Raw genomic sequence first — 108265 nt, forward strand, 5'->3', positions numbered from 1 at the left:
GAAACTCTCATGGGTGGCTCCTCTCACATGCAGATCATGACACCTGCACTATGGCGCATCGCGACGCCGGGGAGCAGGAGCCATCCACCCCATCGGCTTCCCGCCCTTCGAGACTTGGCCTCGGATGCGGCTGGCGCCGGATCTCAGCCCTTTGCGCGCAGCGATGTCGAGCGCAGCGTGCACCCATGCTCAGCCTCGCGGCGTCCTATGATGACGCGATAGCTGTTCAGCACGTCTATTCTGCCCGAAACATTCTCTTGGCGAAGTTCGCGCCATCACTTCGTCGACCTTGAAACTGTCCTCCGATAATCCCATTCACGTAGACTTCTCGGTGGAAGCGCGTTTTGCTGGTATTCGCAACATGATCCCGCCTTCGGAGTGATTGCCTCATGTCTGGGCGGAGACAGGTGAGGCAAACTTTCCCGACCATAGAACTGCCGAAGCCACGATCGGCGCGGTCATGGCGCATTACAACTCGGTGGCTCAGGCGATGACTTCCCTCGCCATGGATCGAACCCATCTACGAGGTTGATCCCAACACTGATGAGGTGATGTGGGAGCCTTGGATCGATGGTTTCACCCACGCCATGAGGCTGAGGCCCGACGCTTCGGACAGTCTCCTCGATCAGGCTGACGAAGAGACGCGGACGACGATGATCTTCATGTTGGCGCTCCAGGACATCAACACCTGCGCCAGCAAGTTCACGGAAAAGGAGATCGACCAATTCGATCGTGAAGCCCCCGATCTGATCCCGAATTGCGTTGCGACGATACTCACTCAGTCGCGTCCCGAACTTTACGGCTCCGAGCCCGCGCCTCACTCCGAAATACCGTTCAAGGCCGGCCCACGGCCGGGGCGAAACGACCCATGCTCCTGCGGCTCGGGCCGCAAATACAAGCAATGCTGCGGTCGGAACTGACGCCACCCCCAAGCTGAAACGGTCCAAACCTGCCTTTCACTTGGTCGCCGCGATGCTGCGGCGCAGATCACATGAGTTGCCGTTCGCTTCGCCTGCGCAAACGTTTCGCCAGCCTATAGCCAAACGGCCAGAACCATTTACGCGCAGATCCTTTTCATCAACTCATGACGGCACGCCGGAAAGGCGGCGTTGACAGGCCAATTCAAACGTCGCTCCCGGCAAGCTGCCGACGCATACGCGACGCCATCTCCGAAGCACCCCTACAGGTTCGAACGCGACAAAGTTTTTTCGAGGGATAGAGAATATTTTCCGGAAGCCGCTTCGTCGTCTCCAAAATGGCCAATGTTGGATCTGCAACGCGCGAAACAACGAGCAGAAACAGCGCAGCACCCATTGTCTGTCTTTCGGCGCGGCCCAGCCGAAAGACAGAACAGCTTCGGTCAATATTCGGCCGCGGCTCCTTGACACCGGCGCTTGTCCGCCGGGGAAATACTGGAGGCCCAATGTCGAACCATTCGACCCCGCCGCGTCTGCCGCGCTCGTTGCGCGCCGGTCCGCCGACCGATTTTCATCGCTTCATCGAGGAGCGCCTGCCCGCCCTTGCAAAGGCGACACGCGTTCTGGCCGGCGAGCCAGGCACTCGCCTGTTTAACCGGATCTTGGGGGACCTCGCCGAGGAGGATCACCTCCGCCCCTCGACACTCCGAAATGCCGAAGTGCTTTTCGGCCTGCTGGACCCGCTCGGCGCATCATGGCGGGAGTTGATGAACCGATCCGAGGTCGACTCAGCAGCGCCGGAGGTTCTCGAACTCGAATGCCTCGTCCACGACTTTCGCGAAGCCCTTGCACTGGCGACTACGGATCACTCGCCTGCTTCGCGATACCGGCAGCGGGTGTAGACCCACGCCCACTGCCACGCCGCCGGACCGCTCCTTCCGGCGGCGCTTGAAGACGATAGTTTCATTACGGCGGCACGGGTCGTCGGCTATCCGTCCGGAGACATGTTTTGCATGTTATGCCTGAAAAATCGGCAGGCTCGATGACCGCCGACCCACATTCGATTGCGTCGGTATATGCTTTCGAGAGAATCGAAGGAGCAACTCTGGAAGAGCTGCTCGATCGGCTCGCGGGACCGCAGACCGCCCACGCGGCGCGGAGGTTTCGTGTTGCGTGTCACGCGTCATGCTCGGAGACCGTGCTGTTGCAGGCCATCCGCCTTTTGCATGATACGCTTACCAAAATCCCGTTCTCTGCCTTGAACGATGATAGGTCGCACGAGGATGCCGCGGCGGTGAACTGGTTCGGTGCGCGCGTCACAGAACTCGAAGCAGGTCTCGTCTGAGAACTGATAAAGTGCCAACCTTGGTCGGGTTGGCACTCCAAAGCGGGTGGACCGATCAGTCAGGCCCTCAAGCGGTTCTCGGCTGCGCCGTCCACATCATCCAGCGGATGCCACACCAGCTTCGGGTCACTCATGGCAGCTTCGAGCGCGATCGTCGGTTCTGCGGCGTCGAACACGATGAACGCGTGCGGCCAGTCTGTTTCCGGATGGCAGAGGTCGGGGTCCGGCAATTCGAGAAGCGGCAGACGAACGCCATAGCGACCCGGGTTTCCGCAAAAGAAACCGCCGGACCTTATCTCGGCATATTCGCAATCAAAGGGTTGGTATACATCCCCAACCTCGATGCGCATGGTGACGAGATCGGGCGCGGCGAAGAACCCGACCAGTTGATGTGTATCGATGTGGCGGACGAGCGCGACGACCATTGGATATCCTATTTCTTTGGCGATTCCGGAGCTCATCCGGAAGAATTGCGATACTGGATCGACGCCCGAAGAGATCCGGGCGGCCGATATGTCTGACGTGCGAGTGAATAATTGCCGAGCGTTTCTCAGGCGAGTCAGGGATTTCCGCAAAACGACACTTTTCCGGCTTGCCCCGCTTCGGCCGTGTCGACGGGCCCGGCGCGCGCTCTGTCACCGCGTGCGTCGGCACACTGTCAGTTCGGTCCAGGCTTAGCTGGCGACCCTTGGTCATGGCGGCGCGAAGCAGCTTTGATGCACATGGCGTCCCGGTCATTTCGAGAGAGGTCTCTACGCGCCGGCACATCTGTCACGCCGCGATTTCCGCGGCATCAGCGAGTTCGTCGTCTTCGTCATCTCTGGAAGGCTTGTAGTCGCTCGTGCAGGCGGCCATGGCCAGGAAATGCTCGAGTGCCATGCGCAGGTCATCGTTCTCGGGCAACATGATCAGGTATCGACCGATCGTATCGGCGACAGCCTCGGCTGCAACGGATGCCGAAAGCACCCTGGCGTCCCGCCAGGCGGGTTGAGCAGGCATTACGGCGTTCTTCAGGATCACCGCAACAATGGGTTTTCCGGTCTCCTCGTCGACGAGGCGAAGCGCGCCAACGTGCCCCGAGGAGTCGAGCATGATGTCCGGTCGTGCCGGGGTGCCGGAAACGAGCGTGCAGTCCACGATGACGGGAAACTTGTGGACCTTCGAATACTCTATCACCAATCCATGCTTGGCGCGGTCGAGCAGTTCCTTCAGGTGCTTCATGTTCGCGCTGGTGTAGTGGCGTCCGATCGTCGTGTCGGAGACGTGGCCTATGATCATTTGGCGGGTCTCGATATCGACCCCACCGTCCCAGAGCGCGGATGACAGCGACTTGCGCAGCGCATAGAGATCCTCGTTATAGCTGGCGATGCCGAGGTTCTTGCGCACGGTCAGCATACGCTTCGAGAAGATGTTCTGCGGGTTCTCGCTATTTGCTTCCATGATTTCTGGAAAAAGCAGGTCGCGGGGCTCGGCAAAATCTCTGATCCATTGGATAAAACCGAGATCGATCAGGACCTGCGGGATCGGCACAATGCGTTGGCTGTCAACGGTCTTGCCGTCCTGCTCGGCAGACCAACAAAGCTGCAAGCAGAAGACATCGTCGCGCCAGATCAAGTCTCCGCGCGTCAGGCGCAGGACTTCGCTCGGGCGACATCCCATAGTCATCAGGATAAGGGGCACCCAGTAGCGCGCATTGCGGTAAATATTCCGCCCCTTGGTCATTCGGTTCGGCAAGGTGCATCCGCGATAGATCGTGGAGGTGAGCAGCGTCCGGATGCGGCTCCCGGCCCACCGAAGCCGGATTTTGGGCTGGGTTATGCGAATGAAGAGTGGGTTCTGAGCGAGCCGGTTCTCGCAATCCGCCTTGATGGTTCGAGAAAGCTCGGAATAGCTGAGAAGCTTGGTCCTGCCGGTATAGCCAGCCCGACTCTCGATCAATCGTAAGAGCTGGTGCAGGCGATCCAGATGGCGCTCGAGGTTCGTATGGGTGACGCGGGTGGTCAGCTGCTGCGCCAGTTCCGCCCGTTTCTGTGCGACGGAGATGTCCGTCCGGGCGGCAAACCGGGCGTATAGGGCGGCATCCTCCAGATCGGCCTTGTCGATCTCTGCCTGCTTTTTCGGAAGGTCGTTATCCTTTGTGTGCCGATTGTTGCCATGGCGCTTGCCATGCAGCTTTGGCAGGCGGCTCATCCAGATCATGAAATCCCGGATCACGTCCTCAAGACGGTCGACCGGGATGTCGCCGGCATACGCAATCACCAGGCTCACCGTCGTTTTCAGCTTCCGCGTCATCTCTTCGGTCTGGCCGTCGAGCGCGATCTCAAGCGCCTCGGAGAGCGACAGGAAGTGCGGAAGCTGCCCCTTGACGACGGGAATGTTGTGGCGCTGAAGCAAGTCCCAGCCCTTGACCAGAGGGTCTTCGCATTCCTCGAGCGCATCGATTTCGAGCTTCAGGAGCTGGCGGCGCGTAGTGCAGACGAGGCGCGCGAACTCGGGTGAGGTATTCGGCCTGACCGGGATCATGAGCCGCGCGCAGGACATACGCACGAGCTCTTCCGCGACCGCGAAGTCCTTTGCCCTGATCCGGCTCCTGAGCTCCTGGCGCTCGGCCTCACGCTCGTCGATCCGTGCATCGAAGTCGACGTCTGGGGAGACCGAGTCGGCCGCCATCTGAGTCATATGCTCGAGCACGATGTCTCGGCAGATCAGCGCCCGCTCGCTTACTGTGTAATCTGTGTCCTGCCTCTCAAGCATGCCGCACGATCCCGTCTCTTGGGCGACCGAAGACTGGCCGATCGCCGAACCGGGCAGGAGATGCTGTCGATGCAGGGAAGCCGGAAAAGAAAAAAGACGGGCGACCCAGGGTCATCCGCCTATGCTGTCTATGGTGGCTGCGCGGGGATGGTGTGCGTCCGGCGCGGCATCGATCGGAGTCGGCGTCAGGCCTGGCGAATCCCAGCTCGAGGCCGACTTTGACCGCACTCTTCAGGCTGCACATGACGCCAGATGGCGACAAATTGCAACGCACTGTTTTTGCAGGAGATTTTTCCATTTGTGGCTGGGGTGGTAGGATTCGAACCTACGGTACACGGTACCAAAAACCGCTGCCTTACCGCTTGGCTACACCCCAACTGGCGGGCTACTTACCCCCGGCGATTGGTGGGATCAAGACCTTCGCGCCAGAAAATCCGCTGCTTCACGCGCCGTCGTGCGGTGCGATGCGGTTGGGCGAAACCGGAGGCTCCGTGCGGTCGGAGGGGGCGAGGCTCACGCGACCGCGGCCTGCGGACTTGGCGGCGTAAAGCGCGGCGTCCGCGCTGTCGAAGAGCGCGACGAGGTCGAGCGGGCCGGTGCCGTCGTGTCGTGCGATGCCCACGCTGGCCGAAACCGAAAGCAACGCGTGCCGGTAGTGTATGGGCTCTTCGATACGGCGCACCAGCCGCCGGGCCATCAACTCCAGTGCGCGGGGCGACGGTGGACGCGACAGGATCAGCAGGAACTCGTCCCCGCCGAGTCGTGCGGCCACGTCGCCGGTGCGGATCGCGTCGCCGAGGACCTGCGCGATCTCCTGCAGGACATGGTCCCCAGCCGCGTGGCCGAAGGTGTCGTTCACCGCCTTGAAGTGGTCCAGGTCGAGATGCATCAGCGCGAAGGGCCGACGCCGGGCGGCAAGCCTGGCGAGTTCCAGATCGACCGCGCGGCGATTGCCCAGGCCGGTCAGGGTGTCGGTCAGCGCCTGCTCTTCCGCGACGACGCGGGCGCTGTGCAGCCGGGCGTTCCGCTCGAGCGCGCTGGCCATCACGGCCGATTTCGACTCGATCAGGAACAGCATCTCGACGGTCAGGTCGGTCGGCGCGAAATCCGCGCTGGTGAGGGCATGATCACCCAGCGCGGCGGCAAGCCCGATCCCGAACGACAGGTTGATGACCGCGCCGCCCGCCGGCTCTGGCACCACCTGGGCCACGAATGGTGTGTGCGGGGCACGCACGAGCTCGAGCTTGGCCCGCCGCCGCGCCCCCGAGACCAGCGCCGCCATCGTTCCCGCCCCGCGCGGACGGCGGACGGTGAAGAGCTGGAAGAACGCGGCGCCTTCGATCTCCGCGGCGCCGAGGATCTTGCGCAGAGTCGGGCCGACATGAATCACGCGCCCGTTCAAGTCCACGCGCAGGTGCATGGGGCAGAGCGCGTCGAGGATCGGGTCCGGGCCGGTCATGGGTGCCGCCCCGCAAGCAGCGGCGCGGCGCCGCCTGCGCCCAGCACGAAGCGGCGCCCCTCGCTGAACGCGGTATCCACGAGTGTCACCCGCAGCCGGTCGCCGTCGCAACTGCGCCCCTCGTGCTCCAGAAGCGCGAGCGTGCCGTAGTCGTCGGCCATGGCGCGTAGCAGGCCCGCCAGAAGGTGCCCCACTCCGGGCAACGGCCCGCGGCAGGTGATGAGGAAGCGCGCCTCCCTCTCCTCGGCGACCTCGATCTCGGGCAGGCTCAGCGACGGCACGGCGAGCCGGATTCGGTCGGGCAGGTCTTCGAGCGAATGCAGGAAGTCGACGAAGTCGGTGCCGCAGAACCGCAGCAGCCGCCGGACGGACTGCGCGTTGGGGTGCGACACAAGGTAGGTGCCAACATCCTCGAGCACCGTGTCGACCGAACGGGCAAGTACCGTCTCCACCGCGCGCGACAAGGCCCGTGTGGTCCGGATCGTCTGTGGCCCGAGGGAGTCCAGTTCCACGGCGCTGAGGCCCGCGCCTTCCAGCACGTCGCACCAGACCTCCGTGCCATACGTGTCCTCCACGAACACGTGCAGCATCCTGTTCAGCAGGGCATGCATCCCGGCGCACTCTTCCCGTTCTCCGACCACCTTCAGGATGCCTCAGAATCCGTTAAGGCGTCTCCCTACGCGTAAAATGCGCCCTATTTTCAGTGGTCGCGCGCCATTCCGAACAACGCCTCGGGCAGGTGCGAGACGTCGGGCACGACGAGGTCGGCGTGAGGAGCGAGAACGTCGGCCCCCACGGGGCCAGTCAGCACGGCGACGGCGCGCATGCCCGCGGCCCGGGCCGCGTGCAGGTCGTGCAGGCTGTCGCCCACCATCGCGACCTCCGAGGGCCGCAGGTCGGAGGCTTCGGCGAAGGCCCGCAAGGGGCCCGGCGCAGGCTTGGCCCCGTGGCCGGCGTCGTAGCCGGCGATGAAGGCAAAGCGCCCGACCACGCCCGCGGCGCGCAGCTGGACACGCGCGGCCTCGGTCGCGTCGTTGGTCACCACGCCCAGAACCGCCCCAAGCGCGGCCAGGCGGTCGAGCAGCGGGCCGAGCGGTGCGGCGGGAACCGGCGCGATATCCGCCGCGCGCGCATCGAGCCACACGGCAACCTCCGCGGGCGTCCGGCCGGGACAGTGCGGCGCCAGCCGATGGGCCACCTCGTCGGCGGTGCCCGCGACCACCGGACTGTCGGGATGGAAGCAGCCCGCGCCGAGATCGAAACCGAGCGCCCCGGCCACCGCCGCGCGCGTCTCGGGCGCACTGCCGCCGAGATCGTCCACCACCGCCGCGCCGAAGGCGGACCACGTGGCGTCGAAGCCGAAGAGCGTGCCGTCCTTGTCGAACAGGATGCCGCGCGGTGCGGGCAGGTTCAGGTCCAATGCACCGCCCCGCCACCGGGCAGAGCCGCGCGTGCAGCCCCCGGCACCTCGTAGTCGAGCCCGGATTCGTCGCAGAATCGCACGACCCACGCATCGTCCATCAGAAGGAAATCGAGAACTGCGGCGTGGAAGGTCGGGTCTGCGATGTTCTCGCGGATGGCGGCCTCGTCGATGCCGGTCGACCCCATGAAGACGGGCAGCAGTTCGTCGTTGGCGGCGAGCCATGCGACCGCCGTGAGCCCCACCGTCTCGGCCCTGTCCTGTGTCATCTGCATGTCGCCGATCTCCCGCAACGCTTTGTTAACCAAACTGGCCGACGCTGACCGCAATCAGACCGCGTCGCTACATGCCGCGCGGCCCTTTCGAGGACAACCATGACAGGCCGGATCCTGATCGTCGACGGCATCGCGACGCAGCGAATCATCCTCCGGGTCAAGCTCGCCACAGCGTGCTACGACGTCGCCCAGGCGGCTACCGTGGCGGAGGCGCGCGCGCAGATCGCACGGGGCGGAATCGACCTCGTGATCGTGGCCGAGCACCTGCCCGACACCGACGCCGCGACCTTCTGCGCGGGACTGCGCGGCCCCTTCGCGCCGGGGGTTATCGTGCTCATGGATCAAGCTGACCCCGCCAGTCGGCTCGCCGCCCTGCGCGCGGGCGCCGAGGACACCCTGGTCCGGCCGCTCGACGAACAGGTCCTGTACGCGCGCCTGCGTGCGATCCTGCGCGCGCGCGAGGCCGAGCATGAACTGCGCCTGCGCGACGAAACCGGGCGCACGCTCGGCGCGGGACTAGGGCTTGCGGAGGAGGCTGGCCATTTCGCGCACCGGCCGCGCGTGGCGGTGGTCCATGCCCGCGACGCGGTCTCTCCGGCGCTGCTCTCGGCGTTGCGCGGCTCGCTCGGCGCGGACCTGCACGCCCCGCGCCGCGACGAGGTGCTTCGCGGGCGGGCCGGTCGCTTCGACGTATTCGTGCTGATCGCAGCCGACGCGGGAGGCGCGCTCGACTTTCTCGGCGATCTGCGGGTCAGGCACGACGGCCGCACCGCCGCGGTGCTCTTCGTGGCCGAGGAGGCGCAACGCCGCCCGGCCATCACCGCGCTCGACATGGGGGCCGACGATCTCGTCCTCGGCACCGCCTGGCCCGAGGAACTGGTGCTGCGGATCCAGAAACTGATGCGTCGGAAAGGCATCGCCGATCGCCTGCGCGCCACGATGAAGGCGGGACTTCGAGCCGCGCTCACCGACCCGCTGACCGGGCTGCACAACCGCCGTTACGCCCTGCCCCATCTCGACCGCGTGGACGAAGCCGCGCGCGCCGCCAACAAGGGATACGCGGTGCTGTTGGCCGACATCGACGACTTCAAGCAGGTCAACGATTGCCATGGCCACCAGGCGGGCGACGCGGTTCTGGCCGAGGTGGCGCGCCGCCTTGCCGAGAACGTACGGGCCGCCGACCTCGTGTCGCGCTTCGGCGGAGAGGAGTTCCTCGTCACCCTACCCGACACCGGCCCCGAGGCAGCCGCCGGCGTGGCCGAGCGTCTGCGCCGGGCGATCCGCGCTACGCCGGTGTCGATCGGTCCGGGAAGCGCGCCGATTGCCGTGACGATCAGCGTGGGCGTCGCCACAGGGCCGGGGGCACAGGCCGGGCCGGACGGCCCGCGCGGCCGGATCGACGCCGCCGACGGTGCGCTCTACGCCGCCAAGCGCGCGGGCCGCGACCGGGTGGAACGCGCGCCGGTCCCCTGTCGCGCCCAATCCGAGCGCCCGGAAGGCGCGTCGATCATGCCGATCCGTTCGTCGCGCAGCGCTTGAAGGGTCGTGGAGGGGCAGAGACGTGTGCGGGCGGCGCTGAATGGGAAACCGGGACCGTCCGCGTCGGTCACACAATTCAGCGCGCCGAGAAGGTCTCGAAGTCCCGCGCGAGTAAAGTGTCTGCGGCGAAAGCGTGCAGGCCACGCATGGGGACCGGGTGACGTCGTGCCAGATATCGCCGGGCCGTGTTCTTCGCTCGGCAACCGGAAGCGATCGAACGAAACGCATCTGAAACCTACGCAAAGATCCTTAATGCCTTGGACCTCCGCGTCTTGCCTGAACCGCGTCGACCGGGTGCCCGGCATTCGAGCCGCGCGAAGGCGTCTCCGACCCGTGCGCCGGCCGCGCCCTCAACGGTTAGTCGCGGTGGCGTTCCCGGAAACGTTCGAACCGGGCGCGGCGCTCCTCGACATCCTCGGCCAGGCGGGCCGCGTAGTCCGCGCGGGCTTCGGGGGACATGCCCTCAACATACCTCAGAAGGACGGTCTGGCCGCGCGCGCGCCATGTCTCCGCGCGGGAGTTCTGGTCGGCGAGGATCGCGGCCAGCGCGTCGCGGTCGAAGGGGTCGGCACGCAGGGCCTCGATCGCCCGGTCGTAGTCGCGCAAGGGACCGCGCCGGGTGCGGTCACCCTCTTCGTCGGCGCCGTCACGCTGCCGCGCCTCGCGGTCGGCGCGCCAATCGGCCCGAAGCGCGTCCCGCATCTCGTCGCGTTGCGCCTCGGTCAGCGCGTGGATGTAGGGGAAGGACGGATCGCCCGGCGGACTGCGGTGGGGCGGGCCCTCGCGCAGGATCACGCCCGCGACCAGGCCCACCACCAGCAGATTGCCCGCGAGCGACGCGATCAGCGCGCGGCGCAGCCAGCGATCCCCGCGGCGGGGCGTCTCGGGAGGTGTCTCGGTCATCGGCATCACTCTTCCAGAAGCGCGAGATCGTAGGCGCTGAGCGGATCGACGAAAGCGGTGTCCCTGGCCGCGCTGCCGCTCCACACGGTATCGACCACGCCGGCCACGCTGTCCGGCGGCGCGATGCCCAGCCAGAGCCCGGCCACGGTCGCGGCGACCAGTCCCGCGACCTCGGCGCGGCGCAGGGCGGAGACCCAGCGCGCGACGAGCCCCGGCCGCGACGGCACAAGGGCCTGCTCCGCGCGGCGGTCCTGCTCGGCAAAGGCGTCACCGGCGATCCGGGCCATCAGGTCGGACGTCGGCTCTGGCGGGGCCGCACGGGCGGCGGCGAACCAGGCGTCGAGTTCTGTGTCCGGCGCGGCGACGGGGCTGTCGCGATCATCCCTCTTCGGCATATCCAAGCTCCTCTCGGCGGGCTCCCAGCATCTCGGCCAGCGCCCGCTTCCCGCGCGCCGTCAGACTTTCGACGGCACGCGGACTGATGTCCATGATCGCGGCGATCTCGGGGTTTCCGAGACCGTCGAGGTGGCGCAGCACCACCGCCTGCCGCTGCCGCTCGGGCAGCGCATCCAGCGCGTCCTGCAGGGCCGTGGCGCGGTCGGCATCGGTCAGCTGCCGTTCGACCGAGGGGGCGTCGTCTTCCGGCTCGTGCGCCTCGTCCAGGGGACCTGTCCGCCGCTTGCGCAGGCGGTCGATGCAGAGGTTCGCCGTCACCCGGTAGAGCCACGTGCCGATCCGCGCCTCTCCGCGCCGCCAATCGGGGGCGATGCGCCAGAGCTTCAGAAACGCCTCCTGGGTGACATCCTCGGCCTCGGCCCGGTCGCCCAGGAGCCGCGTGGCATGGGCGAAGACGGCGGGCGTGAGGCGGATGGTCAGCGCCCGCGCGGCGCCCCTGTCGCCGGCGGCATAGCGCGCCAGCAAGTCTTCCTCGTCCGTTTCGGTCATCACGTCCAGCGGCACCCCGATCACCCCGCAGGCTTAGTCCGCGCCCCCATGCGCGCGCAATGACCGGCGGACGCCTGCGCGCCCGCCAGCCGGGTCACGCTCAGTTCGCGTCATCCGCGCCCGGTTCGGTGTCACCTTCGGGCGCGTCCATCCCGTCTTCGGTCGATCCGTCGTCCGCGTCCATGCCCGGGCCGCCGTGGCGGGCGCTGCGCATCTCCTCGGCGCTCAGCTGGCCGTCGCCGTCGGCATCCATGCGCTCGAACATCGCGGCGCGGTCGTGGGGCGCGCGCATCTCCTCGAGGGTCACGGCGCCGTCGCCATCAGCATCGAGACGCTCGATCATCGCCTCGGCGCGCGCGGTGCGGCGCGCGGCGCGCATCCGCTCGGCGTGCGCGGCGACCTCCTCGGCGGTGAGCTGCCCGTCGCCGTTCTCGTCCATCGCCTCGAAGCGCGCGGCGGCGGGATCGGTGAACTCCTGCTCGCTGATCGTGCCGTCGCCATTGGCGTCCAGGCGGCGCATCATGCCGCCACCTTGCCCCCCCTTGCCGTGATAGCCGCGGCCCTCGTGCATGCCGTGGTGACCGCCACGGCTGCCGTGTCCGTCGCGGTCGTGCATCATCGGGCGGCCGTTGTGATCATCGCGCGGCTGGGCCAGCGCCGGTGCCGCGACAAGCCCGGTGCCGAGCACGACGGCGAGCGCGGGGGCGATCCAAGTCCTGGTGGTCATGTCTGTAACCTTCCGTTCTGTCCTGTTGCTCGATCGGGCGGCAGCGATCTCCGCGCCGTCCTGATCCTCATACGCGCGGGACCGGACGCTCCGTCGCGCGGGCAGGAAAAAAGGCAAAGCCGGAACCCTCATGGACCCCGCGAACGTTTTGCGACATCGGGACGCAAGGACATGCTGACGCCTTCCCAAGGGCGGCCGTCACCGTCATTGTCCCGCGCGTGGCAGAAAGGAGCGTCGCATGACGCAGGACAGCATTGAGCTCGAGGCGCGGGAAACGTGGCCGGCCCTGTGGTGCGGCTGGCGGCGCAAATGCCCCAATTGCGGCTCCGGGCCCATGCTGCGCGGATACCTCAAGGTGCGCGATACCTGCCCCGTCTGCCGCGAGGAACTCCATCACCACCGCGCCGATGACGGCCCGGCCTACCTGACGATCCTGTTCGTCGGCCACCTGATGGCACCGCTGCTGCTGTTCGTGTTCGAGACGTGGCGGCCCGAGCCTCTGACGCTCTTCACCATCTTCGCGGTTGGCTGCGTGGGCCTGACCCTCTACCTTCTGCCCCGACTGAAGGGCGCGATCGTGGCCTTCCAATGGGCGCGCGGAATGTACGGGTTCGGCGGCGCGGCGAACCGCGCCTGACCGGCCCCTTTCTCCGCCCGCCCCCCGAGATGGCAGAGGCGGAATGAGCGACACCACACCGAAGCCCCCCGTGCCCGTGCGTGACGCGGCCACCGTGATCGTGCTGCGCGACGCCGCAACCCGGCCGCGGGTTCTGATGGGTCAGCGCGGGTCGAAAGCGGCGTTCATGCCCGACAAGGTGGTCTTTCCCGGCGGCGCGACAGATCCCGGCGATGCGGCGATCCCTCTGGCGCAACCGCTGTCACCGACCTGCGCGGGGCGTCTTGCAGAGGATGCCGGTCCCTCGCACGCCCACGTCCTGCCGGTGACCGCGATCCGCGAGCTGTTCGAGGAAACCGGCCAGATTCTCGGCACGCCCGGCGCCTGGCAGGGGCCGGTGCCCGAGGACTGGCGCGCCTTCGCCGCCACGGGCCACATACCCGACGCCCGCGCCATGCGGTTCGTCTTTCGCGCGATCACGCCGCCGGGCCGGCCACGCCGATTCGACGCCCGGTTCTTCGTGGTGGACGCGACCGCGCTCGCCGGCGACCCGGACGACTTCTCGGCCGCCTCCGACGAGCTGTCGCATCTGCAATGGATCGCGCTCGAGGACGTGCGCGCGCACGACCTGCCCTTCATCACCGAGGTGGTGCTGGCCGAGGTCGCCGCCCGCGCCGCCGATCCTGCCCCCCCGCCCAGTGTGCCGTTCTTCCGCAACGACGACGAGCAGAGCCTCTTCCTCCGGCTCGGCGGACAAGGTCCCCTGTCGGGCGCCGGACGCTAAGCCGCGTCTGAGCTCCCGTCCCAGACATGGAAAAGGCCGGCCCGAGCGTCGGGCCGGCCTTTCGTCCGGACGATCGGGCGTGCGCCCCGCCTCAGACCTCTTTCTTCAACGCCTCGGCAAGGTCGGTCCGCTCCCACGAGAAGCCGCCCTCGGCGTCGGGCTCGCGGCCGAAATGGCCGTAGGCCGCCGTGCGCTCGTAGATCGGACGGTTCAGGTCGAGATGGGTGCGGATGCCGCGCGGCGTCAGGTCGATGACCTTCGGGATCGCGGTTTCGATCGCCACCGGATCCACCGCGCCGGTGCCGTGGGTATCGCAGTAGATCGACAGCGGGCGCGCCACACCGATGGCGTAGGACAGCTGGATGGTGCAGCGCTCGGCGAGGCCCGCCGCGACCACGTTCTTGGCCAGGTAGCGCGCCACGTAGGCCGCCGAGCGGTCCACCTTGGACGGATCCTTGCCCGAGAACGCCCCGCCCCCATGCGGTGCCGCACCGCCGTAGGTGTCGACGATGATCTTGCGCCCCGTGAGGCCCGCGTCCCCGTCCGGGCCGCCGATCACGAACTTGCCGGTGGGGTTCACCCACCACGTGCAGTCGTCGGTGATCCAGGTGTCCGGCAGGACCTCGCGGATATGGGGCTCGACGATCGCCCGGATATCGTCGGAGCTCAGGTCCTCGTCGGTGTGCTGCGTCGACAGAACGATCTGCGACACGCCCACCGGCTGGCCGCCCTCGTAGCGCACCGTCAGCTGGGACTTTGCGTCGGGGCCGAGCATCGGCTCCTGACCGGATTTCCGGGCCTCGGCCAGGCGGCGGAGGATCTTGTGCGCGAACAGGATCGGCGCCGGCATGAGGGCGTCGGTCTCGTTCGTGGCGTAGCCGAACATGATGCCCTGGTCGCCCGCCCCTTCGTCACGGTCGCCCTCGCCGGTCACGCCCTGCGCGATATGCGCCGACTGCTCGTGCAGCAGGTTGGTGATTTCGCAGGTCGCGTGGTGGAACTTGTCCTGCTCGTAGCCGATGTCCTTGATGCAGGCGCGCGCGATCTCGGGGATGCGGTCCATGTAGTCGTGCAGCTTGTCCTGATCGGCCAGACCGATCTCGCCGCCGATGACCACGCGATCGGTGGTCGCGAATGTCTCGCAGGCCACACGCGCGAGCGGCTCTTCGGCCAGCAGCGCGTCGAGGATCGCGTCCGAGATCCGGTCGCACACCTTGTCGGGATGTCCCTCCGACACGGATTCGGACGTGAAGTAGTAGGAATTTCGAGACATGTTGGTGAATGCTCCATTGGATAACGCTGTCACGCCAGGAAGCCGTTGTGACAGGATGTTGGGCGGCGAGCGGGCCGTCCGCCGTCAGGGCCGCACCCGACCCCGCATGACGATATGCCACAATGCGGTCGCCAGAGCCAGAGCCAGCATCGCCAGAAGCGCGGGCAAGTCCCCGGTGTGGCTGTAGAACGTGCGTTCGGCAGGCAACGGCAGCGCATGATCGATATGGCCGGCCTCCCCCAGCGGCAGCTCGGCGAGGACACGGCCCCCTGGATCGATCACCGCCGAGATGCCGGTGTTCGCCGCGCGCAGCATCGGCAGACCCTGCTCGATCGCCCGCATCCGGGCCTGTGCCAGATGTTGATAGGGGCCGGACCAGGTGCCGAACCAGGCATCGTTCGTCAGGTTCACCAGAACGTCCGGCCGTGCCGGCGCACCGTTCACGTCCTGCGGAAAGACCGCTTCGTAGCAGATCAGCGGCAGCGCCTGCCCCAGATCGCCGAGGTCCAGAAGCCGCGGACCGGGACCCGCGGAATAACCGCCTTCGGCGCGGGCTGCGAGGCCCGACACGTTGATGTGCCGGAACAGCCACGCGGCGGGCATGTATTCCCCGAACGGCACGAGGTGGTGCTTGTCGTAGACGTCCTGCACGGCGCCGCCCGGGCCGAGCACGGCGGCCGAGTTGTAGTAGCGTCCACCCTCCTCGCGCTGAAGGCCGACGACCAGCGGCACGTCTCCGGCGGCCTCGGACATGATCGAGAAGGCCTCGTCCGCGTTGTCGAGCATCATCGGCAGTGCCGTCTCGGACCAGAGCACGAGGTCGGGCTGCGGCTCGGCCTCGGTCGCCGCCATCTGGCGCTGGAAGAACATGGGGATCAGCTCGGGACGCCACTTCTCGTCCTGCGGCGCGTTGGGTTGCACGAGACGCACCACCGGACGGTCCGAGAGGTCGCCCGGCGCCGGTCGCAGCAGAAGGCCGCCACCGAGCATCGCGACCGCCAGCACCAAGGCACCAGCCCCCCGCAGAACGGAGCGCCGGGCCACCGCACTCGCCGCCAGCGCGGCCAGGCCGAGTGCCGCGAGGGTCAGCCCGTGCGGTCCGAGGATCGCGGCCCATTGCGCGCCGGGGCTCGGCGTCCAGACATAGCCCACGAGACCCCAGGGAAAGCCGGTCAGGATGTAGGCGCGCGCAAGCTCGGCAAGCGCCCAGAGCGGGACGACCAGCGCCCACGATCCCGCACGTGCAGCGGCCCAGGCCGGCGCCGCCCAGAACAGCGCGAGACCGGCCGCGAGCCCCACAAGCGCGAACGGGGCCATCCAACCGGTCACCGCCGCCTCCACGAAGAAAGGCTCGACGATCCAGTGCATTCCCAGGGCGAAGTATCCGGCCCCGAAGGCCCAGCCGGTCCATGCCGCCGCGCGGGCCCGCGCCGGAACCGCGATCCGGCGGAGCAGCCAGACCTGCGCGAAGAGCGCGGCCAGCGCCACGGGCCACAGGTCGTAGGGCGCCTGTCCCAGCGCGAAGAGCGCGCCAAGGCCACCCGCAGGCGCGGCCAGCCGCCACGTCCGGGGCGGCGCGGTGTCCCGCGCCGCTGCTTGATCAGTCATGTTCGGCGCGTGTCCCGTTGGCCGAGCGGGCGACAGCCGCCGCGGCCGTGCCCGGCGCCCCCGGCAGGCGCACCCGCAGCCGCTTGATACGGCGCGGGTCGGCATCGACGATCTCGAACTCCAGCCCGTCGGGGTGCGGCACCACCTCGCCCCGCGCCGGCACGTGACCGGCCAGCATGAACACGAGGCCGCCCAGCGTGTCGATCTCCTCGGGGTCGATCTCTTCGCCGTCGGCAAGCTGCATCCCGACTTCGGCCTCGAACTCCTCGAGCGGAGTCTTGGCGAGCGCGATATAGCAGCCGGTCTTTTCGAGGGTGAAGTTGGTCTCCTCGTCGGTGTCGTGCTCGTCCTCGATCTGGCCGATGACCTGTTCGATCAGATCCTCGATCGTCACGAGGCCGTCGACGCCGCCGTATTCGTCGATCACCAGCGCCATGTGCCGCCGCTCGGTCTGCATCTTGGTCAACAGCACGCCGATCGGCATCGACGGCGGCACGAAGAGCAGCGGGCGCAGCAGTCGCTTGAGGTTGAACCGCGTGTCCCGCCCGTTGAAGCCGTGCTTCAGCGCGAAATCCTTGAGGTGCGCCATCCCCACCGGCGTGTCCAGAGTCCCGGTGTAGACCGGCAGGCGCGTCAGGCCGCTCTCTCGGAAGACCTGCACGAGGTCATCGCGGGTGATGGTGTCCGGGACCGCGATGATATCGGCCTTGGGGATCGAGACATCCTCGACCCGCATCCGCCGCAGGTTCGCGAGGCCCGGAAGGTTGTTGGGATCACGAAGGCTCTGCGGCGCGTCTCCGCCGTCCTCCTCCTCGGTTCCGCCAAAGCCGAAGAACCGGCGGAAGAAACCGCCTTCGCCGCCGTTCTCGTCGTCCGGCTGGTCCTGGTGCTGATCCGTGTCGCGCGCGCCCTGCGCTGCGCTCGGCGAGTCGTCGCTCTCACCCATGGGTCGTTGTCTATCCTGTCTCCTCGGGGATCGTCTCCCCACGGGCATATGGGTCGTCGATGCCCAGTTTCAAAAGTATGTCAGCCTCGAGCCGTTCCATCAATCGCGCGTCACCGTCGCGAACGTGATCGTAGCCCAGAAGGTGCAGAACCCCGTGCAGCACAAGATGGGTCACATGAGCGTCAAAGGCCAGACCGCCGGCCTCTGCCTCGCGCAGACAGGTGTCGAACGCGATGGCGAGGTCGCCCAGCGCGTGGGGATCCTCCGGATCGCCCTCTGGCACAGGCTCGGGCATCGCGCCCTCGTCGTCCGGGGCGAGGTCCTCGGCGGGCCAGCTCAGGACATTGGTGGGCGCTGGCTTGCCGCGGAACTCGGCGTTGAGATCGGCGATGCGCGAGTCGTCGCAGCCCAGAACCGCGATCTCGTAGCCCTCGGGCGAGAGATCGAGCGCCGTCAGAGCGGCGCGCGCGGCACGTTCGGCCAGCGTTTCGAGACCGGCCTCCTCCCAGCGGGGATCCTCGACGATGGTGTCTGTGAGCATGACCTCGGCCCCGCTCACCGGCCCTGCCCTGTGCCGCCTCGCATCAGCCGCTCTCCGAGTCGCGGTCGTAGGCGTCGATGATCTTGGCCACCAGCGGGTGCCGGACCACGTCCTTGGCAGTGAAGTAGTTGAACGAGATTTTCTCGATGTGGTTCAGGATCCGCTCCGCGTCACGCAGACCCGACTGCACCCCGCGCGGCAGGTCCACCTGCGACCGGTCGCCGGTGATGACCATGCGCGAACCCTCGCCCAGGCGGGTCAGGAACATCTTCATCTGCATCGACGTGGCGTTCTGCGCCTCGTCCAGCACCACGAAGGCGTGGCTCAGCGTGCGGCCGCGCATGAACGCAAGAGGCGCGATCTCGACGGTCTTCTCCTCCATCATCCGGGCCAGCTGCTTGCCCGGCAGGAAGTCGTTGAGCGCGTCGTAGAGCGGCTGCATGTAGGGATCGACCTTGTCCTTCATGTCGCCGGGCAGGAAGCCCAGCCGCTCGCCCGCCTCGACGGCGGGGCGGGACAGGATGATCTTGTCCACGTGGCCCTGGATGAACATGTTCACGCCGACCGCGACGGCGAGGTAGGTCTTGCCGGTGCCCGCCGGGCCGATCCCGAAGGCCAGCTCGTTCTCGTAGAGCGACTTGACGTAGGCCTTCTGGGCCTCGGTCCGCGGCTCGATGAGCTTCTTGCGGGTCTTGATCTCGATCCGGTCGCCCGAGCCGAACATGTCGAGCTGATGGTCCGGCGTCTCGGCCTTTTCGGACATCCGGAACTCGCGGTCGATGTCGCCGCGGCCCACGCTGCGCCCCTGCTCCAATCGCTGGTACAGAGATTGCAGCACCTCGGTCGCCTCGGCCTGCGCCGACGGCTCGCCGTGGATGGCCAGGATGTTGCCCCGGCGCAGGATCTGGACGCCGACGCGGGTCTCGATGTCGGTCAGGTTGCGATCGAACTCTCCGCAGAGCTCGATCAGCAGACGGTTGTCGGGAAATTCGAGGACGGCTTCGCTGAGTGTGCCTGTGCTCACGCGGGTCTCCGGCTGTGCGATTCATGGCCAAGGTGGGGGTGTTCGGCGAGCATGGCAAGACGGGCCGTGCCCCGGAACGGCAAAAGGCCGCGCGGACGACTGTCCGGCGCGGCCTTCTGGTGTGCGATGCGGCGCAAGGTCAGATCGGATCGCCGATGACGGAGGTGGCTCCGCCCTTGAAATCGCCGGTGGCAACGGTCGGCGGGGCGGAACCCGAGCAGACCGGCTTGCCGTACTTGTCGAGACGCTGCGAGAGGTAGCCCTCGACGCCGTCGTCGATGATCCAGTGGTCGCAGCCGTTCGGGTCGATCCAGACCCCGGCGCGCAGCTGGCTGAGGTCCTTGCGGTCGATCAGGTTGCGGTCGACGCTCTTGTCGGGACCCACGGGCATGTCGACGCAGGCCGACAGCGTGCCGGCGGCGACGAGGACGAGGGCGAGTTTCGCGAGTTTCATGGCGGTTTCGTCCCCTCGGTTCAGCGGATGCAGACGATCTCGACGCGGCGATTCTTCGCCATGCCGGTCGCGGTGCCGTTGGTGGCGACGGGCATGCGCTCGCCGTAGCCGCGGACGTCCACGATGCGGGCGCCGACGGCCTTGCCAACCGACGCCACCGCGTTCGCGCGGTTGTAGCTCAGGCGCATGTTGTATTCGTCCGAGGCGCGGCTGTCGGTGTGGCCGGCGATGACGAAGGCCGAGGCATCCGCGCTCTGGAAGAACTCGGCGAGGCGCTGCTGACCGGCGCGGCTGATGCGGTACTTGTCCGTGGCGAAATACTGGTCGGTGTTCATCACGCCGCAGACATTGCCCCGGCGGCAGACCGGGATGCCCTCACGGGTGACGTGGGGGCTCATGTAGCCCTCGGCACCATCGTCCATGACCCAGTGCTCGCACCCGTCGGGATCGACCCAGATGCCCGGAATATAGCGCTCGCCGCGGACGGTGCGGGTGTTCTGCGTGGAAATAACCGCGCTGCGCGCTCCGTCGTCGGCAAGAACCGGAGCGGCCGGCAGCAGCCCCCCGGTCATGACCGCCGCGGCGAGCGCAAGAGCGCGCGCGGGTTTGGACATGAAATCAAGCACGAGCCTCTGTCCCCTCTTGGTATGCTTCGGACCCCAGGTACGCGCCGAAAAGGAGGGCGCGCGCAAATCGACTATAATCAACACATTAGCAACAAATTCAGGCCTGTGAAGCACAATCCACAATATATTGTGAGGCAGAGCACGACGAACGCGCCCATGTTGGGCGCGTTGTTTCCTCGGCGTCAAAAATGTGGTGCCGCGTCAGGCTGTTCGGCGCCGCGTGCGGGCCCGCCCGCCCGGATCAGGCCGGCACGCCACGCAGGGAGTTGGGTCCGCTCTCGACGATTCGCACCCGCCGCAGATCTCCTGCCGCGATATCGTCGGCTTCGACATGCACGGCATGGAGGTATTCGGACTTGCCCACCATCTGGCCCGGCAGGCGGCCGGGCTTCTCGAAGAGCACGTCCACCTCCCTGCCGACCATCGCGTCCTGAAGCGCGCGCTGCTGACGCGTCAGAAGAGCCTGCAGTCGCTGGAGCCGGTCGTCCTTCTCGGCCTCGGGCACCTGGTCGCGCTCGGCCGCGGGCGTGCCCGGACGGGTGGAATACTTGAACGAGAAGGCCGAGCCGTAGCCCACGGCCTCGACCAGCGCCATGGTCGCCTGGAAGTCCTCCTCGGTCTCTTCCGGAAAGCCCACGATAAAGTCGCCCGAGAGGTGCAGGTCGGGACGCGCCGCGCGCAGCCGCTCGATCAGACGCAGGTATGCCCCGGCGGTGTGCTTGCGGTTCATCCGCTTGAGGATGCGGTCCGAGCCCGCCTGCACTGGCAGGTGCAGGTAGGGCATCAGCGACGCGCAGTCGCCGTGCGCCGCGATCAGGTCGTCGTCCATGTCGTTGGGGTGCGAGGTGGTGTAGCGGATGCGCTCCAGCCCCTCGATCCGGTCCAGCGCGCGAACCAACCGCGCCAGCGACCAGTCCCCGCCCTCGCCCGCGCCGTGGTAGGCGTTGACGTTCTGACCCAGCAGGGTGATCTCGCGCACGCCGCGGTCCACGAGGTCGCGCGCCTCGTCGAGCACCTGCGCCACCGGCCGAGACACCTCGGCGCCGCGGGTATAGGGCACGACGCAGAAGGCGCAGAACTTGTCGCAGCCCTCCTGCACCGTGAGGAACGCGGTCGGGCCGCGCTTCGCCTTGGGCCCCCGCCCCTTGAGCGCGGCAAACTTGTCCTCGGCCGGGAAGTCGGTGTCGAGCGCCTTTGCCCCCGTGCGCGCCTTCGCCTCCAGCTCGGGCAGGCGGTGATAGCTTTGCGGGCCGACCACGAGGTCCACGAGCGGCTGACGGCGCAGGATCTCCTCGCCCTCGGCCTGCGCCACGCAACCCGCGACGCCGATGCGCAGGTCGGGCTTCTCGGCCTTGAGGTCCTTGTAGCGGCCGAGTTCGGAATAGACCTTCTCGGCGGCCTTCTCGCGGATGTGGCAGGTGTTCAGCAGGATCATGTCCGCGTCGTCGGGGCGGTCCGTCGCCACGTAACCCTGACCGGCAAGCGCCTCGGTCATGCGCTCGCTGTCGTAGACGTTCATCTGGCAGCCGTAGGTCTTGACGAAGAGCTTCTTCTGGGCGGTCATGCGCGGGCCTCCCCGGGGCGGCGTTTGGCGTGCGATCGAGACGCGCCTATACCCCATGCCCCCCGGCGCTTGCAATGCGGCCGCGCATGGCGGAACGTGCGCTCCGGGCAAGGCGACGGGCGGACAATGCGGCACGACGGGCTGGACGATTTCCTCAGATCGGCGGGCGAGACGCTGGCCAAGGGCCCGGTCGCGCTGGTCTTCGCCGAAGACGACGTGGAGATCGACACCACCATCCGCCATCACATGCAGCTCGGGTTTCGCACCGTCGCCGTCTTCATCGCCCCGGTCTACGATCTTGCCCCGGACGTCGCCGAGGCGGTGCACCGGGTGGACCACGACCCCGGCGGGACAGATGCTGTCACACGGGTCGTGGACCGGGTGATCGCCGCGGCGCCGGGCGTCTGGCTCTACTACTGCTACAACGCCGAGTACCTGTTCTATCCGTTCTGCGAGACACGCTCGGTCTCCGAGATGCTGGCCTTCCACACCGAAGAGCGCCGCGACGCGATGCTGGCCTACGTGGTGGATCTCTACGCCGACGATCTCGACCGATGCCCCGACGCGGTGTCGCTCGACCGGGCTCATCTCGACCGGGCGGGCTATTATGCGTTGGCGCGTCCGGATCCGGCCAACCACAACCATCCCAAGGAGCGACAGCTCGATTTTTTCGGGGGCCTGCGGTGGCGCTTCGACGAGCACGTTCCGGTGGACAAGCGCAAGATCGACCGGATCGCGCTGTTCCGGGCCAAGCCAGGCCTGAGGCTGCGGCCCGACCACACGTTTTCGGACGAGGAATACAACACCTACGCCTGTCCGTGGCACAACAACCTGACGGCGGCGATCGTTTCGTTCCGCACGGCAAAGGCGCTCAAGCGGAACCCCGGCTCCACCTTCGACATCCGCAGCTTCACCTGGCACAACTCGACGCCGTTCGAGTGGCATTCGCGGCAGCTTCTGGACCTCGGTCTGATGGAGCCGGGGCAGTGGTTCTGAGCGCGCGATCACGCGCCTGCAGGGTTCAGTCGAATTCTTCGGTAATGATGTCGTCCTCGGGCACGCCGATCTCTTTCAGCGCGCCGGCGATGTCGTCGAGCATGGCGTCGGGCCCGCAGACGTAGCACTTGCCATCGCCGGGCGTGACATGTTGCGACAGCATCTCCTTACCGATCTCGGCCTGGTAGAGCGGGCTGTCCTTGTCCTCGGTCACGACGAACACGCACTCGAGCCCGTCCATCCCCTCGAACGTGTCGCGCAGGATGATGTCCTTCTCGGTCTTGTTCGAGAAGATCAGCTTCGAGCCAGACAGCGAACCGTTTTCGGCCAGCCGCTTCTTGAGGATCGAGATGAACGGGGTAACGCCCGCGCCGCCGGCGATGAACCAGCCGGGGCCCTTGTCCTCGATCGCGCCCCACGGGTCGTCGATCCGGACGGTATCGCCGGGCTGAAGCTTGCCGATCTGCTCGGTCACGCCGTCATGATCGGGATAGGACTTGATGACGAATTCGAGCGTGTCGTCGCCGGGCAGCGAGGTGAAGGTGAAGGGCCGCTTTTCGTCGCGCCAGCCGTCGCGATCGAGTGCAAGGTCCACGGCCTGACCCGGCTTGAACTCGACCCCATCGGGGCGGTCGAAGACGAGGTGGTTGGTATCATGCGTGACCGGTTCGATGCGTTTGAGCGTGAGCGTGTGCGGCATGGGTGAGATCCCCTTTGTGTGCAGTCGGGGGTCAACCTAGTCCGCGTCGGCCAAGTTCCGAGGGCAGCGGGCCGCGGCACGCCTCGGTCCGTCGCGGGCCTCGCGCAGGATCACGCCACCTCGCGATCCTGCGGTCGCTCGGCGGCCGCGTTCGGTGAAGGGGCCGGGATCGGCGCAGGCGCCGGGATGGCGACGCGGGGCATTCGCGCGGGGTCGGTCCCGGCGATGCGCGCGCCGCCCCGGACGAGGGCACGGGCGGTCAGTAGTGCCCCCACCGTGCCGAGAGGACCGCGGGAGGCAAGACCACGCGGCGCCCAGTCCGGGCGGAACGCCTCCTTGAAGCGGCGCAGGCCGTGCAACCCCAGACGTCCGCCACCCAAACGCCAGACCACACCCCCGAGGCGCGCAGCCCACGGCGCACCGCGTCCTCGCGGCAGGTCCGACAGCGGCGCCATGCAGAGATTGAACCGGTCGGCCCCCGCCTGCCCCGCCGCGTCGATCCCCGCCGCGACGAGCCGTTGCATGGCACCGGCGGGCGCATCCGGCGTCATCCGCATGAGATCGAGCATCCACTCGCGCCCGTCGCCCGAAGTCCAGATGGTCGCGAAGGCGACGAGTTGCCCCGCGACCCGGCCGGTGACGGTCACGTGTCGCGCGGCGAAGTCCGGGGCCCAGTGCCCCATGGAGAAGGTCTGCTCGCGCCCGCTCTTGGCGTCGCGCCAGGCATCAGCGACGGTCCCCATCTCGGCCAGCGGCGCGCCGCCCGGCGGGTGGACCCGGACGAACATCCCGGCCTTGTCCGCGGCCCGGCACTTGCGCCGCAGCTCGCGCCGCGCAGGCACGTCGAGGGTGAAGTCCGCGGCCGCCACGCTGGCCTCGGACCCGAGCGGGCTGACCGCGAAGCCGGCGGCGCGCCAGATGTCCTCGGAGGCGGGACCGACCTTGTAGCCCGCGAGCCGGGCGCCGGCGGCGCGCGCCTCGAACGCAAGGCCGTCGATCACCTGCGGCCAGTCCTCTCGCGGGCCGACCGGGTCGCCCATCATCAGCCACGTGCCGGCACCCACGCCATACATGGCGAAGGCGCGCGCATCCTCAGGGGCGAAGACGTGCTTGTCGCCGAGATGCACGAGCGCGGCCTCGGCCTGACCGCAGGCGTCCAGCACCCAGCGCAAGCGGTCGTCGAGTGCGCGGCCGGCCAGGATGCGTGTCCCGGACCGTGCGGGCGCGCGCACAGCGACGACCAGCGCCAGCGCGCCGGTCGGCAGGTAGTAGAGCGCGCGCCACACAAGGATCGCCGCTGCCAGATCCTCGGTCGGCACGGCGGGCAGCGCGAGCAGGAGCGTCGCCTCGAACGGCCCCACACCGCCCGGCAGATTCGCCATGTGACCAAGCGCCAGCGCCGCCATGAAGATCGCCACGAAACCCGTCGGTCCGGGGAGGCCCTCGACCGGCAACAGGACCGCGAGCGACAGCGCCGCCGGGACGAGGTCGGCGACCGCCAGCGCCGTCGCCGACACGAGCCACTTCACGCAAGGAAGCCGCACCTGCACCGACAGGAACGACAGACGTTCCGGCAGCCAGCGCCGGGCCAGTGCGCCCGAGGCGACGAGCGCGAGCACCGCGCAGGCCACTGCGCGGACCGCGTCGGGGCGGGTCCCGAGCAGGTGCGCCAGCGGCTTTGGATCAAATGCGAGAAGCGCTGTCAGCGCCACAACAAGCCCGGCAAAAAACCCTGCCGTGACCAGCGCGGTGAGCGCGACGATCTCGGGCGCGGACAGGCCGTTGGCGCGGTAGATGCGGGCCCGCGCGAGGCTGCCCGTCACCAGGCCCATGCCCAGCGTCTGCGCGGCCACCGCCCCGCCGAAGCCACCGGCCAACGCCCGGCGCCATGGCACGTAGCGGCCGAGCCGGGTGAGCGCGAGCCGGTCGTAGCCCGCAAGGCCCGCGTGGCTGAGCAGCGCCAGCGCGAAGGACGCCACGAGCGCCTCGGGCGGCAGGTCGATAGCCGCGTCCCAGACGCGCGAGGCATTGAGCGCCACCACCTGATCGCCCACCAGCCAGAGCGACAGGGCCGCGAGCGAGATCGCCAGCGCCGCGCGGAAACGCCCGGCCCGGCCGGGGCGGGGATCGGCCGAAGCCCGTGCCGGGATCATCGCGATCCGCCGCGCACGCGCATCGCCGCGGCGCGCACACCGCCCGCACCGTCGATCGTGTCGTTTGCTTGCATGGCACACCTTCCCGCTGACCCGGCGCAGGGACTAGCGGAGAAGGTGTTTAGGGCCGGTGAACGGGCCTGTGCCCGTCCGGCCTCAGAGGTTGTCGAATTGCGGCATGCCGAGCACGTGGAAGCCGCCGTCCACGTGGATGACCTCGCCGGTCGTGAACGCGCCGGCGTCGGAGGCCAGCCAAACCGCAGTACCGCCCACCGCCTCGAGCGTCGCGTTCGAGCGCAGCGGCGAATTCGCCTCGGTGTGCTTGTAGCTGCGCCGCGCGCCGCCGATCGCCGCGCCCGCGAGCGTCTTCATCGGGCCGGGCGACAGCGCGTTGACGCGGATACCCTCGGGGCCGAGGTCATTCGCGAGGTACCGCGTGGTCGACTCGAGCGCGGCCTTGGCCACGCCCATGACGTTGTAGTTCGGGACCACCTTGTTCGACCCCTGGTAGGTCAGGGTCATCATCGTTCCGCCGTTCGCGACCATCATCGGGTGCGCACGGCGGGCGACCTCGATGAACGAGTAGCAGGAGATCTCCATCGAGTGCTTGAAGTTCTTGCGGCTGGTATTGAGAAACCGGCCCTGCAACTCGGACTTGTCCGAGAACGCGATGGCGTGGACGAGGAAGTCGAGCGTGTCCCAGCGCTGCCCCAGCGCCTCGAACGCGGCGTCGAGCGACTCGTCGTCGCACACGTCCACGTCGAACAGCATGTCCGACCCGACGCTTTCGGCGAGCGGCGCGAGGCGCGCGCCAAAGGCCGCGCCCTGGTGGGTGAAGGCCAGTTCGGCCCCCGCCTCGTGCATCGCCCGTGCGATGCCCCACGCGATCGACCGGTCGTTGGCCACGCCCATGACCAATCCGCGCTTGCCCGAAAGAAGTCCCATGCGTCGTTCGTCCTCAGTGCGTCCGGCCGCCCGGATCAGTCCTGGAAACGGCTCAGCAGCATGGACCCGTTGGTCCCGCCGAAGCCGAAGGAGTTGGTCATCACCGTATCGAGCCCTGCGCCCTCGACGAGGTCGGTGGCGATCTCGGCCGGGTTCAGCGCGGGGTCCAGCGTCTCGACGTTGATCGAGGGCGCGATGAAGTCGTGGTGCAGCATGAGCAGGCAGTAGACCGCTTCCTGCACGCCGGCGGCGCCCTGGCTGTGGCCGGTCATCGACTTGGTAGACGAGACCGGGGGCGTACTGCCCTCGCCGAAGACGCGGCGCATCGCCTCGATCTCGCCCACGTCGCCGACCGGGGTCGAGGTGCCGTGCGCGTTGACGTAGCCGACCTTGCGGCCTTCGGGCAGCGTCTGCAGCGCGATCCGCATCGCCCGCTCGCCGCCCTCGCCCGACGGCGCGACCATGTCATGGCCGTCGGAGGTGGCACCGTAGCCGGTGACCTCGGCATATATCTTGGCGCCACGCGCCTTGGCGTGCTCGAGCTCTTCCAGCACAAGCATCCCGCCACCGCCGGCGATGACGAACCCGTCGCGGGCCGCGTCGAAGGCGCGGCTCGCCTTGTCCGGGGCGTCGTTGAACTTGGACGACATCGCGCCCATCGCGTCGAAGAGGCACGACAGCGTCCAGTCGAGCTCTTCCCCGCCGCCGGCAAACATCACGTCCTGCTTGCCCATCATGATCTGCTCTGCGGCGTTGCCGATGCAGTGCAGCGAGGTCGAGCAGGCCGAGGTGATCGAATAGTTGATGCCCTTGATCCGGAACGCCGTCGAAAGGTTCGCGGAGATCGTAGAGGACATGCACTTGGGCACGGCCGTGGGCCCGATGCGCTTGGGTGCGCCGGCCTTCAGCACGGTCTGGTGCGCCGCGAACATGGCCGAGGTCGACGGCCCGCCCGAGCCCGCGACAAGACCGGTGCGCGGGTTGACCACGTCGCTCTCCTCGAGGCCCGCGTCGGCGATGGCCTGGGTCATGGCGATGTGGGCATAGACTGCGCCCGGCCCCATGAAGCGCAGCGTGCGCTTCTCGACGTGGTCCTTCACGTCGAGCTTCACGTCCCCCGCGATCTGACTGCGGAAGCCGTGCTCTTTCATGTCCTCGTTGGCTGTGATGCCGGATCGGCCCGCCTTCAGCGAGCCCAGCACTTCGTCAGCGTCCGTGCCGATGGACGACACGACCCCGAGTCCGGTGACGACGACGCGGCGCATGGCGCCCTCCTTCCCTGTCGGATCAGCTCTCGGAGAGAGCGACCTTCATGTCCTTGACCTGGTAGATGGTCTCTCCATCGGCCTCGACCCGGCCGTCGGCCACGCCCATGGTCAGGCGACGGGTCTGCACGGCCTTGGTGAAATCGACGTAATACGTCAGCATCTTGCGGTCGGGGCGGACCATGCCGGTCAGCTTCACCTCGCCCACGCCCAGCGCGTAGCCCCGCCCCTGCCAGCCGCGCCAGCCGAGGTTGAATCCGGTAAGCTGCCACAGGCCGTCGAGGCCGAGGCATCCGGGCATGATCGGGTTGCCGGGGAAGTGGCACTCGAAGAACCACAGGTCGGGGTGGATGTCGAATTCGGCCACGACGTGGCCCTTGCCGTGCGGTCCACCGTCGCCCGAGATGTCCGTGATCCGGTCCATCATCAGCATCGGCGGTTCCGGCAGCTGCGCGTTGCCGGGGCCGAACAGCTCCCCGCGCGCGCATTTCAGAAGGTCGTCCTTGTCGAAACTGGTCGGATAGTCGGCCATTTGCCCGAGGCGCCCCATGTCTGCGTGCGGTTGCAAGGTTCGCGTCCGTCTATCACCGGCCCTCGGACCGACGCAAGCCTGCCGAACGTGACGCTCCTTCGCCGCACGCTCTCGGCGATTCCGTTTGAAATCAGGGGGCCCGCGCCCTTATATAGAAGCTAGCCATGACACAAGCCGATCCTCAGAGCATGACCGACGACGCCCTCCAGCGCGGAGGCGACTGGCTCAGCCAGGGCGGCCTGCGCCCGACGCGACAGCGCGTGGCGCTGGCCGCGCTTCTCGTGGGCGACGGCGATCATCGTCACGTCACCGCCGAAAGCCTCTTCGCCGCGGTCAAGAAGACCGGCGAGAAGGTGTCGCTGGCCACGGTCTACAACACCTTGCGCGCATTCTGCGACGCGGGCCTCATGCAGGAGGTCACGGTGGACGGATCGAAGAGCTACTTCGACACCAAGACCCACGACCACCCGCATTTCTTCTGGGAAGAGGATGGCCGTCTGACCGACGCCCCGGCCGACCAGCTCCAGATCGCGCGGTTGCCCGACGCCCCCGAGGGGGCCGAAATCGCCAGCGTCGACGTGGTCATCCGCCTGCGCCGCCGCTGAGGCGGACGCCCCTCAGATCAGCCGCACGCCGGCCTGCCAGACCCCCGCAAGATGCAGCGCATCGTCGAGCAGGCACAGGTCTGCGCGGCGACCCTTTCCTATCCGGCCCAGGTCCACACGTTCGATTGCGTCTGCGGGCCGCGCCGTCGCCATGGAAAGCGCGGTTTCGAGCGACGCACCGGCCGCGTGCATGACACGCACCGCCCGCGGAAGATCGAGATCCGCCCCGGCCAACGTGCCGTCCGCAAGCGTCAGCCGACCTTCAGAGCGCAAGATCGTACGGCCATTGAGTTCGAACGACTGCGCCTCGGTACCCGCCACGGCCATGGCGTCGGAAACGAGGAAGAGCCGGTCGGGCTTCGCCGCCTGCGCAACCCGAAGCGCCGCGGGGTGGACGTGCACTTCGTCCGCGATGATCCCCGCCCAGACCGGACGGTCCAGCGCCGCGCCCACGAGCCCCGGCGCCCGGTGCGTCAGCGGTGACATCGCGTTGTAGAGATGCGTGACCATGCCGGCGCCGGCGTCCAGTGCCGCGCGGGCATCGTCGTAACTCGCCTCCGAATGCCCCAGCGACACGATCGCGCCCGCGCGCCGCAGGGCGCGGACCTGCTCCGCGCTCACCGCGCCGGGGGAAAGCGTGACGATCAGGCTCGGCAGCGTTCCGGCCGCGGCGCAAAGGAGGTCGAGATCCGCCGCCTCCATCGAACGGATCAGTGCCGGGTCGTGGGCCCCCGCCCGGACCCGGTCCAGATGTGGCCCTTCGAGGTGGAGGCCCGCGACGCCCGGCACTCCTTCCCTCACTGCCGTCTCAACCGCGGCGATGGCCGCGCGGGTGATCTCCAGCGTGTCGGTGATGAGCGTGGGCAGGATCGACGTCGCGCCCAGCCGCGCGTGCGCCTCGGCCATGCGCGCCACCGTCGCCGCCTCGGGCGCGCCGTTCAGCATGAGGCCGCCGCCACCGTTCACCTGCAGGTCGACGAACCCCGGCGCAAGGACGCCTCCACCGAGATCGACGCGGTCACCCTCGGCCTCCGACTCCGGAACCACCCGGAAACAGCGGTCGCCTTCGAGCTCCAGCGCATGGCCGTCGGGCCACATCCGGTCGCCGTCGAAGATGCGGGCGCCGGTGAGGACCTGCCTGTCTGCGCGCGTCATCGCTGCCCCCTGAACTCGTGCGCGAGCCGCAGCGCGCCGTCGAGCGCCGTACCCGCCGGCGGCACGTGCGCCGCGGCCATGTCCTGAGGCAACCAGTCGAGATAGGCCGCGCCGAGGCCGCCGATCAGGCTCAACGGCTCCGACGGCGCCCAGCGCAGCGCCGAAAGCGCACGGCGCATGTAGCCTGCCCCCTCGCGCAGCAGCGCCACGGCGTGAGGGTCGTCGCCCCCGGCGGCCGCCGCGATCTCGGGGGCCAGTGCCGCGAAGTCGGCCGGCGCGGCGTCGCGCGCGAAGCCCACGATGCCGGCGACCCCGCCGTGCCGGTCGAGCAGCACATCGGTGAGCGGGCTGGCATCGGCAAGCCCCTCCGCCGCGTGCAGGGCGCGCGAGAGTGCGGAGCGTCCGAGCCAGGCCCCCGAAGCCTCGTCGCCCAGCCGCAGTCCGTGCCCGCCGACAGCACGCGCCGCATCGCCGGACTTCCGCGCCGCGAAGGACCCGGTGCCGAGACCGACCACCGCGCCGTCGCGTCCGTCCAGCGCCCCCTCGAGCGCCGCGCGCCAATCCTCCTCGATCCGCGCGTGGCGCAGAGGCAACGCCCGGCGTACCCGATCCGCGATGCCGGCATCGATCACACCGGCCAGCGCCAGACAGGCGGGTGCGAAGGTCAGGTCCGCGCCCACGTCCCCCGCCAGCTGGCCGAGCCCGTCCCGCAGGACCCGCAGCGCGCCGTCGAAATCGGTGTAGACATTGGCCGGCCCGAGCTCGACCGTCACGCGGCCCGCCGGACCGTCGCACAGGAATCGGCTGCCGCTGCCGCCGCCGTCCACCGCTATGACGCGCTCGCCCGGGATCATCGCCTGTCCGCCTTCCCTCGCTGGTGCCCGCGGCCGGACTCGAACCGGCACGGCTTGCGCCTAGGGATTTTAAGTCCCCTGTGTCTACCATTCCACCACGCGGGCCAGCGGCGTCCAGCCTTACCGCGCCGCGCCTTCGGCGCCAAGGCGGGCGGGCGGCGGAAGCGAGGAAATTCCGACGATGCGCGAGGCAAACGGCCCCGCCCTCAGGCGGTGTCGGACACGCCATCCTCCTTCACCGCCTGCATCGCCACGTAGGTCGAGGTGGACGCGATGTAGGGCAGTGTCGAGATGCTCTCGGCCAGCACGGCGCGATAGGCCCGCATGGAGCCGGTACGCACTTTGAGCAGGTAGTCGAAGTTGCCGGCGATCAGGTGCGCCTGTTCGATCTCGGGGATCCTCGCGACCGCGTCGTTGAACGCGGCGAGCGCGTCTTCGCGGGTATCGGTCAGCCTGACCTCGACGAAAGCGACGTGATCGAGACCCAGCCGGATCGGGTCGAGGATCGCCCGGTAGCCGCGGATCGCGCCCGTCTCTTCCAGCCGCCTGAGACGCGCCTGCGTCGGCGACTTGGACAAACCGATCCGGCGGGCCAGTTCTGTGATGGAGATCCGGCCCTGCTCTGCAAGCGTGGAAAGGATGGCATGGTCGAATCGGTCGAGCGCCGGGATTTCGGATTGCATCGGCGAACACCCCCAGATCAGGCGATCCGCCCGTGGGGCGGCTCAAGATCGGGAAATAATACGCGTGCCACAGGCGTATGCTAGCTCAAACCGACAGAGGACCGACATGCCCAGAGACATCGCTTCCGACCTCCGCCGCACGATCGATTCCCAGACATATGCCCGCGAAACGCCCCTGGTGGGCGAGTTGCGCAGCCTTTCGGGGCTGTCGGCGGCGGACCGGCAGGCGATCAGCAAGCGCGGCGCGGACCTCGTGCGCGACATCCGCGCCGATGCGAGCCCCGGGCTGATGGAAGTGTTCCTCGCCGAATACGGCCTCTCCACCGAGGAGGGCATCGCGCTCATGTGCCTCGCCGAGGCGCTCTTGCGGGTGCCGGACGCCGAGACCATCGACGCGCTGATCGAGGACAAGATCGCACCGTCGGACTGGGGCAAGCACATGGGCCACTCGGCCTCGCCGCTGGTGAACGCCTCGACCTGGGCGCTGATGCTGACCGGGAACGTGCTCAAGGACCGCGACCCGGGCATCGCCTCGCACCTGCGCGGCGCGATCCGGCGCATGGGCGAGCCGGTGATCCGCCGCGCCGTGGGTCAGGCCATGCGCGTCATGGGCCAGCAGTTCGTGCTGGGCGAAACCATCGAGGGCGCCATGAAGCGCGCCTCCAAGCAGGAGGCCAAGGGCTACACCTATTCCTACGACATGCTGGGCGAGGCTGCCCGCACCGAGGACGACGCCCGCCGCTATCACCTCTCCTACTCGCGCGCGATCAACGCCATCGCCACGGCGGCGAAGTCCAAGAAGATGCGGGACAATCCCGGCATCTCGGTGAAGCTGTCGGCGCTGCACCCGCGCTATGACGAACTGCAGAAGGACATGGTGGCCGACACCGTGGTCCCGCGCCTGCGCACGCTCTGCCAACTGGCGCGCTCGGCGGGGATCGGCCTCAACATCGACGCAGAGGAGGCCGACCGCCTGGCGATCTCGCTCGACGTGATCGAGGAAGTGCTGTCCGAGCCTTCGCTGAAGGGCTGGGACGGCTTCGGCGTGGTGGTCCAAGCCTACGGCAAGCGTGCGGCACCGGTGCTCGACTGGCTGAACGACCTCGCCACCCGGCTCGACCGGCGGATCATGGTCCGGCTGGTGAAAGGCGCCTACTGGGACACCGAGATCAAGCGCGCGCAGGTCGCCGGGCTCGAAAGCTTTCCGGTCTTCACCTCGAAGGCGGCCTCGGACATCAGTTTCATCGCAAACGCCCGCAAGCTGCTGCAAATGACGGACCGCATCTATCCGCAGTTCGCCACCCACAACGCGCACACCTGCGCGGCCGTCCTGCACATGGCCGAGGACATGGACGTGCCGAAGGAGGCATGGGAATTCCAGCGCCTGCACGGCATGGGCGAAACGCTGCATGACCTGCTGATGCAGAACGAGGGCGTGCGCTGCCGGATCTACGCCCCGGTTGGGGCCCACAAGGACCTGCTGGCCTATCTCGTGCGGCGCCTCCTCGAGAACGGGGCGAACTCGTCCTTCGTGAACCAGATTGTCGACGAGGACGTTCCGCCCGAGACCGTGGCCGCCGACCCGTTCGAGCTGGTTAGGGACAACGGCCTGACCTTCGGCCCGGACCTGTTCCAGCCGGAGCGGAAGAACTCCATGGGGTGGGACCTGCGGCACCGTCCGACACTCGAGGCGATCGAGGAGGCGCGCGGGGCCTTCGAGCGGCATCAATGGGCGACTTCGCCGCTCTGCGCGGTCGAGGCGCCGGCGGGTGATACCGACCCCGTGCCGAACCCCGCGCGCCCGCGCGACGAGGTGGGCCGAGTGACGTGGGCCACGCCCGAGACCGTCGCCGCGGCGGCCGATGCCGCGCGTCCGTGGGACGCCACACCCGAGGAGCGCGCGCAGGTCCTGAACCGCATCGCCGATCTCTACGAGGAGAACTACGGCGAGCTGTTCGCGATCCTGCACCGCGAGGCGGGCAAATCGCTGCTCGACGCCGTGGCCGAGGTGCGCGAGGCGGTGGACTTCCTGCGCTACTACGGGGCGCGCACGGCGGGCGACCCGCCGGTGGGCGTCTTCGCCTGCATCAGCCCGTGGAACTTCCCGCTGGCCATCTTCACCGGCCAGATCGCGGCGGCCTTGGCGACCGGGAACGCGGTGCTGTCGAAACCCGCCGAGCAGACGCCGCTGATCGCCCACCGCGCGGCACAGCTCATGCACGAGGCCGGGGTGCCCGCGACCGCGCTGCAGCTCCTGCCCGGCGCGGGTGAGGTCGGCGGTGCGCTCACCTCGAACCCCGCCGTCGGCGGCGTGGCCTTCACCGGCTCCACCGAGACCGCGCAGATCATCCACAAGAGCATGGCGAAGAACCTCGCGCCCGGGGCGCCGCTCATCGCGGAGACCGGCGGCCTGAACGCGATGATTGTCGACTCCACCGCCCTGCCCGAACAGGCGGTGGCCGCGATCTGCGAAAGCGCGTTCCAGTCGGCGGGCCAGCGCTGCTCGGCGCTGCGCTGCCTCTACGTGCAGGAGGACATCGCCGACAGCTTCCTCGAGATGCTCACCGGCGCGATGGACGCGATGCGGATCGGCCGGCCCTGGGACGTCTCGACCGACGTGGGCCCGGTGATCGACGCCGAAGCGAAGGCAGGGATCGCCAGCCATATCGACGAGGCCGAAGCCGACGGGCGTCTGCTCAAGACAACGGACACCCCCGACACCGGCCACTTCGTCGCGCCGACGCTGATCCGCGTGAATGGTATCGCGGACATCGAGCGCGAGGTGTTCGGCCCTGTCCTGCACGTGGCGACCTTCGCGGCCGACGGCATCGACCGCACCATCGACGCGATCAACGCCAAGGGCTACGGGCTGACCTTCGGCCTGATGACCCGGATCGACGACCGGGTGCAGCACGTCTCGGAGCGGATGAAGGTCGGCAACGTCTACGTCAACCGCAACCAGATCGGTGCCATCGTGGGCTCCCAGCCGTTCGGCGGCGAGGGGCTGTCGGGCACCGGGCCGAAGGCCGGCGGTCCGGACTACCTCGACCGGTTCCGGGTGCACCCGGCGCCGCAGGAGGGCGCAGGCTGGAGCGCGCAGGCCGATCCCGCCAAGCTGTCCAAGGCCGCGGCCAAGGCGGCTTCGGAAAAGGTCGTCGACCGCGACGAGCTGCCCGGACCCACGGGCGAGTCGAACGTGCTGTCGTTCCTGCCGCGTCCGCCGGTCCTGTGCCTCGGCCCGGGCAAGGACGCCGCCCGGGCGCAGGCCCAGGCGATCCGCGATCTCGGCGGTGTTGCGGTGGAGGCCGACGGCCACGTGGCGCCGGACGCGCTCGGGACGCTGGACGGTATTTCCGGCGCGCTCTGGTGGGGCGACGACGACACCGCGCGGCAGTATCGCGCGGCCCTGGCCGAGCGCGAGGGACCGATCCTGTTCCTCGCCACCGGCGCGCCCGACCGCGGCCACGCGCTGCTTGAGCGACACGTCTGCGTCGACACCACCGCCGCCGGCGGCAACGCCAAGCTGCTCGCCGGAGTGGCCTGATCCCGAAGCCATGGGCGCAAAAATCTTAAGTAAGATTTTTGCGCAACCGGCACGACGCCAATCGCCTCACGATCTTAATTAAGATCGTGAGGCCCCGGCCCCGGCTCTTGACCGCGCCCTCCGCCGCGCCAAGCTGCCTGTCATGTTCCCGATCCGCGATCACAACCCGTCGGGCCGCGTTCCCGTGGTGACCTATGCGCTGATTGCGGCGAACATCATCGTGTTCCTGAACTACTACGCCCTCTTCCAAAACGAGCTGGCGCTGAACCGTTTCTTCTGGGACTGGGCGCTGATCCCCGCAAGGCTGTCGACCGGCGAGGCGTGGAGCGGGCTGGCCACCTCCATGTTCCTCCACGGCGGCATCCTGCACCTGGCCGGCAACATGCTGTTCCTGTTCATCTTCGGTGACAACGTCGAGGACGAGATGGGCCATCTCGGCTACCTCGTCTTCTACCTCGCCAGCGGCATCGGCGCGGGGCTGGCGCAATACCTGACCGCGCCGCTGAGCCAGGTGCCCATGGTGGGCGCCTCGGGCGCGATCGCGGGTGTCATGGGAGCCTACCTCCTGCTCTTTCCCCGGGCGCGGGTGGACGTGCTCATCATCCTGATCGTGATCTTCCGGGTGGTGACGATCCCCGCATGGATCCTGCTCGCGCTTTGGTTGGGGATGCAGGCCTTCGGCGGACTCGGCACCCCGGCCGATGCCGGCGGCGTCGCCTACTGGGCGCATGTGGGCGGCTTTGGCGTAGGCGCGGTGCTCGCCATCCCGGTCTGGCTGCGGCGCGGCGGTCCCGCCTTCTGGCGCCGCAGCCACGGCCTTCCCCCTCACCCTGAGGTTCGATACCGTGCCGGACGGACCGACATTCCCACCGTCAGGAGGCGCCGCCGATGACCGAGACCGTCCACACGTCCTGCCATTGCGGCGCCGTCGAGCTGCGTGCGACCCTGTCCGAGACGCTCGACCAGGCGCGGCGCTGCGACTGCTCGTATTGCCGGCGGCGGGCGGCCCCCGTGGTCTCGGCCCCGCTCGACAAGCTGGAAGTGCTGAAGGGGCGGGACGCGCTGACCCTCTACGAGTTCGGCACCCATACCGCGCAGCACTACTTCTGCGCCACCTGCGGCATCTACATGTTCCACAAGCGCCGGTCGAACCCGAAAGAGTACGGCATCAACCTCGGCACGATCGACGGGGTGAACCCCGCCGACTATGAGCCGATCGTGTGGAACGACGGAGTGAACCACCCCTCGGACCGGTAGGCCACGCTCGCGGGATCAGGTCCGGAAATGAACGCGGCCTCCGCCCCGGTGCACGGTGGGCGCGGAAGATAGTCGCGGCCAGGCTCCGGAGCCGCATTGAAAGTTCGGTAGCTGCAATTCAGCGCCCGCGGCCGCTTCGCATCAAGGCAACCGAGCAATTGGCTCGAATGCTGGTCACACGGGGATAGTGACCAGCCGAAGTACGGCTGCCGCCATCCAACCCTGTGCCGGGTTTCAGACCTCGCGGATCAGGCGCGCGAACTGGTCGAAGATCTGGTTGTTGGCGCAGAGGATGGTGCCGTCCTCGAGAGGCGTCTGCCCCTCGCGCACACCGCCCACCAGCGCGCCGGCCTCGAGCGCGATCAGGCTGCCCGCGGCAAGGTCCCAGATCTGCAGCTCGCGCTCCCAGTAGCCGTCGTAGCGGCCCGCCGCCACGTAGGCGAGGTCCAGCGCCGCCGAGCCCCAGCGCCGCACGCCCGCGCATTGCGGCATCAGCCGCGCGAGGTCCTTGAGCGTCGCCGGCAGGGTCCGCTTGGTGCCGAAGGGCACACCGGTGGCGAACAGCGCCTCGACCATCCGGGTCCGGCCCGAGACCCTCAGGCGCTTGGAGTCGTTCAGCCAGGCGCCGGAACCACGCTCGGCGTAGAACATCTCGTCCTTCGCGGGATCGTAGATCACCGCCGAGACGATGGCGCCCTTGTGCTCGAGCGCGATGGAAATCGCCCAGTGCGGCATCCCGTGCAGGAAGTTCGTGGTCCCGTCGAGCGGATCGACGATCCAGCGCCGGGTCGGGTCCTCGCCGGGGGTTTCGCCGCCCTCTTCGGCCAGCCAGCCGTAGGTCGGGCGCGCGCCCATCAGCTCTTCGCGGAGGATCTTCTCGGCCGCGAGATCGGCGCGGCTGACGAAGTCGCCGGCGCCCTTCATCGAGACCTGGAGGTTCTCGACCTCCCGGAAGTCCTTCACGAGGGACCGGCCCGCCTTCCGCGCGGCCTTCATCATGATGTTCAGATTGGCGCTGCCCTGCATCGGCCCGTCTCCCGGTTCCGCATCAGGGCGCGCGTATAGCCGCCCCCCGGCGGAATGCCAAGGGGCGCAAGGGTCGGTCTTCCCGGCAAATCAGCGGTAAACCACGCCCTTTTCGCCTTCGACGGCGTAGGCACCCGAAGCGCCGTAGCTGCGGTGGGCGCGGGAGGGGGTCGCGTGACCGCCCGCGCGGTTGATGTAGGGCCCGGCATTTGGCGTTCCGCACGATATCACGCCGCCGAGGACGACGGGCTGCAGACCCTGCGGGCAGTGGTTCGCCGCCGGGTAGCTGTGGATCATGAAATCCGAGTTGGGATCGTTCGTGGCCTCGCCCCGGTAGCTGTCGTCCCACGCCGCGGCAGCACCGGCCGACAGCGAAAGCGCGGCAGCGGCCGCAAGGATGGATGTCATACGCATGGTGTCGTCCCCCGGAAATCCGCGCGGCAGTATGCGTCAGACGGTACACCGGGCCGGGGGCAAGTCAAATTTTTCGCGATGAAACAGACGGGTTCGCCCCGCGAAACGCCTGCGGCTCCGGTTGGCGTACCCGATGCCCGGGCCGCCGGCCACTCCGTGCCCCTCTGCCCGCGGACACGAAAAACGCCCACGGCCCGCAAGAGGCCGTGGGCTTCAAGTCTGTCGGTGGCCGTCCGGTCAAGCGGGACGGCCGCCGTGCCTTCAGGCGATCAGAAGCGGTAGTTCACGTTGATGTTCGCCGTCGTTGCGTCGGCCTCGAGGCCGCCGTTATCGAAGTCGTCGAACTCGTGGTACAGCACTTCGGCGCCCGCGGTGACGTTCTCGGTCAGGAAGGTCTCGGTGCCGAGGCCCACGTAGTAGCCGTCCGAGTCGCCCACGGCGTGGTCGTCGGTGTAGGCCTTGGCGTAGCCGCCGGTGCCGTAGACCATGGTGCGGCCGAAGTCGTAGCCGAGACGCGGGCCGACGCGCAGGACGCCTTCGGCGTTCGCGGCACCGTCGAGGTCGATGTCGCCGCGGTCATACTGCAGGCCGAGACCCGCGACCGTGCTGCCGAAGTCGAAATCGTAGTAGCTGCGCAGACCATAGAGGCCGCCGTCGCCCTCGAGCTCGGGGTTCTCGGTCTCGATGTTGCCGTAGCCGATCTGGCCACCAACCGAGAGGCCGGAGAAGTCGTAGAGCGGAGCGCTCTCGACCGGGGCGACCGGCTGCTGCACGACCGGCTCGGAATAGGTCTGGGTCGGGCCGGCTGCGAAGGCCGCGGTGGTGGTGGCGGCGAGAGCGGTGGTGACGATCAGGATGCGTTTCATGATCGGGTCTCCTTCATTCCGTTTGGTGTCGACGCGGCCGGTGTCCGGCCCGCCGAGGTGTCGAGGAAATGGAGACTGAGGGGTATCCGTTCCACCCCTCGGCGTTCACACGTCCGTGGCGTCCCGCGCGCCACAGAACGGAGGTTTCTCAACCCTCTGCAGGAACCGGCCAAAGCCCGCCGATTGACCCCGGGGGAAGGCTCACCGCGCTGAAATGCTCGGTTTCAACGGCTCACGCGGAGGGGGCGTTCCGCCGTGATTCAAAGGGTAGCCGCGGGTGATCCTGCGGCAAGCGGCCAGGTGAGGTGGCGATCCGAGCGTGGAGGATTTTTCCGGTGTCGGCCTCATTGCGTGCAGGTCGAACACCGTGGACCTGTCCCGACGCCGGAGTGACGCCCTGGCGCGCAGGCTGACACCCAACACGGCGCGACCGCTCTTACAGACTCGAAGCGAGCACCCACCGGAACAAGCTGAAGGCGCCGGGCGATCGCCGGCCCGTCCCCGCGAGCTGGCACTTTGGTGGGGTTTCGCGCTCCGGTGGGTGCGGGAGTGGCTGGACCATAAAGCGCGCCGCTCCGGGCGGTGTCTGCGCCATCCCACGGATCGGCGCTCGCCTGCGGGCTCCGGTCCTGCAGAGTGACGGGCGGCACGGCGAAATATGTTCACGTGAGGAAATTCACCCTTTGCCGCTGAAAGCCCGCGGCAAAGCTAGACGAGCGCGAAGCTCGGCCCGGTCTCGGTGGCTCAAGTCCCCTCGATCACCCCCTGAAACTCCCGCCATTCCCCTTTGGACATGCCGGAATTCTCCTGCGTGACCTCCTCGCCCGCGATCATGCGCTTCACGCAGTCGATTGCCGCCGCCGACAGGGTCGCGCCGCCCATGCGATAGTCTTCGAAGGCCTTGTAGGCGAAGGGGACCCAGTCCTTGACCATACCGGCGATGGCCTCGGCATAGACGCGGATCTCGTACTGGGCGTGGGCGTCGGCGCGCAGGCGGAGGAAGTGCAGAAGGTTGTGGAGGTCGGTCTTCCAGTACCACTGCGTGTAGATGTTGGCGGGCAGGTTCATCCGCGCCAGCTCGCGCGCGAGGCCCTGCTGCCCCTCGGTCGAGATCATCTCCTCGTAATGGTCGTAGGCGCGCATGGCGTCGTCGCGCAGGTAGCGCAGCACACGCTCGGCCTCCTCGCCCTGAAGCGCCTCGCCGCGGCCCTGGTTGTTGACCACCGACTGCGCGGCGAGCGCGTCGGGCGCGGGGATGTAGAACTCGCGGTCGAGGATCGAGTAGCGCGCGGAATACTCGTTCACGTTGGCGGTGCGATGGCGGATCCACTGGCGCGCCACGAAGACCGGCAGTTTCACGTGCAGCTTGATCTCGCACATCTCGAACGGGGTCGAATGCCAGTGCCGCATGAGGTAGCGGATCAGCCCCTCGTCGTTCGAGACCGACTTGGTGCCGCGCCCGTAGCTCACCCGCGCGGCCTGCGTGATGGCGGCATCGTCGCCCATGTAGTCCACCACCCGCACGAAGCCGTGGTCGAGCACCTGCACCGGCGTGTAGAGGTGCTGCTCCATCCCCGGCGCGGTGGCGCGCAGGGTCGGGGTGGTCTCGGCGCGCAGGTCATCGACCTCGCGCAACTGCTCGGGGCTCAGGGGCATGGCGGGCCTTTCCGGTGAACGAGTCGCGCAGTGACTGTATCTTGCGGAGGCGACATACGGAACCACCATATCGGGTGGCGGCAAATCCGCCTCACCTGCCGCAAAAACCCGGCAACGCCGGCCTTGCGCGTTGACAGAAACGCACCGACCGCGATGCTTGCCAAAAAACGCACAGGCACAATTTCGAGGCAGTGATCTTATGGCGCGCATCGTGGCGATGATCCTGGCGCTGGCGCTTCTCGGCGCATGCGGCAGCACCGGAAACGACGGCTCCAACCCTCTCGACGAGGACGAGCAGGAAGACACCGGGGGCGATACCGGCGGCGACGGCTCGGACGACGGGTCCGGGGACCCGACCACGCCGATCGAGAGCGACCGCGAACTGCCGCCCGGCACCGCGCAGCCCACCCCGAACAACTCCATCGTGCGCTACGAGGCGCAGGACGACAACGGCGGCGGCTATGCCCGCAACATCCGCTACAATTCGGACGACGACACGTTCGAGGTCGACAACCTCGCCTTCGACGGGGACAACGTCTACCAGCGCGGCGGCCAACCCAGCTCGCAGAACGACGTGGGCTCGCTCGGGCCCTTCGCGGTCTACGAGTCGGACGTGAACTCGGTCGATCCGGTCACCGGCACCGTGGTCGACAACCTTGCCTACCGCGCGATCTACGGCGTCTCGACCTCGGGCCAGACCGAGTTCGCCATCGTCCGCACCGGAGACTATGCCGGCTACGGCTTCGGCGGCTTCGTCTACCAGCGCAACGGCGGCGACGGCGCGCTGATCCTGCCGACCGAGGGCGACGCGGCCTATTCGGGCGACTATGCCGGCATCCGCGTCTTCGACGGCGCGGCGGGGCTGGAATACGTCACCGGCGACGCGACGATGCAGATCGACTTCAAGGACTTCAACGAAAGCCGGTCGGGCGTGCAGTTCTTCGTTCGCAACCGGCGCCTCTACGACATCAACGGCGCGGATCTCACCGACGAATACATCGCCGCGCTCCAAGCCGACAATCCGGGCCTGGACGTGCCGCGCGATGGCGCCGGGAACGCCGTCCTGCCCAACGTCCTGCCGGTGGTCGAACCCGGCGTGGCCGACGCCAACGGCGAGATCGTGCAGAGCGTCTTCACCCGGATCCAGACCGCCGACGGCCCGCAGGAGCTGAGCGAAGGCCAGTACTACGCGATCATGTCCGGCGAGAACGCCGAGGAGATCACCGGCGTGCTGGTGGTGGAAGGCGACGACCCGCGCAGCAACGCGACCTTCCAGGAAACCGGCGGCTTCATCGTCTACCGGCAATGATCGACCGGCGCGCGCCCTCCCGGCGCCGTCCGATCCGGCGCGCGGCCCTCGGGGCCGCGTTTGCCGTTCTGGCGACGCTGTCCGCCCCCGGCGGGGCGATGGCGCAGGAGGCTTCGGGCCTCAGTGCCGGGCAGATGCGCCAGCTCGCCGCCGCCGATCTGGACGCGGGACGCCCCGCGGCCGCCCGCCAGGTCGCCCGCGCGCTGATCGACCGCGACCCCACCGACGTGCAGGCCCTGCTGGTGCTGTCGCGGGCCGAGCGAGACCTCCAGGACTTCGACGCCGCGCGCGATGCCGGCCTCGGCGCGTGGCGCCAGGCCGGCACCGACGACGAACGCTTCGCCGCCGCTCTCGCCGTCGCACAAGCGCTGTCGTCGGAGGGGGCACGGACCCGCGCCCAGCTCTGGCTGCGCCGCGCCATGCAGGTCGCACCGACCGAGCGGCAGAAGGCGCTTGCCGTGCGCGACTTCCGCTACGTGCGGCTGCGTAATCCGTGGTCCACTCGCCTGAGTTTCTCGGTCGCGCCGTCGTCCAACGTGAACGGCGGCTCGCGCCGCGACACGGTCGACCTCTACCTCGAGGACACGCCCATCGGGGACGTGCCGGTGGAGGCCGCGCTCGGCGGGGCGTCGAAGGCGTTGTCGGGGATCGAGTATTCCATGGGGCTCGCCACCTCGTATCGCCTGCACCAGACCGAGCGCAGCCGCCTCTCGGTGGACCTGCTGCTGGATCACACGACCTACACGCTGTCGGACGACGCGAAGGACATCGCGCCCGAGGCCGAAGGTGCGGACTTCGCCGTGTCGCGCGCGGCGCTCGGGCTCACGCGGGACTGGACGGCGCCTTCCTCGCGGCTGGGGCTGCGCTATGGCGCCAGCATCATGCGCACCGACTACGGCGGCGAACCGCTCGTGCGCACGCTCGCGGCCCACGGCACCCTGCGCTACGCCCTGACGCCCGAGGTCATGGGCCAGCTGACCGCGCGGCGCACCTGGGACGCGGGCTACGACACCCGCGCCGACGCGACCGGCTGGCAGCTTGCCGCGGGGCTTGCGACCAGTATCGGCGCGAACAATACCCTAAGCCTGCGCGGTCGCTGGCAGGATGTCACCTCCGACTCCGGGGCCCTCGATTACATCGAGCGCGCGGTGGACGCAGGTCTTGGGCTCGGCACGCCGATCCTCGGCACGGACGTGTCGTTCAACCTGACCGCGGCGCAGCGAAAGCACGACGACCACCCCTACTCGGCCGACGGGCGCGAGGACACGCGGCTTTCGGCGTCGGCGACGCTGACCCTGCAACAGATCGACTATTACGGCTTCGTGCCCGACATCACCTTCGAGGCCAGCCGGACCGAGTCTTCGCTCGGACTCTACGATTCCGAGGAGTTCGGCATCTCGCTCGGCATCCGCTCGCGGTTCTGATCGCCGCCGCGCCGCTCGACAGAAGGTGGCCCGCGCCTATCCTTGCCGGGACACATTCACGGCGGACAAGGAGACCCCATGTCGATCGAATACCTGCACACGATGGTGCGCGTGAAGGACCTGGAGAAATCGATGGCCTTTTACGAAATGCTCGGCCTCAAGGAACGCCGCCGCTCGGAAAGCGAGAAGGGCCGCTTCACGCTCGTCTTCATGTGCCCGCCGGGGCAGGAGGATGGCCACAACGACCTCGAGCTGACCTACAACTGGGATGGCGACGACGCCCTGCCCGACGACAGCCGCCACTTCGGCCACGTGGCCTACCGCGTCGATGACATCTACGCCCTGTGCCAGACGCTCATGGACAACGGTGTGACGATCAACCGCCCGCCGCGCGACGGTCACATGGCCTTCGTGCGCTCGCCGGACAACGTGTCGGTCGAGCTTCTGCAGAAAGGCGACGCGAAGGAGCCGCAGGAGCCGTGGGCCAGCATGGAGAACACCGGCAGTTGGTAAGCGCTGCGCGCCTCGGCGCGCTGGCCGCGGGATTCTGGGCGGGACTGGCCGCCGGAAGCCCCGCCGCCGCGCAGGAGTGTCAGCTGGCGCTCCTGCTGGCGCTCGACGTGTCGTCCTCGGTCGATGCCGGAGAATACGTGCTCCAGCGCGACGGGATCGCCGCCGCGCTGGACCATCCCGACGTGCGCTTCGCGCTGCTGTCGGGACCGGGAACGGTGGCGCTGTCGGTCTACGAGTGGAGCGGCCGCCGCCAGAGCAGGGTCACCCTCGAATGGACGCCGATCGCGGACGCGGGAACGCTCGACCGGGTGATCGCCGAGATCGCCGGGATGGGCCGCAGTCAGGACCGCTTTCCGACCGCCATGGGGTTCGCACTCGGGTTCGGCGCCACCCACATGCGGCAGGCCCCGGATTGCGCGCGGCACGTCATTGACGTCTCGGGCGACGGCCTGACGAATGACGGCTTCGGTCCGCAGCTGGCCTACCAGCACTTTCCGTTCGAGGGGGTGACGGTGAACGGCCTGGCCGTCCTGGGCGCCGATCCGGACGTGGAGGCGTATTTCCGCGACGTGGTGCGCCACGGTCCGGAGTCTTTCGTCGAAGTGGCGGATGGCTACGCGGGCTTTCAGAGGGCGATGACCCGCAAGCTCTACCGCGAGATCGGCGGGCTGGTTGTGGGCTCTCGCGCGAGACCTCATCCCGAGGCGGGGTAAGGCGGATCCGGTCGCCCACGTCGCGTCACGGGTCTCGATGCTCGCCGGCTCCGCGATGACGCACCTTTCGAGCCGACGCCGCAGACCATAACTTGCATCTTCGGAGGCGTGCCCGCTCCGTCATGCCTGACCGCGCCGGCCACCAGATCGACCTGCGCGCAGACCCGGTTCAGCGCAGCCGCGGCGGCGCGTCCGGATCGCTGCCGGGTGCCTTCGGGGCCGCGCGCTCCGTCTCCGGCGGCTCCGGCAGGTCGAAACGCATTGCCACCCGCGCCAGTCGCGCCGCCAGAGGATCGTCGTCGCCGAGGAACGCGACGTCGAGCGCGCCGGCTTCCAGACCCGAGAACACCAGCGCCTCGTTCACCGCCCGTGCGAGGGGGCCTTCGGCCCCGTCCACCGTCCCGGTCAATCCCAGAAGATGCCCGCGCGCGCCGTCCTCGTATTCCACACCGGCCAGGTAGGCGCGGCGTGCGAGCCCTGCCGCCTTCGCCAGTCGCGCGTCGAGCGCGCGCAAAAGCGCCTCGGGCAGGTTGCCCGGCGCCGTGACCTCGACCGGACGCGCCTCGGCCTCGGCGGGCGCGTGGCCGAGCGTCTCGGCCAGCCAGCCTAGCGCCTCGGGTGGCAACAGCGTCTGCGACGGCGCGTCGAGGTTCAGCGCAAGGCCAGCCCCCTGCCCCGCCAGCATCTGCGCCAGAGCCCGCCCCGGCAAAGCGGCGTAGGGCGCGGGCTTGCCCGCGAAGGCCGAAAGCCGGTCCTCGCGGTCGAAGGCCAGCACGAAGGTCGCGCCCTCGGCCTCCACTGTCTCGGGGTCGAGCGTGTCACCCTGCGCCTCGGCCCGCAGCATCACGCAAAGCTCGCTGTCGGCCAGCCGTGCGTAGAATGTCAGACGCGCATTGTCGTCCTCGGGCACGGCCTCCATCGCCGCGTGGGCGGCGTCGAGCGGGGTCTGATCGGTCATCGCGGCTCCTTTCGCACGGGCGCGGACCCTCAGCCGGATCGATGCGCGATGCAAGGGCGCGGGCGGGCTTGCGGCGCCCGGCCGCAGCCATATGTGTGCGCCCCATGAGCGAAGATATCGAGGCCCTGGCCGAAGAAATCCGCGGCTGCCGTATCTGTGCCGAACGGTTCGCCGCCACCGCCACCGGCCACCGCCCGCGCCCCTGCGTCTGGTTCGCGCGCGGCGCCCGCATCCTGGTTTGCGGGCAGGCGCCGGGGATGCGTGTTCACGAGGCCGGAAAGCCGTTCTGGGACGCGTCGGGTAACCGGCTGCGCGCCTGGATGGGGATCGGTGAGGACGTGTTCTACGACCAGTCGCAGGTCGCCGTCCTGCCCACGGCGTTCTGCTTTCCCGGCTACGACGCGCGCGGATCGGACCTGCCGCCGCCCAAGGTCTGCTGGGAGACCTGGCACCACCGCTGCCTCGACGCTCTGGGGGACGTGCCGCTGCGCCTGCTGATCGGCGGCCACGCGATCCGTCGCCACACCGGCGACCGTCGCCCCGTGACCGAGGTCTGCCGAGACTGGCTCGCGCAGCCGCACGGCACCTTTGTCCTGCCGCACCCGTCGTGGCGCAACACGGCCTTCCTCAAGCGCAATCCGTGGTTCGAGGCCGAGGTCGTCCCCGCCCTGCAGGAGGCGGTGGCCACCGCGCTTCGCGACTAGGCGAAGATTGCGGAGGGACTCGAGAGCGCTGACGCCAAGCGGCTTGCGTTGGGATGGTAATTAGAGGGGTGACGGCCGTCGCCGTGCCGCCAGGCCGTTCCCCCGTCCAGACGGCGCCTAGCGCCGCGCCGCCGTGGCGGGCAGATCGGCCAGCGCCTCCGGCACGATCACCCGCGTCTCGTAGGCAACAAGGCCCGCGATGCGCCGCAGGTGGTCGGGCCGGAACGCGATGCAGCCCGCGGTGGGCCGACCGGGCCGCCGCCAAGCGTGCAGGAAAATTGCCGATCCCCGGCCCGGTTGCGCTTCGGGCCAGTTCCAGTCCGTCAGCATCACGAGGTCGTAGCGCTGGTCCGCCAGCCGCAGACGCTCGTGGCTGCCGGCGTAGGGCGCCTGCACCATCGTATTGTACGCCGCGTCGTCGCTGTCGTCGGACCAAAGGTCGAAGGCCCCGATGGGCAGCGCCCAGTCGGCCGGCGCCGCCATCCGGTCGGCCCGGTAGAGCATCCCGACAATCCGGTGCGTGCCCACGGGCGTGGCGCCGTCCCCCTCGCGCTTGTTGTGGGTTACGCCACTACGGCCGATCGTGCAGGGCCAGAGTCGCCCCGCGAAGCGCAGGCCCCGCGGCGTCAGGACCATGTCCTCGGGCTTGTGCCGACCCTCGCCCGCGCGGACGGCGTGACGGCTCATGCCGCCTTGGCCGCTTGCAGGTCGGACATCGCCTCGGCCGCGATTTCGAAGGACCGTTCGCGCGCGGTCGCGTCGTGGATCTGGCCGGTCAGGATGACCTCGTCAGGCCTGTGCTGCGCGATGAGCTCCGCGAGGCGCGCCCGGACCGTCTCGGGGCTGCCCGTGGCCGACACCGACAGGGCGCTGTCGATGGTCGGAAGCGCGCCGGCCGGGATCACCTCGCGGATGTCGTCCACGGGGCGCGGCAGCTTCCCCGGCTGGCCGGTGCGCAGGCGATAGAAGGCCTGCTGCATCGACGTCCGCAACCGCACGGCCTCTGCGTCGGTGTCGGCCCCGAAGACGTTGATCGCGAGCATCGCATAAGGCTTTTCGAGGCTCTCCGACGGCTGAAAGCGTTCACGGTAAAGCGCAAAGGCGCGTTCCAGCGCCGCGGGTGCGAAGTGGGACGCGAAGGCGTAGGGCAGACCCAGCTGGGCCGCGGTCTCCGCCCCGGCGAGCGACGAGCCCAAGACCCAGAGCGGCACGTTGGTGCCCTCACCCGGATGCGCGCGCACGGCGAGGTCGTCGCGGGCGGGGCCGAGCAGCATGCGCAGCGCCTCGATCTCTTCGGGGAAGCGTTCGGCGCGCGAAGGGTGGACGCCCAGCGCCTGCATCACCGCATGATCGCCGCCCGGCGCGCGTCCGAGGCCGAGGTCGATGCGGTCGGGGTGCAGGGTGGCCAGCGTGCCGAACGCCTCCGCCACTGCGAGCGGCGCGTGGTTCGGCAGCATGATGCCGCCCGCGCCGACCCGCATGTGGCGGGTCCGCGCGGCGACGTGGCCGATCAGCACCGAGGTCGCGGCCGAGGCGATGCCCGGCATGTTGTGGTGCTCGGCGAGCCAGTAGCGATGATAGCCCCAGGCCTCGGCCTTCTCGGCAAGGCGCTCCATATTGCGCAGCGCCTGGGCGGTGTCGGCCCCCTCGGGAACGGGGGCAAGATCGAGAAGCGAGAAGCGCATGGCGTCCTCCGGACGGGATAACGGCGGGTTTCCCGAAACCTAGGCGCGCACGACCGATTTCGGAAGGGGCACAGGCAAGGCCGCAGGGCCGCTGTCCGGAGCGGCGGGGTTGCACGGATGCAGCAAGGACGGAGCGGTTGCACTGCAAAGCCACAGCAACCGGAACCGCGTTCGGTCGCGAGACCTCGATATCCCCTCTCCCAGCCGGCTGGCGGCGAACGCTTCGCCGGAACCGCGTGGGTCGCGAAAGGCTTTGCGCCCACAACTGGCGGGTTTTTCGAACTCGGTGGCCGGACTCGAGGTGTCGGAGACAGGCGGCGCACCGACCTTCCGGTCAGGCGGCGGTCAGGACCCTGGCCTCGTGACCCTTCAGCGCGGGCCGTGCGGAGGTGAAGCGGCCGGGGGCGTCGTCGGCCGCCTCGAGCTCGGGGAAGAGCGCGTAGATCTCGGCCTTCTGGTCATCGAGCAGCGCGTCGAGCGAGGATGCGTTCGGCTGAAAGCTTTCGGTCCAGAGATCGTCGCCGAGGACGATCTCGTGGCTTTCGAACATGAAGTGCACGTAGGTGACGCCATCGCGGACGCGGCCGCGCCCGATGCCCACACGGCCCAGCATGGTGCGGGCGGGCACCAGAACCTCTTCGGAGCCGAACAGAAGCTGTGCCTCCACGCCGCCGAGCAGAAGTTGGTGCTGCGGCGATACCATCATCCGGCGCGAGGGGCAGCCGGGACCGAAGGCGTCCTTCTCGATGACCACGGGCCGCAGCGCCGGGTGGGCAACGAGGTCGGCCTCGACCAGGCGACGCTCGCCGGCCCAGGCAACCTCGCGGTAGCCGGAATCGCGGGTCAGCACGCGGTCGCCCGCACGAATGTCGGCCACGTCCACGTCGCCGCGCAGGGTCTTGATGCGCGTGCCGGGGGTGAAGCACGGGGTTTGCCGCGCCGCCTCTGCCGAGGCGGGGGAGCGGCCGTGCTCTGCCACCGGTTCGTCGTGGTCCGTCCCGGCGGCGAGGCGTCGCCAGGGCATCTCGTTGGTCACGTTCATCTGAATTCGCTCGTACCGTAGTCCCTGAGCCGCAATTGTTGTGTACGCCGTGCCCGTCCGTCTGGTGGAGTCGGGGCGCGGAGACCCTGCGGCCGTGGTCGTTTAGAAACCATCCAAAGAGGGCGGCAAATCGAGGCGGAAGTGGTAACAATTGGATTTGATTACGTCGAAAATCCGGCACGACGACCGCCCGAATTCATCCGAGACACGGCCGCCGGGCTTTGCTAGGACCGTGTCCGACGGCCCCGTGGCTCAACTGGATAGAGCAGCCCCCTCCTAAGGGGCAGGTTGCAGGTTCGAATCCTGCCGGGGTCGCCATCTCCGGAACCATCCGCCCCCGACGCAGCGCCCCTGCTTCGATACCCCGGAACCGGCCCGCGCATCACAGCGTTGTGAAGCGACCCCAGGCCGCCGCAAGGACCTTTATGGACGACCGTCACCCGCGCGCCGAAAAGGCGCACGTCGTCGCACATGAGCGGCCCGAACTCCTGATGTTCTGCGCCGTCGCGGGGCTCGTTGGCAATGTCGCCCCTCTGGTGACGATCACCTGGGGCACGCTGGTCACCGAACATGCCTTCATCGCCGACACGATCAGCGACCTCGCCAAGGGCGACAAGAAGTGGATCATGGACCTGGGCTTCTACCTCAATGCCGGCGGGCTTCTGGGCCTGGCCATCGCCTCGGCGCACGCGCATCTGGGCCGCGCGGGATGGTCGGTCGGCATTTTCTGCCTCGCATTCCTCGCGCTGGTGGTCACTCTCCTCGGACTTTGGGACGAGTTCCACACAGCGGGCGACAACCCGCCCGGCATGACGGTGCATACGAAACTGACGTTCCTGCTCGGGCCGCTCTACCTCGCCGGCCCGCTGGCGATGGCGCGCGGCGCGGCGGGGATCGGGCGGAGCTACCCGGCGTTCTTCCTTGCAGCGGCCGCGATCTGGGTGGTGTTCGCCACCGCGTTCAAGCTGGCGCCCACGGACTACGATGGCATTCTCGAGAAGATCGCCATCGGCGGGACGATGCTGTGGACGATGCCACTGTCGGTGTTCTTCCTCGTCCGCGGCTGGGAAAAGGCGCACCGGATCACGCCAACCGACTGACATGATTAAAAAAATGGCCGGGCACAGTGCCCGGCCAGGTCCAACAGGGAGGGTGGCACGCGATATCCCGCACGTGCCTACGGGTCATATGCGAAACGACGCGTAAGGAGTTCGGTTCCCGCCTCACGCGACATTCGCGAATTTAAGACACCAAACGGTACCCGCCGGACTCGGTCACCAGCAGGCGCGCGTTCGAGGGATCGGGTTCGATCTTCTGCCGCAGCCGGTAGATATGGGTCTCGAGCGTATGGGTCGTGACGCCCGCGTTGTAGCCCCAGACCTCGTGCAGAAGCACATCGCGCGGGACCACGCCGTCCGGAGCGCGATAGAGGAACTTGAGGATGTTCGTCTCCTTCTCGGTCAGGCGGATCTTCTTCTCCGCCTCGTCCACGAGAAGCTTCATCGAGGGCCGGAATGTGTACGGCCCGAGTTGGAACACCGCGTCCTCGGACTGCTCGTGCTGGCGCAACTGGGCGCGGATGCGGGCGAGCAGGACGGGAAACTTGAACGGCTTGGTGACGTAGTCGTTGGCACCCGCGTCGAGGCCGAGAATGGTGTCGGCGTCGCTGTCGTGCCCGGTGAGCATCAGGATCGGCGCCTTGACGCCCTGCTTGCGCATGAGCCGGCAGACCTCGCGGCCGTCGGTGTCGGGCAGGCCGACGTCGAGGATCACGAGATCGAAGAGCTGTTCCTTGGCGCGGGTCATCGCCGCGGCGCCGCTTTCGGCCTCGAACACCTCGAAATCCTCGGTCAGGACGAGCTGTTCGGCCAGCGCCTCGCGCAGGTCGTCGTCATCGTCGACGAGCAGGATGTTCTTGAGTTGCGCCATGTGCGGTCCTCCGTGGTTTTCCCGCAAATGTGATCGCCCGGGACTTCCGACAAGCATTGTGGCAGGCGACTCACGTCCTCGTGTCTCTCGTCGCGCTTTGTTACATGATCCCCGCAGCCTGCCCGCGAAAGGACGCCCGATGGCCCTTGCTCCCGACCTGACCGAACAGCTGGCCCGTGCGCGGGGCGACCTGCGCATGGGGGTGCCGGTGGTGCTGGATGCGCCCGGGGGCGCCGCGCTCGTGATGGCGGCCGAGACGCTCGACCCGGCGCGGCTGGCCGACCTGCGCGATCGCGGCCTGACGCCCGACCTCGTGCTGACGGCGCGGCGCGCGGCGACCCTGCGGGCGCGGGCCTATGACGGCGACGTGGCACGGGTCATCCTGCCCGAGGACGCCGGGCCGGACTGGATCCGCGCCGTGGCCGATCCCAAGGACGATCTCGCCCGGCCGATGAAGGGGCCGCTGAGCACGCGGCGGGAGGGCGACGCGGGCCTGCCACGGCTGGCCATCGCGCTGGCGAAGTCGGCGCGGCTCCTGCCCGCGGCCCTGGTGGCCCCGCTCGAGGACGGCGCGGGCTTCGCCGCCGCGCACGGGCTCGCGCGGCTCGACGCCGCGGCCGCCGCCCCGCACCTGCACGAGCTCAGCCCGCTGCGCCACGTGGTCACCGCGCGCGTGCCGCTGCGCGCGGCCGAGGACGCCCGCCTGCACGTCTTCCGTCCCGCCGACGGCTCGGAGGAACATTACGCCATCGAGATCGGCCGCCCGGACCGCGACGCGCCGGTCCTCACACGGCTGCACTCGGCCTGCTTCACCGGTGACCTGCTGGGCTCTCTCAAATGCGATTGCGGCCCGCAGCTGAACGCGGCGCTGGCCCAGATGGGGGCGGAAGGCGCCGGCCTGCTGCTCTATCTCAACCAGGAGGGGCGTGGCATCGGGCTGGCCAACAAGATGCGGGCCTACGCGCTGCAGGACCAGGGCTTCGACACGGTCGAGGCGAACCACCGTCTGGGTTTCGAGGACGACGAGCGCGACTTCCGCCTCGGTGCGGCGATGCTGGAGGCGCTCGGCGTCGACAAGGTGCGGCTGCTGACGAACAATCCCGCCAAGATCGCCCGCATGGAGGAGGAAGGCATCGCCGTGGCCGAGCGGGTGCCGCTGCGCGTCGGCGAGACGCGCTTCAACCACCACTACCTCAAGACCAAGGCCGAGAAGTCGGGCCACCTGCTCTGACCGCGCGGGGCCGGCAGGCTCGGCTGCGTCACTCCGGTACGGCGAAGGTCAGCGCGGCCCAGAGCGATTCCCACATCGCGTCCTTGCCTCCGGGGCCGGTCACTTCCGGCTCGCGCACGACCACCGCGTCGGCAAGGTAGGTGTGCCCCGGCGCCACCGTGAAGCTCGCCCGCCCCTCGGCATCGGTCGTTGCCTCGCCGCGCGTGACGTCCCCCGAAGCCGACCGGTCGAACAGCGTCACGCGATGATCGGCCAGAGGCTCGCCACGGTAGAAGAGCCGCACGGTCATCTCTCCGGGCAACTCGGCGGTGTAGGGATTTGTCTCCGCGACCAGTTCGATCTCCATGTCGCGATAGGCATCCGCGCCCGCGCCGTCACCCACCCCGACCAGCGCCTTGGTGAACCGGGTATAGACCTCGGTCACGTCCTCCTCGGGCAGATCGCGCTCGGCATGGGTGTCGAGGAAGGCGGCGTTGCCCTTCTCTTCGAGGAAGGTCTGGAACTTGTCGAAGCCGTCATAGGTCAGGTCCACCGGGTTGGTACGGTAGAGCACCGTGTTCAGCCCCTCGCCCAGCGGCTCGGTGGTGATTGCCGGGCGGTCGCCCAGCCGCCCCTCGATCTCGCGGCTGTCGCCATCGGTGAAGATCTCCGCGCGCGCGATCGAGCGCGTCAGCCACGGCAGGCTGTTGCCGGCGAAATCCATGCCGTTGCGCACGGCGACCACGATCTCCTGGTCCGGTTCGACGGTCCAGTCCGCGGCGTCGAGCCAAAGCTCGTGGGCGCTGGCAGGCCCGGCGAGACAGGCGGCGAGGAGGACGGCGGCGGTGCGGCGGAACATGGCTGAACCTTTCGGGATAGGTCGGACCAACCCGATCATAGGGCAGCGACCGGTCGCCGCCATGACAGTCGCGCGAGCGGTGCCCTCGACACCGGTGCGCGGTGCGGCCTAGGGTCCCGCACCACGCCAGACCAAGAAAGAGCAACCATGCCCACGATCTACCTGCTGAACGGCCCGAACCTGAACCTGCTCGGGCAGCGGCAGCCCGAGGTCTACGGCCACGAGACGCTGGACGACGTGTTGACGCTGGCCCGCGCGGCCGCGGGCGACGCCGCCCGGGTCGAGGCGTTCCAGTCCAACCACGAAGGCCAGTTGATCGACTGGATCCACGAGGCGCGGCGCGCGGCGGACGCGATCGTCATCAATCCCGGCGCCTACACCCACACCTCGATCGCGATTCTCGACGCGCTCAACGCCTTCGAGGGTCCGGTCTTCGAGGTGCACATCAGCCAGGTGCACAAGCGCGAGGCGTTCCGTCACCACTCCTACGTCTCGCTGCGCGCGGACGGGGTGATCGCGGGCCTCGGGATCGAGGGCTACGCCGCTGCCGTGCGCCGGGCTGTGGCACTGATCGGAGCGCGCGGCGCGGACGGCCCGTCTTAACCGTTCGATCAGAGTTCTGTGCGACTGACCTCTCGGACAAACAGCCGTGCGTGAGGATCTTCATGTTTGCTTTTCGTGGCGCGCAGCCCTCGAACCCGTCGGACGCCATCGCCCGCCGCGCCATCGAGCGCACGCACCTGATCCTGCACCTGACCAGGGACGGCCGCATCGTCCGCGGCAACGCCCGCATGGCCGAGGCGCTCGGTCGCGACAAGCTGGAACTGACGGGCCGCAGCCTGCATGACCTCATCCGCCAGCAGGATCGGGACGCGGCATGGTTCGCGGACCTCCTGCGCCGCATCGCGCGGGGCGAGGACGTGACCCGCATTTTCGCCGTGCAGACCGCGAGCGGCGAGGAACGCTGGTTCTCGGCCGTCTTCTGCAAGGTCGACGACGATCCCGAAACGCAGGCGCTTTGCGTCGCGCGGGACATTACCGAACATCACCTCGCACGGCGGGAGAACCGCAGCCACACCGACGCCCTGAAGCGATCGATGGCTGTCATCGAGTTCGACCTCGACGGCACCATTCTCGATGCCAACGAGCAATTCCTGAAAACGGTTGGCTACACGCGAGACGAGGTCGTGGGCAAACATCACCGCATCTTCATGCCCCGGTCCGAGGCCGCAACGCAGGACTACGCCAAGTTCTGGACCGACCTCGCCGCGGGCCGGTCCCGCTCCGGCCTGATGGAGCGGGTCGGCAAGGGCGGACGCCACGTGTTCCTTCAGGCCAGCTACGAGACGCTGAAGGACCCCGACGACAAACCGTTCCGCGTTGTGAAATACGCCTTCGACGTCACCCGGGCGAAAGACCTGGAACGCGACTGCCTCGACCAGATCGAGGCCATCCAGATGGTCCAGGCGGTGATCGAGTTCGAGCCCGACGGCACGGTCCGCACCGCGAACGACCTGTTTTGCTCGCTGATGGGCTATGCCCAGTCGGAGATTGCCGGGAAGCATCACCGCATCTTTCTCGAACCCGCCGAGGCGGCCAGCGCGGACTACCAGACTTTCTGGCCGGCGCTTCGCGCGGGCGAGAAGAAGTCGGGCGAGTTCGTCCGCCGCGACAAGGCCGGCAACCCGGTCTACATCCGCGCAAGCTACAACCCGATCCGCAACGCGGCGGGCGAGGTGGTCAAGGTCGTGAAGTTCGCCGTCGACACCACGCAGTTGCGCGTCGCCGCCGACAGCGTCCGCGACGGGCTGGAGCGACTGGCCGAGGGGCGGCTCGACGTCGAGATCACGCAGCCGCTCGGTGACCTCGACGCGATCCGCGTGAACTTCAACACCTCCGTGTCGCGGATCCGCGAGATCATCGGGCAGGTGACCGGCCACACCGCCGAGGTCGCCGGAGAGGCACGCGCCATCGCCTCCGCCACGGACCAGCTGGCACGCCGGACAGAGCGTCAGGCCGCCACGCTGGAAGAGAACACCGCGGCCCTGCAAGAGCTGACAACCTCGGTGAAGGGATCGGCCGAATCCGCCGCCGAGGCCCGTCGCCGCGCCACCAGCGCCATGGACGACACCGAACGCTCGGGCGAGGTCGTGCGCACCGCCACCGCAGCGATGGACGAGATCGCCACCTCGTCCAACAAGATCTCGTCCATCACGAGCCTGATCGACTCGATCGCGTTCCAGACGAACCTGCTCGCCCTCAACGCGGGCGTCGAGGCCGCGCGCGCCGGCGATGCCGGCCTCGGCTTCGCCGTGGTCGCCTCCGAGGTGCGGTCGCTGGCACAGCGGTCCTCCGATGCGGCGCGCGAGATCTCCGAGCTGATAGGTGCCTCCGAGCAGCAGGTGAAGCGCGGCGTCGACCTCGTGAAAAAGACCGGGGAAGCCCTGTCCGCCATCCAGCGCAAGGTGACCGACATCAACGAAAGCGTCGAGAGCATCGCCACCAGCGCGAGCGACCAGTCCGACCGGATCGAGGAAATGAACACTTCCGTCGGTCAACTCGACCAGGTCACGCAGCAGAACGCCGCCATGGCAGAGGAGACGAACGCCGCGATCGACTCGCTTGAACAGATGATCGCCCGGGTGTCGAGCGCACTGACCTATTTCGACCACGCCGCGGGCGAGGCAGCCGCGCCGGCCGCCCGGACCGCCAGGGCGGCCGGCTGACGCCCACCCCGCACGGAAAGGGCGCGGCCCGGTTCCCCGAGCCACGCCCCACCTATCCGAACCGTGCGGCGTGCCGCTGCCAGCCGCACTGACCTCAGCCGGTCACGACCCGCCTTCGAGTGCCTCGTCGGTGATATCGTGCGTCCACGCGCCCTCGGGCTCTTCGGTGATCGCCGGGTTCTCCTCGGACACCGCCGACAGCAGCGTATCCACTGTCTGCTGGTAGGCCTCGGGATCGAGCGCGCCGTTCGAGCCCTCGGTCAGCTTGGCGACCTCGCCCATCATATAGACCTGGTGCTCGAGCGTCTGCGCGCCGGTCATGTCGTTGTCGACGACGATCTGGGCAGCCTCCTCGGGGTTCTCCTCGGCCCACTTCCAGCCCTTCATCGACGCCCGCACGAAGCGCGCCATCTTGTCCTGGAACGCCTCGTCCTCGAGGTCCTCCTCCATGACGTAGAGACCATCCTCGAGCATCCCCACGCCCTCTTCGAGGTAGTTGAAGTTGACCAGTTCCTCCTCGGTGTAGCCGGCGTCGAGGATCTGGCCATACTCGTTGTAGGTCATCGTCGAGATGCAGTCGGCCTGCCCTTGCAGAAGCGGGTCGACGTTGAACGCCTGCTTGAGGACGGTCACGCCCTCCTCGTCCGCGCCATCGGTGTCGATCCCTAGCTGCGCCATCCAGGCGTAGAACGGATACTCGTTGCCGAAGAACCAGACGCCCAGCGTGCGGCCGGGGAAGTCCTCGGGGCTCTCGACCCCGGTTTCCTTGAGGCAGGTCAGCTGAAGACCGCCGGTCGAGAACGGCTGCGCGATGTTGACGAGCGGCACGCCGCGCTCGCGCGCGGCCAGCGCCGCCGCCATCCATGTCACGATCACGTCGGCGCCCCCGCCCGCGATCACCTGCTCGGGCGCGATGTCCGGGCCGCCCGCCTTGATCGTCACGTCGAGGTTCTCTTCTTCGTAGAACCCCTGGTCTTCGGCCACGTAGTAGCCGGCGAACTGGGCCTGCGTGACCCATTTCAGCTGCAGCGTGACCGCATCCATGTCCTGTGCCGCGACCGGCGCGGCAAGCCCCGCGGCCAGTGCGCCCGCGATGAGTTGCGTCTTCATGTAGTACCTCCTTGTCGGTTCCGACTTCTCGCCCGCCGTTCTCAGGAGCGGTGCGACGGGTGCCAGAACGTGACCCGTGTCTCGAGTGCGGTGATCGCGCCGTAGAACAGCGTCCCCGCCAACGCCGCCACGACAATTTCCGCCCAGACCATGTCGAGCGCAAGCTGCCCCACGGAGGTCGAGATGCGGAAACCGACGCCGCGGATCGGAGAGCCGAAGAACTCGGCGACGATCGCGCCGATCAGCGCCAGCGTGGTGGAAATCTTCAGCCCGTTGAAGATGAACGGCATCGCCGCCGGCAGCCGCAGCTTCACGAGCCCCTGCCAGTAGGAAGCCCCGTAGGTCCGCATCAGGTCGCGCTGCATGGCTCCGGTATCGGCAAGTCCCGCGACCGTGTTCACCAGCATCGGGAAGAACACCATCACCACGACCACCGCGGCCTTCGATTCCCAGTCGAATCCGAACCACATCACGAGGATGGGCGCGGTGCCGACGATGGGCAGCGCCGCCATGAAGTTGCCCACCGGCAGCAGGCCGCGGCGCAGGAAGGCAAAGCGATCGGCCACGATCGCCACCCCCACCGCGGCAAGGCAGCCGATGACGTAGCCCGACAGCGCGCCCTTGAGGAAAGTCTGGACGAAGTCCTCCCACAGTGTCCCGAAGCGGGCCACGAAGGTCTCGGCGATCACCGAAGGCGCGGGCAGGATCACCATCGGCACGTCGAGCCCGCGCACGATGAGCTCCCACATGCCCAGAAGCGTCGCGCCGAAGATCAGCGGCACGGCCAGCCGTGTCACCGCACCATTCCGGCCCGGCCCGTTGGCCAGTTGTGCGTTCAGCGCCCAGGCGGCCGCCCACAGCACGAATGCGAATATCACCAGCGTCATTTCGGCCCTCCGGCTTCTTCTTGGCGGAAACATCCTCGGGGGGGCCACCGCAGGTGGTGGGGGGCCGACAGCCGCCCTGCCCTGTCCGTCACGCGCATCCCGGTCATGTCGTCATCCCCATCCGGCCCAGCAAAGCGCGCTCGATCACGCCAAGCAGCCCGACGCAGAGCGCGGCGAGGATCGCGGCGGCGAAGAGTGCGGCCCAGATCTGTTCGGTTTGGCCATAGTAGCTGCCGGCCAGAAGCCGCGCGCCCAACCCCGCCGACGCGCCGGTGGGCAGCTCGCCGACGATGGCCCCGATCAGCGAGGCGGCGATGCCGATCTTCAGCGACGCGAAGAGGTAAGGCATCGACGAAGGCAGCCGAAGCTTCCAAAACGTCTGCCCCTTCGTGGCGCCGTAGGTCGCCATCAGGTCGAGGTCCATCCCGTTGGGGCTCCGCAGTCCCTTCACCATGCCGACGACCACGGGGAAGAACGACAGGTAGGCCGAGATGATCGCCTTCGGGACGATGCCCTGGATGCCCACGGAGTAGAGCACCACGATGATCATCGGCGCGATGGCGATGATCGGCACCGTCTGGCTGACGATGGCCCAAGGCATCACGCTCATGTCCATCACGCGCGAATGCACGATCCCGACCGCCAGCGCGATGCCGAGAACAGTACCGAAAACGAAGCCGAGAAGGGTCGCCGAGAGCGTCACCCAGCCGTGCCAGATCAGGCTGCGGTTGGAGGTCACGGGCTCTCCGACGGTGCCCGCCCACAGTTCGGCCGCGACCTGGTGTGGGGCCGGCAGGCGCGCACGGTCCTGATCGAAGGCCCCCGCGACGGCAACACCCGGATTACGGACAGCGAGGGCAAGCCCGCTCATGCCGCGCCTGTCGGAGGCGCTCTCGGGCGAGACGGCGACGTCGGCCCGGGCCGCCTGCAGAACCGAATTGGACGCATTCATCGGGATGCAGGCCAGGTACCAGATCGCCAGCAGGGCCGCGACCACGGTCACCACGGGCAGGAGCGCGTGGGAAAAGCCGCGCGCCCAGAGCGCCACGCGCCCAGAGCGGCCGATCCCAGCGCCCTGCGCAGCGAGAGGGGCGGTGTCGGTCATGACGTCCCTCCCCTCTGCTCGGCCGCCGCGCGAGCGGCGCCGCCGGGTGCCTCATGCTGGAGCGTTTCGAACGCGAAAATGCCACGGGGCCCGGAATGTCCGGGCATCGACGAGCGCGCGGTCATGCGGCCTCCATTCCGGCGCGCAGGCCGTCGCGGACGCGATGGGCGATCTCGATGAATTCGCGGCTGTCACGAATGTCGAGCGGGCGTTCCTTCGGCAGCGGGCTGTCGATCACGTCCGAGATCCGGCCGGGGCGCGGGCTCATCACCACGATCTTGGTGGACAGGTAGACCGCCTCCGGGATCGAGTGGGTGACGAAGAGCATGGTCTTCTCGGTGCGCGCCCAGAGAGAGAGAAGCTCTTCGTTCAGGCGGTCGCGGACGATCTCGTCCAGCGCGCCGAAGGGCTCGTCCATGAGCAGGATCTCGGCATCGAAGGACAGCGCGCGTGCGATCGAGGCGCGCTGCTGCATTCCCCCCGAGAGCTGCCAGGGATACTTCTTCTCGAACCCGTCGAGGTCCACGAGCGCCAGCGTGTCGGTGACCCGCTTCCGCTTCTCTGCCTCGGAATAGCCCATGATCTCCAGCGGCAGGCGGATGTTGCCGCCGATGGTGCGCCACGGGTAAAGGCCGGCGGCCTGGAACACGTAGCCGTAGGCGCGGGCGCGGCGGGCTTCGTCCGGCGTCATGCCGTTCACCGTGAGCGTGCCGCCGGTGGGTGCCTCGAGCCCCGCGACGCAGCGCAGGAACGTGGTCTTGCCGCAGCCCGAGGGGCCGATGAAGGAGACGAACTCGCCCTTTTCGACATCGAGGTTCACGTCCTTGAGGGCGTGGACCGGGCCGTCGTTGGTCTGGAACGTCAGGTTTAGTGACTTTGCTGAGATGACGGGGGACATGACCCCTCCCTGGCTTGTCTGTTGCGGCGCCGCGGCGCCGGTCACTCGCACGGGTAGAGCACGCGCTCGCCGCCCTCGTCGGGAAGGGCGATGACGACGCCGCCGCCGTCCGGCGCGCGCGAAATGCCCAGCACGAGATCGAACCGCTCGCCGTCCTCGGCGCAGGCCGCCACCAGGGTGCCGGTCTGGATGCCGGCGATCTGGCAGGTCGCGCCGCGGTAGGCGAGGTGTCCGGGCAGGATGGCGAAGCGATCCTCGGGCACGCTCTGGTCGCCGGCCACGTGCGCGCAGCCAGCCTCGGTTCCAAGCACCGCCTGAGCCTGTGCCGATGTCGCGGCGCAAAGCGCCGCGAGGATCGCGAGCGTGCGCATCACACGCCCGAGGGGATGTTGAGCGGGTCGCGGTGGATTTGCTTGGGCGCGGTCAGCGCCTTCCACTTCGACAGCGCCGCGTGCGCTGACGGGAAGGCCGGGCGCGGGACGAACTTGCCGCGGCCGGGCTGCGGCTGGCTGTTCTGGCCCCAGGCCCAGATCACCTCGCCGCGGCTCAGGGTGTAGCGCGGCTGCGCCGTCACCTCGAAGCCCTCGAACACGTTGTAGTCCAGGATCGAGTGGTGGTTCGACGCGCTGATCGTCTTCTTGATCGATGGGTCCCAGACCACCAGGTCGGCATCCGCGCCTTCGACGATCGCGCCCTTCCGGGGATAGATGTTGAGGATCTTCGCCACGTTCGAGGATGTCACCGCGACGAACTCGTTCATCGTCAGGCGGCCGGTCTCGACCCCCTGGGTCCAGAGCACGCCGAGACGTTCCTCGAGCCCGTTCGAGCCGTTCGGGATCTTGGTGAAGTCGTCCACGCCCATGCGCTTCTGCTCGGTCGAGAAGGCGGCGTGGTCGGTGGCCACCACCTGCAGGCTGCCCGCCTGCAGACCGGCCCAGAGCGAATCCTGGTGCTGCTTGTTGCGGAACGGCGGGGACATCACACGGCGCGCGGCGTGGTCCCAGTCGGTGTTGAAATATTCGCTCTCGTCGAGCGTCAGGAACTGCGCCAGCGGCTCGCCGTAGACGCGCATCCCCTTCTGGCGCGCGCGCCGGATCGCCTCGTGCGCCTGTTCGCAGGAGACGTGCACGATGTAGAGCGGCACGCCGGCGGCATCGGCGATGGTGATCGCGCGGTTGGCGGCCTCGCCCTCGAACTCGGGCGGACGGGAATACGCGTGGCCCTCGGGGCCTGTGATGCCCTGCTCGAGCATCTGCTGCTGCATGTCGGCCACCAGGTCGCCGTTCTCTGCGTGGACCATCGGCAGCGCGCCCAGCTCCTTGCAGCGCTTGAACGAGGCGAACATCTCGTCGTCCTCGATCATCAGCGCGCCCTTGTAGGCCATGAAGTGCTTGAACGAGTTGACGCCCATGTCGACGGCGTCCTTCATCTCGTTGAAGATGCTCTCGTTCCAGCCGGTCACCGCGCAGTGAAAACCGATGTCCGAGCAGATCTGGGGGCCCGACTTGCGGTGCCACTCGTTGATCGCGTTCTTGATCGAGCCGTCCGCGCCGGGCAGCACGAAATCGATGGTCATGGTGGTACCGCCGCAGGCAGCTGCCCATGTTCCGGTCTCGAACGTCTCGGCCGCAGTGGTGCCCATGAAGGGCATTTCCATGTGGGTGTGCGGGTCGATGCCGCCGGGAATGACGTAGGCGCCCTCGGCGTCGATGGTCTCGTCGCCCTTTAGGTCCGCGCCGATCTGCTTGATCGTCTCGCCCTCGATGAGGATGTCTGCCTTGTAGGTGCGATCGGCGGTCACGATCGTGCCGTTCTTGATGACCTTGGTCATGGTATCTCCCTGTCTGTTCGTCCGGCGCGCGTTCGGGCGCGTCCTGTATGTTGTGCCCCGGCGCCGCGGTCTTGCCCGCGGCGCGGGATCAGCCGTCGATATCCACGCAGACGGGGGCCCCGTTCGCGTCGCGCACGGTCTCGGCCGTGCTGGCGCCTTCGGACATGACGGCCTGGCAGCCGTTCTCGTCGATGACCAGCGTGGCGCCCTCGACGTCTTCGATCAGCGTGGTGCCGCCCACCTGCCGGATGCCCGGCTCACCGCCCGAGAACCGCGCCCCGCCGCAGGCGGCGAGGCTGAGCGCGAGGATCGCGAGGCCCAGCGTGCGGACGGCGCGTGCGGATGTCATTCGACGATCTCCGCCGTCTCGACCACCGCGTGCAGAAGGACGTCGGCGCCGGCCGTGGCCCACTCCTTGCTGATCTCCTCGGCCTCGTTGTGCGACAGGCCGTCGACACAGGGGCACATGACCATCGCGGTCGGCGCCACCTGGTTGATCCAGCAGGCGTCGTGCCCGGCGCCCGAGACGATGTCGCGGTGCGAGTAGCCCAGCCGCTCGGCCGCGTCGCGCACGGCCGAAACGCAGGCCTCGTCGAAGGTGACCGGATCGAAGTGGCCCACGGGCTCGATCTCGATCCCGAGACCGAGGTCCTTCGCGATGTCCGCCGCCTCGCTCTCGAGACGCGCGCGCATGGAGTTGAGCTTGTCGAGATCGGGCGAGCGGAAGTCGATCGTGAAGACCGCCTTGCCCGGAATCACGTTGCGCGAATTCGGGTATACGTTGGCCTGCCCCACCGCCCCCACGGCGTTCGGCAGGTGATCCATGGCGATCTTGTGCACGGCTTCGGTGATCCGCGCCATGCCCAGGCCTGCATTGACCCGCATCTCCATCGGGGTGGAGCCCGTATGCGCGTCCTTGCCGGTCAGCGTGACCTGCAGCCACCACAGGCCCTGCCCGTGGGTGACGACGCCGATATCCTTCTTCTCGGCCTCGAGGATCGGGCCCTGTTCGATGTGCAGTTCGAAGAAGGCGTGCATCTTGCGGTCGCCGACGGGCTCCTCGCCGCGCCAGCCGATGCGGTCGAGTTCGTCGCCGAAGCGCTTGCCTTCGGCATCCTCGCGGGCCTCGGCCCAGTCCTGCGCGTGGACGCCCGCGAAGACGCCCGAGGCCAGCATGGCCGGGGCGAAGCGGGTGCCCTCCTCGTTGGTCCAGTTGGTAACCACGATGGGGTGCCTGGTCTTGATCCCGAGATCGTTGAGCGAGCGCACCAGCTCGAGGCCGCCGAGCACACCCAGCACGCCGTCGTACTTGCCGCCCGTCGGCTGCGTGTCGAGGTGGCTGCCCACGTAGACCGGAAGCGCGTCGGGATCGGTGCCCTCGCGACGGGCGAACATGTTGCCCATGGTGTCGAGCCCCATCGTGCAGCCCGCGTCCTCGCACCAGGACTTGAACAGGGCGCGGCCCTCGGCGTCCTCGTCGGTCAGCGTCTGGCGGTTGTTGCCGCCCGCGACGCCCGGCCCGATCTTCGCCATTTCCATGAGGCTGTCCCACAACCTGTCGCCATCGATGCGGAGGTTTTCTCCCGGTGCTGCCATGTCACATCCTGTTGTCGCTTCGGTCCGTCGCGCTTGACCGCGCGGGCCGTGGTTTTTTACCATTTGGTCAAGGCACGATTGCAACCGGCCCGTGAGCTGTCAAGGAACGCGTCCACCGCGTCGCACCCGGATCGGCGGAAACTTCCGCAGAGTGCATAATGAACGCGCAGCGAGGATTCGACCATGAGCCCGCATGATGGCCCCCTCGGCGAGTCGACGGACGGCGAAGCGGATCGCCCCCGCCCGCGCAGCCGAATCCAGAAGCGCAACCGAGCCCGTATCCTCGACGCCGCGCTCGACGTGTTTTCGGCGCAGGGCTTTCGCGGTTCGACGCTGGACCAGATCGCCGACGGCGCCGGCATGTCCAAGCCCAACGTGCTTTACTACTTCGACGGCAAGGAGGCGATCCACGTCTCGCTTCTGAACGCGCTGATGGACCGGTGGCTGGACCCCTTGCGCACGCTTCAGGACACCGACGCGCCGCTCGACGCGCTCATGGACTACGTCCACGCCAAGCTCGACATGAGCTTCACCATGCCCCGAGAAAGCCGCCTGTTCGCAAGCGAGGTGCTGCAGGGCGCTCCGCGGATGTCGCCGCACCTGGAAAGCGACCTGCGCCCGCTGCTCGACGAAAAGTGCGCGCTGATCGGCCGCTGGATGGAGGCGGGCCGCATCGCCCGCACCGATCCGCGCCACCTGGTGTTCTCGATCTGGGCGGTGACGCAGCACTATGCCGACTTCGAAGCGCAGGTGCGGGTTCTGGACGACGGCCCGGTGCGCAAGGCCGCCGAGGCGCATGTGGACACGCTCTTCCGGCGGCTCCTCACGCCGTGACGCGGAGACGTGACGGCGATAGCGCCAATCCGCCCTAAAATATGATTCCCAAAGACAAGTTCGGCGGATAGTCTGATCCGAACGCAGGGGATCGTGCCGATGAAGACGGGGGCCGAGGTGATCGAAGCTCAGCATAGCGCGGACACCACGTTCGCCGACGCCGACATCCGGCGCGACCGCGACCGGTTCCTGCGCGAATTGCTGCACGAACTGGCGGGCGTGCTCGAAGATCACGTGGGCCTCGAAGAGGCTGCAGGATACGTCGCGCGCGTGGGCGAGCGCATCGGCCGCACCATGAACAACGAATATCGCGACGCTGCCGGCACCGATCGGCTGGACCCGACGCAGGTGGCCGCGGCGCTGGTCGACCTCAAGCGCCGGATCGAAGGCGGGTTCTCGGTCGAGAGTATCGGCGAAGACGAGATCGTCCTCGTCAATACCGCCTGCCCGTTCGGCGAACACGTCGTTGGGCGCCGATCCTTGTGCATGATGACGTCCAACGTCTTCGGCCGCATCGCCGCCGAGAACCTCGGCTACGCACGGGTGGAACTCGAGGAGGCCATCGCCCGTGGGCATTCCCGCTGCCGGGTGGTGATTCACATGCACGAAGGCGACGCGGGCCTGGAGTACCGCCGGGCCTGAGCGACCACGACAGCCTCGATCGTTTACGGCCGCTTTACCGGCTTGGAAGGTGCTGCCGGAATGCAGGTATTCCGCTCAGCCTCTCCGCGCACCCCGACCCGAATGGCCGAGCAGTGGCTCGGACAGTTCTTCGCGGCGCGGACCGTCCGTCGCGGCGGCGTTGTCCGACGCGCCACCCGGGACGTGGAGCGCATGGTCGGCTGTCGTGCTTTCCGCGAGGCCGTCCGAGAGCGCGGGTTCCACCTCGTGGAATGCGGCGACCAGTTCGTCGTGCTGTGCTCTACCGACAAGCTGGTCGTCCATTTCTGACTGGGCCCACGATTTTAGCTAAAATCGTGGGCCGTCGGCCTCGGCGCGCAGATTTTTAACTAAAAATCTGCGCCGCCCCGGTCACTCGGCAGCCTTGACCGCCATCGGGTTGTTCGGATGCGTGGTCCAGTTGGCGTACTCGCCCGACACCGTGCGGCCCGTGCGCGGATCAACCTCGCCCGGCGCCAGTTCGACCATCGAGATGCAGTTCTCCACCGGGCAGACATCCACGCAGAGATTGCAGGCCACGCATTCCTCGTCGATCACCTCGAAGACACGGCCCGGCTTCATCGCGATCGCCTGGTGGGACGTGTCCTCGCAGGCGGCGTAGCAGCGCCCGCACTGGATGCACGCCTCCTGGTCGATCCGCGCCTTGGTGACGTAGTCGAGGTTCAGGTACTGCCAGTCGGTCACGTTCGGCACCGCGCGGCCCACCACCTCGGAGACGGAGGCATAGCCCTTCTCGTCCATCCACGCCGACAGGCCGCGCTTCATTTCCTCGACCACGCGGAAGCCGTAGGTCATCGCGGCGGTACAGACCTGGACCGAGCCGCAGCCGAGCGAGATGAACTCCGCCGCATCGCGCCAGGTGGTCACGCCACCGATGCCCGAGATCGGCAAGCCTCGGGTCTCGGCGTCGCGCGCGATCTCCGACACCATCGAGAGCGCGATCGGCTTCACCGCCGGGCCGCAATAGCCGCCGTGACTCCCCTTGCCGTCGATCGTCGGTTGCGGCGCCATCTGGTCGAGGTCGACACTGGTGATCGAGTTGATCGTGTTGATCAGGCTGACCGCGTCTGCGCCGCCGTTCTTCGCCGCCTGCGCCGGCTTGCGGATGTCGGTGATGTTGGGCGTCAGCTTCACGATCACCGGCTTGTCGTAGTACGTCTTGCACCACCGGGTGACCATCTCGATGTACTCGGGCACCTGGCCCACGGCGGCGCCCATGCCGCGCTCGCTCATCCCGTGGGGACAGCCGAAGTTCAGCTCGATCCCGTCGGCGCCGGTCTCGGCCACGCGCGGCAGGATCGCCTTCCACGCCTCCTCTTCGCACGGCACCATGATCGAGGCGATCAGCGCGTGGTCGGGGTAGTCCGCCTTCACCCGCGCCATTTCCTCGAGATTGGTCTCGAGCGGCCGGTCCGTGATCAGTTCGATGTTGTTAAGACCCAGGAGCCGCCGGTCGGCGCCGTAGATCGCGCCGTAGCGCGGGCCGTTCACGTTCACCACCGGTGGCCCTTCGGCACCCAGCGTCTTCCAGACCACGCCGCCCCAGCCGGCCTCGAAGGCGCGGCGGACATTGTATTCCTTGTCGGTGGGCGGCGCCGAGGCCAGCCAGAACGGGTTGGGGCTCTTGATGCCCACGAAGTCGGTCGTCAGATCGGCCATGTCGAAATCTCCCTGCCGGGGCGCGGTCCATGCCGCGCGGGGTTGGTCGCCGCCTCAGGCGGTCTTTTGATGGGTGTCGCAGGCGAAGGCGGAGCGGCCGCCCACCTTCGACTTGCGGATCGTGCCGCCACAGGCCGGACAGTCGGCCCCGTCCGTGCGGTGCGGGAACAGCCAATCGCCCGGAATCGTCCCGTAGTCGGCATTGTTGTCGAGAAGATGCGACAGAACGTGCCGCATCTCGCTGTAGAGTTGCCCGAGCGTATCGTCAGACAGCCGGTTCGCCGCCGCGTCGGGCGCGACCCCCGCGCGGAAGAGCGTCTCGTCGGACCACAGGTTGCCCAGACCGGCGATCTTGGTCTGCGCCATGAGGGCGGACTTGACCGCACCCTTCGTGCCCCCGATCACCTCGGCGAAACCATCCGCCCCGATCTCCATCGCGTCGGGGCCGAGGCCCGTCTCGGCGATGTAGGACTCGGGATCCTCGATGACCTCGAGCACGCCGAACTTGCGCGGATTGCGGAAGGCCAGCCTTCGATCACCTTCGAACACGAAGGTGACCTTGGCGTAGTCCGGCGCCTCCCCGTCCGCGTCGAACGGGCGCAGGGACCCGGTCATGCCGAGCCGAACAGCGATCCACGGCCCCGTCTTCGACCCGGCGAAGATCGCCTTGCCGTGGCGCCGCGTCTCGGTGAATCGGTGCCCGACGAGACGCTCTCGCGCGTTCCCGCCGGGCAGGTTCATGTGCGAGACCTCGCCGTACTCGACCGCCTCTATGGTGCGGTTGAGGCAGTGATCGGCCACCTTTCGGCGGCTCTTCTCGCACTCGGGCAGCTCGGGCACCCGCTCAGGCCTCCGCGCCGCGGGCCGCCTCGCCCAGCACGGCGCCGGTGGCGGCGAGCGTGGCGCCGGTCAGCTCGGCGTGGATGTCCTCGGCTGCGTCACGGCCCTCGGCCACGGCGACCACGGTCAGGTCGTCGCCCTTGGTGCAGTCGCCACCGGCCCAGACCTTGGCCATCGTGGTGCGCCCGGCCTCGGTCACGCGCAGCTTGCTGCCGTCGAGGTCGAGCCCCGCCGCAGGCACGAAGGCCTGGCCGATGGCGCGGAACACCTGGTCGGCGGGCAGGCGCATGGTTTCGCCGGTGCCGCGCAGGCCGGAGCCGTCGTCGGCGGTGTATTCCAACTCGATCTCGGTCGCCGCGCCGTTGCCGTGGATCGCCTTGGGCTGCGCGTTGCAGACGATCCGCACACCCTTGGAGGCCGCGAGATCCTGCTCGAACTCGGACGCACCCATGCGGTCGCGCGACCGGCGATAGGCGATGGTGACGTTTTCTGCGCCCAGAAGCTTGGCTTGCACGCCGGCGTCGATGGCGGTCATGCCGCCGCCGATCACCACCACGTTGCGACCCACCGGCAGCGACGTAAGGTCGGACGCCTGGCGCAGGTCGGCGATCCACGAGACCGCGTTCTCGACGCCGTCGCGTTCGTCGCCCTCGATCCCGAGCGCGTTCACGTCGGCAAGTCCAACCCCGAGGAACACCGCGTCGAACTCGGATGCCAGGCCTTCGACCGACAGGTCGGAGCCGAGCGCGCGGCCGTACTCGATGGTGATTCCGCCGATCTCGAGCAGCCAGTTCACCTCGCGCTGCGCGAAACCGTCCACGGACTTGTAGGCGGCGATGCCGTACTCGTTGAGGCCGCCGGGACGCTCGCGCGCCTCGTAGATCGTGACGTCATGCCCCTTGGTCGCGAGGCGATGCGCGCACGACAGGCCCGCGGGACCCGCGCCGACGACCGCAACGCGCTTGCCGGTCGAGCGTGCCCGCGTGAACGGGTGTCCCTGCCGGGCCATCACCGAATCCGTGGCGTGTCGCTGGAGGCGGCCGATCTCGACCGGCTTGCCTTCCGCGATCTCGCGCACGCAGGCGCCCTCGCAGAGGTCTTCGGTCGGGCAGACCCGCGCGCACATGCCGCCAAGGACGTTCTGCTCGAGGATCGTCTCGCCCGCGGCCTCGGACTGCCCGTTCGCGATCTGGCGGATGAAGAGGGGGATATCGATCTCGGTCGGACACGCTTCGACGCAGGGCGCGTCGTAGCAGAAGTAGCAGCGGTCGGCGGCCACCCGCGCCTCGTGCAGGTCGAGGGCTGGATGCAGGTCGGCGAAGTTCGACGCGATCTCCTGGGGCGCAAGCCGTCCGGCGGCAATGCCTGGGGTCAACGGGTCGGGCATGAATACCTCCGGTTGTTCTGTTCTCCCGGAACCGTGCCACGAAAAAATTTTTTATCAAACGGTAAATTTTAGGCGACGCGCGAACTGGGACCGATGCCCCCGCAGCGGGCTCATCTGGGGGTAAGTCGGGCATCCATCCACAACTTAATGCGGTTGTGGTCAAATTATCGCTTTACAGGCTGCGAAGAGCACAGGCACGATATGTGGTAAGGGCTCAGTGAATGATCGCTGACCCTAGAGCAGGCACCAAGCGCTTGGGGGCGCTGCCAGCCCCGAGCGCGACAACAAATGAGGTTGGCGCCATGGCACTGTCCGAGCAGTTCCTCGAAGAGGACATTCACCCGATCGACATCGTCGAGCACCTGGCCGAGCACAACGACTGGGATTTCGACCGCGTCGGAGACGACCAGATCGCCATGGCGGTCGAAGGCCAGTGGCGCACCTACTCGATCACGCTGGCATGGTCCGCCTTCGACGAAACGCTGCGGCTGATCTGCACCTTCGAGATGGAGCCACCGGCCGAGCGGATGCCGGCACTCTACGAGGGTCTGAACCGGGTCAACGACCAGTGCTGGGCGGGCGCCTTCTCGTTCTGGGCCGAACAGTCGCTGATGGTCTATCGCTACGGGCTGGTGCTCGCAGGCGGGGGCATCGCGAGCCCCGACCAGATCGACACGATGATCGCCGCATCCGTTATGTCCGCAGAGCGCTACTACCCGGCCTTCCAGCTGATGGCCTGGTCCGACCGCACGCCGAAGGACGCGCTTCAGGTCGCCATTGCGGAGGCCTACGGGCGCGCCTAACATCGGGCCCCGGAACTGGGAAATCGTCCGGGGCATCATCATGAAAGACACCGAAATCGCACGCCGCGGACTGCTCGTCGTGGGCTGTGGCAAGATGGGATCGGCCATGCTCGAGGGCTGGCTCTCGCGCGGCCTTCCGCCGGAGGCCGTGTGGGTGCGCGATCCGCAGCCGTCCGACTGGCTGTCCGAGCAGGGCGTTCACCTGAATGACGGGCTGCCGGACGATCCGGCGGTGGCGCTTCTGGCCGTGAAGCCGCAGACCATGCGCGATGCCCTGCCCGCGCTCGCCACCTTCGCTGGCGGAAGCACGCTTTTTCTGTCGATCGCCGCAGGCGTGTCGCTGGGCACTTACGAGGGAATGCTCGGAGAGAGCAGCCCGATCGTCCGAGCAATGCCCAACACCCCCTCGGCCATCGGGCGCGGGATCACCGCCATCGTCGGAAACGTGTCGGCCACCGACACCGATCTCGACACCGCCGAACTGCTGCTGTCGAGCGTGGGCGAGGTCGTGCGCCTCGAGGACGAGGCCCAGATCGACGCGGTGACCGGCGTGTCGGGCTCTGGCCCGGCTTACGTCTTTCACATGATCGAATGCCTCGCCGCGGCCGGCGAGGCCGAGGGGCTGTCCCGCGACCTTGCGCTGCAACTCGCCCGAGCCACCGTTGCTGGCGCAGGCGCGCTGGCGCAGGAAACCGGCACCGCGCCCGGCACCCTGCGCGAGAACGTCACCAGCCCCAACGGCACCACGGCGGCGGGCCTGTCCGTGCTGATGGACGAGGAAGCCGGCCTGCCGCCTCTGATCCGGCGGACCGTGGGCGCCGCCGCCGATCGTGCGCGGGAGCTTGGCCGTGACGGATGAGATCGGCATAGACGATTTCATGAAGGTCGACATCCGCGCGGGCCGCATCGTCCGCGCGGAGCCCTTCCCCGAGGCGCGCAAGCCCGCGATCCGCCTCTGGATCGACTTCGGGGCGGAACTGGGGGAAAAGGCGTCCTCGGCGCAGGTTACCGATCACTACGCACCCGATACCCTCGTGGGACGTCAGGTCATGGCGGTGGTCAACCTGCCACCGCGGCAGATCGGGCCGATGCGGTCCGAGGTGCTTGTGCTTGGGGTGTCAGACGACGCGGGCGGTATCGTTCTGATCGCCCCCGACAAGGAGGTCGCGCCGGGTCAGAGGATGCACTGAGCGCGCGGCCGCCCGGCTCAGACCGGATGCGGCTCGGTGGTCAGACGCTTGAGCTCTTCTTCCAGCCGCCATGTCACGATCGGCTTCTGGCAACAGGCCGAGCCAGGGTAGTTAGCGCAGATCTCTTCTTCGTAGGCGTGGCCCGAGTGAAACACCATGCCGATGCCGAGATCCTTGAGCTTGTCGGCGACGGGGAAGACCTCTCCGTCGCGCAGCCGAACATCGAGGACGGCGCTGTCGGGACGCACCGCGTCGATGGCCTCCAACGCCTGTTCGACGCTTCCGTAAGGACCGATGACTTCATAGCCGAAGCCCTCGACCAGGAACTTCAGGTCCAGTGCGACGACGGGCTCGTCCTCGCACACAAGGACCCGGCGCGGCCCGGTCGGGTCAGATTTCGGCTTGAGGTTCATAGGTCAGCGTCGTCCTGCGTTCATGCGGTTGGGCGTCGACGGTCACCGATCCACGCAATTGTGCGGCCGACAGCTCGACCAGCGTGGACCCGAAGCCCGACGGCCCCTCTGAGCGTTCAATCGGTTCGGCGTAGGTTTCGTTCCATGTCAGTTTGACGCGGCCATCATCTTCTTGCGTCCAGGTCACGTCCAGCCGCCCGTCGGCCGGACCCAGAACCCCGTACTTCGCCGCGTTCGTGGCCCATTCGTGCATCAGCAGCGACAATGCGGTCAGATCCTCGCTGCCAGCTGGAACCTCGGGCCCCTCGATCTTGGCGTCGCCCTTGCCCTCGTAGGGCTCCAGCGCGGCGCGGATCGCGTCCTCGAGCGTCAGCTGGCCGCTCGACGGCGCGCGCTGCGTCATGTGGTGCGACCGTGCCAGCGCGTTCACGCGGCTCACGATGCCCTCGACAAGGTCCTCGACGTTGTCCGCCTTGCGCCCCGCGATGCGAACCATGCCCGATATGATCGAGAACATGTTCTTCACGCGGTGGTTCATCTCGCGCAGCATCATCTCGCGGACGCGCTTGGCCTCCTGCTCTTCCGTCACGTCGAAGAGCACGCCGAGAACGCGCGACGTGCGCTCGCCCTCGACCTTGCGCCCGACGATCTGCACCGAACGCATCCGCCCGGCCGCCCCCCCGGCCAGCGTGCAGGTGATATCGAGCGGCTTATCTTCCTTTTCAACGTCGTGCAGCGCCTGCGACAGCGCCGCGCGATCGGCCTCGTTGACCGCGTTCAACAGGTCATCGAGCGTGTCGATACCGCCCTCGATGCCCATCACGGCGTCAGCGCCGTCGTCGAGTCGAAGCGTGCGCGTCTCGGGGGCCAGCTCCCACACCCCCAGCTCGGACACATCGAGAGCAAGGCGCAGCCGTTCACCCTCATGGCGCAGCGCCTCCTCGAGGCGGAGCGCGCTGGTCACTTCGCTGAAGACCAGCGTGGCGCCATCGAGCTGCCCGTCACGCTTGCGGTAGGGCGTGATGACCAGGGACCAGGTGCGATCCTCGCTGCGGTCGCTGACGCGCATGTGGCGCACGTCGCCGCTGCTCATGACCTCCTGCGTGGCCTCCAGCACCTCGTCGTTGCGGCGCAGCGTGCTTGTGACCTCGGTCAGAGGACGGCCGCGGTCCGTCCCTCGGAACGGATAAATCGACTGGATCGCGTCGGTGAAGTTGCGGATCGCCATGTCCGCATCGACCACCACCAACGGCAGCGCGGTCGAGGCGAAGAAGTTCGACAGGTCGGCATTGGCAACCGACAGCTCGTCGACCTTGCCCTTCAGCTCGTCGTTGACCGTGGACAGCTCCTCGTTCGTGGACTGGAGCTCCTCGTTCATCGACATCATTTCTTCGTTGGAGCTTTTCAGCTCCTCGTTCGCCGTCTCGAGCTCCTCGACGGTGGTGTGCAGCCGCTGCCGGGTCGAGCGCAGCTCGTCCTCCAGGCTCTGCACGTGGCTGTCGGACGGCGCCAGTTCGTCGATATCGTCGTCCTCGGTCGCCTCGAAGCGGTCGCGGTCGCGGAAGACCAGCAGGATGGTCCCGTCGGGCAGCGGGTCCGCGATCAGGTCGAAGGCCTGCCGGCCGAATTCGGACTGGGCGGTCAGATCGCGCGAGATCGTCCGCTTGGTGCGGGCCGAGACTTGCCTGATGATCGCCGACACCGCCTCGCGCGCGCCGGGGCGGGCGATGGACTGGGCCGAGCGCCGCTCGGTCTGACCGGGCGAGGTTTCGAGATACTTGCCGAGCTTCCCGGTGGACTTGAGGATCTCGCCCTTGCTCGTCACCAGCAGCGTCGGCGGCGCGTATTGCTCGAGGATGCGCTGCATCCCGCTGCCGTCATTCCACTCCACCCGCGTGGACCGTTCCTGATCTCGCTCGGGACGCGGACGGGGTGCGTGCTCACCGGGACTGCGGCCGCGCAGGTGCAAGGGATATTCAGGCCGGCCATTGTTGCGCTGGAAAATCCGAGAGGAGGCATCGGCGGCGTGGAACAGGTGATCGTAGCGGCCCACCGTCTCGGACGGCCCGAGGAACAATGTCCCGCCCGGTTTGATCGAGTAGTGAAAGATCGGCAGCGCCGTGGCCTGCAACTGGTCGCCGAAATAGATCAGCAGGTTTCGGCACGACAGCAGGTCGATGTTCGAGAACGGCGGGTCACGCACGATCGAATGGACCGAGAACCGGATCATGTCGCGGATCTTGGCCGAGATCTGGAACTTGCCGTCGCGGGCGATGGTGTAGAGGTCGCGCATCCCTTCGGGAATGTCGGCCAGTGCCGCCTGCGGGTAGACCGCATCGCGCGCGAGGCGCAGCATCTGCTCGTCGATGTCGGTGGCGAAGATCTGGATATTGGCCGACCGGCGCTGAAGGCGCACCTCGTCGGCGAACATCATCGCGATCGAGTAAGCCTCCTCGCCGCTCGAACAGCCCGGCACCCAGACGCGGATCTCGTCCTCGTTGCCGGTGTTGCGCACCAGCGGTCGGATGGTGTTCTCGCGCAAGGCCGCGAAGTGCTCGCTGTCGCGGAAGAAGCGGGTCACGTTGATGAGCAGCTCGCGGAAGAGGATCTCGCATTCCTCGGGGTCCGAGCGGATATGCTGGAGGTACTGCGAGGCGTCCGAGAGGTCGAGCACCTGGATCCGGCGCTGGATGCGACGCACCAGGGTCGATTGCTTGTAGCCGGAAAAGTCGTGCCCGACGAAATTGCGCACCACACCCGAGATGTCCGAGAGGCAATCCTCCACGGTGCGCGCCAGCTTCTCGTCCACGGTGTCGACAAGCGAGTGCGCGTAGAACTGGGTGATCGCCTCGATGATCGCGTCGGGTGCGCGCACGAAGTCCACGAGCCCCGTGCCCTGTGCCGACGTGGGCATTCCGTCGTACTTCGCAGTCTGGGGATCCTGCACGATGCACAGGCCGCCATGTTCCTTGATCGCGCGCAGGCCGGCGCTGCCGTCGGCGCCGGTGCCAGACAGGATCACGCAGGCGGCAAAGCGTCCCTGGTCGATGGCGAGGCTTTCGAAAAAGTCATCGATGGGACGCCGAAGGCCGCGCGGCTGTGCGAACTCGGTCAGGTCCAGAACGCCGTCGCGCACAGACAGGCCATAGCCCGGCGGGATGATGTAGACGTTGCCGGCCTCGATGCTCTCACCGCCCGCAACCTGCCGCACCGAGAGCGGCGTCTGCCGCCCCAGAAGCTCGGCCAGGAGGCTTTCGTGGTTCGGGTCGAGGTGCTGGATCACCACGTAGGCGAGGTTCGCCTCGGGGTCGGCCTCGGACAGCATTTCGCGGATGGCCTCCAGCCCGCCGGCCGAGGCACCGATTCCCACGATGCACAATTTCTGCTGGTCTTCGGCTCCGGCCTCGGGGCGCGGGGTCTTTGTCTCGTCTCGCATCCGGCGTCCGCGTCGTGGGGCCCTAGGCCCTGTCAGTATTCAACTTGAGCCGCGCCATGGTCGCGACCGAGTCGGAAATCATTTGCGCAGATCCGAACATCGCGAGTCCGAACTCGCGTCCGATCTGCTCCACGTCCGTTAGCGTCCGCCGAAGCTGCCGGTCGTTGCCCTCGATTCCAGAGCGCTGCACCGCGGTCGTCATGTCGAATTGCGATGCCAAGATGAATCTTACCGATCCATCCCCGTCGCGCAACCGGGTCATGAATACGTAATTGTGAAAGCTCTCACCATCCTTCGTATAGTTCAGAATGGGAAAGCGGCCCGTGTCCTCGCCGTCTCCCGCCACGAAGTCGTGCAGGGCCTGCCGGCTTTCGTCGTCGGTGTCGGCCCCCTGAAGAAAGCGGCAGTTGTGGCCAAGGACCTCATCGGGCGCGTATCCCGTCAGGCGGCAGAATGCATCGTTGACGAGGACGAGAGGCGCGTCGCCTTCGATCGTCGAAACGGCGAGCGCGATCTGCGACGCGTGCAGGTAGTCGGCCAGCCCTTGCGGCAGTTCGATCGTATCGCTCATCCGTTCGCGTGTCCCGGTCCCTTGGATTTCGGGCACTACATAGTGCGTTTCTCCTCGAGTGAAACCACCGATCGTCGGCGGACGGGTGCCGTTCCGCGCGCAGGCGCGGCATTGATTTCAAGCCCGCGTTGCTTCATGTCGTTGTGATGACACTCGCGACCCGCGCCCTTTGCGTCCACCTGCTTACCGCCACCGGAGCGATCTTTGCCATGCTCGCGCTGCTTGCCGCAGCCCAGGGGCAGTGGTCGATCATGTTCCTCTGGCTCGTCGTTGCCTTCGCCGTTGATGGCGTGGACGGTCCCCTGGCGCGGAAATACGACGTCAAGCTGAACTCGCCGCGCTTCGACGGCGTGCTGCTCGACCTCATCATCGACTACCTGACCTATGTCTTCATCCCGGCTTTCGCGTTGTTCCAGTCGGACCTTCTGCCGGGCTGGACCGGGTGGGTGACGATCTTCGTCATCACCTTCGCAAGCGCGATGTACTTCGCCGACAGCAAGATGAAGACCACGGACAACTCGTTCCAGGGCTTCCCCGGCTGCTGGAACATGCTGGTTCTCGTGCTCTTCGCGGTGGAACCTTCGGTGCCGGTGATCCTCGTCCTCGTGGCGGCGCTTGCCACCGCGATGTTCCTGCCGATCAAGTTCATCCACCCCGTGCGCACGGCGCGCTGGCGGCTCCTTTCGCTGCCGGTGGCTCTAGCCTGGACGTTCTTCGCGGGATGGGCGGCGTGGGTCGATTTCCACCCCGAGAGCTGGGCGCACTGGGGTCTGGTGGCGACGTCGATCTACCTCGTTCTCGTGGGCGGGGTGCAGCAGCTGGTCCCCGAACGGTCCCGCCAGGCCGAACCGGCCGAGTGACCTAAGGCAGCGGTCTGGCGCTTCCGACATAGCTTTTCGCGATATCGAGAGTCCGGCGGCAGCGGGCGGCTTTCCCGCCCGGTCCCGGGCTTGCATCCGGATGCTCACCGTTGCCCGTCCCGGCAAGCGGGCGCGCGGAGCCGATCCTCGCGCCCGCCTGAACGCTCAGTCCTTCAGGCGATAGCCGCGCCGGAACATCGACCACGCGACGAGGTTGATGGCGATCACCGAGACGACCGAGATGCCGAAGCCCATCAGCGGCGGGCCGTCGGACACGCCGATCATCCCCCAGCGCGCGCCGTCGATCAGATAGAAGATCGGATTGAAGTGGGTGATCTCGAACATCACCGGCGGCAGCGCGTCGACCGAGTAGAACGTCCCCGACAGGAAGGCGAGCGGGGTGACCACGAAGTTGGTGATCGCCGCCATCTGGTCGAACTTCTCGGCGAAGATGCCCGCGACCATGCCCAGACCGGCAAGGAACGCCGCCCCCAGCAGAACGAAGGCGAAGGCCGCGATCGGGTGCGCGGGCCACAGCCCCAGGACCAGCCCGAGGCCCAGCATGATGACCACAGCCACCACGAGACCGCGCGCCACCCCGCCCGCGAGATAGCCCAGCACCATTTCGCCGCCCGACAGAGGCGGCATCAGCGTGTCGACGATGTTGCCCTGAACCTTGGAGATGACGATCGACGACGAGGTGTTGGCGAAGGCGTTCTGGATCACCGTCATCATCAGGATGCCCGGCGCGATGAACGTCACGAACGGCACCCCCATGACCTCGCCCCGGCGCGGCCCGATTGCGATCGAGAAGATCACCATAAACAGTCCCGCCGTGACCAGCGGCGCCATCAGGGTCTGCGTCCAGACGTTCAGGAACCTCTTCACCTCCCGTTCGCAGAGGGTGTAAAGGCCCAGCCAGTTGACGCGGCCGAAACGCCGCGCCCCCGGATCGTATGTCGCGATATCGCTCATGAGTGTCCCTTGAATTGTCGTCCGCCGGCTTGCATGGGGCCGGCTGGTGATTAGAATAGGGACCCGACCGGAAATGTCAGGCGGCCGAATGCTTCGGCCGCTTTTTCAGTTGAGCATGGAAAGGCAGGCCCTCATGTCCTGGACAGACGAGCGCGTTGAGCTTCTCAAGAAGATGTGGAGCGAGGGCCAGTCGGCGAGCCAGATCGCCAAGGAGCTGGGCGGCGTGACGCGCAACGCGGTGATCGGCAAGGTCCACCGCCTCGGGCTGTCGAACCGCACCGGCGCCGAAGCCGCGGCCGCGGGCGAGGCCGAGGCGGCCCCGGCCGCAGCGGCACCGGCGGCTCCGGCCGCGTCGAAACCGGCAGCCCCCTCCACTCCCGAGCAACCCGCCGCACCCGCCGCGGCGACCGCCGAAGCGGCAGAGCCCGCCCCCGAAACGAAGGCGGCGCCGGTGTCTCCGGCGCGCAACAAGATCGTGCCGGCGGGCCAACCGCTGCCGCCTCAGCCCTCGGCGAACGAGATCAGCCCCGAGGCACTCGCGAAGGTGAGCGAAGTGGAGAAGAAGTCGAAGAAGCTGACGTTGATGGAGCTGACCGAGCGGACCTGCAAATGGCCCGTCGGCGACCCCGCGACCGAGGACTTCTGGTTCTGCGGGCTGCCCGCGCAGCAGGGAAAGCCCTACTGCGAGGCGCATGTGGGCGTGGCGTTCCAGCCGATGTCCTCGCGGCGCGACCGCCGGCGCTGACCGGGCGGCCTTTCAGACGGCCCGCCCCTTGGATGGAACGACCGCGCCGGACGCCCCGGCGCAATCGTTCCGCGTTTTCGGGGGCGGTTGACCGCCGCCTCAGCCGCCCTGCATGAGTTCGTCCATCGCCTCGGGCTTGATCCAGCGCAGCAACCCCAGTCCGATCGCACCGAGCACCAGCGCCATCACCGCCGCCGCGAACATCGACAGCAGCCGCTCCCCGGCGAGCGCATTCATGTCGGCCACAAGGCTCAGGGCCTCGAGGATCACCAATGTCAGGAGCGCGGTGAAGGTGACGTAACTCACCGGCAGCAGCCGGAACGCGACCGGCACCGTCGCGAGCGCGATCAACGCCCGTATCCAGACCTCCTCGACCAGAAGTCCGAGGATCAGCGCCAGCACCACGCCTGCGACAGTGCCCGCCGTGCGCTTGGCGGTGCGCGAGAAGAGATTGCCGAAGGGCGGGATCCACAGGATCACGAAGGTCAGCGGGAACCAGAATCCGTGGCTGCCGAAGAACCGAGCGCCCACGTAGATCGAGATCAGCAGCCCGACGCCCAGCAGCACGCCGAAGAGCGCGCTGTAGGTCTGGCTCGATTCCTGCCGGTCCTCGGCATCGGCCTCCTGCTTCAGCGCACGTGTGACCCATACGCTCCAGACCACGGCGGCGCAGTAGAGGATCAGCACCAGCGGCTTTTCGTCCGCCGGCATGATCGGCCCGGTGAACACCGTCCACGTGAACAGCGCGCGCAGGCAAGGCTGTGCGAGACCGTGCCGGAAGGCCAGCGCCGTCAGGCCCGACAGCACCACAGACACCACCAGCGCCATCTCGAGCGAGCCCAGCGCCAGCACGCCGCCGAGCCCGGTGATGATCGTCACGGCGATGGCGACGCTGACGCCGGACTGCTTGGCGGCCAGATGCGCGGGCATCGAGGCCACGAAGACCGCGGCGCCGAGCTGGCCCAGGAACGACACGGCGAGAACGGTGGGCGCGACCACCGCGCACAGGATCGTCAGGACACCCATCCAGGGCATCGGACTGCCGCCATCCGCGACAAACCTTCTCGTGGCTTCGAACATCGCTCCTCCACGGCGCACCGCGCGCCGGATCCGGATGCAAGCTAGATCACAGGGCGCGCCGGGAAAGTTGCGCGCCGTCTCGTCATGGTCGGGCTAGGCAGCCGACCGGACGCACGCTATAGGCGCGCCATGGCTCAGAACCCGCCCGATCTCCGTCCCGACCGCGCCCAGGCCCGGCTCGACCGCGACCTATCCACCGTCCGCGCCGGGCGCGACCAGCCCACCATCGGCATGGTGTCGCTGGGCTGTCCCAAGGCGCTGGTGGACAGCGAGCGCATCCTCACGCGCCTGCGCGCCGAGGGATACGGCATCTCGCCGGACTATTCCGGCGCGGACGCGGTGATCGTGAACACCTGCGGCTTCCTCGACAGCGCCAAGGCCGAAAGCCTCGATGCCATCGGCGAAGCGCTGACCGCGAACGGACGGGTGATCGTGACCGGCTGCCTCGGCGCCGAGCCAGACTACATCACCGGCGCGCATCCCCGCGTGCTGGCTGTCACCGGCCCGCACCAGTACGAACAGGTGCTCGACGCGGTGCACGCCGCCGTGCCGCCCGATCCCGATCCGTTCGTGGACCTGCTGCCCGCCTCGGGCGTGAAGCTCACGCCGCGGCATTACAGCTACCTCAAGATCTCGGAGGGCTGTAACCACAAGTGCAAGTTCTGCGTGATCCCCGACATGCGCGGACGCCTCGCCTCGCGGCCGCACAAGGCGGTGATGCGCGAGGCCGAGAAGCTGGTCGATAGCGGCGTGAAGGAGCTTCTGGTCATCAGCCAGGACACCTCGGCCTATGGCACCGACTGGTCCGACCGGCCGTCCAAGTTCCCGATCCTCGATCTCGCGCGCGAGCTGGGCCAGCTCGGGGCGTGGGTGCGGATGCACTACGTCTACCCCTACCCGCACGTCCGCGAGCTGGTGCCGATGATGGCCGAGGGCGGCGTGCTGCCCTATCTCGACATTCCGTTTCAGCACGCCCATCCCGACACGCTGAAGCGCATGGCGCGCCCCGCCGCGGCCGAGCGCACGCTCGATGAGATCGCCGCCTGGCGCCGGGCGTGCCCGGACATCACCCTGCGCTCGACGTTCATCGTGGGCTATCCCGGCGAGACCGAGGACGAGTTCCAGACCCTGCTCGACTGGCTGGACGAGGCGCAGCTCGACCGGGTCGGGTGCTTCCAGTACGAGAACGTCGCCGGCGCCCGTTCGAACGCCCTGCCCGGCCACGTTCCCGACGAGGTGAAGCAGGAGCGTTGGGACCGCTTCATGGAGAAGGCGCAGGCGATCTCGGAGGCCAAACTGGCGGCCAAGGTCGGCACCCGGCTCACCGCGCTGGTGGATGCCGTGGACGAGGAGGGCGCCACTTGCCGCACGGCAGCGGATGCGCCGGAGATCGACGGCAACCTCTTCGTGGACCGCGGCTTCGAAGGGCTCGCACCAGGCGACATGATCGAGGTCGAGGTGGACGAGGCCGGTGAATACGACCTCTGGGGCGCACGAGTGGACGCCTGATCCGGGGGTGATTCGCGGACTGTGTCGCGTGTGCCGGGATTCGAATCACACCCCTCTCGCGCGTTGCGGAGCAAACCTGAAATTTTCACGAGGCTTTTTCGGCCGTTCCGGTGCATAACACCGACTTTCGCACGAAATGCGCGACATACCGCTTACCTTGAGTTAACCTTTAGAAGTTCTCGGAGGGCACTGCAGGGCCGCATCCCTCCCGCGGGCATCACGGGGGAACCGCAAGGTTCCGCGCTTCTGTTTGGTGGCGTCATCCGCGTTGACCGTCGTTTTTTACCCTTTGTTCGGGGGGACAGAGGTTTCAGGTTGCCATAGAATGACGTCGCGGGGTGTCCATCGGGCACCCCGTTTTTTCGGGCCCACCCACCGCGCACGTCTTTGCTTCAGTCCTCCGGACCGCGCACCTTGTCGCCCGTTCGCCGCCGCGCCCCGATATTGTCCATCTCGATCACGTGGTCGATCGGATCGCCCTCGGCGGGCCGGTTCATCGGGTCCGGCAGAATGCCCAGCGCCATGGCGAGGCCGGCAAGCTCGGCTCGGCTGTCGACGCCGGTATTGGCACAGAGCGCGCTCATGCGCTGGCGCACCGCCGACACCGAGACGCCCAGCCGCTCGGCGATGGTCTTGTCCTGCAGGCCCAGCCCGATCAGCTCGAGCAGCGCGCGCTGTTTCTCGGTCACGCGGTTACGGTCCGCGAATTCCTGCGCGAAGTGCAGCAGGTAGCGCTGGTGCCCGGTCAGCGCGAGCGCGTGAAGTGCCCATCCATGCCGCGCGACGATCTCGACCATCTCGGCACGACGATGATCGCCGGAAAAGGTGATGAGCGCCGATTGCGGCGGTGCGTTCTGGCGCAGAGGCACCGAAAAGCTGGACCGTATCCCGCGCTCCGCCGCCTCGGCGAGGATACGAAGACGCCCGGGCGGAACCTCGTGGTAGTCCTCGACAAACTCGAGACCGCCGACCACGGGCGTCAGCCGGGTCAGCGCGTGATGACGGAAGTAGGACCAGCGCCGCAGTTCGTCGTCGCGGTAATGGTCCATCAGCCAGTTTGCGTCGTAGGTGGTGCGCAGGAACAGTGTCCGACGCCAGTTCAGAAGCCCGGACGCCGACACGAAGTCCACGTGCGGCAGACCCGTCTGTCGACCGGCTTCGACCAGGATCGTCCAGACATCGCCGGTCGCCTCCGTCTGTTCGAGCCGCACCAGCCAATCCTGCAACAACTCGGGGATATAGCGTTCCGCCGGAATCAGGTCCCGGCCCGGATGCGTGGAGGCAGTCGTCATGAACGGCTCCAGTCGTGTGTCCCCGCCGGGCGGAGCGCGCTTGCCCCGGCGCCGTGGCTCGGGCATCAGGCCGCATGGCCAAGCTCCACTTTCATTATTCGACCATGAACGCGGGAAAATCGACCCTGCTTCTGCAGGCCGCGCACAATTATGAAGAGCGTGGCATGTCGGTGATGCTGGTCACGGCGGAAATCGACGCGCGCGCGGGTGCGGCCCGGATCGGATCGCGCATCGGGCTGGCGCGCGAGGCCGACACGTTCGACGCCGACACCGATCTTTTCGCCGCGGTTGAGGCGCGGCTGGCCCGTGGTGCCTGCGCCTGCATCTTCGTGGACGAGGCCCAGTTCCTCACCGAAGCGCAGGTCTGGCAACTGGCGCGGGTCACCGACGACCTGAACGTGCCGGTCATGTGCTATGGCCTCCGCGTCGACTTCCGCGGCAAGCTCTTCCCCGGCTCGGCGGCGCTGCTCGCGCTGGCGGACTGGATGCGCGAGGTCCGCACGATCTGCTGGTGCGGACGCAAGGCGACCATGGTGGTGCGGCAGGATGCCGAGGGACGTGCGCTGACAGAGGGCGACCAGGTGCAGGTCGGCGGCAACGAGACCTATGTGAGCCTCTGCCGCCGTCACTGGCGTGAGGCGATGGGCGAGTAACGGAACGTCTCCCGCACGTCGGACGGGCAGCGAGGGGCAATGCGGCCCCGTGCTCCGCAGTCGAATCCACCCCTGGCATCCGCCGTGTCTCACGGCTCAAAGCGGGCGCTACACCCGATGCAAGCGCGAGCCGCACCGGCCCGGAACAGCCGATCGTGTCCTCACATGAACGATTGCGGGTCGATGTCGATCGCCATCCGCATGTCGCCGCCTAACCGGAACTGGCCCGCCCATTCGGCCAGCGCGCGCTGCAACCCGACGCCCTTGGGCGCTTTCACCAGAAGGCGCACCCTGTGCCGTCCACGCACACGCGCCACCGGCGCAGGCGCCGGACCGAAGACCTGCGCCCCCACCCGGCGCAGTGCCGCGTCGTTGCGCGCCAGCGCGTTGCCGAGGTCGAACACCTCCTGCACGTCCGGGTGCGACAGGATGATCCCCGCCATCCGGCCGTAGGGCGGCACGCCCGCCGCGCGGCGCTCCTCGGCCTCCGCGCGCCAGAAGCCTTCCTCGTCGCCCGACAGGATCGCACGGATCACCGGATGCTCGGGCTGATACGTCTGCATGAGAGCCGTGCCGCGCTTCTCGGCCCGTCCCGCGCGCCCGGCCACCTGCCGCATCAGCTGAAACGTCCGCTCCGCGGCGCGCAGGTCCGAGCCCTGCAGCCCGAGATCGGCGTCGATCACCCCCACCAGCGTCAACAGCGGGAAATTGTGCCCCTTGGCCACGAGCTGCGTGCCGATGATGAGGTCCGCGCCCCCCGCGGCGATGTTCTCGATCTCGGCCTTGAGCTGGCGGGCCGAGCCGTAGAGGTCCGACGACAGCACCGCCACCCGTGCCTCGGGAAAGGCCTCGCGCGCTTCCTCGGCCATGCGCTCGACCCCCGGCCCGACGGCGGCCAGCTTGCCCTCTGCTTCGCAGGAGGGGCACGCCTCGGGGATCGGCGCGCTCTCGCCGCACTGATGACACATGAGCCGCCGCAGGAAGCGGTGCTCGACCATCCGCGCGTCGCACTGCGGGCAGCCGATCTGGTGGCCGCACGCCCGGCAGATCGTCACCGGGGCGTAGCCGCGGCGATTGAGGAAGATCAGCGCCTGCTCGCCCTTCTCCAGCCGGGTGCCGATGGCGCGGGCCAGCGAGGGCGAGATCCAGCGGTTCGACGGCAGATCCTCCCCGCGCATGTCGATGGCGCGCATCTCGGGCATCACGGCCGCCCCGAAACGCGAGGTCAGCGTGAGCCTGTCGTACTTTCCCGCCTCGGCATTGGCCCAGCTTTCCAGCGACGGCGTGGCCGAGGCCAGCACCACCCGCGCGTCGTTCAGCGAGGCGCGCAGCACCGCCATGTCCCGCGCGTTGTAGAGGACCCCGTCCTCCTGCTTGTACGATGTGTCGTGTTCCTCGTCGACGACCACGAGCCCGAGGTTCCGGAACGGCAGGAACAGCGCCGACCGCGCGCCGACGACCAGTTCGGCGCCTCCCGTCGCGACCATCTTCCAGACCCGCCGCCGCTCGGTCGAGGTGACACCGTGGTGCCACTCGGCGGGCCGCGCGCCGAACCGCGCCTCGACGCGGGTGATGAATTCGGAGGTCAGCGCGATCTCGGGCAAGAGCACCAGCGCCTGCCGGCCCTGCCGAAGGCACTCGGCCACCGCCTCGAGGTAGACCTCGGTCTTGCCCGAGCCGGTCACGCCCTTCAGGAGCGTGGTGCCGTAGGTGCCGTCGCGCACGCCCGCCCGCAGGCTCTCGGCGGCCGCCGCCTGGTCGCCGGTCAGCGCCTTGCCGCCCCAGTCCGGGTCGAGCCGCGCATAGGGCGTGTCGCGCGGCGCGTCCTCCTCGCGCACGACGCCCTGCTTCGCCAGTCCCTTGATGACCGACGCGGTCACCCCGGCGGCGTCGGCCAGCTCTTTCTGGGTCAGCGCCAGCCCGCCCATCTCGTCGAGCACCTCGAGCACGCGCCGCCGTGCATCGGTCTCGCGGTCGGGCAGCCCCTCGCCCCGACGATAGACCCGCCGCGCCTTGGGCGGATCGCCGACCCCCGGCGCCCGGGTCGCGAGCCGCAGCATCGCGGGCATCGGCGTGAGCGTGTATTCGCCGGCCTTCTCCAGGAAGGCGCGCAGCTCCTCGCGCATCGGCGCGGCATCGAGGACGCGGGTGACGGGCCGCACCTTGGCGGGGTCGAAATCGCCCGCGCCGCGGCCCCAGACCACACCCAGCACGCGCCGCGGGCCCAGCGGCACCTCCACGTAGGCGCCGACCCAGGCGCCGCCCTCGGGCGCGCGGTAGTCCAGCGTGCGGTCCAGCGGCTGCGCCGTCAGCACCGCCACGATCTCGCCCTCGTGGAAGAAGTCGTCCATTCCCTCGTCGACCCGCCGTTAGCGCAACCGTCCGGGCTTTCCGCGCCGGTCCCCGTGCGTTAAGACACCCCCGAACCAATGTGAAGTCACCGCGACGGGAGATCCCGACCATGAAGTTCTTCGTCGATACCGCAGACATCGAGGCCATCCGCGAGCTCAACGCCCTCGGCATGGTCGACGGGGTCACCACGAACCCCTCGCTCATCCTCAAGTCCGGCCGCGACATCCTCGAGGTCACCAAGGAGATCTGCGATCTCGTGGACGGACCCGTTTCCGCCGAGGTCATCGCGCTCTCGGCCGAGGAGATGATTTCCGAGGGCCGCCGCCTCGCCGAGATCGCCGAGAACATCGTCGTGAAGGTGCCGTTAACCTGGGACGGCCTCAAGGCCTGTGCCGTGCTCACCGGCGAGGGTCGCATGGTCAACGTGACGCTGTGCTTCTCCGCGAACCAGGCGCTGCTCGCCGCCAAGGCCGGCGCGACCTTCATCTCGCCCTTCATCGGCCGGCTGGACGACCTGAACCTCGACGGGATGGAGCTGATCCACGACATCCGCACCATCTATGACAACTACGGTTACGAGACGCAGATCCTCGCCGCCTCGATCCGCTCGGCCAACCACATGAGCGAGGCCGCCAAGATCGGCGCCGACGTGGCCACCGCGCCGCCCGCGGTCATCAAGGCGATGGCCAACCACGTCCTCACCGACAAGGGCCTCGACGCCTTCGTCAAGGACGCCCAGAAGGCCGGCATCAAGATCGTCTGATCTTCAGGACGGGGCCAGTCCGGCCCCTTCTTCTCGTCGAGAAATACTCCGGGGTCCGGGGCAGGGCCCCGGTCCTCCCCCTCCGCCCGGCTCCGCCCCCCGGACTTCTCGCCGGTCACCCTCCGGGAGGGACCGGTCGGGGTTCCGGACGACGCTGCGCCGCCTCCCCGCCGCTTGAGCCCGCCGCGCCGCCGGTCTAACACTCGCCCCGGTTCAGGAGGCCCGCACCCATGTCCTACAACACGTTCGGCCACGTCTTCCGGGTCACCACCTGGGGTGAAAGCCACGGCCCCGCGCTCGGCTGCACGGTGGACGGCTGCCCGCCGAACGTGCCGCTGGACGAGGCGGCGATCCAACACTGGCTCGACCGGCGCAAGCCGGGGCAGAACAGGTACACCACCCAGCGACGCGAGGCCGACGCCGTGCGCATCCTGTCGGGCGTGTTCGAGGGCATGACCACCGGCACCCCGATCCAGCTGATGATCGAGAACACCGACCAGCGCTCCAAGGATTACGGCGAGATCGCCGAGACCTTCCGCCCGGGTCATGCCGACATCGCCTATTGGCAGAAATACGGCATCCGCGACTACCGCGGCGGCGGACGCTCGTCGGCGCGCGAGACGGCCGCGCGCGTGGCTGCCGGCGGGGTCGCCCGCGCGGCCCTCGCAGCCCTCGCCCCCGGCCTCGCGATCACCGGCTACATGACGCGGATCGGCACACACGGCATCGAGGGCGCCCGCGACATGGAGCAGATCGACCGCAACCCGTTCTGGGTGCCCTCGACCGCCGCCGCCGAAAGCTGGGGCGCCTACCTCGACGAGCTGCGCAAGTCGGGGAACTCGGTCGGCGCCGAGATCGAGGTCACCGCGACCGGCGTGCCTGCCGGCCTCGGCGCGCCGGTCTACGCCAAGCTGGACACCGACATCGCCGCCGCCCTGATGTCGATCAACGCGGTGAAAGGCGTGGAGATCGGCGAAGGCATGGGCGCCGCCGCGCTCACCGGCGAGGAAAACGCCGACGAGATCTTCCTCGGCAACGATGGCACGCCGGTCTACGCCTCGAACCACGCGGGCGGCATTCTCGGCGGCATTTCCACGGGCCAGCCGGTGGTGGCGCGTTTCGCGGTCAAGCCGACCTCGTCGATCCTCAAGCCCCGTGCCTCGATCACCAAATCGGGCAAGCCGACCGAGGTGGTCACCAAGGGCCGCCATGACCCCTGCGTCGGCATCCGCGCGGTGCCGGTGGCCGAGGCGATGATCGCCTGCGTCCTGCTCGACCACCTGCTGCTCGACCGCGCCCAGACCGGCGGCGTGCGCGGCCCGATCGGCTAAGGCTCAGTCGCCCCGCGCCTCGCGCTTCCGCAGCACGGCCTATCCGCCCTCCACGGACTTGTCGCAGGTCGAGCAGAAATGCAGGTAGCGCTCGAAGATCGGCGCCGTCTGAACGATCGCGTAGATGGACGTCAGCTCCTGCCCGCAGGTGCGGCAGTCGAAAAGGCTACTGGTGTTCGAGGGCATGTTGCGCTCCGGCGTGTTCGGCCCTCGAATAGTGACACGCCGCGCTGGCCCGTGTCAGCGCCTCGCCGAGTTCTTCCTGGCAGAAATACCCCAGCCAGAGGCATCCGATGCGCTCGCCGGGTGCCGCGCCCGGCAAGTGCGCCGCCCCGGCCTCTTCCTGTCCCGAACTACGTCCGCCGGAGGCACCCCACCCCGCTGCCGCGTCACTCGGCGGCGACGCGTCCCAGGTCCAGCCCGCCGATCTCGGCGAGGCGTGCGATGATCTCGTCCACGCCCTCGCCGTGCCGAAGCGAGGCGAAGATCGTCGGGCGGTCGGGCCGCATCCGCGCCGAATCGCGGCGCATGACGTCGAGCGACGCGCCCACATGCGGCGCGAGGTCTGTCTTGTTGACCACCAGCAGGTCCGAGCGCGTGATCGCGGGGCCGCCCTTGCGCGGGATCTCCTCGCCCGCGGCGGTGTCGATGACGTAGATCGTGACGTCCGCAAGCTCGGGCGAGAAGGTGGCCGACAGGTTGTCTCCCCCCGATTCGATCAGCACCAGTTCGAGGTCCGGCAGCGCCTCGGTCAACTCGGCGATGGCGGCAAGATTGATCGAGGCGTCCTCGCGGATCGCGGTGTGCGGGCAGCCCCCCGTCTCGACGCCGCGAATGCGCTCGAGCGGCAGGACCTGCATCCGCATCAGCGCCTCGGCGTCCTCGCGCGTGTAGATGTCGTTGGTGACGACCGCCATCGACAGCCGCGGCCCGAGGCGGCGCGCCAGCTCGGCGGTCAGCGTGGTCTTTCCGGCACCGACAGGGCCGCCGATGCCGACGCGGAGGGGACCGTGGGGAGAGGGCATAACGCCTCCTTTCAGGACTGGAACAGGCGGACCGGCAGCGCCTCCTGGCGTGCCGCGGCCGCGTCGATGATGGGGGCGAAACCGCCGATTTCGTCAAGCGGGGCGCATTCGGCGCGCGCGGCGACGTCGGCGCACAGCGCGATGTGCCCCGCGATCACCGTCTGCCCCGCGCTCTGCCCCAACGGCACGAGGCGCACCGCCGCCGAAGCAAGCGTGGCGACAAGTCCCGAGAGGTAGAGCGGCAGCGCGGCACCCACGGGCAGCCCCATGAGATGCACGGCCCGTCCAGCGGCCACCGGCAGCGCGAGGTCGGACAGGTCGAGCGACCAGACCGCCCGGCAGGTCCCCGCGAAAGCCGCGCCCTGCCGCAGCGTCTCGGCCCGGCGGGCGCGCGACTGGGCCATCGCGGCGGCCAGATCGGACAATGCCACTGGCTCTTCCCCCCGCGCGGCGTGGGCGAAGAGCACCGCGTCGGACCATCCGCTGCCGTGGGTCAGCACCGCGTCGAGCCACTCGGCGGTGTCGGCCGCGGAGGTCACGCGTCCCTCTGCGACCAGCGCTTCGAGCCCGTGGGAATAGGCGAAGCCGCCGGTCGGAAAGGCCGGGGAGAACAGCTGGTGCAGGACCAGATGTGCGTCCGCGCCGGCGTCAGTCATGGCTGTGGGAATGGGGATGGGCGTGGTTGTGGCCTTCCGGACCGTGCGCGTGGGAATGGTCGTGCCCGTGCGTCCGTCCGTGGCCATAGGCGCCGCCCTCGGGACGGAACGGGGCAGTGACCTCCTCGACCGTCGCACCGAGGCGGCCCAGCATGTCGCGCATTACGTGGTCGCGCCGGATCAGCAGTCGCTCGGCCTCGACCTGGCAGGGCGTGTGGCGGTTGCCGATATGCCAGGCCAGCCGCACCAGATCTCCGGTGACGGCCAGAAGCGGTTCGGCCGCGGCGGCCACGCGCACCTCGGTGCCGTCCTCGCAGATCAGGACGTCGCCGTGGTTCAGCGATGTTGTCTGGGACAGGTCGACGAGGACGCTGCGTCCGTCGTCGAGCGGCAGCACCTTGCGCCGCAGGAACCGCGCCTCGTAGTCGAGAGACACGGTCGGTGCGCCCGCGTCGTGGCCGTGATCGGCAACGCGGCGGGCAGTCAGGGCGGGGGCGCTCATGCGGCGCCCCCTGCCCCGTCGCGCCTCAGAGATAGAAGCGGTCGGAGAACACGCGGCGCACCATCGCGGCGCGGGTCGTGCCACGGGCAGAGATCTCGGCGTCGGTCATCGACTGCACGCGATCGAGCTGCTGGTAGCGCGGGTTGTTGTGGCTCAGGAAGGTCAGCGCGCGGGTCAGGCCGTGCGCGATCGAATCCGTCACGCTGGCGGATTTGGTGAAGTGGGCGGGTTGAGCACTGTGTGCCATCGGTAGCATCCGTTTCGTCGGTTTCGTTTCCTCCCGTGCCCACGAAGTAGGCAGTTTGAAAACTTGGGCCAACGAACAACGGGACAGCCCCGTCTTGCGGTGCGTGCATGGCTCGGATTGCGTCTGTCATGTGTTGGGAAGCGTAAGGCGGTGTCTCAGAACAGGAAGTAACGCTGCGCCATCGGCAGCTCGGTTGCGGGCTCGCAGGTCAGAAGCTCACCGTCGGCGCGGACCTCGTAAGTCTCGGGGTTCACCTCGATCTCGGGGCAATGGTCGTTCAGCACCAGGTCTCGCTTGCCGATGCCGCGGGTCGTCTTCACCGCGACGGTATCCTTGGCCAGGCCGAGCTGCGCGCCGATGCCGTCCGACTGCGCGGCCTCGGACACGAACAGGACGGCCGAGCGCTCGACCGCACGGCCCATCGCGCCGAACATCTGGCGGGAATAGACCGGCTGGGGCGTCGGGATCGACGCGTTCGGATCGCCCATCTGCGCGCAGGCGATGGAGCCGCCCACCAGCACCATGTCGGGCTTCACCCCGAAAAAGGCCGGCGACCAGAGGCACAGGTCCGCGCGCTTGCCGACCTCGATCGACCCGATCTCGTGGCTCATGCCGTGCGCGATGGCCGGGTTGATGGTGTATTTCGCGATGTACCGGCGGACCCGCAGGTTGTCGTTGTCGCCCTGCTCGTCCGGCAGGCGCCCGCGCTGGACCTTCATCTTGTGCGCGGTCTGCCAGGTGCGGATCAGCACCTCGCCCACGCGCCCCATCGCCTGACTGTCCGACGCGATGATCGAGAACGCGCCCATGTCGTGCAGAATGTCCTCGGCGGCGATGGTCTCGCGCCGGATACGGCTTTCGGCGAAGGCCACGTCCTCGGGCACGCGCTTGTCGAGGTGGTGACAGACCATGAGCATGTCGAGATGCTCTTCGATGGTGTTGCCGGTATAGGGCCGCGTCGGGTTGGTCGAGGACGGCAAAACGAACTCCTCGCCGCAGATCTTGATGATGTCCGGCGCGTGTCCGCCGCCCGCGCCCTCGGTGTGGAAGGCGTGGATGGTGCGGCCCTTCATGGCGGCCACGGTGTTCTCGACGAAGCCGCTCTCGTTCAGGGTGTCGGTGTGGATCATCACCTGCACGTCCATGTCGTCGGCGACGGACAGGCAGCAGTCGATCGCGGCAGGCGTGGTGCCCCAGTCCTCGTGCAGCTTGAGCGCACAGGCGCCGGCGCGGACCTGCTCCACCAAGGCGCCGGGCAGCGAGGCATTGCCCTTGGCCGACAGGCCGATGTTCACCGGAACCCCGTCGAGCGATTGCAGCATCCGCCCGATATGCCACGGCCCCGGCGTGCAGGTGGTGGCCAGCGTACCGTGCGCCGGGCCGGTGCCGCCGCCGAGCATCGTGGTCACGCCCGAATGCAGCGCGTCTTCGAGTTGCTGCGGGCAGATGAAGTGGATGTGGCTGTCGAAGGCGCCGGCGGTGAGGATGCGTCCCTCGCCCGCGATGATCTCGGTGCCCGGCCCGATGACGATATCGACGCCGGGCTGGGTGTCGGGATTGCCGGCCTTGCCGATGGCCGCGATCCGCCCGTCGCGCAGGGCCACGTCTGCCTTGTAGATGCCGGTGGCGTCCACGATCAGCGCGTTGGTGACCACGGTATCGGCGGTGCCCTCGGCGCGAGTCGCCTGGCTTTGGCCCATGCCGTCGCGGATCACCTTGCCGCCGCCGAACTTGACCTCCTCGCCGTAGGGGCCGGTCAGGTCGCGCTCGACCTCGATGACAAGGTCGGTGTCGGCAAGGCGCACGCGGTCGCCCGTGGTCGGTCCGAACATCGCCGCATGATCGGCGCGGGACATGGTTGCTGGCATGGTGAGGGCCTCCGTCGCGCGGCGGTGCGTCCGCCGTCGGTCAGACCGTAACCGCCGCCGCGCGGAAATGGGAAGGGCGCGGCGACGCTGCCGTGCCGACAGTGCAGGCATGTGCCGCGAAAACGGGCACTGCGCGAAGTTGGCGTAAGGCCCCCGGCCCTCCCGGGGTCAGCGCCGCCGCGACAGTCGGCGCCTGTTGGAGCTTGCCGCACGATGGAGGGGACGCATCCCCGCCCCCATCGCATCGACCATCGAGCCGCCCCCGGCGATCACCTTGCCGCTGTCCATGGCCGCGCGGGTCCAGGCCGGGCTTTTCTCGTTGACCATGCGCAGCGCCTCTCCGGGCGGCAGGGCGAGGAAACCTGCCATACCGGCGATGCGGATCGCCATGACCGTCTGCGCCTCGAGGGCAAGCCGCCACGCGGCGAATCCGACCCTCAGGCCGGAAAAGGGGTCGAGAGGATACATGCACGCACTCCTGATGAATCGGAACCGGGTCTCCTCCCGCCATCAGCAACCGACGGTGCGTCGTTCGGTTCCGCGCCGCACGCGGGGGCCGCGTCATGAAAAGGCCCCGGCGCGGGTGCGTCGGGGCCGTCTGGGGTTCAGCTGTCGGCGTCGGTGGCCCGGCTTTCCGGCATGGCCGGTGGCGTCGAGGGCTGTTTGCGCGCCCGGCGGCGGGGCGCCGCGGCCTTTGGCGCTGCCTCGGTATCCTCGGGCATCTTGGTTGCCGTCTTAGACTTGTCCGAAACTTCGGCCGGGGCCGAACGCTTGCGCGCGGTCGTGGTCTTGCTTTCGGAGGTGGAGGACGTTCCGCTCTCCGCCCCGGCGGCAGGCTTCGAGACCGGCGCGCTTTCGGCCTTGGCAGGCGCCTTGGACGCGCTGTCGCTCTTGGTCGTCCCGGATGCCGCGCTGGACTTGGCCGCCGTGTCGCTCTTGCTGGACGCCTGTGCCGCGTCGTCGCTCTTGGCCGTGGTCGTGGAGGCCTTCGTCTCGGTGCTGGCGGAAGCCTTGGCGGAAGCGGCCGTGTCAGACGCCTTCGCCTCGCCCTTGGTCGCCGCGGCCTCGGTCTCCGGCGCCTGCTGCGTCGTTTTCGACGTTGCCGCCCCCGAGGCCCGCTTCGGCGCGGGTCGCGCGGCGGTACGCTTCGCGGTGGTGCCGGACTTGGCCGTCTTGCCGCCGGATGTTGACTTGGCGGTCGCCGACTTCTCGGCAGAAGAGATCGTCGCCGCGCTGCCCGAGGCAGGCTTGGCGCTCTTGGTGCCGGTCGTCGACGTGCTGGCCGATGCCGCTTTGGACGCGGTCGCCGCCTTTGCCGTCGCACCGGTGTTGGCAGGTTCGGGTTTGGCCGGGTCGGCCTTGGCGGGTGCAGCCGTGCCGCGACGCGGGCCGGAGCCCGCGCGGCTGGCCGGGGCCGTGGCATCCGCTGCGATCTCGGCGGCGCGGGCCACCGTCTTGGACGGCGCCTCGGCCAGCGGGGTCGGACGGCAGATGTTCACCGGCTGGGCCATCGGCAGGCCCCACATCATCCGGGTCTGCTGCAACGCCGCGTCGTAGAACACCTGTGCAGTGCGCAGCTGCGCCGCCCACGCCTTGCCGGTCAGGGCCGCCATGCTGGTCGCGGCGGCGATCGGAGTCATCACGTACATCGTATCCATCCCTTATCGTCACTGGGCGGGACCTGGCGTCGTGTCCCGAGCCTGCGCTACGTCAACATCACTCACGCTGCAGTGCAGAACAAGGGGGCATGCCGCGCACAGCGGCGGATTCGCGCCTCACACGGACAGGTTTCACGGAAAATTTGCAGATTCGGACCGTGGCGGGCCCGGAGATGGCGCTCAGGGAACACTGACGGGACGTGGACACGCGGGGCGACAGCCAGCCTCGCGCACCCGCGGCCCTGCCTGCCGCGCAGTCCGGGATCACAGGTCGCCCATCACCGCGCCGTTGAACCCGTAGACCTTCCGGTCGCCGGCATAGGGGATCAGCTGGACCTCGCGGCGCTGGCCGGGTTCGAACCGCACCGCGGTACCCGCGGCGATGTCGAGCCGGTGGCCCCGCGCCGCGTCCCGGTCGAAGTCGAGCGCGGGATTCGCCTCGGCGAAATGGTAATGCGAGCCCACCTGCACCGGCCGGTCGCCGGTATTGGCAACCATCAAGGTGATTGCCTCGCGGTCTTCGTTGAGCGTCAGCTCGCCCTCGGCCGGCATGATCTCCCCGGGGATCACGTCCACGGCCCCCGCTCGCGCAGGAGCACCGCCACCGCCGCGGCGAAGATCGCGAGGACGCCGGCGACCGCCAGCCAGTTGACGCCCGCATGGGGGTGAAGGTGCGCGCCGGTGTGGGCATCGGCGGGCAGTGCGGCCAGCAGCGTGAGGGCTGCGGCGGCCGGGGCGGAGAATCGGGTCATCGGAACGGCTCCTTCGAAATCGTCTGTCAGCGGATGGGGTCGTGCACGGTCACCAGCTTGGTGCCATCGGGAAAGGTCGCTTCGACCTGGACCTCTTGGATCATTTCGGCCACGCCGTCCATGCACTGCTCGCGGGTCACCACCTCGGCGCCGGCCTGCATCATCTCGGCAACCGAGCGGCCGTCGCGCGCGCCCTCGACCACGGCGTCGGTGATGAGGGCGATGGCCTCGGGGTGGTTCAGCTTGACGCCACGGGCGAGCCTGCGGCGCGCCACCTCGGCGGCCATGGCGACCATCAGCTTGTCCTTTTCGCGGGGGGTCAGTTGCATGTCTCAGATCATCCAGGGTCGGGGAAGGGGCGCACCGGCAAGGTGCGTGAGAAGCGGAACGAGGCTCCGGCGCAGCTCGAAACCGTCCTCGGCCAGAAGCCGCACCACCGCCACGTCCTCGGTCGGGGCCGATGCGCCGGCATTCGCGGGCAGCATCGCGCGCAGGGTGTCCACGGCATCGCCCGCGTTGGGGCGTGCCAGGATCACGGTGGCCATCGCCCCGGCGCCGCCGCCCACGAAGGCGCGCGACAGCTGGGCGTCGGCGTCGCCAGAAAGCCGAAGGCGGTCTGCATAGACCGCACGGCCGTCGCGGGTCACGTCGATCCGGTCCGACAGGCGAAGGTCGCGCACCCGCTCTCCCATGGCGCGGCGGCCGAAGATCAGCGCCTCGCAGCCGAGGAACGCCGCGTCGCCGGTCAGGTCCACCCTCAGCGAACGTGTGAGCGCAGCGGCATCGAACAGGATCGTCTCCTGCGGCAGCCAGTGACCGATGGCACCGTGCCCTACCGAAAGTTGCGTGGTCATGGCGCCCGGCGCGCCGGGCAGCGCGCGGTAGATGCGCTCTGCGGCCTGTGTGGTCAGACGGAGACGCGCCCCGGGCCGGGCCTCGGCCGAGAGTTGGAACGTATCGCCGCCGGTGAGTCCGCCGGCGGTGTTGAGCCACACCGCGTCGAGCGCCGCGTCGCGGGGCGCGCGCGGGAACAACAGCTTCGCCGATCCGCTCTGCGACAGGGCCGCGATCGCCGTGCCCCCGTCGCGCGGCGCGACCGCCAGCGCGGCGCTTCCGCGGGCCCGCTGGGCAGAGACCCGGCCTATGGTGCTTTCGTCGAGGATCGGTTCGCCTCCGTCCGGTGTGCGGCTATTTTGGGCAGGGCGGTGGGGATCTGCCAGATCGGGCGGCAGGGCCGGACGGCAATGCCCCTTCGCCCTGCCCGTTTCGCAGGCAGACACGCCGGCCCGCGCCCGCAAAACAGGCAGATGCACATCACGAGGCCACGCCCGGCTTCGCTGGCGCCTGAACCGTGAAGGCACAGCGTTCGGGCTTGATGTCCAGCAGCGGCGTGCCGTCGAGGCAGTCGAGACCGCGAACGACCAGAACCGGTCCCTCGCGCCGCACGATCCGCACCCGCGCCAGCCCGATCGGGTTCGGTCGCACGGGCGAGCGCAGCGCGAACGTGCCGGTGGTGCGACCGTCCGATTTCGGGCTTTGCGCCACGAGGTCGCGGCGCGACCGGTCCAGCCAGTAGAGCACGTCCGCCGCCTCGAAGGCCTCCAGTCCGTCAAGCCCGGGCGACCAGACCGGATCGAGCTCGAGCCGGCAGTCCGGCCCGTCGCCGGGATCGCCCTGCCTCGGGCACTCGGCGCGGGTGGTGAAGGGCGTCCGGATGCGACCGATAAAGCGCAGGCTGGCGTCCGACGCCTCGGGCACGTTCAATGCCACCTCGCCCGTCCGGATGTCGTCGCTCATCGCCTGCTCCATCGCTGCGGCGGCAGAGTGCCCCCGTGGGCGGGGCCGGGGCAAGGGGTGGCGGGCCGGGGCAGCAACGCCATCCACAACCTGCGGTTTCGTGGCACCACCTGGGCGCGATACAGCCGCAGGATGCGGAGTCCGGAGACAATCGCCGGGACGCATTCCGCGCGACCGGCGAACGTGGGACGGCGGGCGGGGCGACGGCGAAGCCGAGCGTCCGGCCCGCCGTCCGCCGCTTGTGCCCGGGGCCGCGCACGGTGCACCCTGCGCGCATGAGCCACGCCCCGCAGACCGACCCCGAATTCCTGACCGTCCCCGAGTTGGCCGCGCTGCTGCGGATCAAGGAGCGCAAGGTCTACGACCTCGCCGCCTCCGGCGCCGTGCCCTGCGCGCGGGTCACCGGCAAGCTGCTGTTCCCCGCCCGCGCGGTGCGCGACTGGATCGCCGCCGGGGCCACCTCCGGCGCGGCACCGGCGCCCGGGCTACGGCCGGACGTCTTCCTGGGCAGCCATGACCCGCTTCTCGACTGGGCACTGCGGCAGGCCGGAACCGGCCTCGCCACTTATTTCAGCGGCAGCGGCGACGGACTGTCGCGCTTCGCGGCGCGTGAGGGCGTGGCGACGGGACTCCACATCCTCGAGGACGGCGCATGGAACGTCGCGGCCGCGCGGCGGACCGCGCCGCGCGACGCGGTGCTGCTGTCGTTTGCCAGACGCAGCCGCGGCCTGGTGACACGGCCCGGCAGCGGCATCGCCGCGCTCGCCGATCTCGCGGGCCGCCGCCTTCAGCCGCGTCAGGCGGGTTCGGGGACCGAGACGGTGTTCGCCCACCTGCTGTCCGAGGCCGGGCTGAGCGCGGACGCGTTCGACACCACGGCCCCCGCGCTCAGCGAGCAGGACGCGGTTCTCGCGGTGCAGCAGGGCGCCGCCGACGCGACCTTCGGGCTCGCCGCCCTCGCCCGGCAGCATGGACTGGAGGTGGTGCCGCTGGTGGAGGAGCGCTTCGATCTGCTGGTGGATCGTACCGCCTACTTCGAGCCGCCCCTTCAGCGGCTCGCGGCGTTCCTGCGCAGCGACGCCCTCGCGGCACAGGCCGAACGGCTCGGCGGCTACGATGTCTCCGAGGCCGGCACGGTGCGCTGGAACGGCGACTGAGCGTCGGGCTTCGCCGCTTCCGCCGCTTCGGATCCTCAGAACGGCGGACGCGCGCGGAACCGAACCCCGGCGCCGCCGTCCGGATGCCGCAGCCGCAGTTCCTCGGCGTGGAGCATCATCCGCGGATACTGATCCGCGGTTTCGGGCGCGTAGAACGGATCCCCGAGGATCGGGTGGCCGAGCGCCAGCATGTGCACCCGCAACTGGTGGCTGCGCCCGGTCTCGGGCATCAGCCGCACCCGGCTCTCGGCCCCGTCCGAGCGCAACAGTCGCCAGTTGGTGACCGCGGGCTTGCCGGTCTCGTGGTCGACCTTCTGCAGCGGCCGGTTCGGCCAGTCGACGATGAGCGGCAGGTCCACCCGGCCGGTCTTTTCGGGCATCTGCCCGGCGACGCGGGCGAGATAGGTTTTCTTCGCTTGCCGCTTCTCGAACTGGAGGCCGAGATGGCGCTGTGCATGCGGCGTCAGCGCGAAGATCATCACCCCCGATGTGTCGCGGTCGAGCCGGTGCACCAGGAGGATCTCGGGGAACGGCACGCGCAGCCGCTCGATCAGGCAATCGGCGAGGTGCTCGCCCTTGCCCGGCACCGACAGGAGGCCCGCCGGCTTGTCCACCGCGAGAATCTCGTGATCGGCGTGCAGCACGGGGATCTCGCCCGTGGGCGGGTCGTAGTCGTCGCTCATGCCCGCCGCCCTGCCACCGGCGGAGCGGGAGGGCAAGACGGATCGACGGTCAGCGCCGGGCTGAGAAGGACGAGCGAGGGCTCTGCCCTCGCGCTCCCGGAGTATTTCGCACGAGAAGAAGGGTCAGGGAGTGACGAGGACGTGACCGGCGTCGCGCAGGGCTTCGGCGGTGGCGGCGATGTGGGCCGGGCCGGTGGCGCAGCAGCCGCCGACCAGCGTGGCGCCCCGGTCAACCCAGTCGAGCGCGTGCGCGGCGTAGCGCGCGGGCGTGATGTCGCGCCGCTCGGGCAGCGCGTCGACCGTTGGGCGCGGCTGCAGGAAGGCCTCGGTGATCTCGGCGAAGGCATTGGCATAGGCGCCGATCGGCTTGCCGCAGTCGCCGAGCAGGTCGAGCGCCGGTCCGATCGCCTCGGGCGCCGAGCAGTTCACCAGCGCCGCCGCAGCCGGGCCGTCGGCGAGCAGGCGCGCGGCCTCGACCACAGGCTCGCCCGAGCGCAGGCGGGTGCCGTCGGTGTCCGACACGGTGACCGCGATCCAGACTGGCCGTGCGGTCGTCCGGGCGGCCTCTTGGGCGGCGCGCAGATGGGCGAGCGAGGCCACCGTCTCGAAGATCAGGACATCGGAGTCGGGCGCGAAGGCGGCGATGGCCTCGGAGTATTCCGCGAGCGCGGTGGCGTGGTCGGGAAAGAGCTCGGGGCGGTAGCTTCCGCGCAAGGGGCCGATGGCGGCCGCGACGCGCCCCGCGCCGTGGGCGTCGCGCGCCGCGCGCGCTTCCTCGAGCGCTATCGCCCGCCACTCGGCGAGCCGGTTGCCGAGGCCCTCGGGCATCAGCCGGTCGGGCAGGAGCGCGTAGGTGTTCGCGGTGGCGACCGTCGCGCCGGCGGCGAAGTAATCGCGGTGCACTGCCTCGGCGAGGCCGGGCGTGTCGGCCATGGCACCGGTCGCCCAGAGCGGGCGGTCGGCGTGACCGGCCCGGGTGACGATCTCGTGACCCACTCCGCCGTCCAAAAGCGTGATCCGTGCCATTCTGCGATCCCCGTTGCGCCTGCCGTCGGGGCGCGACGTAGGCGGGCGGCCCTGGCTGCGCCACCCCGCCCGCGCGTCATGCGAAGGCCAGCCGGGCCGCGAGGCCCGCGAAGACCGCCGCCGAGATCCGGTTGAGGAGCCGGGCGCGGCTTGCCAGCCAGCTGCGCAGCGCGCCCCCCGCCGCGCCGTAGAGCCCGGTCACCGCGAAACCCGTGGCCGCGAATAGGCCGCCCAGCGCCAGCAGTTGCGTCCAGACCGGGCCGCGGGCCGGATCGGCGAACTGCGGCAGGAAGGCAAGTATGAAGAGCGCGACCTTGGGGTTCAGCACGTTCGTGAGCGCCCCCCGCAGGACAGCGCGGCCCAGCGTGGCGGCGCCGCCTTCGCCTGTCGGGGACGGGTCGGCCCGCCAGGCCCGCACGGCGAGGACCACAAGGTAGGCCGCGCCCGCGTAACGCAGGGCATCGAAGGCCGCGGGCGTCGCGCGCAGGAGCGCGGCCACCCCGGCGGCGGTCAGCGCGACGTGGAACAGACACCCGAGGCTCACGCCGAAGGCTGCGGCGACCCCCGCGCGCACACCGCCACGCGCACCGCTGGCCATGGCGAACATCACGTCGGCCCCGGGGGTGAGGTTCAGCACGAGCCCCGCGCCGAGGAAGCTGACAAGCGTGGCGGCGTCAGGCAGCATGGCGGGCCTCCGGTCGGGGCGTCGGGACGCGGCAGTCCAGGCGACCAGGTGTCGAAGTGTGCAGAAACGTTCGGATCGCGGTATGTCGAACGCAAGGACCGCGCACTGCCAAACCCGCCGGGACGCAAGCCCCCACGTCACTGTTGGGAAGCCCTGTCATCGGGCACCCAGTCCGGCAGCCTACCGGCGCCCGCCGCGGCCCACGGCGGAGCGGGAAGAACCCTGCGGCAGGGAACCCGTCCGGCAGTATCATCCCACCCCCGGCAGCGCGGTCGCGGCGAGGGCGATACCGTAGAGCAGGAAGCACGCGGCGAGCCCGCGCCGCACCCAGGTCTGGGTGACTGCCGACAACGCGCGCGCCCCGAGCCACGCGCCGAGCGCGGTGTAGGTAGTGTAGCTCATCGCCGTGATGGTCAGCGCCGTGGGCACGATCACGCCCATCTGCGCGGCGATGGGCACCCCCGGCTCCACGAACTGCGAGAAGGCGGCGAGGTAGCCCGCGACGCTTTTGGGGTTGATGGTAGCGATCAGGAAGGCGCGCAGCCAGATCGAGCCCCGGCCCGCGGCGGCGCTCTCGGCCACCGGACGGCCTGCGGCGCGCCACGTGCGGATGCCGAGCCATACGAGCACCGCCGCGCCCGCCACTTTCGCGGCCTCGAACGCCACCGGCGACGCGGTGATGAGCGCCGTGACCCCCACCGCGGAGAGGATCAGGAACAGCAGCGCCTGCGTCAGGATGCCCGCCACCGCCCAGAGCGCGCGGGGCAGGCGTTCGCGCATCCCCGTCTCGATGCAGTTGACGGCGTTCGGTCCGGGCGAGGTGACGAAGACCACCCAGAAGCCCGCGAAGACCAGCCATGCGCCGAAGCTCACGTCGCGTCCCCGAACACGTCCGTCAGGATCGCCTCGAGCGCGGCGGCGTCGCTCGGGCCGAAAGCGGCCGGCCGGTCGCTGTCGATGTCCAGAACGCCCAGCAGACGGCCCCCTGCCCCGCGCACCGGCAGCACGATCTCGGACCGGGTGGAGGACGAGCAGGCGATGTGACCGGGAAACGCCTCCACGTCGTCGACGATCTGGGTTTCGCCGGTGCGCGCCGCCGCGCCGCAGACGCCGCGGTCGAACGGGATCACGAGGCAGCCGTGCCCGCCCTGATAGGGCCCGATCTTGAGCAGCTCGGGCCCGGTCACCCGGTAGAACCCCGTCCAGTCGAAGCGGTCGTCGGCGTGGTGCAGCTCGCAGGCGACGGTGGCCATGAGGGCGACCGCGTCGGTCTCGCCTTCGGTCAGGGCGCTGATTGTCTTGGCAAGCTCGGCGTAGTCGGCGCGCATGTTGGTCTCCCTCGCGTTTGCCTGAACGGGCTACCTCGGGCGGCGCCCCGGGCCAAGACCCGGCGACCGGTTCAGGCGCGGTCGTCCTTGGGCGAGCCCATGACCACGTAGGAGGTGATGGCGTGGACCTGCGGAAGAGTGCCCAGCACGTCGGTGTGAAACACCTTGTAGGCCGCGAGGTCGGCGGCCTCGACCCGGAGGAGATACTCCACGGCGCCGGTCACGTTGTGACACTCGCGGACCTCGGGCGCACGGGCCATCGCACGCTCGAACGCCTCCTGCGCGGCCTTGGTGTGGGTGTTGAGACCCACGGTGACGTAGGCCGCGAAGCCCACGCCCATCTTGTCGGGTGACAGCACCGCGCGATAGCCGCGGATCACGCCCTCGCGCTCGAGCGCCGCGACCCGCCGCAGCGTGGCCGAGGGCGACAGGCCCACGCGGTCCGCCAGCGCGAGGTTGCTCTGGCGCCCGTCGCGTGTCAGTTCGCGCAATATCCGGCGGTCTGTTTCATCCATGGCGGCGAGATATTGCACACGGCGCGCTCCGACGAAAGATTTTGCAACAACATGCGGCCGATATTGGAGTCATCTGCCCCGCATGACACCCGATCTGCTTCTCGCGCTTGCGACCTTCGCCCTCGTCTCGGTCATCACGCCGGGGCCGAACAACCTGATGCTCATGGCGTCGGGTGCCAATTTCGGCGTCTGGCGGACGCTGCCGCACATGGCGGGCATCGCGATCGGCTTCCCAACCATGTGCGCGCTGGTGGGGCTGGGAGTGATGCGCCTCTTCGACCTCTGGCCTCCGGCCGAGACGATCCTGCGCGTGGCCTCGGCGCTTTTCCTCGTCTACCTCGCCTGGCGGATCGCCACGGCCAAACCCGCACGCGCCGATGCCGCCAAGGGCCGCCCCCTGCGCTTCATCGAGGCGGCGGCATTCCAGTGGGTGAATCCCAAGGCGTGGTCGATGGCGCTGTCGGCGGTGTCGCTTTACGCGCCCGGGCGCGATCTGGCCGCGATTGCCTGGGTGGCCGGGGTCTATGTCGCCGTATCGGTGATCTCGACAGGCGCCTGGACGGTGGCCGGCACGTGGATCGGGCGCCTGTTGCAAGAGCCGCTCAGACTGCGGGTGTTCAACGTGACGATGGCGGTTCTGCTGCTGGCCACGCTGGTCCCGGTCCTGATCGGCGCCTGACCCGGCGCGTCCCGGTCGGTTGCATCCGGCCCGCCCGTCCGCCATATCACGGCCAATCGTGCGCCCCCGGGAGTCCGTCGCAATGCACTATCTCGACTTCGAAAAGCCGCTCGCCGAAATCGAGGGCAAGGCCGAAGAGCTGCGCGCCATGGCCGCCGCGAACGAGGAGGTGGACATCGGCGACGAGGCCGCCGCGCTCGACCGCAAGGCCGAGGCGATGCTGCGTGACCTCTACGGCAAGCTGAGCCCGTGGCGGAAATGCCAGGTCGCCCGCCACCCCGAGCGCCCGCATTGCCGCGACTACATCGCCCAGCTCTTCACCGAATACACGCCGCTGGCTGGTGACCGGACCTTCGGCGAGGACAACGCGGTGCTGGGCGGTCTGGCTCGGTTCCAGGATCGCCCGGTCGTGGTGATCGGCCACGAGAAGGGCCACGACACCCAGACACGGCTCGAGCACAATTTCGGCATGGCCCGCCCCGAAGGCTACCGGAAGGCGATCCGCCTGATGGAGATGGCCGACCGCTTCGGCCTGCCGGTCATCACCCTGATCGACACGCCCGGCGCCTATCCCGGCAAGGGCGCCGAGGAACGCGGCCAATCCGAGGCGATCGCACGGTCGACCGAAACCTGCCTGCAGATCGGCGTGCCGCTGGTATCGCTGGTCATCGGCGAAGGCGGCTCGGGCGGCGCGGTGGCGTTTGCGACGGCCAACCGTGTGGCGATGCTCGAGCACTCGGTCTATTCGGTGATCTCGCCCGAGGGCTGCGCCTCGATACTCTGGAAGGACGCCGAGAAGATGCGCGAGGCCGCCGAGGCGCTGCGGCTGACCGCGCAGGACCTCAAGAAGCTCGCCGTGATCGACCGGATCGTCGACGAACCGCTCGGCGGTGCGCACCGCGACCCGGAAAGCACCATGGCAAGCGTGGCGGCGGCGCTGGCAGCGATGCTCGGCCAGCTCGAGACCGTCTCGCGCAAGGACCTGGTGGCGCAGCGCCGGCAGAAATTCCTCGATATCGGATCGAAGGGCCTCGCGGCCTGACAGGCCGTCGAAGCCGCGCGGGAACCGAGCGCGGCGGCAAATGATTTTCTCTCCGAAAGGCGTTTACGCGAAGCGCCGAAGATATTTCGGAGAAAGCCAATGCATATCCTCATCGCCGGCGCGACCGGCAAGACCGGTCGCCGCATCGCCTCGGAAATTCTCGAACGCGGCCACACGCCTGTGGCCCTTGTCCGCGACGGCTCGGACACCTCCACCTTGCCCGAAGGCACCGAGACGCGTTCGGGAGATCTGACCGACCTTGACGACGACGTCTGCGCGGGAATGGACGCGGTGATCTTCGCCGCCGGCTCGGGCAGCAAGACCGGCCCCGAGATGACCCAGAAGGTCGATCGCGATGGCGCGATCCGTCTCGTGGACCTTGCCAAGGAGGCTCGCGTATCGCGATTCGTGATGCTCAGCGGGATCGGTGCGGACCAGCCCGATCCCGACAGCAAGATCGTGCACTACCTCGAGGCCAAGCACGCCGCCGACACGCATCTCGCCGTGTCGGGCCTGCCGCATGTCATCGTCCGGCCGGTTTCGCTGACCGACGACGGCCCGACGGGGGACGTCGTGCTCGGGCCGGACGTCGATCGCGACGCCAAGGCCACCCGGGGCGACGTGGCGGCGCTTCTGGCCGAGGCCGCGATCTCGGGGCGTTACGACGATCAGGATTTCGACATGCAGAGCCGCTGAGGCGGTCGGGTGATCCGGTGCGGACGCCCTACCCCACCAGCATCTTGAGGCCCTGTGTCACGTCGGAGCGCACGGCGAGCCGCAGTCCCGGCTCGTCGCCCGCCTTCAGGGCCGCGATGATCAGCCGGTGATAATGCGGCGCCTCGGATCGGCGCAGGCGGGTATAGAGCGCGCGCATGGTGGGTCCGAGCTGGAGCCACACCGTCTCGGCCATCGCCAGCATCGCGGGGGCCTGTGCCCGCAGGTACAGCGTGCGGTGAAACTCGAGGTTCGCGCGGATGTAGCCGGCCGCGTCCCGGTTCGCCACGATTTCGGAAATGCCGGTGTTGATCGTCTGAAGCCGATCTATCAACGCCATGTGGGCGCGCGGAATCGCGCGGCTCGCAAGCTCGACCTCGAGGAGAGCGCGCAGCGCGGCCAGTTCCTCGATCCGGTCGTTGCTCAGTTCGGGCGTCGAGACCCGACCCGACGCCGACATGGACAGCGCCCCCTCGGCCACCAACCGCTGCACGGCTTCGCGCGCGGGCGTCATGGAGACATCGAACTCCCGGCCGATGCCCCGCAGGGTCAACGGCGCGCCGGGCGGGATCTGGCCGAACATGATGCGCGAGCGCAGCCCGCGATAGACCCGGTCATGGGCCGAGGGCGCGGGTTCGGCGGCACGGGGCCCGAAAATCGGGGAGGATCGCGAGGACGACAACATGGCACCATGTGATCACAAACGCGGGCGCCGTCAATCCTGCACGGAATGGCCGCGCGCGGTGGCGCCTACTCGGCCTCGAACCGGTAGGCGTGAAGCCCCCCGCCCTCGCGCCGGAGCCAGTCGCGCGGCGCGCGCCAGTCACCGTAAAGCTGCTCGACCAGCGTCCAGAACCGGTCCGAGTGGTTCATCTCGCGCAGGTGCGCGACCTCGTGCGCGGCGACGTAGTCGAGCACGTCAGGTGGGGCCATCGCGAGACGCCAGGAATACATGAGGGCGCCTTCCGAGCTGCACGAGCCCCATCGCGAGCGCGTGTCGCGCAGCGTGATGCGCGTATAGCCCCGGCCCAGCATCCCTGAATACCGATCCGATGCCTCGGCCAGTCGGTCGCGGGCGCGCGTCTTCAACCATGCGCGCAGCCGGGCCGCCGCGGCCTCGGGATCGCCCGGCACGCGCAGCTCGCCTTCGGCCAGCTGCACCGCGCGCCCCGGCCCGGGCACCACCCGGTGCAGCGCGCCATCCACCAAAAGCTCGGCCCCGATGCCGACAAGCTGACGCGGCGCCTGCCGGTCGAGATGACCACGCAGCCACGCCTCCTTCTCGCGCAGGAAAGCCAGCCCCTCGGCCTCGGGAACACGCTTCGGCAGCGTCAGGGTGACACGCCCGTCGATGCCCGACAGCCGCAACGAGATCCGCCGGGCGCGGGCAGAGCGACGCACCTCGACCGGGATCGGCGGGTTGCCGGACAGCGCGATACGCCCCATATCCGATCCTCCTCGATCGCAAAGCCGCCGGCCGGGTCCGCACCGGACCGCCGCCACGGGCGTTGACGCCCCGCGCGGGTTATGGCAGGGGGCCGTGATCGTCTGCAAGTGCCACGACAAATCCGAGAGGGACCTTCCATGCCGAAGGAAGAATGGGGTGTCAAACGTGTCTGCCCCACGACCGGTAAACGCTTCTACGACCTGAACCAGAACCCGGTCATCAGCCCCTATACCGGCGAGGTCGTCGAGGTCGAGACCGGCAAGCGCAACATGATCTCGGCCGATGCGGCCGACGGCGCATCGCGCAAGTCGAAGAAGTCGGACTCCGAGGAGAACGAGGTCATCGAGGACGACGACAACAACGTCGAGCTGGATGACGATGACGTTCTCGACGACGACGAGGACGACGACAACGTCTCGCTCGACGAGATCGCCGACGTCGCCGAAAACGACGAGGACTGACGCCGCGACGGCCGCGGGGGATCGGCGGATTTTTCCGCTTGAACCCGTCCCGCGGCCCGGTTAGGAGACGCTCCACGGCGCCACCGGCGCCGCGGATACGGGGCCTTAGCTCAGCTGGGAGAGCGCCTGCATGGCATGCAGGAGGTCAGGGGTTCGATCCCCCTAGGCTCCACCAATTCCCCCGACATTCTATGACCGATCGTTTGCCCGCCCGACGCGCGGCACAGGGAACGTTGTGCGATCTCGGCGCGTGGCGATCCCCCCGCCGACGCGCGCGGGTGCTAAGGCGCCCTTCGCGACTGCCTCTGGCGCGAAGCGCTTGCCTGACCGCGCGCCCAACCGGCCAGAACGAACAGCAGCGCCGCTGGAATCCAGTAAAGCAGCAAGGTCGGCAGCGTGTCGTCGAGAAGCGTGGTCGTGTCGAGCCGGAACGCGGCGCGCACATGGTTCTGGATCACCCAGGCCTCCATGATCACGAGCGCCAGCAGCATCAGCCCCGCTCCTCCGCGCAGCACCAGCCATATCGCCGAGAGAAGAAGGAGCGTCGGCAGGATCACCCACATCGGACTCCGGTCGTAGAGAGCGAGTGTGCTCCATTCCACCAGCCACCACGCGAGACCGGCGCCGAGGCTCGCGAGGGTCAGGATCCAGGCGGGAATCGGCGACATCAGGCGTCCGGTCTCGAGATGCGCGAGCCACAGGATGGCATCGGCGCGGGCGTTGGGAAATGCAGAACCATGCGTGCCAACACGCAACGGGGCGAAACGGTTCGATATTTCGATCCCGGACGGATTTTCGTGATGACCGCGCAAGGCGAGTGCAGGCGGGCGCCGACGCCTCGGCAACCCGCCGCCGAGAGCGCGGTTTCTCGCCTGCCCTGAATCTTCTGCGACGGAACTCCGGCGACGGGGCGTAGATTGTCTGACCAACGAAGGAGGATCACATGCGACGCGCACTTGCTCTTACCCTGGCGCTGGCCGGAAGCCTTGCCACCGTCTCGACCGCCGTCCCCGTGGCCGCCCAGGGCTGCCCGCCGGGCCTCACCAAGAAGAACAACGGCTGCACGCCGCCGGGGCTCGCCAAGAAGGGCGTGAACCAGGACCGCCACCATGACGGCGCGTATCGCGACCGGGAGCGCGAGGTCGTCTACCGCTACGGCGTGGGCGAACGGATCGGCGACGACTATGTGATCGTGCGCGAGCCGCGCGATTACGGCCTCGACCCGGCGTATACCTATGCCCGCACAAACGACACGGTCTACCGGATCGACCGCGAGACCCGCGAGGTTCTTCAGGTGGTTGGCCTGCTGTCGCGCCTGCTCAACTGATCCGACGACCCGGGACGCGGGGGGGCATTCGCCCGCACCTGCTCAGGCCCGCTGGCGCACCATGCGCCGGCGGGCTTCGTTTTGCGCGGGTCGCACCACGTCGAAAAACCATAGCCGGACACCGCGCGCAAAAAGGCCGGGATCCCGCGAGGGACCCCGGCCAGTCCGGGCAACGTGTCGGGGATGGGCGGGTGCCGGGTTACGCCGGCATGTCCGCCCGGTTGCCCAGCTCGATAGTGAAGGTCTGGGCGTCGCCGCGGCGCAGCACCTCGATCTCCACGCTCGCGCCGGGGCGCTTGACCGCGATGGCGCGGGTCAGGTCGCGCGGTCCGGTCATCTCTTCACCGTCGACGCGGGTGACGATGTCGCCATCCTCGAGACCCGCTTCCTCGGCGGGGGTGCCGTCCTGCACCGCCTCGATCATCACGCCGTCGTTGTCGAAGCCGAGCGCACGCGCCACGTCCTCGGACAACGGCTTGATCTGCACGCCGAGCCAGCCCCGCTCGACCGCGCCGTCGTCCACGAGGTCGGCGACCACTTCCGAGGCCAGCTCTGACGGGACCGAGAAGCCGATGCCGACGCTGCCGCCGGTCGGCGAGATGATCGCGGTATTCACGCCGACGACCTGGCCTTGCTCGTTGAACAGCGGGCCGCCCGAGTTGCCGCGGTTGATCGCCGCGTCGGTCTGGATGAAGTCGTCGAACGGACCGGCGTTCAGGTCGCGGCCGAGCGCCGAGACGATACCGGTGGTCACCGTATTGCCGAGACCGAACGGGTTGCCCATGGCGATCACGTTCTGGCCGACCTGCAGCGTGGTCGAGTCGCCGAAGGAGACGTGGGTCAGGTCATCGGCGTCGATCTCGATCACGGCGAGGTCGGTGGCTTCGTCCACGCCCAGCACCTCGGCCTCGAACTCGCGCCCGTCCTCGAGCGTCACCGTCACCTCGTTGGCGTCCGACACAACGTGGGCGTTGGTCACGATGCGCCCGTCCTCGGAGATGACGAAGCCGGTGCCGGCGCCCTGCATGGGCTGTGACGGCGCACCGCCGTGGGGCATCTGGCCGCCCTGGTTCGGCATCCCGAACCGCTTCATGAACTCTTCCCACGGGAAGTCGCCGCCCGGGCCGCCCTGCGGCATCGCGCCCTGCATCGAGGCGTTCTGGCGGGTTTTGGTCACCTCGATCGTGACGACCGCGGGCGAAAGCTCCTTCACGAGGTCGACGTAGTCGGTGCCCATGGTCGGCGCGGCCTCGGCCGGCGTCGCGGTCTGGCCCAGCGTCACGGCGCCGCCGGTGGCGACCATCGCGGCGAGCGCGATGCCGGTGGCGACGCGGCGGGGGTGATCGGCAAGTCTTGTCATGCTCTGTTCGCTCCTTGGCGCGGGACCTCGGCGCCGGGGATGTCGTCCGGCGGTCCGTGTCCGGCGCGTGGTCCGGTTGATCCTGTCGCCGGGGCCGAGCGGTCGGGCCGCGTCCACCGGCGGACTGACCCAAAGATCGCCCCCCGAGATTGCAGCGGCAGGGGGCGACCCATTACATGTCTGCAAGGTTTGTCACGCCCGCGGGAGCCGCGCGCCGAACGCTTGAAATCGACCGCGCCGCGGCCTCATCTGCACCCAACCCAACCACGTCCGCAGCAACCGTTCCGGGGCGCCATGAAACTTCTCGTCGTCGAGGACGACCCCACCACCGCGGAGTTCATCGAGCGCGGCCTGACCGAGGAGGGCCACGCGGTGGACTGCCTCGCCTCGGGGCGGGACGCGCTGTCGCAGGCGATGGCGCAGCCCTACGACGTCATGGTGATCGACCGGATGCTGCCCGATCTCGACGGGCTGTCGCTCATCAAGGCGCTGCGGGCGGCCAAGGTCTCGACCCCGGCGCTGTTCCTGACCGCCATGGGCGGCACCGACGACCGGATCGAGGGACTGCGAGCGGGCGGCGACGACTACCTCACCAAGCCCTTCGCCTTTGGAGAGCTTTCCGCCCGCATCGCCGCGCTGGCGCGCCGCCTGCCGCTGGCCGAGGAGGCCGAGACCACGCTGCGCGCCGGAGACCTCGAGATGGACCTCGTGCGCCGGACGGTGACGCGGGGCGGCCAAACCATCGACCTGCTGCCGCGCGAGTTCGCGCTGCTCGAACATCTCCTGCGCCGGAAGGGGCGCGTGCAGACCCGGACGATGCTGCTCGAGGGCGTGTGGAACCTGCATTTCGACCCGCAGACCAACGTGGTCGAGACCCACATCTCGCGCCTGCGCGCCAAGGTCGACAAACCGTTCCAGCGCGACCTGATCGTGACGGTGCGGGGCGCGGGTTACAGGATCGACGGCTGATGCGGCGATTGCCGCGTATCCTTCGCTCGACGCCGGTGCGGCTGGCGCTGATGCTGGTGGTGCTGTTCACGCTGGTGAACGGCGCGACGCTCGGCGGGGCCTACCTGCAGCTCGCCGCCTCCA

The 108265-nt window shown here is 68.6% G+C and carries 117 protein-coding genes, 4 tRNA genes and 1 riboswitch (1 of these 122 cut by a window edge); of the genes, 42 read left to right on the plus strand and 79 right to left on the minus strand.

The features are described 5' to 3' along the window. Nucleotides 1-551 precede the first annotated feature (551 nt). From BMX29_RS19495 to BMX29_RS18750, 3 genes are all read left to right on the plus strand, one after another. Entirely contained in the window at nucleotides 552-920 is a 369-nt protein-coding gene (locus BMX29_RS19495) for an SEC-C metal-binding domain-containing protein (RefSeq protein ID WP_342342372.1), read from the plus strand. Nucleotides 921-1423: 503 nt separating this feature from the next. Then, nucleotides 1424-1819 carry a hypothetical protein gene (locus BMX29_RS02560; RefSeq protein ID WP_092810183.1) on the plus strand — a complete coding sequence of 132 codons (396 nt, stop codon included), beginning with the start codon at nucleotides 1424-1426 and terminating at the stop codon, nucleotides 1817-1819. 140 nt (nucleotides 1820-1959) lie between these two features. After that, nucleotides 1960-2262, plus strand: coding sequence for a hypothetical protein (locus BMX29_RS18750; RefSeq protein WP_139196912.1), 303 nt, complete (start codon nucleotides 1960-1962; stop codon nucleotides 2260-2262). 59 nt (nucleotides 2263-2321) lie between these two features. Here the strand turns inward: BMX29_RS18750 and BMX29_RS02565 are convergent, their stop codons facing one another. From BMX29_RS02565 to BMX29_RS02595, 7 genes are all read right to left on the minus strand, one after another. Further along, a complete protein-coding gene (locus BMX29_RS02565; RefSeq protein ID WP_092810185.1) occupies nucleotides 2322-2687 on the minus strand; it encodes a hypothetical protein in 366 nt (121 codons plus the stop codon). Nucleotides 2688-3033: 346 nt separating this feature from the next. Continuing rightward, nucleotides 3034-5016, minus strand: a complete 1983-nt coding sequence (locus BMX29_RS02570; protein ID WP_092810187.1) for a tyrosine-type recombinase/integrase — start codon at nucleotides 5014-5016, stop codon at nucleotides 3034-3036. Nucleotides 5017-5317: 301 nt separating this feature from the next. Next, a tRNA-Gln gene (locus BMX29_RS02575) sits at nucleotides 5318-5392 on the minus strand. Between the two features lie 66 nt (nucleotides 5393-5458). Next, nucleotides 5459-6475 (minus strand): diguanylate cyclase domain-containing protein, encoded by a 1017-nt coding sequence (locus BMX29_RS02580; RefSeq protein ID WP_092810189.1) that lies wholly within the window; start codon nucleotides 6473-6475, stop codon nucleotides 5459-5461. After that, a complete protein-coding gene (locus BMX29_RS02585; protein ID WP_092810191.1) occupies nucleotides 6472-7086 on the minus strand; it encodes a heme NO-binding domain-containing protein in 615 nt (204 codons plus the stop codon). Before BMX29_RS02585 ends, BMX29_RS02580 begins: the two co-directional genes overlap by 4 nt. Nucleotides 7087-7175: 89 nt before the next feature. Continuing rightward, a complete protein-coding gene (locus BMX29_RS02590) occupies nucleotides 7176-7895 on the minus strand; it encodes an HAD family hydrolase (protein ID WP_342342373.1) in 720 nt (239 codons plus the stop codon). Next, entirely contained in the window at nucleotides 7886-8170 is a 285-nt protein-coding gene (locus BMX29_RS02595) for a DUF3572 domain-containing protein (protein WP_043843181.1), read from the minus strand. Before BMX29_RS02595 ends, BMX29_RS02590 begins: the two co-directional genes overlap by 10 nt. Nucleotides 8171-8269: 99 nt before the next feature. Here BMX29_RS02595 and BMX29_RS02600 point away from each other — a divergent pair, with 99 nt between their 5' ends. Then, nucleotides 8270-9709 (plus strand): diguanylate cyclase, encoded by a 1440-nt coding sequence (locus tag BMX29_RS02600; protein ID WP_092810193.1) that lies wholly within the window; start codon nucleotides 8270-8272, stop codon nucleotides 9707-9709. A 357-nt stretch (nucleotides 9710-10066) separates the two neighbouring features. On the opposite strand, the gene BMX29_RS02605 is transcribed toward BMX29_RS02600, so the two are convergent. From BMX29_RS02605 to BMX29_RS02620, 4 genes are all read right to left on the minus strand, one after another. After that, the gene (locus BMX29_RS02605; RefSeq protein ID WP_092810750.1) at nucleotides 10067-10612 is read right to left on the minus strand and encodes a periplasmic heavy metal sensor; all 546 of its coding nucleotides are present in this window, start codon (nucleotides 10610-10612) and stop codon (nucleotides 10067-10069) included. A gap of 5 nt (nucleotides 10613-10617) precedes the next feature. Continuing rightward, the gene (locus tag BMX29_RS02610) at nucleotides 10618-11007 is read right to left on the minus strand and encodes a hypothetical protein (RefSeq protein WP_092810194.1); all 390 of its coding nucleotides are present in this window, start codon (nucleotides 11005-11007) and stop codon (nucleotides 10618-10620) included. Next, nucleotides 10991-11557 carry an RNA polymerase sigma factor gene (locus tag BMX29_RS02615; protein ID WP_175471118.1) on the minus strand — a complete coding sequence of 189 codons (567 nt, stop codon included), beginning with the start codon at nucleotides 11555-11557 and terminating at the stop codon, nucleotides 10991-10993. The genes BMX29_RS02610 and BMX29_RS02615 overlap by 17 nt, the downstream gene beginning before the upstream one ends. Before the next feature lie 100 nt (nucleotides 11558-11657). Then, entirely contained in the window at nucleotides 11658-12284 is a 627-nt protein-coding gene (locus tag BMX29_RS02620) for an EF-hand domain-containing protein (protein WP_175471103.1), read from the minus strand. Nucleotides 12285-12522: 238 nt separating this feature from the next. Here BMX29_RS02620 and BMX29_RS02625 point away from each other — a divergent pair, with 238 nt between their 5' ends. Together BMX29_RS02625 and BMX29_RS02630 are read left to right on the plus strand one after the other, a co-directional pair. Beyond that, on the plus strand, nucleotides 12523-12921 hold the full coding sequence (locus tag BMX29_RS02625) for a DUF983 domain-containing protein (RefSeq protein WP_043843179.1): 399 nt from the start codon (nucleotides 12523-12525) through the stop codon (nucleotides 12919-12921). 43 nt (nucleotides 12922-12964) lie between these two features. After that, entirely contained in the window at nucleotides 12965-13684 is a 720-nt protein-coding gene (locus tag BMX29_RS02630) for an NUDIX hydrolase (RefSeq protein WP_043843177.1), read from the plus strand. A 91-nt stretch (nucleotides 13685-13775) separates the two neighbouring features. On the opposite strand, the gene metK is transcribed toward BMX29_RS02630, so the two are convergent. The 8 genes from metK to miaB all read right to left on the minus strand — a co-directional run bounded on the left by metK (nucleotide 13776) and on the right by miaB (nucleotide 21720). After that, entirely contained in the window at nucleotides 13776-14957 is a 1182-nt protein-coding gene (metK, locus tag BMX29_RS02635; RefSeq protein ID WP_092810198.1) for a methionine adenosyltransferase, read from the minus strand. 9 nt (nucleotides 14958-14966) lie between these two features. Further along, a riboswitch (SAM-SAH riboswitch) is annotated at nucleotides 14967-15014 on the minus strand. A 27-nt stretch (nucleotides 15015-15041) separates the two neighbouring features. Then, nucleotides 15042-16565, minus strand: coding sequence for an apolipoprotein N-acyltransferase (lnt, locus tag BMX29_RS02640; protein WP_092810200.1), 1524 nt, complete (start codon nucleotides 16563-16565; stop codon nucleotides 15042-15044). Continuing rightward, complete coding sequence (locus tag BMX29_RS02645) at nucleotides 16558-17511, minus strand: transporter associated domain-containing protein (protein ID WP_043843173.1); 954 nt, start codon at nucleotides 17509-17511, stop codon at nucleotides 16558-16560. The genes lnt and BMX29_RS02645 overlap by 8 nt, the downstream gene beginning before the upstream one ends. 10 nt (nucleotides 17512-17521) lie before the next feature. Beyond that, the gene (gene ybeY, locus BMX29_RS02650; RefSeq protein WP_092810754.1) at nucleotides 17522-18052 is read right to left on the minus strand and encodes an rRNA maturation RNase YbeY; all 531 of its coding nucleotides are present in this window, start codon (nucleotides 18050-18052) and stop codon (nucleotides 17522-17524) included. Nucleotides 18053-18095: 43 nt separating this feature from the next. Then, nucleotides 18096-19076, minus strand: a complete 981-nt coding sequence (locus BMX29_RS02655; RefSeq protein ID WP_043843169.1) for a PhoH family protein — start codon at nucleotides 19074-19076, stop codon at nucleotides 18096-18098. A 139-nt stretch (nucleotides 19077-19215) separates the two neighbouring features. After that, a complete protein-coding gene (locus BMX29_RS02660; RefSeq protein WP_043843167.1) occupies nucleotides 19216-19530 on the minus strand; it encodes a hypothetical protein in 315 nt (104 codons plus the stop codon). Between the two features lie 20 nt (nucleotides 19531-19550). After that, nucleotides 19551-20144, minus strand: coding sequence for an OmpA family protein (locus tag BMX29_RS02665; RefSeq protein WP_240476933.1), 594 nt, complete (start codon nucleotides 20142-20144; stop codon nucleotides 19551-19553). Nucleotides 20145-20397: 253 nt separating this feature from the next. After that, nucleotides 20398-21720, minus strand: coding sequence for a tRNA (N6-isopentenyl adenosine(37)-C2)-methylthiotransferase MiaB (gene miaB, locus BMX29_RS02670; RefSeq protein WP_092810202.1), 1323 nt, complete (start codon nucleotides 21718-21720; stop codon nucleotides 20398-20400). A gap of 126 nt (nucleotides 21721-21846) precedes the next feature. On the opposite strand from miaB, the gene BMX29_RS02675 reads away from it, so the two are divergent. Continuing rightward, a complete protein-coding gene (locus BMX29_RS02675) occupies nucleotides 21847-22716 on the plus strand; it encodes a hypothetical protein (protein ID WP_092810204.1) in 870 nt (289 codons plus the stop codon). A 25-nt stretch (nucleotides 22717-22741) separates the two neighbouring features. Here the strand turns inward: BMX29_RS02675 and BMX29_RS02680 are convergent, their stop codons facing one another. From BMX29_RS02680 to fabA, 5 genes are all read right to left on the minus strand, one after another. Then, entirely contained in the window at nucleotides 22742-23416 is a 675-nt protein-coding gene (locus tag BMX29_RS02680) for an FAD-binding oxidoreductase (RefSeq protein ID WP_092810206.1), read from the minus strand. Nucleotides 23417-23526: 110 nt separating this feature from the next. Continuing rightward, nucleotides 23527-25569, minus strand: coding sequence for a bifunctional lysylphosphatidylglycerol flippase/synthetase MprF (locus BMX29_RS02685; RefSeq protein WP_092810208.1), 2043 nt, complete (start codon nucleotides 25567-25569; stop codon nucleotides 23527-23529). A gap of 156 nt (nucleotides 25570-25725) precedes the next feature. Continuing rightward, nucleotides 25726-26514: an enoyl-ACP reductase FabI gene (locus tag BMX29_RS02690; RefSeq protein ID WP_092810210.1), complete on the minus strand. Its 789-nt coding sequence runs from the start codon at nucleotides 26512-26514 to the stop codon at nucleotides 25726-25728. Between the two features lie 35 nt (nucleotides 26515-26549). After that, nucleotides 26550-27779: a beta-ketoacyl-ACP synthase I gene (fabB, locus tag BMX29_RS02695; RefSeq protein WP_092810212.1), complete on the minus strand. Its 1230-nt coding sequence runs from the start codon at nucleotides 27777-27779 to the stop codon at nucleotides 26550-26552. A gap of 22 nt (nucleotides 27780-27801) precedes the next feature. Continuing rightward, nucleotides 27802-28311 (minus strand): bifunctional 3-hydroxydecanoyl-ACP dehydratase/trans-2-decenoyl-ACP isomerase, encoded by a 510-nt coding sequence (gene fabA, locus BMX29_RS02700; protein ID WP_043843374.1) that lies wholly within the window; start codon nucleotides 28309-28311, stop codon nucleotides 27802-27804. Nucleotides 28312-28499: 188 nt separating this feature from the next. Here fabA and irrA point away from each other — a divergent pair, with 188 nt between their 5' ends. Next, nucleotides 28500-28916: an iron response transcriptional regulator IrrA gene (gene irrA, locus BMX29_RS02705; protein ID WP_092810214.1), complete on the plus strand. Its 417-nt coding sequence runs from the start codon at nucleotides 28500-28502 to the stop codon at nucleotides 28914-28916. A gap of 12 nt (nucleotides 28917-28928) precedes the next feature. On the opposite strand, the gene nagA is transcribed toward irrA, so the two are convergent. The 4 genes from nagA to BMX29_RS02725 form a co-directional block, all read right to left on the minus strand. Next, nucleotides 28929-30071 (minus strand): N-acetylglucosamine-6-phosphate deacetylase, encoded by a 1143-nt coding sequence (gene nagA, locus BMX29_RS02710; RefSeq protein ID WP_092810216.1) that lies wholly within the window; start codon nucleotides 30069-30071, stop codon nucleotides 28929-28931. Then, nucleotides 30068-30925: a glucosamine kinase nucleotide-binding domain-containing protein gene (locus tag BMX29_RS02715; protein WP_092810218.1), complete on the minus strand. Its 858-nt coding sequence runs from the start codon at nucleotides 30923-30925 to the stop codon at nucleotides 30068-30070. Before BMX29_RS02715 ends, nagA begins: the two co-directional genes overlap by 4 nt. 21 nt (nucleotides 30926-30946) lie before the next feature. After that, nucleotides 30947-31030 (minus strand) — tRNA-Leu (locus BMX29_RS02720). A 101-nt stretch (nucleotides 31031-31131) separates the two neighbouring features. Next, nucleotides 31132-31608 carry an Lrp/AsnC family transcriptional regulator gene (locus BMX29_RS02725; RefSeq protein ID WP_092810220.1) on the minus strand — a complete coding sequence of 159 codons (477 nt, stop codon included), beginning with the start codon at nucleotides 31606-31608 and terminating at the stop codon, nucleotides 31132-31134. A 106-nt stretch (nucleotides 31609-31714) separates the two neighbouring features. Between BMX29_RS02725 and putA the strand changes: the two genes are divergently transcribed. From putA to BMX29_RS02740, 3 genes are all read left to right on the plus strand, one after another. After that, on the plus strand, nucleotides 31715-35152 hold the full coding sequence (gene putA / locus BMX29_RS02730) for a bifunctional proline dehydrogenase/L-glutamate gamma-semialdehyde dehydrogenase PutA (RefSeq protein WP_092810222.1): 3438 nt from the start codon (nucleotides 31715-31717) through the stop codon (nucleotides 35150-35152). A gap of 142 nt (nucleotides 35153-35294) precedes the next feature. Then, nucleotides 35295-36044 (plus strand): rhomboid family intramembrane serine protease, encoded by a 750-nt coding sequence (locus tag BMX29_RS02735; RefSeq protein ID WP_092810224.1) that lies wholly within the window; start codon nucleotides 35295-35297, stop codon nucleotides 36042-36044. Then, nucleotides 36041-36409: a GFA family protein gene (locus tag BMX29_RS02740; RefSeq protein WP_092810226.1), complete on the plus strand. Its 369-nt coding sequence runs from the start codon at nucleotides 36041-36043 to the stop codon at nucleotides 36407-36409. The genes BMX29_RS02735 and BMX29_RS02740 overlap by 4 nt, the downstream gene beginning before the upstream one ends. A 234-nt stretch (nucleotides 36410-36643) precedes the next feature. Here BMX29_RS02740 and BMX29_RS02745 read toward each other — a convergent pair whose 3' ends face one another. From BMX29_RS02745 to thyX, 4 genes are all read right to left on the minus strand, one after another. Then, nucleotides 36644-37435 carry an inositol monophosphatase family protein gene (locus BMX29_RS02745; RefSeq protein WP_092810228.1) on the minus strand — a complete coding sequence of 264 codons (792 nt, stop codon included), beginning with the start codon at nucleotides 37433-37435 and terminating at the stop codon, nucleotides 36644-36646. Nucleotides 37436-37525: 90 nt separating this feature from the next. Continuing rightward, complete coding sequence (locus BMX29_RS02750; protein WP_092810230.1) at nucleotides 37526-37849, minus strand: hypothetical protein; 324 nt, start codon at nucleotides 37847-37849, stop codon at nucleotides 37526-37528. A gap of 269 nt (nucleotides 37850-38118) precedes the next feature. Next, complete coding sequence (locus BMX29_RS02755; protein ID WP_092810232.1) at nucleotides 38119-38715, minus strand: outer membrane protein; 597 nt, start codon at nucleotides 38713-38715, stop codon at nucleotides 38119-38121. A gap of 744 nt (nucleotides 38716-39459) precedes the next feature. Continuing rightward, a complete protein-coding gene (gene thyX, locus BMX29_RS02760) occupies nucleotides 39460-40371 on the minus strand; it encodes an FAD-dependent thymidylate synthase (protein WP_092810234.1) in 912 nt (303 codons plus the stop codon). A gap of 199 nt (nucleotides 40372-40570) precedes the next feature. Here thyX and BMX29_RS02765 point away from each other — a divergent pair, with 199 nt between their 5' ends. The 4 genes from BMX29_RS02765 (at nucleotide 40571) to BMX29_RS02780 (ending at nucleotide 44330) form a co-directional block, all read left to right on the plus strand. Next, a complete protein-coding gene (locus BMX29_RS02765; protein WP_092810236.1) occupies nucleotides 40571-41680 on the plus strand; it encodes a hypothetical protein in 1110 nt (369 codons plus the stop codon). After that, on the plus strand, nucleotides 41677-43104 hold the full coding sequence (locus BMX29_RS02770; protein ID WP_092810238.1) for a surface lipoprotein assembly modifier: 1428 nt from the start codon (nucleotides 41677-41679) through the stop codon (nucleotides 43102-43104). Before BMX29_RS02765 ends, BMX29_RS02770 begins: the two co-directional genes overlap by 4 nt. A 78-nt stretch (nucleotides 43105-43182) precedes the next feature. Then, on the plus strand, nucleotides 43183-43617 hold the full coding sequence (locus BMX29_RS02775; RefSeq protein WP_043843131.1) for a VOC family protein: 435 nt from the start codon (nucleotides 43183-43185) through the stop codon (nucleotides 43615-43617). Continuing rightward, nucleotides 43584-44330 carry a DUF1194 domain-containing protein gene (locus BMX29_RS02780; protein WP_244889128.1) on the plus strand — a complete coding sequence of 249 codons (747 nt, stop codon included), beginning with the start codon at nucleotides 43584-43586 and terminating at the stop codon, nucleotides 44328-44330. The genes BMX29_RS02775 and BMX29_RS02780 overlap by 34 nt, the downstream gene beginning before the upstream one ends. 169 nt (nucleotides 44331-44499) lie before the next feature. On the opposite strand, the gene BMX29_RS02785 is transcribed toward BMX29_RS02780, so the two are convergent. Next, nucleotides 44500-45288 (minus strand): SseB family protein, encoded by a 789-nt coding sequence (locus BMX29_RS02785; protein ID WP_092810242.1) that lies wholly within the window; start codon nucleotides 45286-45288, stop codon nucleotides 44500-44502. A gap of 104 nt (nucleotides 45289-45392) precedes the next feature. On the opposite strand from BMX29_RS02785, the gene BMX29_RS02790 reads away from it, so the two are divergent. After that, nucleotides 45393-45992, plus strand: a complete 600-nt coding sequence (locus BMX29_RS02790) for a uracil-DNA glycosylase family protein (protein WP_092810244.1) — start codon at nucleotides 45393-45395, stop codon at nucleotides 45990-45992. A gap of 117 nt (nucleotides 45993-46109) precedes the next feature. Here the strand turns inward: BMX29_RS02790 and BMX29_RS02795 are convergent, their stop codons facing one another. The 3 genes from BMX29_RS02795 to BMX29_RS02805 form a co-directional block, all read right to left on the minus strand. After that, entirely contained in the window at nucleotides 46110-46679 is a 570-nt protein-coding gene (locus BMX29_RS02795; protein ID WP_244889129.1) for a L,D-transpeptidase family protein, read from the minus strand. Next, nucleotides 46676-47677 (minus strand): LLM class flavin-dependent oxidoreductase, encoded by a 1002-nt coding sequence (locus BMX29_RS02800; RefSeq protein ID WP_092810246.1) that lies wholly within the window; start codon nucleotides 47675-47677, stop codon nucleotides 46676-46678. Before BMX29_RS02800 ends, BMX29_RS02795 begins: the two co-directional genes overlap by 4 nt. A 334-nt stretch (nucleotides 47678-48011) precedes the next feature. Continuing rightward, nucleotides 48012-48719 carry a Hint domain-containing protein gene (locus tag BMX29_RS02805; RefSeq protein ID WP_092810248.1) on the minus strand — a complete coding sequence of 236 codons (708 nt, stop codon included), beginning with the start codon at nucleotides 48717-48719 and terminating at the stop codon, nucleotides 48012-48014. 241 nt (nucleotides 48720-48960) lie between these two features. On the opposite strand from BMX29_RS02805, the gene BMX29_RS02810 reads away from it, so the two are divergent. Together BMX29_RS02810 and BMX29_RS02815 are read left to right on the plus strand one after the other, a co-directional pair. Then, a tRNA-Arg gene (locus tag BMX29_RS02810) sits at nucleotides 48961-49037 on the plus strand. A 107-nt stretch (nucleotides 49038-49144) separates the two neighbouring features. Further along, entirely contained in the window at nucleotides 49145-49819 is a 675-nt protein-coding gene (locus tag BMX29_RS02815; RefSeq protein WP_051487462.1) for a DUF998 domain-containing protein, read from the plus strand. Between the two features lie 142 nt (nucleotides 49820-49961). Here the strand turns inward: BMX29_RS02815 and BMX29_RS02820 are convergent, their stop codons facing one another. Continuing rightward, the gene (locus BMX29_RS02820) at nucleotides 49962-50648 is read right to left on the minus strand and encodes a response regulator transcription factor (protein ID WP_043843125.1); all 687 of its coding nucleotides are present in this window, start codon (nucleotides 50646-50648) and stop codon (nucleotides 49962-49964) included. Nucleotides 50649-50787: 139 nt separating this feature from the next. Here BMX29_RS02820 and ribA point away from each other — a divergent pair, with 139 nt between their 5' ends. After that, entirely contained in the window at nucleotides 50788-51879 is a 1092-nt protein-coding gene (gene ribA, locus BMX29_RS02825; RefSeq protein WP_092810250.1) for a GTP cyclohydrolase II, read from the plus strand. Nucleotides 51880-51907: 28 nt separating this feature from the next. Here the strand turns inward: ribA and BMX29_RS02830 are convergent, their stop codons facing one another. Further along, complete coding sequence (locus tag BMX29_RS02830) at nucleotides 51908-52717, minus strand: DUF4198 domain-containing protein (RefSeq protein WP_175471104.1); 810 nt, start codon at nucleotides 52715-52717, stop codon at nucleotides 51908-51910. A 147-nt stretch (nucleotides 52718-52864) separates the two neighbouring features. Between BMX29_RS02830 and aroQ the strand changes: the two genes are divergently transcribed. Together aroQ and BMX29_RS02840 are read left to right on the plus strand one after the other, a co-directional pair. After that, entirely contained in the window at nucleotides 52865-53320 is a 456-nt protein-coding gene (gene aroQ, locus BMX29_RS02835; RefSeq protein WP_043843114.1) for a type II 3-dehydroquinate dehydratase, read from the plus strand. A gap of 62 nt (nucleotides 53321-53382) precedes the next feature. Continuing rightward, nucleotides 53383-55443, plus strand: a complete 2061-nt coding sequence (locus BMX29_RS02840) for a methyl-accepting chemotaxis protein (RefSeq protein ID WP_092810254.1) — start codon at nucleotides 53383-53385, stop codon at nucleotides 55441-55443. A 102-nt stretch (nucleotides 55444-55545) separates the two neighbouring features. Here BMX29_RS02840 and BMX29_RS02845 read toward each other — a convergent pair whose 3' ends face one another. From BMX29_RS02845 to BMX29_RS02880, 8 genes are all read right to left on the minus strand, one after another. Then, on the minus strand, nucleotides 55546-56553 hold the full coding sequence (locus BMX29_RS02845; protein WP_043843112.1) for an ABC transporter substrate-binding protein: 1008 nt from the start codon (nucleotides 56551-56553) through the stop codon (nucleotides 55546-55548). A 41-nt stretch (nucleotides 56554-56594) separates the two neighbouring features. Next, on the minus strand, nucleotides 56595-57440 hold the full coding sequence (locus BMX29_RS02850) for an ABC transporter permease (RefSeq protein WP_092810256.1): 846 nt from the start codon (nucleotides 57438-57440) through the stop codon (nucleotides 56595-56597). A gap of 103 nt (nucleotides 57441-57543) precedes the next feature. Beyond that, nucleotides 57544-58545, minus strand: coding sequence for an ABC transporter permease (locus tag BMX29_RS02855; protein WP_092810258.1), 1002 nt, complete (start codon nucleotides 58543-58545; stop codon nucleotides 57544-57546). A gap of 121 nt (nucleotides 58546-58666) precedes the next feature. Beyond that, complete coding sequence (locus BMX29_RS02860) at nucleotides 58667-59443, minus strand: ABC transporter ATP-binding protein (protein WP_092810260.1); 777 nt, start codon at nucleotides 59441-59443, stop codon at nucleotides 58667-58669. Nucleotides 59444-59484: 41 nt separating this feature from the next. Further along, nucleotides 59485-59814, minus strand: a complete 330-nt coding sequence (locus BMX29_RS02865) for a hypothetical protein (RefSeq protein WP_092810262.1) — start codon at nucleotides 59812-59814, stop codon at nucleotides 59485-59487. Continuing rightward, entirely contained in the window at nucleotides 59814-61274 is a 1461-nt protein-coding gene (gene hydA / locus BMX29_RS02870) for a dihydropyrimidinase (RefSeq protein ID WP_092810264.1), read from the minus strand. Before hydA ends, BMX29_RS02865 begins: the two co-directional genes overlap by 1 nt. Nucleotides 61275-61362: 88 nt before the next feature. Further along, entirely contained in the window at nucleotides 61363-61623 is a 261-nt protein-coding gene (locus BMX29_RS02875; protein ID WP_092810266.1) for a hypothetical protein, read from the minus strand. After that, nucleotides 61620-62870, minus strand: a complete 1251-nt coding sequence (locus BMX29_RS02880) for a Zn-dependent hydrolase (protein ID WP_092810268.1) — start codon at nucleotides 62868-62870, stop codon at nucleotides 61620-61622. Before BMX29_RS02880 ends, BMX29_RS02875 begins: the two co-directional genes overlap by 4 nt. Before the next feature lie 183 nt (nucleotides 62871-63053). Between BMX29_RS02880 and BMX29_RS02885 the strand changes: the two genes are divergently transcribed. From BMX29_RS02885 to BMX29_RS02895, 3 genes are all read left to right on the plus strand, one after another. After that, nucleotides 63054-63704 carry a TetR family transcriptional regulator C-terminal domain-containing protein gene (locus BMX29_RS02885; protein ID WP_092810270.1) on the plus strand — a complete coding sequence of 217 codons (651 nt, stop codon included), beginning with the start codon at nucleotides 63054-63056 and terminating at the stop codon, nucleotides 63702-63704. A gap of 99 nt (nucleotides 63705-63803) precedes the next feature. Beyond that, complete coding sequence (locus BMX29_RS02890) at nucleotides 63804-64346, plus strand: methanogen output domain 1-containing protein (RefSeq protein WP_092810272.1); 543 nt, start codon at nucleotides 63804-63806, stop codon at nucleotides 64344-64346. Between the two features lie 60 nt (nucleotides 64347-64406). Then, on the plus strand, nucleotides 64407-64655 hold the full coding sequence (locus BMX29_RS02895) for a hypothetical protein (protein ID WP_244889130.1): 249 nt from the start codon (nucleotides 64407-64409) through the stop codon (nucleotides 64653-64655). An 81-nt stretch (nucleotides 64656-64736) separates the two neighbouring features. Here BMX29_RS02895 and preA read toward each other — a convergent pair whose 3' ends face one another. Genes preA through BMX29_RS02910 form a run of 3 tightly spaced genes read right to left on the minus strand, consistent with a single transcriptional unit; the run spans nucleotide 64737 to nucleotide 68271 of the window. Further along, nucleotides 64737-66044 (minus strand): NAD-dependent dihydropyrimidine dehydrogenase subunit PreA, encoded by a 1308-nt coding sequence (gene preA / locus BMX29_RS02900; protein ID WP_043843092.1) that lies wholly within the window; start codon nucleotides 66042-66044, stop codon nucleotides 64737-64739. Between the two features lie 54 nt (nucleotides 66045-66098). Further along, nucleotides 66099-66884, minus strand: a complete 786-nt coding sequence (locus tag BMX29_RS02905; protein ID WP_092810276.1) for an Fpg/Nei family DNA glycosylase — start codon at nucleotides 66882-66884, stop codon at nucleotides 66099-66101. Nucleotides 66885-66888: 4 nt separating this feature from the next. Further along, a complete protein-coding gene (locus BMX29_RS02910; RefSeq protein WP_092810278.1) occupies nucleotides 66889-68271 on the minus strand; it encodes an NAD(P)-dependent oxidoreductase in 1383 nt (460 codons plus the stop codon). Between the two features lie 302 nt (nucleotides 68272-68573). On the opposite strand from BMX29_RS02910, the gene BMX29_RS02915 reads away from it, so the two are divergent. From BMX29_RS02915 to BMX29_RS02925, 3 genes are read left to right on the plus strand one after another with little or no spacing between them, the layout of a single operon-like run. Beyond that, on the plus strand, nucleotides 68574-69074 hold the full coding sequence (locus tag BMX29_RS02915; RefSeq protein WP_043843090.1) for a type III secretion system chaperone family protein: 501 nt from the start codon (nucleotides 68574-68576) through the stop codon (nucleotides 69072-69074). Nucleotides 69075-69114: 40 nt separating this feature from the next. Next, nucleotides 69115-69933 (plus strand): pyrroline-5-carboxylate reductase, encoded by an 819-nt coding sequence (gene proC, locus BMX29_RS02920; protein WP_092810280.1) that lies wholly within the window; start codon nucleotides 69115-69117, stop codon nucleotides 69931-69933. Continuing rightward, nucleotides 69923-70264, plus strand: a complete 342-nt coding sequence (locus BMX29_RS02925; protein ID WP_092810282.1) for a tRNA-binding protein — start codon at nucleotides 69923-69925, stop codon at nucleotides 70262-70264. The genes proC and BMX29_RS02925 overlap by 11 nt, the downstream gene beginning before the upstream one ends. A gap of 17 nt (nucleotides 70265-70281) precedes the next feature. Here BMX29_RS02925 and BMX29_RS19715 read toward each other — a convergent pair whose 3' ends face one another. From BMX29_RS19715 to BMX29_RS02940, 3 genes are read right to left on the minus strand one after another with little or no spacing between them, the layout of a single operon-like run. Continuing rightward, nucleotides 70282-70677: a response regulator gene (locus BMX29_RS19715; protein WP_043843081.1), complete on the minus strand. Its 396-nt coding sequence runs from the start codon at nucleotides 70675-70677 to the stop codon at nucleotides 70282-70284. Further along, nucleotides 70655-74113, minus strand: coding sequence for a chemotaxis protein CheB (locus BMX29_RS02935; RefSeq protein WP_092810284.1), 3459 nt, complete (start codon nucleotides 74111-74113; stop codon nucleotides 70655-70657). Before BMX29_RS02935 ends, BMX29_RS19715 begins: the two co-directional genes overlap by 23 nt. A gap of 22 nt (nucleotides 74114-74135) precedes the next feature. Continuing rightward, nucleotides 74136-74684, minus strand: a complete 549-nt coding sequence (locus BMX29_RS02940; RefSeq protein WP_043843077.1) for a PAS domain-containing protein — start codon at nucleotides 74682-74684, stop codon at nucleotides 74136-74138. A 146-nt stretch (nucleotides 74685-74830) separates the two neighbouring features. Between BMX29_RS02940 and BMX29_RS02945 the strand changes: the two genes are divergently transcribed. Then, the gene (locus BMX29_RS02945) at nucleotides 74831-75544 is read left to right on the plus strand and encodes a CDP-alcohol phosphatidyltransferase family protein (protein WP_092810286.1); all 714 of its coding nucleotides are present in this window, start codon (nucleotides 74831-74833) and stop codon (nucleotides 75542-75544) included. Between the two features lie 165 nt (nucleotides 75545-75709). Here BMX29_RS02945 and BMX29_RS02950 read toward each other — a convergent pair whose 3' ends face one another. Further along, a complete protein-coding gene (locus BMX29_RS02950; RefSeq protein WP_092810288.1) occupies nucleotides 75710-76519 on the minus strand; it encodes an ABC transporter permease in 810 nt (269 codons plus the stop codon). Between the two features lie 133 nt (nucleotides 76520-76652). On the opposite strand from BMX29_RS02950, the gene BMX29_RS02955 reads away from it, so the two are divergent. Further along, nucleotides 76653-77264, plus strand: coding sequence for a GcrA family cell cycle regulator (locus BMX29_RS02955; protein WP_092810758.1), 612 nt, complete (start codon nucleotides 76653-76655; stop codon nucleotides 77262-77264). Nucleotides 77265-77363: 99 nt separating this feature from the next. On the opposite strand, the gene BMX29_RS02960 is transcribed toward BMX29_RS02955, so the two are convergent. Then, nucleotides 77364-78344, minus strand: a complete 981-nt coding sequence (locus tag BMX29_RS02960) for an FUSC family protein (RefSeq protein WP_092810290.1) — start codon at nucleotides 78342-78344, stop codon at nucleotides 77364-77366. Between the two features lie 129 nt (nucleotides 78345-78473). On the opposite strand from BMX29_RS02960, the gene rimO reads away from it, so the two are divergent. Beyond that, nucleotides 78474-79853, plus strand: coding sequence for a 30S ribosomal protein S12 methylthiotransferase RimO (gene rimO, locus BMX29_RS02965; RefSeq protein WP_175471105.1), 1380 nt, complete (start codon nucleotides 78474-78476; stop codon nucleotides 79851-79853). Between the two features lie 392 nt (nucleotides 79854-80245). Here the strand turns inward: rimO and BMX29_RS02970 are convergent, their stop codons facing one another. Beyond that, nucleotides 80246-81145: a helix-turn-helix transcriptional regulator gene (locus BMX29_RS02970; protein ID WP_175471106.1), complete on the minus strand. Its 900-nt coding sequence runs from the start codon at nucleotides 81143-81145 to the stop codon at nucleotides 80246-80248. Nucleotides 81146-81219: 74 nt separating this feature from the next. On the opposite strand from BMX29_RS02970, the gene BMX29_RS02975 reads away from it, so the two are divergent. Continuing rightward, a complete protein-coding gene (locus BMX29_RS02975; protein WP_092810296.1) occupies nucleotides 81220-81798 on the plus strand; it encodes a thymidine kinase in 579 nt (192 codons plus the stop codon). Nucleotides 81799-81959: 161 nt separating this feature from the next. Here the strand turns inward: BMX29_RS02975 and BMX29_RS02980 are convergent, their stop codons facing one another. Beyond that, nucleotides 81960-84149 carry a primosomal protein N' gene (locus BMX29_RS02980; RefSeq protein WP_092810298.1) on the minus strand — a complete coding sequence of 730 codons (2190 nt, stop codon included), beginning with the start codon at nucleotides 84147-84149 and terminating at the stop codon, nucleotides 81960-81962. Between the two features lie 110 nt (nucleotides 84150-84259). Between BMX29_RS02980 and fsa the strand changes: the two genes are divergently transcribed. Together fsa and aroC are read left to right on the plus strand one after the other, a co-directional pair. Continuing rightward, entirely contained in the window at nucleotides 84260-84913 is a 654-nt protein-coding gene (gene fsa, locus BMX29_RS02985) for a fructose-6-phosphate aldolase (RefSeq protein WP_043843063.1), read from the plus strand. A 230-nt stretch (nucleotides 84914-85143) separates the two neighbouring features. Continuing rightward, nucleotides 85144-86244: a chorismate synthase gene (aroC, locus tag BMX29_RS02990; RefSeq protein ID WP_092810300.1), complete on the plus strand. Its 1101-nt coding sequence runs from the start codon at nucleotides 85144-85146 to the stop codon at nucleotides 86242-86244. Nucleotides 86245-86283: 39 nt separating this feature from the next. Here aroC and BMX29_RS19110 read toward each other — a convergent pair whose 3' ends face one another. The 13 genes from BMX29_RS19110 to tsaA all read right to left on the minus strand — a co-directional run bounded on the left by BMX29_RS19110 (nucleotide 86284) and on the right by tsaA (nucleotide 94749). Next, a complete protein-coding gene (locus BMX29_RS19110) occupies nucleotides 86284-86430 on the minus strand; it encodes a hypothetical protein (protein WP_175471107.1) in 147 nt (48 codons plus the stop codon). Between the two features lie 203 nt (nucleotides 86431-86633). After that, nucleotides 86634-87269 carry an urease accessory protein UreG gene (ureG, locus tag BMX29_RS02995; protein WP_043843059.1) on the minus strand — a complete coding sequence of 212 codons (636 nt, stop codon included), beginning with the start codon at nucleotides 87267-87269 and terminating at the stop codon, nucleotides 86634-86636. 11 nt (nucleotides 87270-87280) lie between these two features. Further along, nucleotides 87281-87925, minus strand: coding sequence for an urease accessory protein UreF (locus BMX29_RS03000; RefSeq protein ID WP_092810302.1), 645 nt, complete (start codon nucleotides 87923-87925; stop codon nucleotides 87281-87283). Beyond that, on the minus strand, nucleotides 87918-88427 hold the full coding sequence (gene ureE / locus BMX29_RS03005) for an urease accessory protein UreE (RefSeq protein ID WP_043843057.1): 510 nt from the start codon (nucleotides 88425-88427) through the stop codon (nucleotides 87918-87920). Before ureE ends, BMX29_RS03000 begins: the two co-directional genes overlap by 8 nt. A 25-nt stretch (nucleotides 88428-88452) precedes the next feature. Then, entirely contained in the window at nucleotides 88453-88674 is a 222-nt protein-coding gene (locus BMX29_RS03010) for a hypothetical protein (protein ID WP_092810304.1), read from the minus strand. A gap of 155 nt (nucleotides 88675-88829) precedes the next feature. Beyond that, nucleotides 88830-90542, minus strand: coding sequence for an urease subunit alpha (gene ureC / locus BMX29_RS03015; RefSeq protein WP_092810306.1), 1713 nt, complete (start codon nucleotides 90540-90542; stop codon nucleotides 88830-88832). A 168-nt stretch (nucleotides 90543-90710) separates the two neighbouring features. After that, nucleotides 90711-91010, minus strand: coding sequence for a hypothetical protein (locus tag BMX29_RS03020; RefSeq protein ID WP_051487453.1), 300 nt, complete (start codon nucleotides 91008-91010; stop codon nucleotides 90711-90713). A gap of 137 nt (nucleotides 91011-91147) precedes the next feature. Next, on the minus strand, nucleotides 91148-92191 hold the full coding sequence (locus BMX29_RS03025) for a hypothetical protein (RefSeq protein ID WP_092810308.1): 1044 nt from the start codon (nucleotides 92189-92191) through the stop codon (nucleotides 91148-91150). 273 nt (nucleotides 92192-92464) lie between these two features. Then, entirely contained in the window at nucleotides 92465-92770 is a 306-nt protein-coding gene (locus BMX29_RS03030) for an urease subunit beta (protein WP_092810760.1), read from the minus strand. Further along, nucleotides 92767-92952, minus strand: coding sequence for a hypothetical protein (locus BMX29_RS03035; protein WP_092810310.1), 186 nt, complete (start codon nucleotides 92950-92952; stop codon nucleotides 92767-92769). The genes BMX29_RS03030 and BMX29_RS03035 overlap by 4 nt, the downstream gene beginning before the upstream one ends. A 26-nt stretch (nucleotides 92953-92978) precedes the next feature. Then, complete coding sequence (locus BMX29_RS03040) at nucleotides 92979-93281, minus strand: urease subunit gamma (protein WP_092810312.1); 303 nt, start codon at nucleotides 93279-93281, stop codon at nucleotides 92979-92981. A gap of 3 nt (nucleotides 93282-93284) precedes the next feature. Beyond that, the gene (locus tag BMX29_RS03045) at nucleotides 93285-94232 is read right to left on the minus strand and encodes an urease accessory protein UreD (RefSeq protein ID WP_244889131.1); all 948 of its coding nucleotides are present in this window, start codon (nucleotides 94230-94232) and stop codon (nucleotides 93285-93287) included. 34 nt (nucleotides 94233-94266) lie between these two features. Further along, nucleotides 94267-94749, minus strand: coding sequence for a tRNA (N6-threonylcarbamoyladenosine(37)-N6)-methyltransferase TrmO (gene tsaA / locus BMX29_RS03050; RefSeq protein WP_092810764.1), 483 nt, complete (start codon nucleotides 94747-94749; stop codon nucleotides 94267-94269). Between the two features lie 275 nt (nucleotides 94750-95024). Here tsaA and BMX29_RS03055 point away from each other — a divergent pair, with 275 nt between their 5' ends. After that, a complete protein-coding gene (locus BMX29_RS03055; protein WP_092810314.1) occupies nucleotides 95025-95906 on the plus strand; it encodes a helix-turn-helix transcriptional regulator in 882 nt (293 codons plus the stop codon). Nucleotides 95907-95941: 35 nt separating this feature from the next. On the opposite strand, the gene BMX29_RS03060 is transcribed toward BMX29_RS03055, so the two are convergent. The 6 genes from BMX29_RS03060 to BMX29_RS03085 form a co-directional block, all read right to left on the minus strand. Then, nucleotides 95942-96589, minus strand: coding sequence for an RluA family pseudouridine synthase (locus BMX29_RS03060; RefSeq protein ID WP_092810316.1), 648 nt, complete (start codon nucleotides 96587-96589; stop codon nucleotides 95942-95944). A 123-nt stretch (nucleotides 96590-96712) separates the two neighbouring features. Continuing rightward, nucleotides 96713-97615, minus strand: coding sequence for a homocysteine S-methyltransferase family protein (locus BMX29_RS03065; RefSeq protein WP_092810318.1), 903 nt, complete (start codon nucleotides 97613-97615; stop codon nucleotides 96713-96715). A gap of 76 nt (nucleotides 97616-97691) precedes the next feature. Then, nucleotides 97692-98300 (minus strand): LysE family translocator, encoded by a 609-nt coding sequence (locus BMX29_RS03070; protein ID WP_092810320.1) that lies wholly within the window; start codon nucleotides 98298-98300, stop codon nucleotides 97692-97694. A gap of 249 nt (nucleotides 98301-98549) precedes the next feature. Further along, entirely contained in the window at nucleotides 98550-99173 is a 624-nt protein-coding gene (locus tag BMX29_RS03075; RefSeq protein ID WP_043843041.1) for a LysE family translocator, read from the minus strand. Then, entirely contained in the window at nucleotides 99170-99628 is a 459-nt protein-coding gene (locus BMX29_RS03080; protein ID WP_092810322.1) for a GAF domain-containing protein, read from the minus strand. Before BMX29_RS03080 ends, BMX29_RS03075 begins: the two co-directional genes overlap by 4 nt. Nucleotides 99629-99699: 71 nt before the next feature. Then, on the minus strand, nucleotides 99700-100143 hold the full coding sequence (locus BMX29_RS03085) for an Lrp/AsnC family transcriptional regulator (protein WP_092810766.1): 444 nt from the start codon (nucleotides 100141-100143) through the stop codon (nucleotides 99700-99702). Nucleotides 100144-100225: 82 nt separating this feature from the next. Here BMX29_RS03085 and BMX29_RS03090 point away from each other — a divergent pair, with 82 nt between their 5' ends. The 3 genes from BMX29_RS03090 to BMX29_RS03100 all read left to right on the plus strand — a co-directional run bounded on the left by BMX29_RS03090 (nucleotide 100226) and on the right by BMX29_RS03100 (nucleotide 102560). Next, a complete protein-coding gene (locus tag BMX29_RS03090; protein ID WP_092810324.1) occupies nucleotides 100226-100822 on the plus strand; it encodes a LysE family translocator in 597 nt (198 codons plus the stop codon). Nucleotides 100823-100904: 82 nt separating this feature from the next. Then, entirely contained in the window at nucleotides 100905-101864 is a 960-nt protein-coding gene (locus tag BMX29_RS03095) for an acetyl-CoA carboxylase carboxyltransferase subunit alpha (protein WP_092810326.1), read from the plus strand. Between the two features lie 99 nt (nucleotides 101865-101963). Then, nucleotides 101964-102560, plus strand: coding sequence for an SDR family oxidoreductase (locus tag BMX29_RS03100; RefSeq protein ID WP_092810328.1), 597 nt, complete (start codon nucleotides 101964-101966; stop codon nucleotides 102558-102560). Nucleotides 102561-102588: 28 nt separating this feature from the next. Here the strand turns inward: BMX29_RS03100 and BMX29_RS03105 are convergent, their stop codons facing one another. Beyond that, entirely contained in the window at nucleotides 102589-103263 is a 675-nt protein-coding gene (locus tag BMX29_RS03105; protein WP_051487449.1) for a GntR family transcriptional regulator, read from the minus strand. 65 nt (nucleotides 103264-103328) lie between these two features. Beyond that, a complete protein-coding gene (locus BMX29_RS03110; RefSeq protein ID WP_092810329.1) occupies nucleotides 103329-104024 on the minus strand; it encodes a M48 family metallopeptidase in 696 nt (231 codons plus the stop codon). Between the two features lie 138 nt (nucleotides 104025-104162). Between BMX29_RS03110 and BMX29_RS03115 the strand changes: the two genes are divergently transcribed. Next, nucleotides 104163-104486, plus strand: a complete 324-nt coding sequence (locus BMX29_RS03115; protein ID WP_043843031.1) for a TIGR02300 family protein — start codon at nucleotides 104163-104165, stop codon at nucleotides 104484-104486. Nucleotides 104487-104585: 99 nt separating this feature from the next. Continuing rightward, nucleotides 104586-104661 (plus strand) — tRNA-Ala (locus tag BMX29_RS03120). Between the two features lie 106 nt (nucleotides 104662-104767). Here BMX29_RS03120 and BMX29_RS03125 read toward each other — a convergent pair. Beyond that, complete coding sequence (locus BMX29_RS03125) at nucleotides 104768-105154, minus strand: hypothetical protein (RefSeq protein ID WP_092810331.1); 387 nt, start codon at nucleotides 105152-105154, stop codon at nucleotides 104768-104770. Between the two features lie 275 nt (nucleotides 105155-105429). On the opposite strand from BMX29_RS03125, the gene BMX29_RS03130 reads away from it, so the two are divergent. Then, a complete protein-coding gene (locus BMX29_RS03130) occupies nucleotides 105430-105813 on the plus strand; it encodes an excinuclease ABC subunit A (protein WP_244889132.1) in 384 nt (127 codons plus the stop codon). A 199-nt stretch (nucleotides 105814-106012) separates the two neighbouring features. Here the strand turns inward: BMX29_RS03130 and BMX29_RS03135 are convergent, their stop codons facing one another. Beyond that, complete coding sequence (locus tag BMX29_RS03135) at nucleotides 106013-107173, minus strand: S1C family serine protease (protein ID WP_092810333.1); 1161 nt, start codon at nucleotides 107171-107173, stop codon at nucleotides 106013-106015. 294 nt (nucleotides 107174-107467) lie between these two features. Here BMX29_RS03135 and BMX29_RS03140 point away from each other — a divergent pair, with 294 nt between their 5' ends. Next, entirely contained in the window at nucleotides 107468-108142 is a 675-nt protein-coding gene (locus BMX29_RS03140) for a response regulator (RefSeq protein WP_043843025.1), read from the plus strand. Beyond that, on the plus strand, nucleotides 108142-108265 hold the start of the coding sequence (locus tag BMX29_RS03145; RefSeq protein ID WP_092810335.1) for a sensor histidine kinase. 1238 nt of this gene lie beyond the right edge of the window; only the first 124 of its 1362 coding nucleotides appear in the window; it begins with the start codon at nucleotides 108142-108144; its stop codon lies beyond the right edge, outside the window. Before BMX29_RS03140 ends, BMX29_RS03145 begins: the two co-directional genes overlap by 1 nt.

Origin of the sequence: Roseivivax marinus (assembly GCF_900109705.1) — a bacterium.
Taxonomy (GTDB): domain Bacteria; phylum Pseudomonadota; class Alphaproteobacteria; order Rhodobacterales; family Rhodobacteraceae; genus Roseivivax; species Roseivivax marinus.

Bases quoted from the DNA above. Each gene is read 5' to 3' on its own strand.
- BMX29_RS19495 (WP_342342372.1), top strand. From the start codon at position 552: ATGTGGGAGCCTTGGATCGATGGTTTCACCCACGCCATGAGGCTGAGG.
- BMX29_RS02560 (WP_092810183.1), top strand. From the start codon at position 1,424: ATGTCGAACCATTCGACCCCGCCGCGTCTGCCGCGCTCGTTGCGCGCC.
- BMX29_RS18750 (WP_139196912.1), top strand. From the start codon at position 1,960: ATGACCGCCGACCCACATTCGATTGCGTCGGTATATGCTTTCGAGAGA.
- BMX29_RS02565 (WP_092810185.1), bottom strand. From the start codon at position 2,687: ATGGTCGTCGCGCTCGTCCGCCACATCGATACACATCAACTGGTCGGG.
- BMX29_RS02570 (WP_092810187.1), bottom strand. From the start codon at position 5,016: ATGCTTGAGAGGCAGGACACAGATTACACAGTAAGCGAGCGGGCGCTG.
- BMX29_RS02580 (WP_092810189.1), bottom strand. From the start codon at position 6,475: ATGACCGGCCCGGACCCGATCCTCGACGCGCTCTGCCCCATGCACCTG.
- BMX29_RS02585 (WP_092810191.1), bottom strand. From the start codon at position 7,086: ATGCATGCCCTGCTGAACAGGATGCTGCACGTGTTCGTGGAGGACACG.
- BMX29_RS02595 (WP_043843181.1), bottom strand. From the start codon at position 8,170: ATGCAGATGACACAGGACAGGGCCGAGACGGTGGGGCTCACGGCGGTC.
- BMX29_RS02600 (WP_092810193.1), top strand. From the start codon at position 8,270: ATGACAGGCCGGATCCTGATCGTCGACGGCATCGCGACGCAGCGAATC.
- BMX29_RS02605 (WP_092810750.1), bottom strand. From the start codon at position 10,612: ATGACCGAGACACCTCCCGAGACGCCCCGCCGCGGGGATCGCTGGCTG.
- BMX29_RS02610 (WP_092810194.1), bottom strand. From the start codon at position 11,007: ATGCCGAAGAGGGATGATCGCGACAGCCCCGTCGCCGCGCCGGACACA.
- BMX29_RS02615 (WP_175471118.1), bottom strand. From the start codon at position 11,557: ATGACCGAAACGGACGAGGAAGACTTGCTGGCGCGCTATGCCGCCGGC.
- BMX29_RS02620 (WP_175471103.1), bottom strand. From the start codon at position 12,284: ATGACCACCAGGACTTGGATCGCCCCCGCGCTCGCCGTCGTGCTCGGC.
- BMX29_RS02625 (WP_043843179.1), top strand. From the start codon at position 12,523: ATGACGCAGGACAGCATTGAGCTCGAGGCGCGGGAAACGTGGCCGGCC.
- BMX29_RS02630 (WP_043843177.1), top strand. From the start codon at position 12,965: ATGAGCGACACCACACCGAAGCCCCCCGTGCCCGTGCGTGACGCGGCC.
- metK (WP_092810198.1), bottom strand. From the start codon at position 14,957: ATGTCTCGAAATTCCTACTACTTCACGTCCGAATCCGTGTCGGAGGGA.
- lnt (WP_092810200.1), bottom strand. From the start codon at position 16,565: ATGACTGATCAAGCAGCGGCGCGGGACACCGCGCCGCCCCGGACGTGG.
- BMX29_RS02645 (WP_043843173.1), bottom strand. From the start codon at position 17,511: ATGGGTGAGAGCGACGACTCGCCGAGCGCAGCGCAGGGCGCGCGCGAC.
- ybeY (WP_092810754.1), bottom strand. From the start codon at position 18,052: ATGCTCACAGACACCATCGTCGAGGATCCCCGCTGGGAGGAGGCCGGT.
- BMX29_RS02660 (WP_043843167.1), bottom strand. From the start codon at position 19,530: ATGAAACTCGCGAAACTCGCCCTCGTCCTCGTCGCCGCCGGCACGCTG.
- BMX29_RS02665 (WP_240476933.1), bottom strand. From the start codon at position 20,144: ATGTCCAAACCCGCGCGCGCTCTTGCGCTCGCCGCGGCGGTCATGACC.
- miaB (WP_092810202.1), bottom strand. From the start codon at position 21,720: ATGACCGCCCAGAAGAAGCTCTTCGTCAAGACCTACGGCTGCCAGATG.
- BMX29_RS02675 (WP_092810204.1), top strand. From the start codon at position 21,847: ATGCGGCACGACGGGCTGGACGATTTCCTCAGATCGGCGGGCGAGACG.
- BMX29_RS02680 (WP_092810206.1), bottom strand. From the start codon at position 23,416: ATGCCGCACACGCTCACGCTCAAACGCATCGAACCGGTCACGCATGAT.
- BMX29_RS02685 (WP_092810208.1), bottom strand. From the start codon at position 25,569: ATGATCCCGGCACGGGCTTCGGCCGATCCCCGCCCCGGCCGGGCCGGG.
- BMX29_RS02690 (WP_092810210.1), bottom strand. From the start codon at position 26,514: ATGGGACTTCTTTCGGGCAAGCGCGGATTGGTCATGGGCGTGGCCAAC.
- fabB (WP_092810212.1), bottom strand. From the start codon at position 27,779: ATGCGCCGCGTCGTCGTCACCGGACTCGGGGTCGTGTCGTCCATCGGC.
- fabA (WP_043843374.1), bottom strand. From the start codon at position 28,311: ATGGCCGACTATCCGACCAGTTTCGACAAGGACGACCTTCTGAAATGC.
- irrA (WP_092810214.1), top strand. From the start codon at position 28,500: ATGACCGACGACGCCCTCCAGCGCGGAGGCGACTGGCTCAGCCAGGGC.
- nagA (WP_092810216.1), bottom strand. From the start codon at position 30,071: ATGACGCGCGCAGACAGGCAGGTCCTCACCGGCGCCCGCATCTTCGAC.
- BMX29_RS02715 (WP_092810218.1), bottom strand. From the start codon at position 30,925: ATGATCCCGGGCGAGCGCGTCATAGCGGTGGACGGCGGCGGCAGCGGC.
- BMX29_RS02725 (WP_092810220.1), bottom strand. From the start codon at position 31,608: ATGCAATCCGAAATCCCGGCGCTCGACCGATTCGACCATGCCATCCTT.
- putA (WP_092810222.1), top strand. From the start codon at position 31,715: ATGCCCAGAGACATCGCTTCCGACCTCCGCCGCACGATCGATTCCCAG.
- BMX29_RS02735 (WP_092810224.1), top strand. From the start codon at position 35,295: ATGTTCCCGATCCGCGATCACAACCCGTCGGGCCGCGTTCCCGTGGTG.
- BMX29_RS02740 (WP_092810226.1), top strand. From the start codon at position 36,041: ATGACCGAGACCGTCCACACGTCCTGCCATTGCGGCGCCGTCGAGCTG.
- BMX29_RS02745 (WP_092810228.1), bottom strand. From the start codon at position 37,435: ATGCAGGGCAGCGCCAATCTGAACATCATGATGAAGGCCGCGCGGAAG.
- BMX29_RS02750 (WP_092810230.1), bottom strand. From the start codon at position 37,849: ATGCGTATGACATCCATCCTTGCGGCCGCTGCCGCGCTTTCGCTGTCG.
- BMX29_RS02755 (WP_092810232.1), bottom strand. From the start codon at position 38,715: ATGAAACGCATCCTGATCGTCACCACCGCTCTCGCCGCCACCACCACC.
- thyX (WP_092810234.1), bottom strand. From the start codon at position 40,371: ATGCCCCTGAGCCCCGAGCAGTTGCGCGAGGTCGATGACCTGCGCGCC.
- BMX29_RS02765 (WP_092810236.1), top strand. From the start codon at position 40,571: ATGGCGCGCATCGTGGCGATGATCCTGGCGCTGGCGCTTCTCGGCGCA.
- BMX29_RS02770 (WP_092810238.1), top strand. From the start codon at position 41,677: ATGATCGACCGGCGCGCGCCCTCCCGGCGCCGTCCGATCCGGCGCGCG.
- BMX29_RS02775 (WP_043843131.1), top strand. From the start codon at position 43,183: ATGTCGATCGAATACCTGCACACGATGGTGCGCGTGAAGGACCTGGAG.
- BMX29_RS02785 (WP_092810242.1), bottom strand. From the start codon at position 45,288: ATGACCGATCAGACCCCGCTCGACGCCGCCCACGCGGCGATGGAGGCC.
- BMX29_RS02790 (WP_092810244.1), top strand. From the start codon at position 45,393: ATGAGCGAAGATATCGAGGCCCTGGCCGAAGAAATCCGCGGCTGCCGT.
- BMX29_RS02795 (WP_244889129.1), bottom strand. From the start codon at position 46,679: ATGAGCCGTCACGCCGTCCGCGCGGGCGAGGGTCGGCACAAGCCCGAG.
- BMX29_RS02800 (WP_092810246.1), bottom strand. From the start codon at position 47,677: ATGCGCTTCTCGCTTCTCGATCTTGCCCCCGTTCCCGAGGGGGCCGAC.
- BMX29_RS02805 (WP_092810248.1), bottom strand. From the start codon at position 48,719: ATGAACGTGACCAACGAGATGCCCTGGCGACGCCTCGCCGCCGGGACG.
- BMX29_RS02815 (WP_051487462.1), top strand. From the start codon at position 49,145: ATGGACGACCGTCACCCGCGCGCCGAAAAGGCGCACGTCGTCGCACAT.
- BMX29_RS02820 (WP_043843125.1), bottom strand. From the start codon at position 50,648: ATGGCGCAACTCAAGAACATCCTGCTCGTCGACGATGACGACGACCTG.
- ribA (WP_092810250.1), top strand. From the start codon at position 50,788: ATGGCCCTTGCTCCCGACCTGACCGAACAGCTGGCCCGTGCGCGGGGC.
- BMX29_RS02830 (WP_175471104.1), bottom strand. From the start codon at position 52,717: ATGTTCCGCCGCACCGCCGCCGTCCTCCTCGCCGCCTGTCTCGCCGGG.
- aroQ (WP_043843114.1), top strand. From the start codon at position 52,865: ATGCCCACGATCTACCTGCTGAACGGCCCGAACCTGAACCTGCTCGGG.
- BMX29_RS02840 (WP_092810254.1), top strand. From the start codon at position 53,383: ATGTTTGCTTTTCGTGGCGCGCAGCCCTCGAACCCGTCGGACGCCATC.
- BMX29_RS02845 (WP_043843112.1), bottom strand. From the start codon at position 56,553: ATGAAGACGCAACTCATCGCGGGCGCACTGGCCGCGGGGCTTGCCGCG.
- BMX29_RS02850 (WP_092810256.1), bottom strand. From the start codon at position 57,440: ATGACGCTGGTGATATTCGCATTCGTGCTGTGGGCGGCCGCCTGGGCG.
- BMX29_RS02855 (WP_092810258.1), bottom strand. From the start codon at position 58,545: ATGACCGACACCGCCCCTCTCGCTGCGCAGGGCGCTGGGATCGGCCGC.
- BMX29_RS02860 (WP_092810260.1), bottom strand. From the start codon at position 59,443: ATGTCCCCCGTCATCTCAGCAAAGTCACTAAACCTGACGTTCCAGACC.
- BMX29_RS02865 (WP_092810262.1), bottom strand. From the start codon at position 59,814: ATGCGCACGCTCGCGATCCTCGCGGCGCTTTGCGCCGCGACATCGGCA.
- hydA (WP_092810264.1), bottom strand. From the start codon at position 61,274: ATGACCAAGGTCATCAAGAACGGCACGATCGTGACCGCCGATCGCACC.
- BMX29_RS02875 (WP_092810266.1), bottom strand. From the start codon at position 61,623: ATGACATCCGCACGCGCCGTCCGCACGCTGGGCCTCGCGATCCTCGCG.
- BMX29_RS02880 (WP_092810268.1), bottom strand. From the start codon at position 62,870: ATGGCAGCACCGGGAGAAAACCTCCGCATCGATGGCGACAGGTTGTGG.
- BMX29_RS02885 (WP_092810270.1), top strand. From the start codon at position 63,054: ATGAGCCCGCATGATGGCCCCCTCGGCGAGTCGACGGACGGCGAAGCG.
- BMX29_RS02890 (WP_092810272.1), top strand. From the start codon at position 63,804: ATGAAGACGGGGGCCGAGGTGATCGAAGCTCAGCATAGCGCGGACACC.
- BMX29_RS02895 (WP_244889130.1), top strand. From the start codon at position 64,407: ATGCAGGTATTCCGCTCAGCCTCTCCGCGCACCCCGACCCGAATGGCC.
- preA (WP_043843092.1), bottom strand. From the start codon at position 66,044: ATGGCCGATCTGACGACCGACTTCGTGGGCATCAAGAGCCCCAACCCG.
- BMX29_RS02910 (WP_092810278.1), bottom strand. From the start codon at position 68,271: ATGCCCGACCCGTTGACCCCAGGCATTGCCGCCGGACGGCTTGCGCCC.
- BMX29_RS02915 (WP_043843090.1), top strand. From the start codon at position 68,574: ATGGCACTGTCCGAGCAGTTCCTCGAAGAGGACATTCACCCGATCGAC.
- proC (WP_092810280.1), top strand. From the start codon at position 69,115: ATGAAAGACACCGAAATCGCACGCCGCGGACTGCTCGTCGTGGGCTGT.
- BMX29_RS19715 (WP_043843081.1), bottom strand. From the start codon at position 70,677: ATGAACCTCAAGCCGAAATCTGACCCGACCGGGCCGCGCCGGGTCCTT.
- BMX29_RS02935 (WP_092810284.1), bottom strand. From the start codon at position 74,113: ATGCGAGACGAGACAAAGACCCCGCGCCCCGAGGCCGGAGCCGAAGAC.
- BMX29_RS02940 (WP_043843077.1), bottom strand. From the start codon at position 74,684: ATGAGCGATACGATCGAACTGCCGCAAGGGCTGGCCGACTACCTGCAC.
- BMX29_RS02945 (WP_092810286.1), top strand. From the start codon at position 74,831: ATGACACTCGCGACCCGCGCCCTTTGCGTCCACCTGCTTACCGCCACC.
- BMX29_RS02950 (WP_092810288.1), bottom strand. From the start codon at position 76,519: ATGAGCGATATCGCGACATACGATCCGGGGGCGCGGCGTTTCGGCCGC.
- BMX29_RS02955 (WP_092810758.1), top strand. From the start codon at position 76,653: ATGTCCTGGACAGACGAGCGCGTTGAGCTTCTCAAGAAGATGTGGAGC.
- BMX29_RS02960 (WP_092810290.1), bottom strand. From the start codon at position 78,344: ATGTTCGAAGCCACGAGAAGGTTTGTCGCGGATGGCGGCAGTCCGATG.
- rimO (WP_175471105.1), top strand. From the start codon at position 78,474: ATGGCTCAGAACCCGCCCGATCTCCGTCCCGACCGCGCCCAGGCCCGG.
- BMX29_RS02970 (WP_175471106.1), bottom strand. From the start codon at position 81,145: ATGACGACTGCCTCCACGCATCCGGGCCGGGACCTGATTCCGGCGGAA.
- BMX29_RS02975 (WP_092810296.1), top strand. From the start codon at position 81,220: ATGGCCAAGCTCCACTTTCATTATTCGACCATGAACGCGGGAAAATCG.
- BMX29_RS02980 (WP_092810298.1), bottom strand. From the start codon at position 84,149: ATGGACGACTTCTTCCACGAGGGCGAGATCGTGGCGGTGCTGACGGCG.
- fsa (WP_043843063.1), top strand. From the start codon at position 84,260: ATGAAGTTCTTCGTCGATACCGCAGACATCGAGGCCATCCGCGAGCTC.
- aroC (WP_092810300.1), top strand. From the start codon at position 85,144: ATGTCCTACAACACGTTCGGCCACGTCTTCCGGGTCACCACCTGGGGT.
- BMX29_RS19110 (WP_175471107.1), bottom strand. From the start codon at position 86,430: ATGCCCTCGAACACCAGTAGCCTTTTCGACTGCCGCACCTGCGGGCAG.
- ureG (WP_043843059.1), bottom strand. From the start codon at position 87,269: ATGCCCTCTCCCCACGGTCCCCTCCGCGTCGGCATCGGCGGCCCTGTC.
- BMX29_RS03000 (WP_092810302.1), bottom strand. From the start codon at position 87,925: ATGACTGACGCCGGCGCGGACGCACATCTGGTCCTGCACCAGCTGTTC.
- ureE (WP_043843057.1), bottom strand. From the start codon at position 88,427: ATGAGCGCCCCCGCCCTGACTGCCCGCCGCGTTGCCGATCACGGCCAC.
- BMX29_RS03010 (WP_092810304.1), bottom strand. From the start codon at position 88,674: ATGGCACACAGTGCTCAACCCGCCCACTTCACCAAATCCGCCAGCGTG.
- ureC (WP_092810306.1), bottom strand. From the start codon at position 90,542: ATGCCAGCAACCATGTCCCGCGCCGATCATGCGGCGATGTTCGGACCG.
- BMX29_RS03020 (WP_051487453.1), bottom strand. From the start codon at position 91,010: ATGTATCCTCTCGACCCCTTTTCCGGCCTGAGGGTCGGATTCGCCGCG.
- BMX29_RS03025 (WP_092810308.1), bottom strand. From the start codon at position 92,191: ATGTACGTGATGACTCCGATCGCCGCCGCGACCAGCATGGCGGCCCTG.
- BMX29_RS03035 (WP_092810310.1), bottom strand. From the start codon at position 92,952: ATGACCCGATTCTCCGCCCCGGCCGCCGCAGCCCTCACGCTGCTGGCC.
- BMX29_RS03040 (WP_092810312.1), bottom strand. From the start codon at position 93,281: ATGCAACTGACCCCCCGCGAAAAGGACAAGCTGATGGTCGCCATGGCC.
- tsaA (WP_092810764.1), bottom strand. From the start codon at position 94,749: ATGAGCGACGACATCCGGACGGGCGAGGTGGCATTGAACGTGCCCGAG.
- BMX29_RS03055 (WP_092810314.1), top strand. From the start codon at position 95,025: ATGAGCCACGCCCCGCAGACCGACCCCGAATTCCTGACCGTCCCCGAG.
- BMX29_RS03060 (WP_092810316.1), bottom strand. From the start codon at position 96,589: ATGAGCGACGACTACGACCCGCCCACGGGCGAGATCCCCGTGCTGCAC.
- BMX29_RS03065 (WP_092810318.1), bottom strand. From the start codon at position 97,615: ATGGCACGGATCACGCTTTTGGACGGCGGAGTGGGTCACGAGATCGTC.
- BMX29_RS03070 (WP_092810320.1), bottom strand. From the start codon at position 98,300: ATGCTGCCTGACGCCGCCACGCTTGTCAGCTTCCTCGGCGCGGGGCTC.
- BMX29_RS03080 (WP_092810322.1), bottom strand. From the start codon at position 99,628: ATGCGCGCCGACTACGCCGAGCTTGCCAAGACAATCAGCGCCCTGACC.
- BMX29_RS03085 (WP_092810766.1), bottom strand. From the start codon at position 100,143: ATGGATGAAACAGACCGCCGGATATTGCGCGAACTGACACGCGACGGG.
- BMX29_RS03090 (WP_092810324.1), top strand. From the start codon at position 100,226: ATGACACCCGATCTGCTTCTCGCGCTTGCGACCTTCGCCCTCGTCTCG.
- BMX29_RS03095 (WP_092810326.1), top strand. From the start codon at position 100,905: ATGCACTATCTCGACTTCGAAAAGCCGCTCGCCGAAATCGAGGGCAAG.
- BMX29_RS03100 (WP_092810328.1), top strand. From the start codon at position 101,964: ATGCATATCCTCATCGCCGGCGCGACCGGCAAGACCGGTCGCCGCATC.
- BMX29_RS03105 (WP_051487449.1), bottom strand. From the start codon at position 103,263: ATGTTGTCGTCCTCGCGATCCTCCCCGATTTTCGGGCCCCGTGCCGCC.
- BMX29_RS03110 (WP_092810329.1), bottom strand. From the start codon at position 104,024: ATGGGGCGTATCGCGCTGTCCGGCAACCCGCCGATCCCGGTCGAGGTG.
- BMX29_RS03115 (WP_043843031.1), top strand. From the start codon at position 104,163: ATGCCGAAGGAAGAATGGGGTGTCAAACGTGTCTGCCCCACGACCGGT.
- BMX29_RS03125 (WP_092810331.1), bottom strand. From the start codon at position 105,154: ATGTCGCCGATTCCCGCCTGGATCCTGACCCTCGCGAGCCTCGGCGCC.
- BMX29_RS03130 (WP_244889132.1), top strand. From the start codon at position 105,430: ATGCGACGCGCACTTGCTCTTACCCTGGCGCTGGCCGGAAGCCTTGCC.
- BMX29_RS03135 (WP_092810333.1), bottom strand. From the start codon at position 107,173: ATGACAAGACTTGCCGATCACCCCCGCCGCGTCGCCACCGGCATCGCG.
- BMX29_RS03140 (WP_043843025.1), top strand. From the start codon at position 107,468: ATGAAACTTCTCGTCGTCGAGGACGACCCCACCACCGCGGAGTTCATC.